This window comes from Crossiella sp. S99.2, assembly GCF_023094165.1.
In the GTDB taxonomy this organism is placed as follows: Bacteria; Actinomycetota; Actinomycetes; order Mycobacteriales; family Pseudonocardiaceae; genus Crossiella.
The window spans coordinates 54,830-167,170 of sequence record NZ_JALMDK010000010.1 but is presented as its reverse complement, the minus strand read 5'-3'; the positions used below and the strand labels follow the sequence as shown (position 1 = coordinate 167,170).

Here is a 112,341-nt window from a genome sequence, read left to right as displayed (position 1 = left end):
CAGGCCGATGAGCTGGTCCGCAGCCAGCAGGCGGTGCTGTTGTGCCCGCCGCTGTCGGATCCGCCCGGCGGCACGGTGAACCGGCCGTTGCGGGACACCCCGCTGCGCACCACCCGGCTGCTGGTGCACCACCGCGAGGGCGCGATCGCCCGCCAGTCCGACAAACTGCAGCGTTTCCTGGCCGAGGACTACGCCGAGCAGGTCGAGTACCACCCCGTCTACGCCTACTGGCTGGACCGGCACGGCTCGCTGTCCTGAAGGTTAAGGACAGGTGGCGGGGGGCATACGCGGAAGCTATGGCCTGCTGACATTACCCAACAGTTGTGATTTGGCGCACTGTACTGTTATGTCACCTCGCTACTGGGACCTCAAACGGCAGATCGAGGACTACCGGCACGTGGCCAGGCAGCTCCCCCTGTATCAGCCGGACAATGACACTGACCTGCACTACTTCCGCCAGTTCGGCGGCCCCCTGGCCGCCCCTAGCCCGTTCGACTCGCTGTTCCTGAACCGGACCGCGCAGGCGCTGGCGCGCCCGCTGGCGTTGCGGGATCTGACGCACGGCGCCCCTGGTTGACCTTGGCTGGCGACCGCCCTCGCCACCTGACAGGGTGAGTGGACGATGCCGACCCTGCTGATCGTCCACCACACCCCCTCCCCGGCCACCCAGGCAATGCTGGAGGCGGTGGTCTCCGGCGCGTCCACCGAGGACCTGGACGGCATCGACGTGCAGGTCCGCCCGGCTTTGACCGCCTCGCCGGTGGACCTGCTGACCGCGGACGGCTGCCTGCTGGGCACGCCGGCGAACATCGGTTACATGAGCGGCGCGCTCAAGCATTTCTTCGACACCGTCTACTACCCCTGCCTCTCGGCGACCATCGGCCGGCCTTATGGCCTCTATGTGCATGGCAATGAAGGCGTGGAGGGCGCGGTGCGCGCGGTGGAGTCCATCGCGACCGGCCTGAAGTGGCGCAAGGCGTTCCCACCGGTGACCGTGCTGGGTCAGCCGGGCAAGGACGACCTGGCCGCCTGCTGGGAGCTGGGCGCGACGGTGGCCGCCAGCCTGCTCGACTAGTCCCGGCGGAATCTCGCCCGGTAGCTGCCCGGGGTCACGCCGGTCTCCCGGTGGAAGGCCCGCCGCAACGTCTCCGCCGAACCGAACCCGGCCCGCCGCGCGACCACATCCAGGTGGTCGGCGGTGTTTTCCAGGTGGTGCCGGGCCGCTTCGACCCGGACCCGCTCGACGTAGTGCGCCGGGGTGGTGTCCAGTTCCTCGCGGAAGAGCCGGGTGAGGTGCCGTCCGCTCATCCCGGCCCTGGCGGCCAGCTCCGCGAGGGAATGCTCGCCGGCCGGGTCGGCGACCACGGTGTCCAGCAGCCGCCGCAGTCCCTCGGTGCGTGGACGGCCCGCTCGTTCGCGCGCGCTGAACTGGGATTGCCCGCCCGGGCGTTGCAGGAAGACCACCAGGTACTTGGCCACCAGGCGCGCGATCTCCACGCCGAGGTCCTCCTCGACCAGGGACAGCGCCAGGTCGATGCCGGAGGTGACCCCGGCGGAGGTGTACACCGGCCCGTCCCGGACGAAGATGGCGTCCGCGTCGACCTGCACGGCCGGGAAGCGCCGGGCCAGCGCGTCGGCGAGGTCCCAGTGCGTGGTGGCCCGCCTGCCGTCCAGGAGTCCGGCCGCGGCCAGCACGAACGCGCCGCCGCAGACCGAGGCGGTGCGCCGGGCCTGGGCGGACAGGCGCCGGATGTGCCCGAGGAAGTCCGCGTCGCTGATGGTGCGCGCCCAGTCCGGGCCGCCGGGCACCAGCAGGGTCGCGCCGTGCGCGTCGGCGGCGGCCAGGTCCAGGTCGGCGCCGAGCCGGGAGGCGGTGTTGGCCCGGATGTCCGCGCCGCCGGGCGAGGCCAGCAGCAGCCGGTAGTCCGCGCCGTGTTCGTTGGCCACCGCGAACACTTCCAGGGGGCCGGTGACATCGAGCAGGCGGACGCCGTCGTAGAGCACGACGAGCACGGTGCGGGGCGGGGCTGGCACGTCCACAGTATGTCCGGATCCGAGGGGTTCGCGTCCAGATCGCGCACCCCGCCGCACCCGTCCGAATGACAGCCTGAAGCGGTCGGATTCCTTCCAGCACAACGGAGAACACCGTGCCCGCCACCCTGCACGAGATCGTCGTCCCGGACAGCGCGCTGGCCAGGGAGGCCACCGAACTCGTCCGCGACCTCACCGACGACTTGCTCTACCACCACTCCCGCCGGGTCTACTACTTCGGCGCGTTGCGCGGGCGGCACCGCGGCCTGACCGTGGATCCGGAACTGCTCTACGTGGGCGCGATGTTCCACGATCTCGGCCTCACCCCGCGGCACGCCGGGTCGACGCAGCGGTTCGAGATCGACGGCGCGGACGACGCGGCCGAGTTCCTGCGCCGCCACGGCCTGCCCGAGCAGGCGGTGACCACGGTGTGGACCGCGATCGCGCTGCACACCACGCCGGAGATCCCGCACCACCTGGCGCCGGAGATCGCGTTGGTGCTCGCGGGGGTGGAGGTCGACGTGATGGGGCTGGCCTTCGACGAGATGACCAATGCCGATCGGGAAGCGGTGGTGGCCGAGCATCCGCGACCGGACTTCAAACGCCGTATTCTGGAAGCGTTCCACCGTGGACTGGCGCACCGGCAGGCCACCACCTTCGGCACTATCAAGGCAGACGTGGAGGCCCGCTTCGATCCCGGCTTCGTCCGGATCGACTTCACCGAGGGCGTGCTCGCCTCGCCGTGGCCGGAATGAACCGGGCATGAGCCTTGCCCGAGTGGACAACCGACGACCGGACGGGCCAGCGGACTACTCATCAAACGGGTAACATCCTCGCGTTGTTGCCCGGTTTGTCCCCGATGCCAGCCGGGAACGTGATGAGCTGGCCGGTATGGACATCGTGACCCGTGGCCGGCTCAACCGGGCGACGCTCGCGCGTCAGCACCTCCTGAGCAGGGACCAGGTCTCCGCGGTCGATCTCGTCGAGCGGCTGTGCGGGATCCAGGCTCAGGAGGCCAGACCGCCGTTCGTGGCGTTGTGGACGCGCATCGCCGATTTCAGCAAGCCGGACCTGCACACCGCCTTGCACGAGCGCACGATCGTCCGGGCCACCCTGCTGCGCGGCACCCTGCACCTGATGAGCGCGGCCGACTTCCTCCGGTTCCGGCACACCCTGCAGCCGATGCTGACCGCCTCGCTGCGAGTGCTGGGTTCCCGGGCCAACGGCCTGGACCTGGACCGGTTGCTGCCCACCGCGCGGGCGATCCTGGCCACCGCGCCGCGCACCTTCACCGAGCTGCGCCCGCTGCTGCAGGAGGCGTTCCCCGCGGTGAACGACCGGGCGCTGGGCTACGCGGTGCGCACCCAGCTGCCGCTGGTGATGCGGCCGACCCAGGACCGCTGGTCCTTCCCGACCGTGGCCGCCTTCACCCTGGCCGACGAATGGCTGCCCGAACCACTGTCCACTGTGGACGCCACCGATCAGCTCGCGCTGCGTTACCTCGGCGCGTTCGGTCCGGCTTCCGCGCAGGACTTCCAGACCTGGTCCGGGCTGGGCGAGGGCAAGCAGATCATGGAGCGACTACGGCACAAGCTGGAGGTCTTCCAGGACGAGTCCGGGCGGGAGCTGTTCGACCTGCCCGAGGCCCCTCGCCCGGAGGAGGACGTGCCCGCGCCAGTGCGCTACCTGCCGGAGTTCGACAACCTGGTGCTGGCGCACAGCGACCGCACCCGGGTGCTCGCCGACAACCACCGGGGCGAGGTGGTGACGAAGAACCTCCGGGTGCGGGCCACCTTCCTGGTGGACGGCTATGTGCGCGGGGTGTGGGAGACCACCCGCAAGAAGGACAAGGCGATCCTGACCCTGCGGCCGTTCCTGCCGCTGTCCCGCCCGGTCCTGGACGACCTGGTCGAGGAGGGTGAGGCGTTGCTGCGCTTCCAGGAGCCGGACGCGGGCACGGTCGAGGTGACCGTCGCGCCCTAAGGGCTCTTGATCCAGGTGGTCTCGGTGGTGAACTCGGCCAGCGCGTCGGGCAGCGGGGTGACGCCGATGCCCGGTTCGGTCGGCACCGCCAGGTGGCCGCCGACCAGGTCGAACGGCTCGGTGAGGTCGGTGCGGTAGTAGCGGTGCGAGGCCGAGGTGTCCCCGGGCAGGGTGCAGCCGGGCAGCGCGGCGAAGGCGACGTTGGCGGCACGGCCGATACCGGTCTCCAGCATGCCGCCGCACCAGGCCGCCACCCCGTGCGCCTGGCACAGGTCGTGGATGCGCCGGGATTCCAGGTAGCCGCCGACCCGCCCGGGTTTGATGTTGATCACCGAGCAGGCGCCGAGGGTGATGGCGTCCGCGGCGGCCTGGGCGGAGGTGATGGACTCGTCCAGGCAGATCGGGGTGCGCAGCCGGGTGGCGAGTTGTGCGTGCTGGCGCAGATCCTCCTCGCCGAGGGGCTGTTCGATCAGCAGCAGCCCGAAGTTGTCCAATGTGGACAGATGGCGGGCGTCGGCGAGGGTGTAGGCGGTGTTGGCGTCCACCTGGAGCAGCAGCTCGTCGCCGAAGCGTTCGCGCACCGCGGCCACCGGGGCGACGTCCCAGCCGGGCTCGATCTTGAGCTTGATCCGCAGGTAGCCCTCGGCCAGGTAACCGTCCACCGCGTCCAGGAGTTCCGGGATGGAGTCCATGATGCCGACCGAGACCCCGGAGGGGACGCGGGTTTTGGTGGCGCCGAGGTGGCGGGCGAGGGAGACGCCGCGGGCGCGCAGTTCGGCGTCCAGCACGGCGGTTTCCAGGGCTGCCTTGGCCATCCGGTGGCCCTTGAACCGGTGCAGGGCGGGGGCGACCTGGTTCGCCTCGACCTCGGCCAGGCCCAGGATCGCGGGCAGGAACCAGGTTGTCAGCACCTGCTCGGCCCCGGCCAGGTATTCCGGCGAGTAGACGGGTTCGGCCAGTGCCACGCATTCGGCCCAGCCCTCGGATTCCGGGGTGACCACCCGGAGCAGCAGCAGCTCGCGATGGGTCTCGGTGCCGAAGGAGGTGCGGAACGGGCTCACCAGCGGCAGCCGCAGCCTGCGCAGCTCGACTCCGGTGATCTTCATGCGAGGTCCTTCCTGGACACGACGTAGGAACCGCTGCGGAGGAAGCCGGTCACGGCGGCGCCGCGCTCCAGCAGGTCGCCGAGACTGTCGCGGACGGCGAAGCGCCATTCGGCGGCGAGCACGGAGTCCTTGCCGCGCAAGGACTCCACATCGGCGGGCACCGCGACGAGCACGGTCTCCGCGTCCGTCTCCCGCCGCATCGGGCGACCGTCCACATCGGATAGCAGCGGCTGCGCGGCGGCGAGGTCGGGGGTGAGGCCGTGCCCGGCGCAGGCGGCGGCGACGGCGGGATCGGCCAGCCGCCAGGCGACCATGATCCGGTCGCTGGGCCCGGAATCGTTGATGGCATCGGCCATCGGGCCGTAGAAGTCGGGCAGGTACTCCGCGGGCAGCGCGGCCAGTTTGGCCAGGTTGAAGAAGGCGTTGCGGCGGACCAGGGGATCGAAGGTCCAGGTGATCGTGTCCAGGCCGCGGACCAGGGCCCAGGCCCGCTGGTGCAGTTTGAGGGCGTAGCCGACCGAGCGGCCCTGGGCCTGGCCGGACACCCCGGCGATGTGCGAGTGCAGGGTGCGCCCGATCGGCGCGGAGAGGAAACCGGCGCTGGCCCCGACGAGCTGGTCCGCGCTGAACGCGCCGGCGACGTAGCCACCGGCGTGTTCGAGCACCCGCATCAGCTCGACGGTCATCGGCTCGCCGCCGGGTTTGGCCCGCCAGATGTCCTGGAAGAGCTGGAAGGTGCGTTGCAGGTCGGCGAGTTCGGCCAGTTCGGCGATCTCGATGCCCGCGGCGTGCGCGGCGGCCATGGCGTCCCGCTGCGCGGTCTCCAGCACGGCGTCGTCGGTGATCATCGTACCGTCCGCACATCCTGGACCAGGGCGGCGAGCAGCGCGGTGCGCTGCGGGATGTGCGCGGTGAGCACGTGTTCGTGTTCGGCGTGCGCGCCGTTGCCGACCGCGCCGAGCCCGTCCAGGGTGGGCACGCCGATGCCCGCGGTGAAGTTGCCGTCCGAGGCCCCGCCGACCGCGGCCGAGGTCAGCGGCGGCAATCCGAGTTCGGCGCCGAGCCGGACGGCGCGGGCGTAGAGGTCGGCGGAGAGGCGGGCTTCCATCGGCGGCCGGTTCGGGGTGCCGTCCGGTTCGAGCTTGATCCCGGGCAGCACCGGGGTGAGCGCGCGGATGGCGGCGTCGACGCGCTGCTGTTCGGCGATGGTGCGGGCGCGCACGTCGACGTGCACGATCGCCTCGGCCGGCACGGTGTTGGTGGTGGTGCCGGCCGACATCACGGTGGGCACCACGGTGGTGCCCAGTTCCGGGTCGCCGAGCGCGGCGATGGCGAGCACCTGGTGGGCCAGTTCGACACCCGCGTTGATCCCGAGTTCGGGCTCCAGTCCGGCGTGCGCGGCCCGCCCGGTGATGGCCACCTCGTACTTGCCCGCGCCCTTGCGTTCGGTCTTGATCGCGCCGTCGTTGGCGCTGGCCTCCAGCACGAACACCGCGGCGCAGTCCCGCGCGGTCTCCTCGATCAGCCCGCGGGAGCTGAACGAGCCCAGCTCCTCATCCCCGGTGACCAGCATGGCCACCCCGTCCAGGGACGGCAGCCAGGACAGCGCGTGGAAGGCCTGAACGAGGCCCGTCTTCATGTCGAAGCAGCCGGGCCCGCGCAGCACGCCGTCGGTGACCGAGAACGGGATGCGCGCCAGGGTGCCGATCGGCCACACCGTGTCGTGGTGGGCCAGCACCAGCACCTCCGGCCGCTCGCCGAAGACCCAGCGCAGGTGGGTGACCCCGTCCCGCACCAGCCGTTCCGGCACCGCCCCCAGCAGACGCCTGCCCAGCTCGCCCACCACATCCGCGGACCTGGCCACCGCGGCCAGGTCCGCCGAGGGCGACTCACAGCTCACCACCTCGCCGATGTCCTCAAGCAGGGCGGGCAGGGCCGAGTTCGCGCGCTGGAGCAGTTCGGAGGTCACCCGGACAGTCTGCGAGATGACGGCCCGGGATTCCTCATCCGCCCCGACGAGTTGCGGCCGGTTTTTCGTCCGACCGGACAAACCGGCTCAGACCGGCACCTCGATCCGGGTGGCGGCCCGGCTGTTGTGCAGGAACCGAGCGGGCCGCCCCGGCTCGCCAAGGGGCACCAGCACCATGTGCACCGCGCCCCGCTGCGGTTCCTTGGTGATCAGCGAGCCCGCGGTGTGCCCGACCAGCTCCACCGCCGCCGGTTCCGGCAGCAGCATCCTGGCCTCCTCGGTGAGCGGCACCATGGTCAGCCAGCACCGCCCGTCCGCGTCCACGGCGACCTCGTACCGGACCATGACCGCGTCGTAGTGCCCCACCACCCGGTCCGCCTCGATCGCGACCGGCTGCACCGGCGGCACCGGCGGCGCGGGCAGTGCGGCCTCACCCAGCTCGGCGATCAACGGCACCACCAGATCCTGGTACAGCGACAGCGGATCCCCGCCGTTGGTGAGCAACGCGACCGCCACCCCCGCCACTGGCACCACCCGCAGGAACGCACTCTGGCCAATGGTCCCGCCATCGTGCCCGGCGACCAGGTTGCCCGCGCCCTGCCAGAGCCCCCAGCCCAGCCCGTAGTGGCTGGGCATCAGCCCCACATCGGGCACCGGGACCTCCGGCGACAGCATCGCCGAAACACTGTCCGCGCCCAGCACTCCTTCCCGCCCACCCTCGACGTACACCCGGGCGAACTCCACCAGATCCGCCGCCCGCATGCTCAGCAACGAACCCGCGGGCGCCGAGGAGGCCGCCAGCGCCCAGACCGGCGCCGGCACCGGCGGTTCACCAGGCAGATGCCCCAGGGCGGCCCGGTACCGGATGGCTTCCCCCGCGTCGGTGGCCGTGTGGGTGAGCCCCAGCGGGACGATCAGATGCTCCCGCAGCGCCTGGTTGAACGACTTCCCCCGCAACACCTCGACCAGCCGGCCGAGCACCACGTACCCGGCGTTGTTGTAGGAGAACTGCTCCCCCGCCGGGAAGAGCTGCCCCGCATCGCCCAGCGTCGCCACGAACTTCTCGATCGCGTCGGCCCCGCTCCCGGTGTCCCGGAACAGATCCCCGGCGAACCCGGCGGTGTGGTCGAGCAACTGCCGCGTGGTGACCGCGGCCGCCACCGCCTCCTCCGCCAGCACCAGCTCTGGGAGGTACTCCCGCACCGGCCGATCCAGCTCCAGCAACCCCTCATCCACCAGCTGCATCACCAGCGTCGCGGTCCACAACTTGGTGATCGACCCAATCTGGAACACCGCATCAGTCGTAGCCACCACCCCCGTCCCCAGGTTGACCACCCCCGCGGCGGCCGAGGCAACCTCCCCGTCCACCAGCACCGCGACCTGCGCCCCCGGCACCCCATGCTTCCCAACCAGCTCGGGCAACAGCTCCTGAAGCCGGCCCCGCACCTCGTCAATACGGCTCATACCCCCACCTTACCGTACTTAGTACGCCAAGGTGAGGGCGAGTGTTGGCCGTTGTCGTACGCCGAGTTGGCCCAACTGGTACGCCAGTTTGGGCAAACCGGGCGTACGACTTGGGCCAACTCGTGCCACAACGGCCAACGTGCCGTACAACAATGGCCAACACTCGGGTCGAATGGGAATTACAGCTCGCGCAGTTGAAGCTGAAGATGCGCGCCAAGCCGAGCCCGCGAATCCCCAAAATCCAACCCACTGATCTCAGCCAACCGCCGAATCCGATACCGGAAAGTATTCGGATGCACGTGAATCCGCCGCGCCGCCGCCGACACATCCCCAAACGAATCCAGATAGGCGCCCAGCGTCAGCACGAACTCAGTCCCGTGTTCAGCATCGTGCGCGAGCAACACCGCCACCGGCCCCAGCACCGGATAGCGATCCACGGCAAGCTGATCAGCCAGCCGGGTCAGCATCAGCTCGACATGCACATCCGCCAGCCGCGCCACCGGCCCAGCCCGCCGGGTATGGGCGAGTGCCCGCAGCACCGCATCGGCGTCCCGGCGAGACCGGGGCACCTCCGGCCACCCCGCCACCACCCGCCCTATACCAATGCGCACCGCGTCTTTGGTGCCGGTTCTGGCCAGGAAGTCCTCGGCTATCCGGGCGGCCGCGCCATCCGCCGGCACGGGTAGCAGGCCATAGACCACTCCGCCCTGCGGCGCCGCCGCCGTCGGCCGGGCGACCGTGGTCCGCAGGTGCAGCGACAACGCATCGCACAACCGCTGCGTCGCGGCCTCCTGCTCGGCCTGGCCGCCTTCCGCGCGCGCCCGCGCCGCGAGCACGCACAACGACTCCCCCGCCACCCCCAGCCGATTGGCCGCCTCAGCCGCGTCCGGACCACCCTCCAGCACGGTGGCCAGCAGATCCGCCCGCAACCGCCGCTGCACATCAGCACCAGCTCGCTGGCGCATCAGATGCAGGGCAACGATCTTCGCGGCGTCAGCGAGGGCGGTAGCGCGAGCCGGACTGAGCGGACTCCGGATGGCAGCCCAGATCGACCCCAGGATCTCCTCCCCCGCCCGAACCGCGATCGCCGCCCGCGGAATGGTGTCCCCACCCAGGTCAACGTGCACCGGCCCGGCACTGCGGTACACCTCGCGGAACACCCCCTGCGCCCGCAGCTCCCGTTGCAGCTCCTCGGGCACCTGACGCCCCAGCACGGTCGCCACCCGCCCGGGATCGGTGGTGTCCTGCCCCTCGGAGTACGCCAGCACCCGGGACGACCGATCCTCGATCACCACCGGCGCGTCCAGCAACGCGGCGATCGCGTTGGCCAGCGCGAACAGGTCATTGCCCAGCGGCAGCGCCCCGTCGGGCAACGCGGTCTCGTCCGCGGCCAGCCGGGACTGGAGCAGGGCGAGCACATGCGACCAGGACGCGGCCGCGCTGACCTCCAGCACCGCCACGCCCGCGGCCTCCGCGGCTACCCGCACCGCCTCGCTGACCGGCGCCGGAGCCTTGACCAGCAACGCCGCTGCCCCCAGCCCGCCAAGCTCGGTCAGCAACCCGGCCACCCGCTCCGGCTCACGCAGCCCAACGCCGAGCAGCAGCGCGCCAGGCGCCAGGTCGAGCGGCTCGGCGGGGTCGTGGATGACGGGGGCGCCCGCCACCGCCTCCGGCCTGCCGGGCAGGACCGGGGTGAGCACGGTGCTGCCCAGGTCGGCCAGCACGTGGTCGAGGCGGTTGCGGACTTCCCGGTCGGCCATGACGGCCGATCATGTCACGCGGCGGCCTTGCGGTAGGCCAGGCGCAGGTTCTGCGGACCCTTGCTGGCGTTCTCCCTGGTCAGCAGCGTGTCGATGAGGGTCTGCACCGGCTTGCGCCGCTTGTGCAGGATCACCGGCCGCCAGACGAAGGCGACGAACTGGCCGCCGGGCCGCAGCACCCGGACCGCCTCACGCACCGCTGCCAGGGGGTCGGGCACCTCTTCCAGGCTGTAGGTGAAGAAGATGGTGTCCACGCTGTCATCGGCGAAGGGCAGCTTGCACCCGTCCCCGGCCACCAGCACCAGTTCCGCGCCAGGCTGACCGGCGTGCTTGTCGGCCAGCTTCTTCTGCGCGCCCGCGGCCGGGTCCAGCCCGATCAGCCGGTTGTCCGCGCCCAGGTGGTTGCGCAGCGCGGTGGTGAAGAAACCGCCGCCGCTGCCGATCTCCACGGTGGTGCCGCCTGGCTTGCGCTGCACCCATTTTCCGACATCCCGGCTGGGCAGGTCCCAGCCCAGCACGAACCGCAGCACGGGGTGGCTGATCAGCCGGTACAGCACGGCGGGGGTGCGCCAGCCCTTGCGGACCTGGACGTCGGATTCGGTGGCAGTGGGGGTCACAGCTTCTCTCTCAGTCGTGTCCGACGGACTTGATGACCTGCCGGGGCAGCAGGCGGGAGGCGACGATGGCGGCCAGGGTCAGCACCACGGCGGCGATCACCAGGGTCACCGTGAGCCCGTCCACGAAAGCCTGCCGGGCGGCGGCCAGCAGCGCCTCACCGGCCGGTCCGCCGAGTTCGCGACCGGCCCGGTCGGCCTCGGACATGGACTGTCTGGCCACGTCCAGCACCCCGCCGGGCACGCCGGGCACGGCGCCCAGGTGCGCGGTGTAGACGGCGGTCATCACGCTGCCGACGATGGCGGTGCCCAGTCCGGTGCCCAGTTCGTACCCGGTCTCCTCCACCGCGGCGGCCGCGCCGGCCTGGGCAGGCGGCGCGGAGGCCAGCAGCGCGTCGGAGGAGGCGGTGAACGCGGCCGAGACGCCCAGGCCGACGCCGAGCAGGCAGGGCACCAGCAGCAACGGGTGATCCGCGGTGTCCAGCCAGAACCCGGCCGGGACCAGCGCGATCGCGGTGATGGTGAAGCCGCCCGCGGTGACCACGCTGGTGGAGAAGCGTTGCAGCAGCGGCGCGGCGAGCAGGCCACCGGCGATGGCCGCGAGCATGGCGGGCATCAGCCGCACCCCGGCTTCCAGGGGCCCGAGTTGCAGCACGTATTGCAGGTACTGGGAGAAGGTCAGGCCGAGTCCGGCCAGCGAACTCATCACCAGGACCACGCAGGCGACCGCGGTGCTGAAGGTGGCGTTGCGGAACATCCGCATGTCCAGCAACGGCTTGGTCATGGAGAGCTGCCTGCGGACGAACCAGACCAGCATGAGCACGCCGCCGATGCCGGTGGCCAGCGCGATCGGGTCGAGCACGCCGTGGTGCCCGGCCTGCTTGATGCCGTAGGCGATGCCGAGCACGCCGAGCGCGGAGAGCACCGCGGAGAGGATGTCCCAGCGGCCCTTGTCCGGGTCGGCCGACTCGGGCACCAGCCACAGCGCCAGCGGGATGGTGATCAGCATGACCGGCACGTTGATCAGGAAGGCCGCGTGCCAGCTGAAGAACTCCACCAGCACCCCGCCCAGCAGCGGGCCGAGCGCCGCGCCGGAGGCGGCGACCGCGCTCCACACGCCGATGGCGAACTGGCGTTCCTTGCGGTCGGGGAAGATGTGCCGCAGCACGGACAGGGTGGCGGGCATGATCATCGCGCCGCCGATGCCGAGCCCGGCGCGGGCGGCGATCAGCATGCCGGTGGTGGTGGCCAGCGCGGCCGCGATCGAGGCGGCGCCGAAGACCAGGTAGCCGAACATCAGGATGCGGCGGCGCCCGTACCGGTCGCCCAGGGTGCCGAAGGCGATCAGCAGCGGCGCGGCCAGCAGCGAGTAGATGTCGATGATCCAGAGCAGCCCGACCGGGCCGGGTTTGAGATCGGCCGCGAGCGAGGGGACCGCGGTGTGCAGCACGGTGGCGTCCACCGCGACCAGCAGCAGGCTCACCGACAACACGGTGAGCACGGCCCAGCGCCGACGCGAGACGACCGCCGAGGGTGCGGTGTCCATCGGGTCTTCCTCCCCTGCTCGCCACCGGGGACACTCCCCCGGCGCGGCACCGACCCTAACCGAGCTTCAGCCAGGCTTCAGGTCTGCCCCGTACTTGGAAAACTTACGTTGAACCAACGCGTGACGCGGCACGGTAGTTCCAGAAGAGACAGTAAGGTGTCATTCGACGGCTCAGCAGCGAGCTTTCGTCGAGCGCACGGCTGACGAAGGTCGGGTCAACCCCATCGTTTGCCCGGACACAGCCGTGGTCATCCAGTTCAGACGCGCGACCCCTGCCCCGGGTTGGCCGAACTGAAAGTGACCTGGATCACCGGCCGTTTGGCCCACGTCGATCGTAGCCCCAGCTCCGGCCGATCGTCTGATGTGGCCCGATCAGCGCTGCGCATAGCGTCGCGGGCACCCCGTAGCCGATCTTCGGGTGGCGGGGGTCTGCACACCTTCCTGCCAGCACAGAGACAAAAGGGGCACTCATGCTTGGTAGACGTCTCCTCATGGCCGTGTTGGCCGCGACACTCGGCGTGGTGGCCACCGCCGGCGTGTCCGCGGCGGCGCCGCCGAAGAACCCCGGCGACCCGGGCGCGCTGGTCGTCGGCGGCACCCCGGTGCCGGATGGCAAGTACCCGTTCATGGCCACCCTGCAGGACGCCCGGTTCGGGCCGACCGCCTATGACCGGCACAACTGCGGGGGCACCCTGGTCGGGCCGCGGGTCGTGCTGACCGCGGCGCACTGCGTGGCCTTCTACACCCCGGAGACCATCGCGAACCTGTCGGTGATCGTCGGGCGCACGCAGCTGTCGATGAGCCAGGGTGAGGAGCGCAAGGTGCGCTTCGCCCAGGTGCACCCCAAGTACAAGGCCGACGGCAGCTTCGACATCGCGCTGCTCTCCCTCGACCAGCCGGTCACCACGATCAAGCCGGTCCAGCTGGTCACCCCCGGCACCGACGCGCTGGAGCGTCCCGGCCGCATCGTCACCGGCATCGGCTGGGGCAACACCGAGGCGCAGACCGGTTTCCCCGGCGGCGGCGTGGTCAACTACCCGGACCGCCTGCAGGAGGTCGACGTCCCGCTGATCTCCAACGACGAGTGCGCGGTCTCCTACCCGGACACCTCCGACCGCGACCTGTGCGCCGGCAAGTCCGGCAAGGACACCTGCCAGGGCGACTCGGGCGGCCCGCTGTTCGTCTCCCTGCCCAGCCGCAACACCTTCATCCAGATCGGCGTGGTCAGCCGCGGTCGTGGCTGCGCGGCGCTGGGCTTCCCCGGCGTGTACGCCAAGCTGTCGCACCCGGAAATCGGCGGCTGGATCCAGAACCCGACCACCCTCGCGTCGTTGGAGGCAGCCCAGTGAACCGTGGCAAGCGACTGCTGTTCGCGGCGATGACCGCCGCACTGGGCCTCGGCCTGCTGACGGGGACCTCCGCCGCGTCCCCGTCCGGCCCGCCGCCCGGTGACCCTGGCGCGCTCGTCGTCGGTGGCACCCCGGTGCCGGACGGCAAGTACCCGTTCATGGCCACCATGCAGGACGCCCGGCGCGGCCCGACCGCGTACAACCGGCACCGCTGCGGCGGTTCGCTGGTGGGCCCTCGGGTGGTGCTGACCGCCGCGCACTGCGTGGAGGGCTACACCGCCGAGACCATCAAGAACGTCTCGGTGATCGTGGGCCGCACCCAGCTCTCGGCCACCCAGGGTGAGGAGCGCGCGGTCGCGGGCTTCGAGATCCACGACAAGTACGCCGCCGACGGCAGCTACGACGTGGCGCTGCTGTTCCTGGCCACCCCGATCACCACCATCAAGCCGATCCAGCTGGTCACCCCCGGCACCGACGCGCTGGAGCGTCCCGGCCGCCTGGTCACCGGCATCGGCTGGGGCAACATGGAGGCCCAGCCGGGCTTCCCCGGCGGTGGCGTGGTGAACCGGCCGGACCGCCTCCAGGAGGTGGACGTGCCGATCGTGTCCAACGACGAGTGCGCGGTGTCCTACCCGGACACCTCCGACCGCGACCTGTGCGCGGGCCGGACCGGCAAGGACACCTGCCAGGGCGACTCGGGCGGCCCGCTGTTCGTCTCCCTGCCCAGCCGCAACACCTTCATCCAGGTCGGCGTGGTCAGCCGGGGCCAGGGCTGCGCGGCCATCGGCTACCCGGGCGTGTACGCCAAGCTGTCCAACGTGGAGATCGGCGAGTACATCTCGCCCCGAGCACGTTCCTGATTCAACTAACGGCAATTGACGCTCCGCCAGTGCAATTCACTGGCGGAGCGTTACTTTCTCCTGAGTAGTACTACTCCTTTTGAGGGATCCTGCCTTTGAGTGGATCCGTTTCCTTTCCCGATCCGTCCATGGTTACGATGCCTGGGGGATGGAAAAAGCCAGCTGCGGCCGACAATCGCCGCGCTGACAGGGGAGGACAGCGACATGGCGGATCCGGACGAGCACCTGCTCACGCCCAGCCAACGCAAGCTGCTTGACCAGCAGAAACGAGAGAACCCGAACCCGGTGCCGGTTGACGTGCAGGGCTCACTGAGCCAGGCCGGCCGCTACCGCATCGACCCAGCGCACGCAGGCAAGGCCCTGGCCAAGCTGGAAGAGGCCCTGGCCGAGGTCCGGGCCATCGGCCGAGACTCGCTGCGGCTTCAGCAACTCGACCCGCCGTACAACGACCCGTACAGCAAGGCGGCGGTGAAGGCGATCACCCAGCGGGCCAGCGACGAGCAAGGCTGCCATGGCAAGGCCAACCGCGACCTGGCACAGACGCTCGAAAATATGATCAACAACATCAAGGCTATGGTGCGCGAGCACGAGAACACCGAGGGCAAGAACAAGGGCATCGGAGGACACCGCTCGTGACCCGCACAGTCCAGCTCGCCGCCATCATCTCACTGAGCACGCTGGCGCTGGCCGGCTGCGGCGGCGGTGCCCCCGACCCCACTCAGACGACCAGTGCTCCGACCAGCACCAGCAAGCAGAGCCTCGCACCACCGATCAACAGCCCGCTCTCGGCCGAGGCATACAAGGATCGGCCGTGTGACCTGCTCACCCCTGCGCAGCGTGCGGTTGTGGGTGCGACCAAGTCACCGAAGACCGAGGACACCGTGCTCGGCCCCGGCTGCGTCTGGTACCCCAAGGACGTCAGCGAGGATGTCGAGGTCGCGGCAACCTTGTACACCAAGCCTGACGCCGTGAAGTGGGAGCGGTTCTTCGAATTGAAGGACCGCAACCCGTTCTTCGAGCCCGCCGGTGAGCTGGCTGGTACTCCGGCCGCGCACACCAACAACGAGAAGACCGCCGAGCGTGGCGGTTGCACCACCAACCTGGGCCTGAGCAAGGACCTCATGATGGACGTGTCCGTGAACCTGCCGTTGAAGTCCCCGGACTACAAGACGCCGTGCAAGGTCTCTGACCGGATGGCGACCTTCGTGATCCAGAACCTACGGGCGGGGGGCTGAGATGGGCCAGGAGATCAGGTACGCCGCGATCAGCCGGGACGGCAGCCTGCCACGCTCCCAGGCATTCGACGGGCGCACCATCTACGACTACTTCAACCAAGGCGTCAAAGGCACCGGCCCCACCACCGAGGCCAACAAGGACAAGTGGAACAAGCTCGGTCAGCGTTACGACGCCGTCGCCCAGCTGATCACCGACGCCATGTCGGTAGGCCGGATCGCCTTCGAGGGCAAAGCCGCCGACGCCATGCAGAACAAGATCGCCCCCGTAGTCGCCATCGCCACCCAGGCCAAAGGCGTCTGCGACAGCGTCGCCCTCCAGGTGGCGGCGCAGGGAGATCACGCCCGGCGGGCGCAGCAGGCCATGGAACAGGTGCCGGATGTGCCCGACAAGCCGTGGCTCAACGATTTCAACCCGATGGACACCGACTTCGACAAAGCGAAGCGGGCCGAGGGTGAGGCGTTCAAACGTAACCAGGAACGCTTCGAGTCCTACCGCGGCAACACCCAGGGCACCGTGGACGCCCTGCCCCAATACCAGTTCCAGCCACAACCCGAACTGACCCTGGACACCGGCAACGGCAACCCCGGCGAAGTCGACCCCGGCCGCCGCGACCCAGGCCGAGTCGACCCACCACGCGGACTCCCAGGACAACCAGGCCGACAGGATCCGCCGGGTGGCATCAGTGGCGGGACCGGAGGCGGCGGCACCGGCAACGACCAGGTACGCAACGACTGGAACATCCCAGCACCACCCCCAGTCGGCGGACCCCCACTGCCACAACCCATTCCCGCACCCGGACCAGTCCCCGGACCGAGCCCGCTGCCGATGCCAGTGCCACCGCCCGGTTTCCCGCCCGGCGGCGGGCAGCCGCCCGGGGCCGGCGGTGGCCGTGGTGGCCAGGGCGGTGGGTTCGGGCCGCGGGGCAGCGCTGGGGCGTTCGGCCCCGGCGGTGCGGGTGGTTCCGGTGCTGGCAAAGGTTTCGGGCCCGGTGGGTCCGCGGGCATCGGCGCTGACCCGCACGCGGCCGGCGGTCGTGGTGGACCCGGTGGGGCGGGCGCGCGGGGCGCGGCCGGGACGCCGGGCGGCCCGATGGGCGGGGGCGCGGGCGGTCGCGGCGAGGAGGACAAGGAACGGCGCAGGCCGGAGTACCTGATCGAGACCGAGGACATCTTCGGTGACGTCCGGACGGTCGCGCCGCCGGTGATCGGCGAGACCGGCGGGCCCTACGGGAACTGAGTCACCACGCGTGCCGGTCCGTTCCGGCGGACCGGCACGCGGGTGCGTTCAGCGGTAGCTCTTGCGCACCAGGTACGGCGGAATGCTGTTGCCGCGCAAGGACTCCGCGTCGATGGAGGCGGGCGCGTAGCTGCTCGTGCCGAGCCGCTCGACCATTTTCTCCACCGGCTCAGCCACCTCGTCGGCGCGGCCGAACAGGTAGGCCCACTCGTGCTCGTCGGAGCCGTAGTAGACCACGGTGCCGAAGGTGTCGTTGAAGCGCTGCCAGGAGCGGACCAGGGTGGTGTTGCGCCACATGGTCTGGCAGCCGGCCTGGGTGATCACCACGCCGCCGGGGGCCAGCACCGCCTTGCACATGCCGAGGAACTCCTCGCCGTACAACCGGTTGTGCTGGGCCTCCTCCTCGCGCTCGTCCGGCAGGTCCACCAGCACGATGTCGTAGCGCAGGCTCTCGTCCGCGGCGGCGTCGATCAGGTACTGCCAGCCGTCGGTGTAGTGCACCCGCACCGGACCCTGGTGCGCCTCGGCGGCGGCCAGTTCGGCCGGGGTGTAGCCATAGGGCAGGTTCTCCGCGCACACCTTGACGCACTCGGAGTCGATGTCCACGTGGTCCACGATCTCGGCGCCGAAGGCCACCGACAGCTGACAGACCACGCCCTCGCTGGAGCCGACCACCAGTACCCGCTTGACCTTCTCCGCCAGCAGCAGACCGGGCACCAGCAGCGCCTCGTGGTAGGTCAGCTGGCTGTACTCGGTGCTCTGCCGGTCGTTGTCGCAGAACAGGGACACGCCCTGCTCGGTCCGGCCGATCACCACATGCTGGAAGGCGGTGTCGCCCTCCCACAGCACGTCCTGCACGTCCCAGATCCGGGTCAGGCCCGGTCCCACGGGTTCGCGGATGACCCGCGTGGCCTCGACGACACTGGTCATGGGGTCACCTTCATCTCGTTCTGGTTTTCCAGGCCACGCCTGATGGTCCGGCTCTGCACCGTGCTGGCGCCCATCGCCTCGGCCAGCAGGCCGACCGCGACCTCGGGCTGGGCCTTGGTGCCACAGGTGAACACGTCGACGAACACCGACCCGATCTCCGGATAGGTGTGCAGGGAGGCGTGGGACTCCGACAGCAGGGCGAGCACGGTCACCCCCTGCGGATCGAACTGCTTGGAGATGACTTGCAGCACGGTCGCACCGGCCCGCTTCAGCGCGTCATCCAGGATCTGGCAGAGGAACACCTCGTCATCCAGCAACGCGGCGTCGATCCCGTCGATCTCCGCGAGGACGTGCTGTCCGCTGAACAAGCCGACGGTCTGCACCGCTTCAGGAGCAATGGACATCTATCAACCTCCCTACTGTCGAAGTAGCGCGCGGGGTTCGCGCGCAGGGAAGGCCCATCCCGCACGGGGATGGGGAGTTGGGGTGGGTGTGCTGGTGTCGGGTCAGAGGCAGTGCGTGGGCAGCGGCGCGAAGCCGTTGAACTCCACTGAGGCGTAGCTGGCGGTGTAGGCCCCCGCGCTGAGGATGTCCACGTGGTCTCCGGCGCGTAGCGCCAACGGCAACTCGTACACCGTGCGCTGGTAGAGGACGTCGTCGCCGTCGCAGGTCGGCCCGGCGAGCACCACCGGTCCGCGCGCGCCCTCCGGCGGGCCCGCGGCCAGCCGGTAGGTGATCATCTCGCCCTCGGTCTCGGCCAATCCGTTGTAGCGGCCGATGTCCAGGTACACCCAGCGCCGTTCGTCCACATAGGACTTCCGGGCGACCAGCACGACCTCGGTGCGGATGATCCCGGCGTCCGCGGCGATCGCGCGGCCGGGTTCGATCAGCACCCGCGGCCGGTGCGCGCCGAAGTGCTCGGTGAGCGCGCCCTCGATGGCCTCGGCGTACTCGGCCAGCGGCGGCGTGCTCTCGGTGTAGCGCGCGGGAAAACCGCCGCCGAGGTTGACCAGCGTGGGCTCGATGCCGCGCTCGCGCAGGGTCCGGGTGATCCGGCCCGCCTGAGCGATGCCCTCGTGCCAGGCGTGCGGGTCGACCTGCTGGGAGCCCACGTGGAAGGAGACCCCGGCCGGCCGCAGGCCCAGCCGGCCCGCCTCGGCGAGCAGGTCCAGGGCCATGTCCTCGGCGCAGCCGAACTTCTTGCCAAACGGCGTGCCCGCGCTCTCGTTGACCACCAGCACCCGGCAGAAGACCGCGGACCCCGGCGCGTGCTCGGCGAGCTTGGCCAGGTCCTCGGCGCTGTCGGTGACGTAGAGCCGGACCCCGGCCGCGTAGGCGCGGGCGATGTCGGCGGCCTTCTTGATGGTGTTGCCGTAGGAGATGGTCTCCGGGCGGGCGCCCTGGGCCAGGCACAGTTCGATCTCGGCCGGGCTGGCCACGTCGAAGCGGGAACCCAGCTCCACCAGCAGCGCCACCACCTCGGGCGCCGGGCAGGCCTTCACCGCGTAGAAGATCTCCGCGTCCGGCATCGCCGCGCGCAGGTCGAGGAAGCGCTGCCGGACGATGTCCAGGTCGAGCACCAGGCAGGGGGTGGCCGGCCGTTGGGTGTCCAGAAAACGCTGGACTCGGCCGGTATCGGCGGCTGTCGGCGGAAAAGTCGATGCGACCGTGGGGCGGGTGCGTGAATCCGTGTGCACTCCGGCAACGGCGAGGCGCTCGACCATTCCGCTAAATACCTCCGTCCCGCTACGCACGACACGCAGCGCAGCCTGCAACTCTAGGCCACCGCGACGGGTGATCCATACTCCGATCCGGTCAGACCCCGGGTCTGTCCACTGCGGACGGGTATCAACGCAGGTCACCGGGTGTACCCCGGCGAGCAGGCCAACGAAACGAGACGGATGTCACTGGCCGCGGCCGGTCGGCGGCGGCAGCCGGGCAGCGGATCAGGGAGCGCTGCTGTCCCAACCAGACTTCACGTGCGCCAGGGTGCAGGGCGGGGACCCGGTGAGCTAGCGGTTTCACTTCTCGCTGAAACCTAGGACGTTCAAAGTTTAACGGCACACCTAACTGTTTCAGCTTGTAACATATCGCCACCGCGGTCCCGCCAGCCGCGCCCCGTCCGCCCACTCGCCGCTGGAAGTCCCCGTGCTTCGCATCCACTTCACACCGGCCGACCTGGCCAGAGTCAGGCTCAACGACGGCGCCGACCCGCTGTGGGAGATCCTGCTCAGCCTGCACCTGGTGCAGTCCACCATCGGTTCCCAGACCTTCGGGCACTGGCGCAGACTGGCCCGCGCCGAGCTGACCTCCGCCACCGGCCTGCTCACCGTGCTCGCCCCGCCCACCGGCTATTCGGCCGACTTCCTCACCCCGCCCGTCGCCGGACAGACCCTCCTGGACGGCATCGAAGCGCTCTGCGGCACGGCCAAGCCGGTGCTGCACCGCGATCTGACCAGGCTGGCCGCCGAACGCAGGCTGCCGGGCTGGGCCGGTGAGCTGGCCAGGGGCGAGGCGCCGATGCTGCGCAGGCTGGGCACCGCGCTGCACCAGTACCACCGGGTGGCGCTGGCCCCCTACTGGCCCGCGGTCACCGCCGCGGTCCAGACCGACCGCCAGGCCAGGAGCCAGGCCCTGCTCTCCGGCGGCCTGGACCGGCTGTTCAGCACACTGCACCCGGCGATCCGCTGGCAGGCGCCGGTGCTGGAGGTCGACTACCCGGTCGAGCAGGACCTGCACCTGGACGGCCGCGGCCTGCTGCTAATCCCGTCCTTCTTCTGCTGGGGCCGCCCGATCACCCTGGAGGACCCGGACCAGCCGCCGGTGCTGGTCTACCCGGTGGCCCGGACCAGCGACTGGTCCTGGTCACTGGGCGAGCGGCCCACCGGCAGCGCCGCGCTGGGCACCCTGCTGGGCCGGACCCGCGCCCAGCTGCTGGACACCATCGCCAGCACACCGAGCCTGACCACCACCGAACTGGCCAAGCTGATGCACATCTCCCTCGCTGGGGCGAGTCAGCACGCCAGCGTGCTGCGCAACGCGGGCCTGATCACCACCGAACGCCGGGCCGGCGCCGCCTACCACCGCCTCAGCGCGGGCGGCTCGGCCCTCCTGGATTCCTCCCGCACCCAGCTCCGCCAGGCCCGCTGACCCCCACCCGCCCACTTGGCCACACTCGTACGCCCAGTTGGCCCAACCGGGCGTACGACTTGGGCCAACTCGGCGGGTCAGCGGTGGGCGCGGAGGTGGTCGATGGCGAGGCGGGCGGTGGTGCCGATGACCGCGTCGGCGGCGGGCAGGGCGAAGGCGGTGCTCGCGCTGCGGGTGAAGACCGCGACGGCGTAGCGGCCGCCGTCGGGGTACTCGACCACGCCGATCTCGTTGCGCACCGTGGGCAGCGTCCCGGTCTTGCCCGCGACCCGCACATCGTCGAAGGGGAAGCCCGAGGACAGCCGGTGCGGCCACACCTGCAGGCCCATCGCCCGTCGCAGCAGCGCCGCGCCCGGGGTCTCGTCCCGCCAGATCAGTGCGAGCAGCCGGGTCATCTCCCTGGCGGTGGAGGAATTCGTGCGGGCCGGATCAAGCACTCGCAACCGGGCGAGCACCGCCGGATCGGCCAGCAGCGCCGGATCGGGGCCGCCGGCGTCCTCCGCCATGGTGGCCTGTAGGTCGCGGCCGTAGTGCCGGATGGTGGTGGCGGTCAGGCCCAGTCCGGCGAGGGTGTCGTTGAGTGCGGGCAGGCCGATCCGGTCGAGCAGGGCGTCCGCGGCGGCGTTGTCGCTGACCGCGATGGCCAGGTAGGCCAGATCGCGCAGGGACAGCGTGATCGGATCCTGCATGGCGCCGATCCCGGTGGGTCCGCCGGTCCGCTCGCCGGGGCGCAGGGTGATCTGCTCGGCCGGATCCAGGGCCGACCGGTGCCAGGCCACCAGCAGCGGCACCTTGAACACGCTGGCCAGGCAGACCGGGGCGTCGGCGCGCACGGCGAGCTGGCCGGGGCCGTCGAGGTCGGTGGCGTGCAGGCAGCCGGTGACCCCGGCTTCGGTGAAGGCGGCCTCGATCCGGCCGCGAATGCCGCTCATACCCAGAACTCCGAGACCGGTCGTGGATGCAGGGCGCTGCCCGCGGGCAGGGTGGTCTGGCGCATGCCTGCCGCGCCGAGGACCTCGGCGACCGCGGCGGCGAAGGCGTCGGTGGCCGCGGTGCGCCGGTCGGCCGGCCAGACCGGGGAGGTGCGCTGGATCAGGGGTCCGCCGCGTAACGGCCGGGAGCGGAGTCCGGGGTGCCGGGCGGCGAGGGCGCCGTCGTCCAGGGCGACCGCGGTCCCGGCCAGGACCAGGCCGGCGGCGAAGTCCGGGTTGCCTGCCGGGTGCACCTCGCCGGGGGTGAAGCCGTGCCGGGCGCAGCCGGTGAGCAGTTCGTCGTACCAGGCGGGCGCGGCGGCCCGCGGGAACAACACCAGTCCGCCGCCCAGTTCGGCCAGTCCGATCTCCTCCCGTTCCGCCAGCCGATGCCCCACCGGCACCACCACTTCCAGTTCCCGCACCAGCACCGCGCCCATCGACAGTCCACTGTGGACGTCGAAGGGATGGCGCAGGATGCCCACGTCGAGGCGTCGCTCGGCCAGTCCGCGCTGTTGTTCCGCGGTGGTGATCTCGTGCAGTTCCAGTTCCACCCCGGCGCACCGCTGCCGGAACGCGCTGACCAGGGCGCCGATCGCGCCGCCGCCGAGGTCCGGCAGGATCCCGGCCCGCAACCTGCCGACCTCGCCGCGCGCGACCTGACCCGCCAGCGCGCGCAGCCGCTCGGCCCGCTCGACCAGGTCCCTGGCCTCGGTGAGCAGCAACCGGCCGCCGTCGGTGAGCGTGACGGTGCGCGCGGACCGGTCGAACAGCCGCACGCCCAGCTCGCGTTCCAGGCGCTGGATGCGCTGGGACAGCGGCGGCTGGGCCATGCCCAGGCGGTGCGCGGCCCGGCCGAAATGCAGTTCCTCGGCGACCGCGAGGAAGTAGCGGAGATGCCGGACCAGGTCCACGAGCAGCGATGATATCGGATCGGGTATGGCTGCGGTTGCGATATCGATGTTGGACACGTGGAACCGGGCTCTGATCAACTCGCGCCGTTCGAGTCGATGAGGAGAGGGGATCTTCGATGTGCGACGAGTGCGCCGGAGCGGCGAACCCTGGCCGGCGGAACCTGTTGCGCGGCCTGCTCGCGGGCACCGCGGGAGCGACGCTGGCCGCCACCGGTCTGGGCGCGGCGGTGGCCCAGGCGGCCCCGGGTTCGGCCGGGCAGGCGGGCCGGGTCAGTGCCGGGGTGCGGTTCCGGTGGCTGGGGGTGGCGGGGTGGGAGCTGAGCTTCGACGGACGGCGGGTGCTGATCGACCCGTACCTCAGCCGGTTCCGGTACACCACCGCCGCGGGCGCGGTTGACCCGTCGGCCCCGCTGACCACCAACCTGCAGCACCTCGCCCCGGTCCTCGACGATCCGGCGCCGGTGGAACTGATCCTGCTCACGCACGGGCACTGGGACCATGCCGCCGATGTGCCGCACCTGATGAAAGCCTTGCACCGCAAGGACAAGAACACGCCCCGGGTCACCGGCACCGAGACACACCGCTGCCTGCTCACCGCACTGGGCGTCGATCCAGGGCGGATGATCGACGTCCGGGGTGGGGAGTACCTGGACTTCCAGGGTTTCACCGTGCGCGGGTTCCGGAGTCTGCACGGGACCGGCGCGAACTACCAGTACTTCGCGCCCGGCACCCACCGCACTCCCCCACCCCGGCCGACCACCATCGGCGAACTCGTCGAGGGCGGCACCCTGGCCTACCGGGTGGATGTCGGGGACCGGTTGTCGGCGGTGTTCATCGGCACCGCGGCGTTCATCGAGAACGAACTGGCGGGGCAGCGGCCGGATGTCGCCGTGCTGAGCCTGACCGGGGGCACCACCTATCAGTTCGTGGAGCGGGCCCTGGTCACCCTCGGACGGCCCCGGTTCGTGGTGCCCAGTCACCACGACCGGATGGACACCCCGCTCGGCACGCCGGGGGTCGATCCCCAGTTGCTGCGGGATTTCCGGGCGGTGGTGGCCCGGATCAGCCCGCGCAGCACGGTGATCGAGCCGGACGGGCACCTGGGCACGTTCACGCTGTAGCGGCTTTGAGTTCCCGGTAGTGGCGGCGGCGATCCTCGGGCAGGCGTTCGATGGCGTAGCGCAGGGTGACCCTGGGCATGGTCGGCGCGTGCGCGTCCAGGAACTCGCGGTGGCGGTCGGGGGCCCGGTTGCCGACCTCGCGCAGCCAGCCGCCGACCGCCTTGTGGATGAGATCCTCCTTGTCCCCCAACAGGATTTCCGCGATGGCCAGGGTGTCCTCGACCTCGCCCTTGCGCAGGAAGAAGGCGGTGGCGTAGATCGCGGTGCGCCGGGCCCACAGGTTGGCGGAGCGGGCCAGCCGGTAGAGCGGGGCGCGGTCCCGGGGGTAGAGGTAGCCGCCGACCACGTGCGGGGCGGCCAGGTCGACCAGGTCCCAGTTGTTGATGCGGTCCAGGCGGCGCAGGTACAGCTCGTAGAGTTCTTTCCGGCGGTCCTCGGGGGTGCGTTTGCGGCGGGCGTGTTTGTCCATGATGGACAGTGCACCGGCCCGGATCTCGTGCAGTGGACTGTCCAGCAGCCGGTCCAGTTCGGCGATGGGCATGTCGAGAAAATCCTTGGCCACCTCGAACAGCGCACCCATCCGCACGCCCAGGAACACATCACCCTCGCCGTACTCGCCGGGCCCGGTCTTGAAGTAGCGCTGTAGCTTCTCCTGCTCCACCGGGTCGGCCAGCGCGGTGAGCCGGGCGGTGAACGCCGCGGCGGTCAGCGTGCTCATCAGTCCACGCCCCGGCTGGTGATCTGCTGCACCGCCCAGCTGTTGCCGTCCGGATCGTCGAAGAAGACGAAGCCCTGGTTGTTGAGATCGTCCTCGGCGGTGGCCGGCCGGAAGCCCCCGGCGCCCGCCACCTGGACCTCGGAGACCGGCACCCCGCGCTCGGCCAGCTGGGCGTGCGCGGCCCGCACATCGCCGACCACAAGCTGCACGCCCTTGAGCGAGCCGGGCGCCATCTGCGACATGCCCTTGCTGATCACGATCGAACAGCCCGAGCCGGGCGGGGTGAGCTGGACGAGGTGCACCTCCTCGCTGATCTTGGTGTCGTGGTCGACGGCGAAACCCAGCTTGTCCGCGTAGAACTCGCGGGCGCGGGCCAGGTCGGCGACCGGGACGATGACGACTTCCAGGGTCCACTTCACGGTGATCCTCCTTGGCTGACACGGGAGTACAGCACGGCACCCCGACAGCGGAGGCCGAGGAACACCGCGATGGTGGCAGCCAGGAAGACGATCTGCAGCGCGGTGCGCGACCACAGCTGGTCGAACACGCTCAGGGACAGGCCGTTGAGGGCGGCGTAGACGTTGGCCGGGAACATCACCAGCAGCAACACGGTGAGCGCGCCCGCGGCCCAGCGCGCCGTCGGCGTCCACAGCAAGCCCACGACCCCGGCCAGTTCCAGCACGCCGGTGACCGTGACCAGGAATTCCGGCGCGGGCAGCCAGGGCGGGACCATCGCGATCAGCTCGGCCCGCAGGCCGATGAAGTGCGCCAGGCCGGTCGCGGTGAACATCGCCGCCAGCCCACCGCGCAGCGGCGCCGTCCACGGCCGCAGCCAGCGCACGCCCAGGCGTCCGGCCAGCCACAGCACCAGGGTGACCACGATCAGGATGACGAACGGAGCCATCGCCCCACCTTCCCCAGAAGCTCAAACTTGTCGGTGACAAGATGCGCCGCGAACAGGCATCTTGTCAACGTCTAGATTCGGGTTAGGGTGGTCACATGGCGACCAGGGACTCCTACCACCACGGCGATCTGCGGCGCGCGCTGCTGGCCGCGGCCGTCACCGCGATCACCGAGCAGGGTCCGGCCGGGTTCAGCCTGCGCGAGCTGGCGCGGCGCGCCGGGGTCTCGCACGCCGCGCCGGTGCACCACTTCGGCGACAAGGCGGGCGTGTGCACCGCGCTGGCCGCCGAGGGGTTCGAGCTGCTCGCGGACGCGCTGACCGAGGTGGCGGAGCGGACCGGCAGCTTCAGCGAGGTGGGCGTGGCCTATGTGCGGTTCGCGGTCGGGCACCGGGCGCACTTCGAGGTGATGTTCCGCCCCGAGCTGTACCGCGCCGACGATCCCGCGGTGCTGGCCGCCCGCGAGCGGGCGAACGCGCCACTGGTCAGCGGGGTGCGGTCGGTGCGCCGGGCCGGGCCGGAACTGGGTGAGATCGCGGCCTGGTCCCTGGTGCACGGGTTCGCCACGCTGTGGCTCACCGGCGCGCTGCCCCCGGCGGTCGGCACCGATCCGGAGGCAGCGGCGCGGGTGATCACCGCGATACTGGTCAGCGGGCTCTAGATGTTGGTGCTGTTGGGAATCAGCGAGGGCTGCAGGTACTCGTACGGCACCGCGCGCCGCTGGTTGCGGGCGGCGATCGCGTCCTCCACTCCGCCGAGCTGGGCCTGGAACCGCCGGTGCGCGGCCGCGGCCGGGCCGGTGGCGAAGTCGCGGCCGTAGTCGCCGAGCGTGGTGTGGTGGACCGAGCCGAGGAAGGTCATCACGCAGAACTGTTGCACCGCCACGTCCAGCGGGGGCAGGTTGGCCAGCCAGTCCGCCTCGCTGTGCCCCTTGCCCCTGGGCTCCGGCGTGTACCCGGCCAGAGGGTTGGCGGGCAGGAAGGCCAGGTGGTCCTTTTGCGCGAAGTTCACCGCCGCGTGCTGCGGACCCGCAGTCCAGATGACCATGGTCAGGATCTCGGCGAGATCGGCCTGGTCGGCGATTTTCCCTGGCGTGGCGCCAAAATCGCGGACCTGGCCGTCGGTGGCGACCTCGGCCGCCCAGGACTGGAGTTCGTGGTCGGCGCGCACGTCGGCGTCATCGCGGTAGTACAGCGCGACGAACTCCTGCACCCAGTCCTGGATGGCCTGCCAGACCAGCAGACCGTCGTCGCGGTACGGGTAGTGCGGCAGCGACCGGCTGCCGGTGCCGTGCCCAGCGAGCCTGCTCGGCAGGTAGTTGTCCCGGAAGGAGTGGTTGGCGCGGTGCTTGGCCAGCCACGGGTAAGTGCTCTTCAGGTCCGAGCCGATCAGGTACTCCACCGCCTTGCCCGGCTGGATCAGCAGTTCCACCGCGAGCTTGTTGATCGAGAAGGTGCCCTCGAAGTGCCTGCGCAGCAGTACCCACACCGGGTGATTCGCGGCGAAGTTGCGCACTCCGGCCAGCAGCACCGGTTCGCTCATCAAGTGGGTGAAACCGAGGTGGGTCAACACCTCGTGGTAGGTGTTGTGCGCGGCCAGCACGCAGTTCTTGGCCAGGCTCCAGGAATGCCCGTCGGCCGGGGTGTAGACCTCCCGCCCGGCCGGGTCCTGGCCGCACTGGATCGCGAACGGCCGCAGCTGATCACCGTTTCTGGGCACGCAGAAGGCCACCATCGGCGCGTACATGTACTTGGGCGCCTGCGGGTGGGTGCCGTTGTCCAGTTCGGCCATGGACTCGTAGTCCACCCAGTACACCCGGCCGGCGGCGATCGCGGTGGCCAGGTCGTCGGCGCCGAGCTGGGGCACCTGGTCGAGGTGTTCGGTGGTGATCGGGAACTTCTCCGGGATGTGTGTCATCCGGGTGAGCCGGGTCGGGTCCGGTCCGGCCACGAAGCACTCGGCGAAGTAGTCGTCACTCCGGAAGCGCTCCATCACCGAGGGTGGTTGGGACAGCGCGAAAACGTCGCGGAAATCCTGCAGGCTCTTCTCCCGGACATCGCCGGTGACGCCGCCGGGCAGCGGCATGAAGTAGTCCACGATCCCGGCCATGTCGTCTTGCCGGACCATCGCGGCCAGCTTCAGCGGCGCGAGCGGCTGCAGGTCGTTGACGAAGTTCCACTTGCCCTGCCGACGCAGCATCCGCAGGTTCAGCCGCAGGCGTTCCTGCTGTTCCAGGGCCCGTAACCGCCACCGGGAGGACGGCGCGTCCTCCTCACCGCCGCCCGCGGCCACCGGGAAACCGAGTTCCAGGTTGTACCGGTAGGCGGCGCGGACGGCGGCCACCTGGTCGGCCCGGTCCGCGCGCTGGTCGCGGTGCGAGATCAGATAGTCGGCCACAGGCGCGAGGCTGCCACGGGCCCGCGAGCCTTCGGCGGTGATCCGCGGGCCCGTGGCAAATAGTGCGGGAAATAGGGTCCGGTCAGGAGTTGCAGGCCCCCAGGTCCTGCCAGTACCAGGGTCCGGCGCCCGGTTCCTGGGCCCGGTTCCACCAGATCGAGCGCCAGCGGCGTCCGTTGTGCGCGACCTCGGTCTCCGGCGGGTACAGCTGCTCCGTGCTCCAGGCCGCGGTGCTGCCGCAGCCGGTGCCGGGATCGCCGCCGGTGACCTGGTCGATCCACTGCTTGTGCGCCGGCACGTTCATGTAGATCGCCGGGGCCTGCCCGCAGGTCGGCTGACCGCGGCCGGCCCGGCTGGTCGCGCCGGTCAGCTCCCAGCGCCCGTTGCCCTGGCGGACCGCGGGACCACCGGAGTCGCCGTAGCAGGCGCCCGCGCTGGGCAGGCCGCCCAGACACAGTTCGGTCTGCGGGTTGAAGTTGTCGGTGCAGCCACTGGCCTGCACCTGCACATCGATCTCCTGGAGCTGGGTCGGCGCACCGCCGCAACCGCGGGTCGGGCAGGTCTGGCCCCAGCCGATCAGCCGGGAGTCCGTGCCCGCCGCGCCACCGTCGGCGGCGAGCGCGATCGGCGCCTGCGGCACCGCGGCGCTGAGCCGGACCAGCGCGATGTCACCCTGGCCCTGCACGATCTGCGCGGTCTGCGCCAGGGTGCCGCCCGCGTTCCAGGTGGTGCTGCCGACCCGGATCCGGAACCCGCCGGGGCTCTGGCCCTGGACACAGTGTTTCGCGGTCACCACCCAGGTCGGGGTGATCAGCGAACCACCGCAGAAATGTCCCTGACCGCCTTGCAGCGAGGCCATGAACGAATACACCTCGCTGGCCGGGCGGCCACCGACGATCAACGGTTGAACATCGTCATTGTTGGTTGTCGCAGCATTTACCGAGGAGGCGAACCCGGTCGTCAGGGCCAGGGCGGCGACCAGCGCCGCACCCCATCCCCGCCAGCTTGACCACATGTCTTGTCCTTTCCGCAGGGCCGCCGGAAAAGCAGGGCAGGGACTCCGGCGGATGCACTGAAATATCGTCCGAACGTCGGGTGTCCGGTCATCGGAATTGGCGATAACTTCGGTTTATGGCTGACCTGGAGCTACGGCATCTCCGTGCGGTCTGCGCCATCGTCGAGACCGGCAGCATGAGCAAGGCGGCCGTCCGGCTCGGCCTCACCCAGCCAGCGCTCACCGCGCAGCTGCAGCGGGTGGAACGCCTGGTGGGCGGGCGGTTGTTCGACCGCAGCCCCACCGGCAGCACCCCCACCGAACTGGGCCGATACGTGGTCAACACCGCGCGCCTGGTGCTGGACGACTTAGATCATCTGCTGGCTTCCGCGCAGGACCGGGCGCGCACCTTCACCCCGCAGCCGCTGCTGGCCGGCTGCATGCCGATGCTGTTCCTGGCCCGCCTGGTCGCCGAATTGAGCAACCGGTTGCCCTGCTCGGAGGTGCGTACCGAAATCGAACCGGTCGGGCACACCCTGGTCGAGATGCTCAACTCCGCGCGGCTGCACCTGGCCGTGTTCGAGCGCTTCGACGGCCTGGAACGCCGCAAACTCAGCGGCGTGGAAATCCGCACCCTGGTGCTGGAGCCCCAGTTCGTCGCCGTCGCCGAGGACCATCCCCTGGCCGTCCGCGAGGTGATCTCCTTGGCGGAGCTGGCCGACTGCGACTGGGTGGTGCCGCCGCCGGAGGCCAACAGCCTGCGCATGCAGCTGCACACCGCCTGCGCCAGCGTCGGTTTCACCCCGCGAATCCGGCACCACACCTGGGAAGCGGGCATGGCGCGGGTGCTGGTGGAGAACGGCGCGGTGTCGCTGGCCGCCCCGGCTTCGCGCAGTGGCAACGGAATAGCGGTCCGGCCACTGCTCGGCGACCCGCTACAGGTGCCGATCATGGTGGGGGTGCGCACCGACGGCGCCCTGGCCGGGCGGGCGCACGAGGTCTTCGCCAGCGCCGCCTACGCCTATCGGTCCATTGTGGACAGAAACCCGACCTTCGCCCAGTGGTGGGCCGACCACCCCGAGGCACACGCCGAACTCGACGCCGCCATGCTGGTCTGCCCACCCCTGGCGGTCTAGAGGTCACGTCCGTGATTCGCCGGCGTGTTGGCCGTTGTCGTACCCAGTCTTGGCCGAACTGGTACCACTTGGGCCAACTGGTACGCCCACTTCAGCCAACTCGGCGTACCAGTTGGGCCAACTCGCCGTCCAGAACGGCCAACACGATGGCGGTTAGGTCTGGGACACCAGTGCGGGTTCGGTGGCTGGGGTCAGGCGGGCGGCGAGTTCCGCGGCCAGGTCGGCCATCCGGCCCTCCTCGGTGCCCGCCATGAAGCGGACGGTGTGCGGATCACGGCGCGGGTCTGGCCGCAGTTCCGCGCCCGGCAGCAGGAATCGGACCAGTCCGGAGCGGTGCGGCTTGGCCGGGATGAACTCCACGCCCTGCAGCTCGGCGATGGCGAGTTCGTGCCGCCGCGGCTTGCGCATGCCGGAGTTGAACTCGATCAGCAGGCGCTGCTCGTCCAGGGTGACCACACCGTCCAGGGTGGACACCCGCAGCCGTACCGGGTCGGTGACCGGGGCCAGGCCGGGCGCGTGCGCGTCCGGGGCGAGCAACCGCGGGTCCGGCACCGGGTCAGCGGAGAGCCGCGAACGTAACTCGGCCACGAACGCGCCGTTGTCCGCCCGCCGATTCGAGTGCAGCACCAGCGCGTCCACGTCCAGCTCGGGCCGTCGCGGCTCGTGCCCCGGCAGTTCCCCGGCCAGCCGCAACCGCAGGTACGGCCGACGGCCACCGGCCTCGTACTCGACGTCGATGATCGCGGACAACGGCACCCGCCGCGGACTGCGCGCGCTCTTGACCGCACGCGTGCTCAGGCGCGACGGGAACCGCAACTCGACGGCGTCCTGGTGCAGGACGGCGTCACCGTCGTGGCCCTGGAGGGTGCTGACTGGCCCGGAAATCACCGGGCAATGGTAGTCAGGGTCGCGTGTGGACGGTGTGTATGCGACCGATCTCTCAGGTGGAGCCGAAAAAGGCGTTGGCTGGCAGGTCGAGGTCGGCGGTGGCCTCGGTGTAGTGGGTCTTGAACGCGGTGAGCCACTCGTCCACGCTGACCTTGCCGTCGCCGTTGGCGTCCAGCAGCGCGAACAACCGCGGCGCCTTGGCCAGGGAGAATCCGGCCAGGTACATGAAGGCGACGAACTCCTCCACCCCGATGTGCCCGTCGTCATTGGTGTCGGCCAGCGCGAACCCGGCGGCCAGGGCCGGGCGGAACACCCGGTCGAAGCCGGCGTCGGACTCGGCCAGCGCGGCGCCCACCGCGGCGACGAACTCGGCCTTGCTGATCTGGCCGTCGTTGTCGGTGTCGGTCAGCTCGACCAGCGCCCGCCAGTGCTCCCGCATGCCTTCCAGGGCGGCGATGCCCTTGAGCGAGTCGGTCTCGTTGAACCGCACGCAGAAACGCTTGCTGCGCTCCTCCAGGTCGGTGAGCTGGATATAGCCGTCGTTGTCCTCGTCGAAGGCGGCGAAGGAGTGTTCGAGCTTCCGCACCAGTTCCGGCATCACGCGCACATGGTAGGGGGTGACCGGTCGCCGGGGGCGCATTTGCGTCGGCGGAGAATGTCCGCATGACCGTCATCGACAAGATCGCCCTGATCGACCTGGCCGACGGCCGCATCCTGAGCACCCGCTCGCACGGCAAGGACGCCTACTACCTGCCCGGCGGCAAGCGCGAACCCGGCGAGACCGACGTGCAGACCCTGGTCCGGGAGATCGCCGAGGAACTGGGCGTGGCGGTCGCGGCGGACACCGCGGTGCACGTGGGCACGTTCGAGGCCCAGGCACACGGGCAGGCCGAGGGCGTGCTGGTGCGGATGACCTGTTACTCGGCGGAGTACGCGGGCACTCCGGTGGCCAGCAACGAGATCGCCGAGGTGGTGTGGCTGGGTTACGCCGACCGGGAGCGGGTGGCACCGGTCGACAAGATCATCTTCGACGAGCTGCACCAGGCCGGTTCGCTGCGCTGACCGGCGCTACCGCTGGGCCGTGGCCGAGATGAGGGTGGAGGAGATGTAGGCCTGCTCGGGACTGGCCGGGATGAAGAACGTCTCGATGCCGCTCAGCTGCCGGTTCATCCGTGCCATCGGCAACTCGTGCGCCAGGTCGTCCTGGGTGCGCAGGCCGCGCACGATCACGCCGATCCCCGCGCCGCGGCAGTAGTCGACCAGCAACTGGCCGGCACTGGAGTCCACCGTGACATTGGCCAGGTCGCTGGTCAGCTCGGCCAGCAGGGCCAGCCGTCCGGCGAGGGGGAGCCTGCCGGTCTTCTTCGGGTTGGTCAGGACGCACATGACGACCTCGTCGAACATGGCCGCGGCCCGGCGCGCCACGTCGAGATGTCCCCGCGTGGCCGGGTCGAAGGAGCCGGGGAATACGGCGCGCATGGCTTGCGATGGTAATGATCGGCGGTGGCCGCGTGGGCGGCCGGGGGTCAGAGCAACGCGCGTTCGTGCGCCTTGGTGACCGCCTCGGTGCGGCTGGCGGCGCCGAGTTTGGCCATCACCCGGCTCAGGTGCACGCTGACCGTCTTCTCGCTGATGTACAGCTCCGCGCCGACCTGCCGGTTGGTGTGCCCCCTGGCGACCAGGGACAGCACCGCGCGTTCGCGTGGGGTGAACGGGTCGATGGTGTCCCGGGCGGTGGCCGGGGTGGCCAGGTTGAGGCGGGCGCGGCGGGCCAGCGCGGCCAGGGCGTCCTGGAGTGGGGTGGCGCCCATGGCCGTGGCGGCCGTGCCGGCCTGGGACAGGGTGGCCTCGGCGGCGGGTTTGTCGCCCGCGGTGAGCTGGGTGGCGGCCAGGCGGAGGCGGGCCAGGGTCTGTTCGTAGGTGTGGCCGTAACCGAATGCCTCGACCACCCGGTGCCAGTGCTCCGGGGTGTCCTCGGCACGCACGCGGGCCGCCTCGGCCTCGGCGCGGGCCAGCCAGGCCAGGCCCTCGGGGCCGAGTTCGCCGCTGCGCGGGCGGGTGCTGGTGGCGGCCCGGCGGATCTTGGCGAGCAGCCGCTCCCCCGCGTCCAAGTGGCGGGTCTCGGTGGCGGCGTCCTTCTTGTGCCGGGCCTTGGCGGCCAGTTCGGCGTGCGTGGCCAGGCCGAGCGCGCCGATCCGGATCACCGCCAGCTCGCGGTGCCGTTCGGCCACCGACAGCGCCTCGTCGATCCATTCCAGGGCCTTGTCCGGGCGGCCCTGCCAGAGCTGGGCGTCGGCGGCGCAGGCCGCGGCCATCACCGCGATGTCCCAGTCCTTGTGCCATTCCGGGCGCAGCCGGGCGACCAGTTCGGCGACCGTGTCGTACTCGCCGCGGCCGACCAGGGTGAACAGCGAGATCGCGGTGAGCCGGGCGCTGGCGATATCGGGCACCGAGCAGACGCCCTGGTCGGCGGCCTCGGTCGCGGCCTCCCAGTCACCGGCGACGTAGTGCAGCAGGATGTTGAGCACCCGCAGTTCGGTGCCGTACGGGCTCCACTCCAGTCCGGTGGCCCCGGCCCGGCGGCGGCCGCTGGCCGCGGCGTCCAGGGCCTGGTCGAGCAGGCCGCGTTCGTAGTGCGTGATGGCCAGGTTGAACCAGGCCCGCAGCTCCACGCTGTGCGCGTTGGCGGCCGCGGCCCGGTCCACCGCCTCGCGCAGCCGGCGCACCGCCTCCTCGGGGTGGCCGCCGCGTTCCAGGATCACCGACAGCGAGGTCAGCGCGTCCATCTCGGCCCCGGTCGAGCCGCTGGCCTTGGCATCGGCCAGCGCGCCCTCGGCGTACTCGCGGGCCAGCCCGTAGCTCTGTTCGTCCGCGCTCATCGCCACCCTGGCCCGCATGGCCTGCACCCAGGCGCGGGTGGGGCTGGCCGGCTGGTCGGCGACCAGCTGCCAGGCGCGTTCGATCACCTGCAACGCCTTGTCCCGCTTGCCTTCCAGCGCCAGCAGGGTCTGCACGTACTTGCGCTGCACCTCGGCCGAGCGCACCGGGTCGCCGATCTGTTCGGCCATCTGCACCGCGGTGCGCCCGTAGGCCAGCGCCCGGTCGTCCTCACCGGCCAGGCTGGCGGTGTACATGGCCTTGTGCACCAGCCGCAGCTCGTCGCCGCCGCTGACCTGCTCCGGATCGGGCACCGCGCCCCACAGCTTCATGGCCTGTTCCAGGTGCCGCAACGCCTTGGCCGGCGCGCGGGCCTCCATGGCCTCGCGGGCGGCGGCGACCGAGGCGGCCAGCGCCTGCGGCAGCGCGTGGCTCTCCAGGCTGTGGTGGGCCAGTTCGGCGGCCACCCCGCGCTTGCCGTCCTTGGCCGCCAGGAACCGGGCGTACCCGGCGTGCAGCCGGACCCGTTCGCCGGGCAGCAGGTCGGCGTAGACGGCCTCGCGCAGCAGGGCGTGCCGGAAGACGTAGGCGTGGTTGTCGTCCTTGTACAGCAGCACGTGGTGGGTGACCGCCTCGCGCAGCGCGGCCTCGATCTCGGCGTCGGGCAGGCCGCTGACGGTGCGCAGCCGGGCGTCGGTGACCCGGCGGCCGGAGACCGAGGCGACCCGGATGATCTGCTGGGTGGCCTGGGCGAGTCGTTCGATCCGGGCCAGCAGCACGTCGGCCAGGCCGATCGGCATCCGGTCGTCCCGGTCGGCGCAGGCGGCGATCAGTTCCTCGGCGAAGAAGGCGTTGCCCTCGGAACGCTCGGCGATCTCGGCGATCTTGTCCTCGGCCAGGGCGCCGTCGGAGAGGCGGCGGACGAAGGTGCGGGCGTCGGTGCTGGTGAACGGGCTCAGTTCGAGGCGTTCCACCGCGGGCAGCCGGACCAGTTCGGCCAGCAGCGGGCGCAGCGGGTGGCGGCGGTGCAGGTCGTCGCTGCGGTAGGTGGCCACCACCAGCAGCCGGCCGGCGCGCAGCCGGGAGAGCAGGAAGGAGAGCAGGTGCCGGGTGGAGCCGTCGGCCCAGTGCAGGTCCTCCATGGCCAGCACCACGGTGCGCTCGGCGGCGAGTTCGGCCAGCAGCGCGTGCACCGCGTCGAACATCTGCAGCTGGCTCATGTCCAGCTCGGTGCGCCGGGGGTCGAACGGCACCACGTGCTCTGGCAGCACCTCGGGCAGCAGTTTGGCCAGCGCGGGGTGCGCGCGCAGCGCGTCCAGGTGGCCCTCCCGGAGCAGGCCGAGGGCCTCCACGAACGGTAGGTAGGGCAGACCGCCCTCCCCGACGTCCAGGCAGCGGCCGGTGAGCACCAGCGTGCCCTCGGCCGTGGCCAGCTCGCTCAGCTCGGCCAGCAGCCGGGACTTGCCGACCCCGGCGTCCCCGGCCACCAGCACCGCACTCGACGCGCCCTTGGACGCCTGCCGCAACGCCGCGCGGAGCTGGCGCAACTGCGCGCCCCGCGCGACGAGCGGAATTCCTGAACCCAACCGTGCCACGTCCTGCATCGTGGCATACCCGTCCGACATTCTCGGCTCGAATTCCCTGTTCAGGCGGCGGTCCGATACTCCTCTGAGGGCTCTTCGGGGTCCTTCTCCGGCTGAGTGTCCGCGTCCTTGCGGACCAGGCCGAGCCAGCGGCGGGCGATCCGCTCCTTGCGGTCGCCGTGGCCCATGGCGGCCTGGGCGCGGTCGGCCCGGTAGTCGACCTCTGCCCGCAGTGCCTGGTCAGTCCAGGTGATCATCGTCTTCTCCTCGGTTCGACTTCTGTCGTTGTGAGGTGAAGAGTGCTGCTGAGGGTCGGCCCGCCGCGTCGGAAGATCACCCCGGTTGTGGGCCCGAGATGCCTTACCCGGGACCCCTCAGGCCCCCTTACCCGCCCGGTTTCGGGGGTAAGGGGGCCTGAGGGGCCGCCGATACGCTCAGAACATGCCGTTGGGGTTCGCTGAGGTGGCCGGGACGTCCTGGATGACGTCCCAGTGCTCGACGACCTTGCCCTCGGCCAGCCGGAAGTAGTCGGCCAGCGCCTGGCCGGGGGTGCCCGGTTCCAGGACCAGGTGGGAGTGGGTGACCACCAGGTCGCCCTCGGCGATCACCCGCTTGATGTCCAGGCTCAGCTCGGGGTGCTGGGCGCGCAGGTGCCGGACGAAGCCGATGAACGCCGCCGGGCCGTCCTGGGCCTGGGGGTTGTGCTGGATGTAGTGCGGGCCGAAATGGTCCGCGACCGCCCGCTCCGGATCGCCGCCGAACGCGGTCCGGTAGTAGTCCAGGACGATCTTCTTGTTGCTCTCCTGAATGGACACTCTTCGTTCCCGTCGGTACGCGGCGCCACGGATCGCGGCCGGAGGAGACCTAACCTAGGCAGGGCCTTTCCCGGGCAGAAGTACGCACTTCAAGGTCAGTAAGGGGCGCAACGGTGACCGTGCCGACGGGGTTCGACGCCTACGATCCGGCCTGCCCGGCCCGCCTGGTCCTGGAACACCTCACCAGTCGCTGGGGCGTGCTCGCGCTGGCCGCGTTGCGCGAGCGGACCTACCGCTTCAGCGAGCTGCGGCGGCGGGTGAACGGGGTCAGCGAGAAGGTGCTCGCCCAGACGCTGCAGGCGCTGGAGCGCGACGGGTTGGTGCTGCGCACGGCCTACCCGGAGGTCCCGCCGCGGGTGGAGTACCGCCTCACCACGCCGGGCAGGGAGGCGGCGGAGCTGCTCAGTGGCCTCGTCGACTGGGTGGAACAGCGCATGCCGCGGATCATGGAAGACCACCGGCGCTACGACGCCCGGATCGCCGCTGGCAACGGTCCGGCCCCCGCCGCGGGCGAAGCGAGCTTCGGTGCGGCGGAGGCCGGGCGAGGCGAGGCGGGCACACCGCCGCGCTGAGGACGGCGGTTCAGTCGGCCGCCGGGGCCAGTTCGGGTGCGGGCTCGAACTCCTTGATCGCGTCCAGGGAGGCGCCCATGGCCGCGTTGGCCTCGCGTTCGACCATGACCTCCACCAGCACCGGCTTGCGCGCCCGCTCGGCCTCCTCGGTGGCCCAGGCCAGCGCCTCGCGGATCTTGCCGGGTTCCTCGACCCGGACCGCGGGGCAGCCGAAGGCGTCCATCACCTTGACGTGGTCGATGCCGCTGCTGCCGTAGTGCAGGTCGACGGCGAAGTTCATGTCGTAGGGGATCTCGGCCTGGCGGATCAGGCCCAGATACTCGTTGTTGATCATGACGATGACGAACGGGATCTCGTACTGGGCGGCGACCGCGACCTCCTCCATCAGGAACTGGAAGGAGTAGTCGCCGCAGACCGCGACCACGGTGCGCTCCGGGTAGGCGCATTTGACGCCGATCGCGGCCGGGATCTCCCAGCCCAGCGGCCCGGCCTGGCCGCAGACCAGGTAGCGGCGCGGCAGGTAGGTGCGCTGGAACTGGCCGGACCAGATCTGGTAGAGCCCGATCGCGGTGACGAAGGTGGTGTCCGGCGGGTAGAACTCGTTGAGTTCCCGGTACACCCTCGGTGGTTTGATCGGCACGTCGTCGAAGTCGTCCCGCCGGGGCAGGGTTTCCCGCAGTTCGCCGATCCGCTTGGGCCAGTCCCCCGGTGTGCGCGGGCGGGTGAGTTCCTTGGCCTGGTAGGCCAGCGCGGCCAGGGTGGGGCGGGCGTGGCCGACGATGCCGAGATCGGGCTCGAAGACCTTGCCGAGCTGGGTGGGCTCGATGTCGACGTGGATGAACTTGCGGCCGCGCCGATAGGTCTCCAGGTCGCCGGTGTGCCGGTCGCCGAAGCGGGCGCCGACCGCCAGGACGCAGTCGCTTTCCAGGAAGGCCGCGTTGCCCCACCGGGTCTGGGTCTGCAACCCGGCCATGCCGGCGAACAGGTCATGGTCCTCGGGGAAGGCGCCCTTGCCCATCAGGGTGACCTGCACCGGGATGCCCAGGTGCTCGGCCAGCCCGCGCAACTCGTCGGTGGCGTCGCCCACGATCACCCCGCCACCGGCCAGGATCAGCGGGCGCTCGGCGGCCAGGAGCATCTCGATGGCGGCGCGCACCGGTTCGGCCCTGGGCTGCGGCACCTCCACCGGCAGTGGCGCGTCCAGGGCCGGGTCGTAGTTGCACAGTCCTCTTTGGACATCGATGGGCAGGTCGATCAACACCGGGCCGGGCCGCCCGGAGCGGGCGATCCGGAAGGCTTCCCGGAACACCCAGGCCGCCTGGGCCGGTTCCTTGAGCTGCACGGCCCATTTGGTGACCGGTTTGGCGATCTCCACGATGTCCACGGCCTGGAAGGACTCCTGGTGCAGCTTGGATTTCGCCGCCTGGCCGGTGATGCAGATGATCGGGATCGAGTCGGCCAGCGCGGTGTACAACCCGGTGATCATGTTGGTGCCCGCCGGGCCGGAGGTGCCGATGCACACCCCGACGTTGCCGGTGACCCTGGCCCAGCCGTCCGCGGAGTGCGTGCCGCCTTCCTCGTGCCGCACGGTGATGTGCCGGATCGTGCTGTGCTGCAACGCGGCGTAGAGGGGCAGGATCGCGGCGCCGGGGATGCCGAAGACGGTGTCCACGCCTTCGGATTCCAGGACCCGGACCACGGCCTCCATGCAGGGAATGCTCTTCATGATGTCGTGCTCCCTCGTCCGGAGAGGTTCTCGATCACCTTCAACAGAGCCGAGTGGTCCAGGGCGCCGTGGCCCTGGGCCCGGGCCGCCGCGATCAGCGCCGCGGTGACCCCGGTGACCGGCAGGGCCACCTCGGCGGCGCGCGCTTCGGCGAGCACGATGCCCATGTCCTTGTGGTGCAGGTCGATCCGGAAGCCGGGGGTGAACTCGCGGGCCACCATGGACTTGCGTTTAATCTCCAGGATCCGGCTGCCCGCGAGTCCGCCTGCCAGCACGTCCAGGCCGAGGTTCGCGTCCACCCCTGCCGCTTCCAGTAGCACGATGGCTTCGGCGAGCAGGGCGTAGGTGCCGCCGACCACCAGCTGGTTGGCCGCCTTCACCGTCTGCCCGGCGCCGGACTGTCCTACGTGGACGATGGTGCCGCCGAGGACCTCGAACAGCGGCCGGGCCGCGGCGAAGTCCTCGGCCGCGCCGCCGGCCATGATGGACAGCGTGCCGTCCAGTGCGCCCTTCTCGCCGCCGCTGACCGGGGCGTCGAGCACCCGGATCCCGGCGGCGGCGCCGAGTTCGCCGATCCGGCGGGAGGTCTCGGGGCGGATGGAACTCATATCCGCGTAGAGCAGTCCGGGCTTGGCGTGCTCGAACACCCCGTCCGCGCCGAGGACCACCTGCTCCACCTGTGGGGAGTCCGGCAGCATGGTGATCAGCACCTCGGCGGTGGCCAGCACCTCGGCGATGCTGTCCGCGGTCTGCCCACCCGCCTCGGCCAGCCGGGCGGGGCCGGCGCCGAACACGTCGTGGCCGATCACCTGGTGGCCCGCGCGCACCAGGTTGACGGCCATCGGGGCGCCCATGATGCCCAGGCCGATGAATCCGACAGCGGTCATGCCGATCCCTCCACAGTGGACTCCACCGCGGCCTTCAGCTTGGTCAGCCAGCCAAAGCTGTCCGCGCTGGGGCCGACGGGGCGGTACTCCAGGCCGATGTGGCCGTCATAACCCGCGAGCAGCAGGCGGGCGAGCACCTTCTCGTAGTCGATGCCGCCGGTGCCCGGCTGGCCGCGGCCAGGGGCGTCGGCGATCTGCACATGGCCGAATTCCGCGCCCCGCCGGTCGATCTGGGTGTCGAGGTCCTCACCCATCCGGCTCAGGTGGTAGAGGTCGGCCAGGAAGGCCACGTTGGGTGACCCGTTCGCGCGCACCAGGTCCAGCACGTGGTAGGCGGAGGCGAGCGAGATGATGGGGTAGACCGGGTTCTCGTGCGAGTTCAGCGCCTCGACCACCACGGTCGCGCCGATCCGGTCGGCGGCCTGGGCGGCGTAGGTCAGGTTGGCCACGGCCAACTCGTCCTGCTCCTGTGGCCACAGCCCGGGTTCCCGGTTGCCGTAGAGGGCGTTGAGGGTCTTGCAGCCCAGCTGGCCGGCGAACTCGACGGCCACGTGCACGTTCTCCCGGAACAGGTGCACGTCGGTGGGGCGGGAGAGCAGTCCGCGCTCTCCCGCCGCCATGTCCCCGGCGGCGAAGTTGAGTCCGAGCAGGCGCACGCCCGCGTCCTCGATCGCATGCCGCACCGCGTCCAGTTCCCGTTGCAGTGGCACGGCTTCGGGCAACGGCCACCACAGCTCCACCGCGTCGAACCCGGCGGATCTGGCCGCGGCGAAGCGTTCGAGCAGCGGCAGCTCGGTGAACAGGATGGAGAGGTTGACGTCGAAACGCAGGGTCGGGCTGGTCAAGACGGCTCCATTCAGACTTCTCGTCACACGGTGATCGGGTTGAGGCACTCCCGCATCAGACGGGCCGCCTCGCTCGGGGTCTTGCCGACCTTGACTCCGGCCGCTTCCAGGGCTTCCTGCTTCGCCGCGGCGGTGCCCGAGGAACCGGAGACGATGGCGCCCGCGTGGCCCATGGTCTTGCCTTCGGGGGCGGTGAAGCCCGCGACGTAGCCCACAACCGGCTTGGTGATGTGCTCGGCGATGTAGGCCGCCGCGCGCTCCTCGGCGTCGCCGCCGATCTCACCGATCATCACGATCGCCGCGGTCTCCGGGTCGTCCTGGAAAGCCTGGAGGGCGTCGATGTGGGTGGTGCCGATGATCGGGTCGCCACCGATGCCGACCGCGGTGGAGAAACCGAAGTCCCGCAGCTCGTACATCATCTGGTAGGTCAGGGTGCCCGACTTGGAGACGAGCCCGATCTTGCCGGGGCCGGAGATGTCGGCCGGGATGATGCCCGCGTTCGCCTTGCCCGGCGAGATGATCCCCGGACAGTTCGGGCCGATGATCCGGGTCTTGTTGCCGGTGGCGCAGGCATGGGCCCAGAAGTAGGCCGTGTCGTGCACGGGCACGCCCTCGGTGATCACCACCGCCAGGCCGATGCCGGCGTCGACGGCCTCGATCACCGCGGCCTTGGCGAAGCGCGGCGGCACGAAGACCACCGTGACGTCCGCGCCGGTCGCGGTCATCGCCTCGGCCACCGAGCCGAACACCGGCACGGCCACGCCGTCGAAGTCCACGGACTGGCCGCCCTTGCCCGGGGTGACGCCGCCGACCACGGTGGTGCCCGCAGCCAGCATCCGCCTGGTGTGCTTGACACCTTCGGCGCCGGTCATGCCCTGCACGATGACCCGGCTGTGCTCGGTCAGGAAGATCGCCATCGACTCATACCCCCGCGGCTGCCAGTTCGGCGGCCTTGTCGGCCGCGTTGTCCATCGTGTCCACCACGGTCACCAGCGGGTGGTCCGCCTCGGCCAGGATCCGGCGGCCTTCCTCGACGTTGTTGCCGTCCAGGCGCACCACCAACGGTTTCGCCGCGTCCGCGCCCAGGATCTCCAGCGCCGCGACGATGCCGTTGGCCACCGCGTCGCAGGCGGTGATGCCACCGAAGACGTTGACGAAGACCGAGCGCACGTCCGGATCACCCAGGATGATCTCCAGGCCGTCGGCCATCACCTGGGCGGAGGCGCCGCCGCCGATGTCGAGGAAGTTGGCCGGTTTCACGCCCTTGTGGCGCTCGCCCGCATAGGCCACCACGTCCAATGTGGACATCACCAGGCCCGCGCCGTTGCCGATCACGCCGACCTGCCCGTCCAGCTTGACGTAGTTGAGGCCCTTGGCCTTCGCCCTGGCCTCCAACTCGTTCTCCGCGGCCGCGTCGACCAGCTCGCCGTGCCCGGGATGCCGGAAATCGGCGTTCTCGTCCAGGGTCACCTTGCCGTCCAGGGCGAGAATGTTGCCCTGGGGGTCACGGACCAGTGGATTGACCTCCACCAGGGTGGCGTCCTCGGCTACAAAGGTGTTCCACAGCTTCACCAGCACCGCGGCTACCTCCTCGGCCACCTCGGCCGGGAACGCGGCGGCAGCGACGATTTCCCTGGCCTTGGCCAGGTCGACGCCACGCAGGGCGTCAACGGGCACCTTGGCGAGGGCCGCCGGAGTGGTGGCAGCGACCTCCTCGATGTCCATCCCGCCCTCGACCGAGGCCATCGCCAGGAACGTGCGCTGGGTCCGGTCGAGCAAGAAGGAGACGTAGTACTCCTCGGCGATCTCCGAAGCGGGGGTCACCAGCACCCGGCGCACCACGTGCCCCTTGATGTCCAGCCCCAGAATGGCTCCGGCCTTGCGTTCCGCGTCCTCCGGGTCGACGGCGAGCTTGACTCCGCCCGCCTTGCCACGGCCGCCGGTTTTCACCTGCGCCTTGACCACCACCCGGCTGCCCCACTCGGCCGCCGCCGCGCGGGCGTCGGCCGGATCCTCGACGACCCGCTGCGGCGGACCCACCGGGACCCCGTGCTGTGCGAAGAGATCCTTCGCCTGGTACTCGTACAGATCCACGCCGCCTACTGTATACAGTATGTGAGACTGAGCACCAGAGCCAAGCCGCATGATTTCAGCAGGTCCCCAGCATTGCTTCCCGATGTATACTGCATACAGTATCTAGTAGAGGGAGGACCGATGACCACTCCCCCACCCGCCGAGCTGCGAGACTGCTTCGGCCGCGACTACCGGGTCGGCCCCAGCGCGGAGCTGCTGACCGGCCGTTCCCGCTCCTGGCAACTGGTGCCGCCACTGGCCGCGATGGCCGCCGCGGGTGTCCTCCAGTACTCCTTCGGCGCGCTGGCGCCCGCGGTGGCCGCACTGCACGGCTGGTCGGTCACCCAGACCTTCTGGTTGCTGGCGCTGTGGATCGTGGCCCAGGCCGGGGTGGGTTTACCTGTTGCTTACCTGCGCGAGCGGGGTGTCCTCGGTCCCCGGGCGTTACTGTGGCTGGGCGCGGCGATGTGTCTGCTGGGTCCAGTGGCCCTCGGTCGCGCACCCGGCTTTTCCGGCGCCCTGCTGGGCTTCTCGCTACTCGGCGGCGCGGGGGCCGGGCTGGTCTACGCGGTGAGCGCGTCCACGGTGGCCAAGTGGTTCCCGGACCGCTCGGCCGTGCGGGTCAGCCTGGTCACCGGCGCGTTCGCCTGCGGCGCCATCCCGTTCCTGCTCTTCGTCTTCCCCGCGGTCTCCGCGGCGAACCTGGTGCCCGCCCTGGACCGCACCGGCCTGGTGCTGGGCCTGGTGATCGCCGTGGCTGGGGTGCTCTTCCGGGACCCGCCGCCGAACTGGTGGCCGCCGCAGGTGGATCCGCGGGTGTGGGCGCTGTCCCGCCGCCGCGGCCCCGGCTCGGCCAACCTCCCGGCGGTCCGCGACTACTCGCCGGCAGAGGCGGTGCGCATCGGCGCGTTGCCCGCGCTCGCGGTGATCCTGTTCTGCGCCAGCGCGGTCACCCTGTTCACCGTGGCCGCCTTCGCCGGCTTCGCCGCCCGGCTGGAGCTGAGCCCGCCGGTGATCGGCGCGGCCACCGCCCTGCTGGTGGCCAGCAACGGGGTGGCGCGGGCGGTGGTGCTGCGGGTCTCCGACCGGATCGGCCGGGCCCGCACCCTGGCCGCCACCCTCACCGTGCTGGCCTTGTCCCAGGCCGCGCTGGCAGCCAGCGCCGCCGATCGATCCCTGCCATTACTCCTGGCCGCGGCGGTACTCGCGGGCGCGGGCGGGGCGTGTTATCCGATGGTGGCCAGCCTGGTCCGGGAGTACTTCGGGGACCGGCGGCACGGCGAGATACATGCAGTGGTCTACAGCGCCAAGGCATTTGGCGGCATCGCCGGGGTCGGACTCACCGCCGCCGCCGTCCCCACCATGGGGTACCCGGCACTGTTCTTGCTGGCAGGAGCCCTGGCATTGAGTTCGGCGCTGCTGTGCAGGTCGCTGCGGCAGCCCGGCCGAATCCCCTTGCTCTGGACAACCCAGCGTGTCCGCTGAGATCGAGCGTCCATTTGGGGCATCATGAGATACGGATTGGTGGCGGAAGGTGATGCACTGCTCGCAATCGGTGTGTTTCTTTCCGAATCGAGTACGCGGTATGGGTGGTCTGCCGCTTGTGGCCGTGCTCACGCAATTCAGGCATTTGGAACACTGTATGCTGTAGGCAGTCGACCAGGCACAATAGAGTCACGATCGGCACACCGGGCGAAAGCGCCCACCTCACCTCATGGAGCACACGATGTCGGAGTTGGCGCAGGGCACGGCCGCACGCCGGATCGATCGGCCGGTCCCCTTGCGGGAGCGGGTCTTCGAGGCCCTGCTCGACCTCATCATCACCGGCAGCCTCGCCCCGGGTCAGCACCTGGTCGAGGGCGAACTGGCGGAGATGCTGGGGGTCTCCCGGCAGCCGGTGCGCGAGGCGCTCCAGTGGCTCAACAACGAGGGCTGGGTCGATCTGGTACCCGGATACGGCGCGTTCGTGCACGTGCCGACCGAGCAGGAGGCGGACCAGCTCCTGGCCGTGCGCACCCTGCTGGAGACCGAGTCGGCGCGGCTGGCCGCGCTGAACGCGGACAAGGACGGAGTGGCCCGGCTGCGCGAGATCTGCCAGCAGGGCGAGGCCGCGGTCATGGCCGACGACGTGGACGGGGCGGTGGCCGCCAACGCGGCCCTGCACCGCTACGTCACCGAACTCTCCGGCAACAAGGTGCTGCTCGAACTGGCCGCCCAGGTAGACCGCCGGGTGCGCTGGTTCTACACCCCGGTCGCCCGCCAGCGCGGCAAGCAGTCCTGGCGCGAGCACCGCAAGCTGATCAGCGCGATCTCCACCGGCGACGCCGAGCGGGCCGCGGAGATCATGCGTGAGCACACCGACCGCACCCGGCAGTCCTACCTGGAGGCCCGGCAGAGCGCGCCGGCCGAGACGCCCGCGCCGGAGGTGCCGTTGCGGCGCCGCCGGCGCACGGTGGCCCGCACCGCGCCCGTCAAGCCCTAAGGACCGCCAAGCTCTGGGATTTCCCGGAGTTCGCTGCGACACACTCCCGAATGGCGCCGTTGCCGCTCGGGTATATCCCTGATGTGAGGAGGTGTATTGATGATGCGCAAGTTCAAGCAGCTACTGCGTTCGCTGACCCAGCAGCCCCTGGGTTACCGCGGTGACCGGCCGCAGGGCCTGGGTCTGGCTCTGGCCATGGCCGAGGCGAAGAAGAACCCCACCGCTGGGGTGGAGAACTACCTGCGGGGCCAGGCCGGCACGCGGCATGGCCAGGGCCAGGAGGTTGCCTCCTCCTGACCCCGGCCACCTCTTGGTTTGCCGAGTACCGCACAACCGGTCACTGGATCCAGGGATAGCTCCAGTGCGCCGGGCTCATCCGGTCCCGGTCTCGTCCAGCGCCGCTGAGCTGGACGAGGCCTGAGCGGTCCGCACGGGTTCCGGTGCCGCAGCGGCGGCAGCGGCTCGTTCGGTCCGCCTGGATTTGATCACACTAGCAATGATGGTCACCGCCAGCGTCCCCACAATGAACGACAGGGACAGCTGGATGGAGATGGTCGGCGCCCACGGGACACCGGAGCCGTGCATGGCCTCCAGCACCAGTTTCACCCCGATGAACGCCAGGATCACGGCCAGGCCGACCGAAAGGTAGACCAGCCGGTCGAGCAGGCCGCCGATCAGGAAGAACAACTGGCGCAACCCCATCAGCGCGAACGCGTTGGCGGTGAAGACCAGGTACGGCTCCTTGGTCAGCCCGAAGATCGCCGGGATCGAGTCCAGCGCGAACAACAGGTCGGTGGTGCCGATCGCGACCATCACGATGAGCATCGGCGTCACCATCCGCCGCCCATTGATCCGGGTCACCATCCTCGCGCCCACGTAGTCGTCGGTGGTGGGCGCGAACTTCTTCACCGTGCGCAGGACGACGTTCTCGGCGAACTCCTCCTCCGCGTTCGGGTCCTGCCGGAGCAGCTTCCACGCCGTGAAGATCAGGAAAGCGCCGAAGACGTAGAACAGCCAGTTGAACCGGGACACCGCTTCCGCGCCCACCGCGATGAACACCGCGCGCATCAGCAACGCGATCACGATGCCCACCAGCAACACCTTCTGCCGGTACAGCCTGGGCACCGCGAACCTGCTCATGATCAACATGAACACGAACAGGTTGTCCACCGACAGCGAGTACTCGGTGATCCAGCCGGCGAAGAACTCCCCGCCGTAGCGCGGACCGGCCAGCCACAGCACCCCGAGTCCAAAAAGGACGGCCAGGGTGACGTAGGCGACGGTCCAGCCCACACATTCTGTGAACGAGGGATCCCTCGGGTTGCGGGCCGCCAGGTAGAAGTCGAACGCGACGATCGCGCCCAGACCACCCACCGTGGCGATCCAGACCCACATGGAGAAGGTCATCAGGCTCCTCGGGCAGCGGCACGGGCCGCGCGGGCACGGGTCTTGGCCGCCCACACCGTTTCCGCGTGGGAGGCGTAACGGGCGAAAGCCGCAGCGGCCAACGGGTTGCGCGGAGCGAACCGCCGGAACAGCTGTGGGGCAAGGCGTTCGTGCAGCCAGATGAAGCCGATCGCGAATCCGGCGCTCACGATTCCCTGGTAGGCCAGGAATCCGAGCAGATCCTCGGGCACTCGCAGGTTGCCCGCGATCACCAGGTGGACCACGATCTCCTGGATCAGCCTGCTCAGCGGGAAGCCGATGAGCCAGAACACCGCGGCCGGCGCGAACACGCCGAGCCGGATGTGGCCGGTGGCCGCGCCGATCCCGTACAGCCCGCCCAGCAGGGCCAGTGGCACCCCGAGTCCGAGCGCGGTGGTCAGCGCCCAGCCCGGCGGCTGACCGACCAGCAAGGCCAGCAGACCGGCGACCGAGCCGGCCAGCACACCCACCAGCGCGCCGGGGGCGGCCAGTTGAGCGAAGGCGCTGATTCGTGGCGGTTGCAGCGGTTCACTCATGATGATCAGTCCAATACCACGCCGTAGGCGATCAGGGAGTAGAACAGCATGCCCAGGTAGAACACCGCGCCGAAGCCGATGATGGCGTTGGTCCACCACTTCGGCCGGATCGGTTTGGGCAGCATCTTGTTGTTCACCAGCAACAGCACCACGCAGTAGGCGCCCATGGCGAAGGCGGACAGGAACGCCAGCACGTCCAGGATCGCCGCCGGGCCCTTGGCCGGGCCCCACAGCAGGATCACGATGCCGAACAGGATCAGGCCCCACAGGAAGCCCGCGTAGAGCCGGGACATGCCGATCTTCTTCGCGCCGGGCACGAAGAAGTAGGTCATGTCGGCCTGACCGCGGGAGAAGGAGTCGAACAGCCCCAGGGTGGCGTTCAACCCGATCAGCGCGATGAACCCGAAGAACACCGTGCCCAGCGCGGGTCCGCCGAGTGAGGAGAAGGCGTCGGCCATCGCGTCCAGCGCCGCGGTGCGGTCACCGCCGGCGATGAGGTCCTTCACGTTGGGGTTCTGTCTGGCCGCGGTCTGGGCCAGCACCGTGAAGGAGACGGTGACCAGCATGGTCACGCCCCAGAACAGCAGCAGCGCGTCGAAGGTGACCCAGCGCCGCCAGCCCTTCCACTTGGCCATCTCGTCCGGGTCGGCGGTGTCGAACATGAACCCGCGGGCGGGCATCTGTTCGGCCGCACCGGATTCAGAGGCCCGCAAGCCCTTGATCTGCGGGATGTGCGCGCCCATGCCGGCGCCGGAGTCCCGCAGGTGCAGCGTGTACCACATCTGTTGCATGCCAGAGGGTCCGGCGAAGGCGATCGAGCCCACGACGATCGGGAACCACGTCTGGGAGAACATCTCGGTCGGTAGATAGCCGAACTGGAACATGCCGCTGATCGTGCTGGACAGATCCGCCCACGTGCCGACCAGTGCCGCCACCACCGCGGTACTGACCACCAGCAGTCCAATGAGGATCGCCAGGACGTTCTCCAGCAGGTTGTAGATCACCTTGGCCAGACTGAACAACACGCCCACCAGCACCAGGCCGACGATCGCGCTTACCTGCCAAGGTATTCCGCTGATCTTCTCCAGCGCCGACATGCCGGCCGAGAGGTGGCCGGGCCAGATGTAGACGGCTATCGCGACGAAGAAGAAGAACCACATGATGGGTTTGAAGACCCGGGCCGCGCCGGCGAAGATGCTCTCGCCGGTGGCCATGGCATAACGGGCCATTTCCAGCATCACCACGGCTTGCAGGGTGACGCCGATGAGGAACAACCACCGGATCTCCGGTCCGAAGACCAGGACCAGGCGGGGCCACATGTACGACTCGCCCATGCCGACCCCGAGTGCCACCAGGAACACCGTGGGGCCGATCAGGTGCACCGACGGTGGCGCGTCGGGCAACTTCCGGATGGGCATCGGATCGAGCCGACCGGCCCGCCACACGCGTTCCGAGCCGCCGCCTGCGAGGTCACTGCCCCCGCTGGTGGTCGGCCCCGCGCTCGGGGTGTTCGAAGGATCCATGATGAGAAACCTCTTTCACGAGAACTCTCGGACTCCGCCCGTTGACCTCCCTGGCCTGGCGTTGTGGGGGTCCCGGCTGGCCGACGGGACCCCCACAACGCTGGTCGGCCGTCGCCTTACTGTTCGATCAGTCCCGCCGCACGTGCCCAGCGGTACTTGGCTCCCAGCACCGCGACCGGCAGCTCCGTGGTGTAGGGATAGGCGACAATACGATGGTCGAACAGGTATTCACTAGCCCGCTCGACCTCGGTGTCACCCGCGAGTGAGGCAACCACCGGCTTGTCGATGCCCTTCGCGCGCGCCTCGTTGACCACTCGCGCGGTCACCTCGGCGAAGACCATCGGCGGGGTGACGATGGTGTGCCAGTAACCGAGGATGAGCGCGTGGATCCGCGGGTCCTCCAGCCCGAGCCGGATGGTGGCCTCGTAGGTGGAGGGCGGTTCACCGCCGGTGATGTCGATCGGGTTGCCCGCCGCGCCGAAGGGCGGGATGAACTTGCGGAACGCCTCGTCCAGGTCCGGCGGAATCTCCATCATGGACAGTCCATTGTCGACACAGGCGTCCGACAACAGCACGCCGGAGCCACCGGCGCCGGTGATGATCACGACGTTCTCGCCCTTGGGGGTGGGCAGCAACGGCAGCCCGCGGGCATATTCCAGCATCTCGTTCAGCCCGGGGGCGCGCACAACCCCGGCCTGGCGCAGGATGTCGTCGTAGACCTTGTCGTCACCGGCCAGCGCGCCGGTGTGCGAGCTGGCCGCCTTGGCCCCGGCCGAGGTGCGTCCGGCCTTGAGCACCACCACCGGCTTCTTCTTGGTGATCCGCTTGGCCGCGTGCACGAAGGCCCTGCCGTTCTTCAGGTCTTCCAGGTGCATGGCCACGCACTGGGTGTTCTCGTCCTGCTCGAAGAAGGTGAGCAGGTCGTCTTCGTCCACATCGGACTTGTTGCCGAGGCCGACGATGGCCGAGACACCCATCTTGGTGGTGCGGGAGAAACCGAGGATGGCCATCCCGATGCCGCCGGACTGGGAGGTCAGCGCCACCCCGCCCTTGACGTCATAGGGCGTGCAGAAGGTCGCGCAGAGGTTCTCCGGCGTGTAGTAGTAGCCGTAGATGTTGGGGCCCAGCAACCGGATCTTGTACTGGTGCGCGATCGCCACGACCTCGTCCTGCAACTCCTGGTTGCCGGTCTCGGCGAACCCGGAGGGGATGAGCACCGCGGCCGGAATGCCCTTCTTGCCGCATTCCTCCAGCGCCCCGGCGACGAACTTGGCCGGGATGGCGAAGACCGCGACGTCGACGTCGGCGGGGACATCGCCGACCGCCTTGAACGCCTTGCGCCCCAGGATCTCGTCGGCCTTGGGGTTGATCGGGTAAATCCCGCCCTGGTAGCCGCCGTTGACCAGGTTCTTCATCACCGAGTTGCCGATCTTGCCGTCCTCGGCGGAGGCGCCGATCACCGCGATGTTCCTCGGCTTCATCAGCCGGTTCATCGCGATGATGATGTCCTCGTCGGAGTAGACGTGCTTCTCGGTGATCTCGCCGGTCTCCACCAGCACCCGGACGTCCGCGGCGATCGCGGAGTCCTTGGCCGCGAAGACCGGGTTGAGGTCGAGTTCGCGGATCTCCGGGAAGTCGGTGACCAGGTCGGAGAGCCGTTTGACCACCTCGGCCAGCGCGTCGAGGTCCACCGGGTCGGCCCCGCGCACCCCGCGCAGGATCTCCACCGCCTTGATGTCCTCCACCATGGCGCGGGCCTCGCCCTGCTCCAGCGGGGCCAGCCGGAAGGTGACGTCCTTGAGGACCTCCACCAGCACGCCGCCGAGGCCGAAGACCACGATCTTGCCGAAGGTGTCGTCGGTGGTCGCGCCGATGATCACCTCCTGCCCTTCGGACAGCAGCTTCTGCACCTGGACACCGGTGATGTCCGCGTCGGCCTTGTATGCCTTGGCATTGGCGATGATCTTCTCGTAGGAGGCGCGGGCGCCTGCTTCGTCGGTGACGCCGACGATGACGCCGCCCGCCTCGGTCTTGTGCAGGATGTCCGGTGAGACGATCTTCATCACCACCGGGAAGCCGATCTCACCGGCCAGGGCCACCGCTTCGTCGGCGGTGGCCGCCAGTCCCTCGCCAGGCGTCGGGATGCCGTAGGCGTCGCAGAGCCGCTTGCCCTCGGGGGCGCTGAGCGACTCGCGGCCCTCGGCGCGCGCTTTGTCCAGGACTTCGCGCACCGCGGCCTTGTCGTAAGCCACCATGGCTCAGATCACTCCGTTCGCCTTGAGCTGGGCCAGTTCCGGGACGGAGACGCCCAGCTCCTTCACGTACACGTCCTCGTTGTGCTCGCCGAGCAGTGGGGAGCGCTCGACCTTGGCCGGGGAGTCCGACAGCTTGAGCGGCATGCCCACGGTCTTGAACGCGCCGCGTTCGGGATGGTCCACCGTGACCACCATCTCGTTGGCCACCAGCGATTCGTCCTCGATCAGTTCCTTTGTGGACAGAATCGGTCCACAAGGGACGTTCTTGGCATTGAGCATCGCCAGGACTTCGCGCTTGGTGTGGTGGACCGTCCACTCCTCGATGAGCTGGAACATCTTGTCCAGCTTGGGCAGCCGGGCCTCCGGGGTGGCCCATTCGGGGTCCTCGACCAGTTCCGGCCGTCCGATCAGCTCGGCGATGGGCTGCCAGCCGACGGGCTGCACGATCACGTAGACGTAGTCGTTGGGCCCGCCGGGACTGCATTTGACCGCCCAGCCGGGCTGTCCGCCGCCGGAGGCGTTGCCCGACCGCGGCACCTCGTCGGTGAACTCCTCGTTGGGATACTCGGCGAGCGGTCCGTGAGCGAGGCGTTGCTGGTCGCGCAGCTTGACCCGGCACAGGTTGAGCACCGCGTGCTGCATGGCCACGGTGACCCGCTGGCCGCGGCCGGTGGCCTCCCGCTGGTACAGCGCGGCCAGGATGCCCGCCACGGTGTGGATGCCGGTGCCGGAGTCGCCGATCTGCGCTCCGGTGGCCAGCGGCGGGCCGTCCTCGAAGCCGGTGCTGGTCATCGAGCCGCCCATGGCCTGGGCCACGACCTCATACGCCTTGTAGTGCGTGTAGGGGCCGTCGCCGAAACCCTTGATGGAGGCGTAGATCAGCCTCGGGTTGATCTCCTGGAGTTTCTCCCAGGTGAAGCCCATTCGGTCCACCGCGCCTGGACCGAAGTTCTCCACCAGGATGTCCACATCGGACACGAGCTTGGTGAACAGCTCTTTGCCCTTGTCGCTCTTCATGTTCAGCGTGATGCTGCGCTTGTTGCAGTTGAGCATGGTGAAGTAGAGGCTGTCGACATCGGGGATGTCGCGCAGCTGCTTGCGGGTGATGTCCCCGCTGGGCGCCTCCAGTTTGACCACGTCCGCGCCCAGCCAGGCCAGGATCTGGGTGGCCGAGGGCCCGGACTGGACGTGCGTCATGTCGAGGACGCGAACACCTTCGAGTGCTTGTCCCATAACGGCTTTCCCCCTCCGGACCTACTTGTACATGGTCTGGTTCATGGTGCCCGGCGCGTACACGTCGGGGTCGACCCACACGTTGATCAGCGAGGGCAGCCCGGACTCGCGGGCGCGCTGCAGGGCGGGTGCGATGTCGGCGGGGTCGCGGACTTCCTCGCCGTAGCCGCCGAGGATCTTGGCGAACTGGTCGTAGGGCACATCGCCGAGGGTGTTGCCGACCCGGCCGCGGTCCTCGCCGTACTTGACGGCCTGGCCGTAGCGGATCTGGTTCATCGAGGAGTTGTTGCCCACGATGCCCACGAACGGCAGGTTGTACCGGACCAGCGTCTCGAAGTCCCACCCGGTCAGGGAGAACGCGCCGTCGCCGAAGAGCGCGACGACCTCCTTGTCCGGGCGGGCGTACTTGGCGGCGAGCACGAACGGGATGCCGACGCCGAGGGTGCCCAGGGGGCCGGGGTCCATCCAGTGGCCCGGCGATTTGGGCTGGACCACCTGGCCGGAGAAGGTGACGATGTCGCCGCCGTCGCCGATGTAGATGGAGTCCTCGGTGAGGAACTCGTTGATCTCGTGCACGAGCCGGTACGGGTCGATCGGGTTGGCGTTGGACAGTTGCCGCGCCATCCGCTTGCCCAGCGACTGCTCCTCCACCGCCCGCAGCTCCTCCAGCCAGGCCTTGCGGCCGGTGGCGCCGTTGCTGATCCGGCCGGTGGTGGCGGCCAGGACCTGGGAGAGCACCAGGCCGGCGTCGCCGACGATGCCCAGGTCGATGTCCCGGTTCTTGCCGACGGTGCGGTAGTCCAGGTCGATCTGGACCACGGTGGCGTCGGCGGAAAGCCTTTTGCCGTAACCCATCCGGAAGTCGAACGGGGTGCCGACGATGATGATCAGGTCGGCGTTGGTGAAGGCGTAGCGGCGGGAGAGCTGGTAGTGGTGCGGGTCGCCGGGCGGCAGGGTGCCGCGGGCGGCGCCGTTCATGTAGGCGGGGATGTTGAGGCCGCGGACCAGGTCGATCGCCGCGTCGGTGCCCCGGGTGGTCCAGACCTGGCTGCCGAGCAGGATGCACGGCTTCTCGGCCTGGGTCAGCAGGTCGGCCAGCTTCTCGATGGCCTCGGGGTCACCGGCGGAGCGGGTGGAGGCCCGGTAGGCGCCCGCCTTGGGGATCCTGGCCTTCGCGATCGGCACCGAGGCGTCCAGCACGTCCCTGGGGATTTCCAGGAAGGACGGGCCGGGCGCGCCGTGGTAGCACTCGCGGAAGGCCATCGAGACCATGTCGGCCGCCCGCGCGGTGTCCGGCACGGTGGCGGAGAACTTGGTGATCGGGGCCATCATGTCCACGTGCGGCAGGTCCTGCAGTGAGCCCATCTTGTGCTGGCTCAGCGCGCCCTGGCCGCCGATGAGCAGCATCGGGCTCTCCGCGCGCAGCGCGTTGGCCACGCCGGTGACCGCGTCGGTGGTGCCGGGTCCCGCGGTGACTACCGCGCAACCCGGTTTGCCGGTGATCCGGGCGTAGCCGTCGGCCGCGTGCGCGGCGACCTGCTCGTGCCGGACGTCGATGACCTCGATGCCTTCGTCAACACAGCCGTCGTAGATGTCGATGATGTGGCCGCCACACAGAGTGAACACCACGTCGACGCCTTCGGCCTTGAGTGCCTTCGCCACCAGGTGGCCGCCCGAGATGAGACCTTCTCCGGTCTCCTTCACCTCGACCTGACTGGCGCTGGGGGGTGCCTCGGCAGTCTGCGCCATAGGTGCGTCATCTCCTCACGTCGCTGCCCGCTCGCCTGCTCTGGACGAGGCGGGCTGGTTTGGTGGTGACTGGTGAAGGCCGACGTTGCGCGGACCGCACACCACTCGATCCCCATACTGCATACCGTATGGTGGTTTAGTGATACTCCGTCGAGCAAACGTTGTCCAGGGTCCACAGGTCAGCCGCTCGACGGAATTCCACCCATCGAGGGCCCTTCATCAGTCGTGTTCCGGGCGAATCCGACGCCGGCTGTCGGGCAGCCGGAGGGTGATCCGCTTGGTGTCGAGCAGTTCCAGCAGGGGCACCGCGACCCGGCGGGAGGTGCCGAGCGCGGTTCGGGCCGCGGCCACGGTGAACGGTTGTGGGAGCGCGCACAGCACCGCCACCGCCTGTTCCACCGCGTCCGGTCCCAGGTAGACGCCGTCAGCCAGGCGCAGCAGCAACCCGGTGCGCACGGCCGCCGCGAGTGACTTGGGGGTCAGTCGCAGCGCGGTCAGCCGATCGGCCTCCGGTGCGAGAAAAGGATTGCGCGCCAGCTCGGCCCGCACCGCCTCGATCGCCTGCCGCACCGGCAACGGGAGTTCGCTGCCACTTTCGGCCAGCACCAGCCGGCCCTGGTTGATCCGCACACCGAGGTCACGAGCCGCTCTGGCCACCGGTTCGAGCAGCCTTCGGTGTGGCAAAGCCAGCAGTGCCACCGCTTCCGCCTTGGGCACGCCGGGGTCATAGGGTTGTTCGCGCGCGCGGGCGCGCACGAGATCGGCCAGCTGCCCGCACAGTTCGTCCAGCCGGGCCGGGTCGATCAGCCAGTCCCCCGCCCTGGGCGCCGGCGGCAGGCCCGCGCCCATGGCGAGCAGGTCGCCTGCCCGGACCAGACCACGCCTGCGCAATTCGTCCTGTCCGTTGGGAATCCCTGACCGACTCATCAGTTCGTTTCCGCGCGCGATCAGCTCCGCCTCGCTGCCCAGTTCGGGCGGCAGGATGTCCAGCACGGTGAACCCGGCCAAGATCTCCGCACTGCCGCGCAGCAGGCCGCGGTCGCCGATGCGCAGCGGCAGCGGCTCACTCAGCCGCAGTCGCGCGATATCGCCGTCCAGGACCCGGGTGAACACCGGCTGCCTGGCCGAACCGCAGCCCAGCTCCAGATCGCCCGCCACCCCGTCCAGTTTGCGGCCGGGCAGCGGGCGCAGCCGCACGTCGAGCACACTGACGTGCCGCCACCGGCCCGGGGTCACCAGCGCGGCGCCCACGGGTAGTTCGTCCGGTTGTGCCTCGGGCAGGTGAATCGAGATCCGGGCCGGACCGGACAAGCAGGACACCTGACGCCGCAACGACTCCAGCCCGCCGACCCGCACCCGCCGGTCCTCGGGCCCGAGGGCGAGTTCGGCGCCGGTCTCGATCGATCCGGCGGTCAGCGTGCCGGTGACCAACACCCCCTTCTCCTCCGCCGCCGCTTCGGCGACGCCGTCCAGCCAGAGCCGCACCGGGACCTCCGGCGGCGGGGGCAGCGCGGCGGCCAGCCGGTCCAGCAGCAACCGCAACCGGTCGATGCCCGCGCCGGTGCGCGCGCTCACCACCGCGCACTCGATCCGGGCGAGCGCGCCGGTGGCCAGCGCGCGCCGGGTCCGCCGCAGCACCGGGCCCGGATCGGCCAGGTCGGACCGGGTCACCACCAGCAACCCGTGCCGGATGTCCAAGGCGTGCAACACATCCAGTTGCCTCGCCAACTCGGCGGAGAACTCCTGGTCGGCCGCGACCACGACCACCACCGCCTCGGCGGTGGCCACGCTCGCCTGGACCGCGCCGGGTGCGCGATCGACCAATGCCAGCACCCGCCCCGAGGGCAGACGCGCCCACGGATCCCGTCCGGTGAGCGCTCGCACCAGGGTGGATGTGCCGGCTCCGGCGCTTCCAGCAGTGGCGACCACGCGCATCGGCGGGAGCGACTGGAACCCGAACCCTTCAGGCACCGCAACGCCTCCTCACCCACGCGGTCGCTGCCGCGTGCGGCCCGTTGACCGGGCTACTCCATACTGTATGCTGAATGAGTTGTCGACACAAGAACAGGAGAGTGATGTGCGAATCGCTGTTCTTGGTGCCGGCGCCATCGGCGCGTACGTGGGTGCAGCCCTACACCGTGCCGGAGCGCAGGTTCATCTCATCGCCCGCGGTGCGCATCTCTCGGCCATCCGCGAAGCCGGGGTTCGGGTGCTCTCCGACCGCGGCGACTTCCATGCCCGCCCACACGCAACCGATGACCCGGCCGAGGTCGGCCCGGTGGACCACATCTTCCTTGGCCTCAAGGCGAACTCGTACGCCGCCGCGGGCCGGATGATCGAGCCGCTGTTACACGAGCGCACCACCATCATCGCTGCGCAGAACGGGATTCCGTGGTGGTACTTCCACGGTCTGCCCGGCCCTTTCCGCAACCACCGGATCAACAGCGTGGACCCCGACGGCGCGGTCAGCGCCGCACTCCCGGTCCAGCGGGCCATCGGCTGCGTGGTCTACGCGGCCACCGAGATCGAGGCTCCCGGCGTCATCCGCCATCTGGAGGGCACCCGCTTCTCCATCGGCGAGCCGGACCAGTCGATCTCCGCCCGCTGCCTGGACTTCTCCACGGCCATGATCGAAGGTGGGCTCAAGTGCCCGGTGGAGGCCGATCTCCGCAAGGACATCTGGCTCAAGCTGATGGGCAACATCGCGTTCAACCCGATCTCCGCGCTGACCCGTTCCACCATGGCCGCCATCTGCAAGCACCGCAGTACCAGGGAACTGGTGGTGTCGATGATGCGGGAGACCCTGGAGGTCGCGCGACGGCTGGGGTCCCACCCCGAGATCTCCATCGAACGACGGCTGGCCGGGGCCGAACGTGCCGGTGAGCACAAGACGTCCACGCTCCAGGACCTGGAGAAGGGCAAACCCCTGGAACTGGACGTGATCCTGGCGGCGGTGGTCGAACTGGCCGCGTTGACCGGCGCCGAGGTGCCCACGCTCAAGGCGATCCACGCGGTGGCCGATCTGCTCAACGATTCGGTCACCAGGCTGCCCACCGCGGTCGCTTCTTAACGCCTGCTCCGCCAGGCCCTCTCCCTCCCTCCTGCCTGACCTCCCGGGGGCAGCTCATGGATTCCCGTTCTCGTGACACCGCACCGTCCACAGAGGAACGTGCGGCGATCGATGTCGTGCTGGCCCCGTCGTCCTCCGGTCGGAGTGACGGCGGGCTCCCCGCCAATCCGCACGACCTGCTGTTACCGGCCCTGCACGCGCTCAACGACCGGGTGGGCTGGATCAGCGAGGCGGCCCTGGACTATCTGTCCCGCCGGCTGACCCTCTCGGCCGCCGAGGTCTTCGGCGTCGCTTCCTCGTGCGCCCTGTTCTCGCTGCGGCCCCGGCCGCGCCGGGTGCTGCACGTGTGCGCCGGACCCGCTTGCCGCGCAACGGGATCCACTGCCCTGTGCCGGACCCTGGAACGTCGCCTGGGTCCGGCCGACCGGCCAGCCGGCGGGGTGATCTGGCAACTGTCGCCCTGCCTCGGCCTGTGCGAGCGCGCCCCGGCCGCGCTGATCCTGGAGGCGGGCGAGCCAGCGCGTACCGCCGTCTCCGCACCGTCCACTGTGGACGCCACGATTTCCGCCGCGCTGGACCTGCGCCGCGCCCGGCCGGAACCCCCGGCCGCGGCCGCCGCGCCCCAGTCCGGTAACGAGAACCTGGTGCTGTTGCGCCGGATCGGCCAGGTCGACCCGGCCAGCCTGTCCGACTACCTCAACACCGGCGGCTACACCGCCCTGCATCACGCTGTGCGGATGGGTCCGGCGGAGATCTTGCGCCTGGTAAGGGAATCCGGCCTGCCCAGCCGGGACGGCGCGGGCGTGCCGGTCGCGCGAAGCTGGGAAGTCCTTGCCGGACAACAGGAAAGCCCGCATTACCTGGTGTGCGACGCCGACGAGAGCCATCCGGCCGCTTTCGCCGACCGGGTGCTGCTGGAGGGTGATCCGTTCGCGGTGGTGGAGGCGATGACCATCGCCGCCATCGCCACCGGCAGCCGCCACGGCTACCTGCACCTGCGCGGGGAGTACCCGCGCGCCCGCCAGGCGATCACCGAGGCCGTCGCCCAGACTCGGGAGAAAGGGTTGCTGGGCCGCAACATCCTCGGCTCCGGCCACAGTTTCGACCTGGAGATCCGCCGGGGCGGCGGCGCCTATCCCGGTCGCCGCGGCGAGTCCCGGGGCATGCCGCCGTTCCCGGCCGAGCCGGTGCTGGTGGGCAAACCGGCGATCGTGCACTCGGTGGAAACCCTGATCGCCGTACCGCCGGTGCTCACCGGCCTGCCCACGGGTTCCCGCCTGTACAGCGCCTCCGGCATCTTCCGCCGCCCCGGCGTGTACGAGTTGCCGCGCGGCGCCACACTGAGCCGGCTACTGGCCGCGGCGGGCGGCGCGTTGACCGGCCGCACACCCCGCGCCGCGCTGATCAACGGCACCCTCACCCGTCCACTGCACCTGGATCGCCCGCTGCCGGGCGCCGGTCCGGGTTCGGTGGTGCTCCTCGATGAGGAACGGGATCGCTGATCCGGCGGGTCAGCCGCCGATGGCGCTCATCGGCCGGTCCGGCTGGGCGAACCCGGGCCGGTCGATCCCGTGTCCGGCGGGCTTGACCCACATGGCTGCCCGCCACAGTCCGGCCAGTTCGGCGTCACTCGCGCCGCCGCGCAGAGCGGCCCGCAGGTCGGTCTCGGTGTGCGCGAACAAACAGGACCGCACCTGCCCGTCCGCGGTGAGCCGGGTCCGCGCGCAGTCCGCGCAGAACGGCCGCGTGACCGAGCCGATCACGCCCACGGTCGCCGGTCCCCCGTCGACCAGCCACCGCTCGGCGGGCGCCGACCCGCGCTCCCCCGGCTCCGGCGTCAACTCGAACTCCCGCCGCAACATCGCCAGGATCTCCGCCGCGGACACCATCGCGTCCCGATCCCAGCCGTGCTGCGGGTCCAGGGGCATCTGCTCGATGAACCGCAACTGGTACCCGGCCGCCAGGCAGAACCGCAGCAACGGCACCGCCTCATCCTCGTTGACCCCGCGCAACAACACCGCGTTCACCTTGACCGGCCCCAGCCCCGCCCGCCGCGCCGCCCGCAACCCGGCGAGTACCTGATCAAGCCGATCCCGCCGGGTGATCCGCAGAAACCGCGGCGCCCGCAACGTGTCCAAGGAGACGTTCACCCGATCCAAGCCCGCCGCAGCCAGTGCGTCGGCAGCGCGTACCAGTCCAATCCCATTGGTGGTCAACGCGATCCGCGGCCGGGGCTCCAGTGCGGCCACCCCACGCACGATGTCGGCCAGATCCCGCCGCAACAACGGTTCGCCACCGGTGAACCGCACATCCCGGACCCCCAGGTCACGCACCGCGATGCCGATCAACCGGACGAACTCCGCGCCAGTCAACAAATCCGGCTTCGCCAGCCAGTCCAGTCCCTGTTCGGGCATGCAGTAGGTGCAGCGCAGATTGCACCGGTCGAGCAGCGAGACCCGCAGGTCCGTCGCCACCCGGCCGAACGAGTCCAGCAGCCCAAGACCGGTCATCTGCATATTGTATGCCAAAAAGCGGGAACCTAGTCGTCGGTACTACGCCGATCCCGCTTCAACGCGCCCCGCTGCTGCTTGGCCGTCAGCCGCCGCTCCCGCGCGCCCCGGCTCGGCTTGGTCGCCCGCCGCGGCGGCGCAGGCGGCAACACCGCGTCCCGCAACAAGCTCGCCAGGCGTTCCCGCGCGGCCTTGCGATTGGCCAGCTGCGTCCGGTACTCCGAAGCCGCGATCGTCACCACGCCGTCGATCAGCCGAGGCGCCAGCCGCGCCAGCGCCCGCCGCCGCACATGCTCCGCCAGCACCCGGGATCCGACGACGTCAAAGGACAACTCCACCCGGCTGTCCGCCGTGTTGACCCCCTGTCCGCCAGGCCCGGAGGACCTGGAGAACCGTTCACTCAGCTCCGCGCCGGGGATCACCAACGCGGCGTTAACCCGCAGGTCCTCGGCCATACCCCAAGAATGCCCCACCACCCCCACCCACACCAACCACATTCCCCCCACCCCGAGTGTTGGCCGATCTCGTACGCCGCGTTGGCCGTTGCGGACCGTGTGTTGGCCGAAGTCGGACGCCCTGTTGGCGACTTCGCCCCGCCGTGCCGATCTTCCGCCGAGTTGGGCCAACTGGTACGCCGGTTTTGCCCAAGCGGGCGTACCAGTTGGCCCAAGTGGTACGGGCGTGTGGATCATGCCGCCGATTCGCCAACAGAGTCGCCGTACGCCGAGTTGGCCGTTGCGGACCGATCCCCGCCGACTTGGCCCAACTCGGCGTCCCACTTGGGCCAACCCGGCGTACCACTTGGGCCAACCCGGCGTACCACTTGGGCCAACCCGGCGTACCACTTGGGCCAACGACCTGTACCACTTCGGCCAACGACCTGTACCACTTCGGCCAACTCGGCGTCCAGATCGGCCAACACTCGGTGTGGGGTGGGGTAGACCTCGGCTGTCCGGGTGGGGCCGAGTGGACTGGATCGATCCAAATCGGGGCCGGTCGTCGCCAGACCTCCGATGACCTCTTGCCGCTGCCTACCCCCGGCGGTAGATCCTGGGGCGCACCCGCCGCGTCGAGGAGGCACTCTGATGTCCGCACCCGGTCGGCGACGTTCCGCCATCGTCGTCCTGATTTCCGTTCTCGCTCTGCTCGGCCTGGGCGTGACCCCGGCCACCGCGGAGGTACAGCATCCCCGCCAGGACTGGTTGCGGGCCTCCACCGCGGGGCTGTTCCTGCACTGGGGCATGCGCACCTCGCCCGGCTACACCAGCTGCTCCGCCTGGGAGAACGCGATCACCTCCGGCGGTTGGAGCCCGGACTACTGGATCACCGAGGCGCAGAAGCTGCACTCGCAGTACCTGGTGCTGGCCTCCTTCCACAGCAGGCTGGGCTACAGCAAGGCCTGGCCGTCCAAGGTGCCCGGCAGCTGCTCCACCAAGCGGGACTTCGTCCGGGAGCTCCTGGACGCGGCGAACAAGCGGGACATGAAGGTCATCATGTACATGACCGACGACCCGCAGTGGCACCAGGAGGGCAGGCCCAGCGGCAGTTGGCTGGACTCGGCGGCGTACTCCAAGTACAAGGGCCGGAATGTCGACATCACCACCCGGGACGGGTTCGGCGAGTTCAGCTCGGACAGCATTGTCGAAGTGGCGCAACGGTATCCGGATCTGTCCGGGTTCTGGATCGACAACGACAACGCCTACTGGGAGCGCACCGGCCTCTACGAGCGCATCCGCAAGGAGCGGCCGCATTTCCTGCTGAGCAACAACAACGAAGACACGCCGATCATGGACACCATCAGCAACGAGCAGAAGACCGGCATGTCACCGAACTACGACTACCCGCAGGCCGTCTACACCGCCGCGCCACGCCTGATCGAAGCCTGCTTCAAGCTGCCCTCCGCGGGCGCCTGGTGGTACTCCGGCTCTGACTCGACGGTGGACTACAAGCTCACCCTCGGCCGCTATCTGACCAACCTGGGCTCCGACGTCAAGGCGCTGATGGCCGAGACCGCCATGGTGAACGGGAAGTTCCCGTCGAAACAGGTGGCGTTCAACAACTTCGCCGCCGGCTTCTTCGGCGAGATCCGGGAGTCGATCTACGGCGTGCACGGCGGCGGGTACGGGCACGGCGGACTCAAGCCGGGCTTCTGGAACGACGGCGCGCACGGGGTCACCACGGTGGCCAAGGCCGATCCGAACCGGCACTACATCCACGTGCTCAACCGCCCCTCCGGCAGCACACTTCGCCTGCGGGACAACGGGTACAAGGTGGCCAAGGTGACCAACCTGCGCACTGGCAACCCGGTGACCTTCAGCCAGGCCAACGGTTCGCTGACGCTGACCGGGGTGACCAACTGGAACGAGTACGACACCGTGTTCCGGGTGGACACCGACGGCCGGGCCGGGGTCTACCCGTCCTCGGCCTTCACCGTGACCGCCTCCGCCTCGGCCTCCGGGCACGCCCCCGCCGCGGTCAACGACGGGAACCACGCGACCTACTGGGACAGCAACAAGTCCACCCCGGTCTCGTTGCGCTTCGACCTCGGCTCGGCGAAGCCGGTGCGCTATCTGGCGGTGAACCAGCGGGAGGACTCGGTGAGCTACGCCCGCTCCGGCACCGAGCAGTCCGCGCGGATCAAGGACTACCGGGTCTATGTGAGCAACGACGGCAGCAACTGGGGTTCGCCGGTGGCCTCCGGTCAGCTGGCCAGCCATCGCGGCGTGTCCTTTGTGGACATCCCGCAGGCCACCGCCCGGCATGTCCGCCTGGAGGTGGTCAACACCTGGGCCGCCTCCAGTGACGGCACCCGGCACAAGCGGCTGCGGGTGGACGAGGCCTGGCTGGGTTCGGCGTTCGTGTCCTGACCCTGCGCGATCATCCGGGCACCGGCGGTGCGCGTGGTGTGGCCACTCGGCTGAGTTCTCCTGGCCGAAAGTCCGAGCCATCCGCGCCGCCGGTGCCGCATGGTGGAGGACGTGGGGAAACGAACTCGGGACATCCTGCTGCTGACCTGCTGTGTTGCCGCCATCGGCGCGGCGGGCCTGTACATCCACGGCATCATGACCGGGCTGAGCGGCGCGCCGATCCGCCAGGGCGAGGCCAGCGCGGAGCGCACCGGTCAGACCACCGAGGGCAAGGTGGAGATCCGGCTGACCGAAACACTGCGGGTCGGCGAGGCCCAGCACGCCCAGGTGGTGCCCAGCGGCACCGTGCTGCAGGTCGACGCCAAGCTGTTGCCGACCGGTGACGGCGCGTTGCGCTGCAAACTCGGTGTGCAGGCCGGGGCCAAGGACACGCCGCGGGTGTCGGTGAACAGTTGCGCGGCGAACGCGGTCAGCCAGCGGGTCGACTAGACCAGCGGATCGGCAGCCGCTTCACCCCGTTCTGGAAGTTGGACCGCAACCGGGTCACCGGACCGTTCGGTTCGACCTCGCCGAGCTGGTCGAACACCGCGGTGAACATGGCCCGCAACTGCACCCGGGCCAGGTGCGCGCCCAGGCAGAAGTGCGGGCCGTGGCCGAAGCCGAGGTGGTCGTTGGGGGTGCGGGCCGGGTCGAAGCGGTCCGGGTCGGCGAAGGCGCGTTCGTCCCGGTTGGCCGAGCTGAACCACACCACCACCTTGTCCCCGGCCGCGATGTCGACGCCGCCGAGCCGGGTGTCCACTGTGGCCGTTCGCCGGAAGTGCATCACCGGTGTCCACCAGCGCAGCATCTCCTCCACCATGCCCGGCACCAGCGACCGATCGGCCAGCACCCGGCGGTATTCGTCCACAGTGGACATCAGCGAGATGAGTCCACCGGGGATGCCGTTGCGCAGGGTTTCGTTGCCCGCCACCGAGAACAGCCAGAACAGGTTCTCGAACTCCTCGATGCTCACGGACTCCCCGTGCCGCATCAGGTTGCTCATCACGTCCTCGCCGGGATGGGCCCGCTTGTGCTCGCCGAGGGCCCGCGCGTAGGCGTAGAGGTCCGGCATTCCGGCCCTGGTCCGCGGATCCGGCACCCGGCCGTGTGCGTCCGGCGCCGGTCGTAAGGCCAGCGCGGCGCGGGCCATCGGGCTGGAGCCGCTGTCGTCGACCTGGCTGCTCACCGCGTATTCGGGGTCCTGGTAGCCGATGGCCCGGTTGCTCCAGTCGAACATCAGCCAGCGGTCCTCCCGCGGCACCCCGAACACCTCGGCCAGGGTGAGCAGTGGCAGGTCGGCGGCGACCTCCTTGGCGAAATCGCATTCGCCGCGCCCGGCCACGGCGGCGACCAGGTCGTGCGCCCACTGCTGGATGCGGTCTTCCAGGCGGGCGAGGGTGCGCGGGGTGAACGCCTTGGCCAGGAGGGTGCGCAGCCGGGCGTGTTCGGGTGGGTCCAGGTTGAGCATCATCCGCCGCACGTAGGCCAGGTCGGCGGGGGTGGCGGGGTCGCGGATCTGGGTGGCGCCGAGTTGCGAGGAGTAGACCTTCGGGGTGCGCAGCACCTCTTTGACCTCGGCGTGCCGGAGCACCGCCCAGAACCCGGGGCCCGCGTTCCAGGTGTCCACAGCGGGTTCGGGCACCCACACCACGGCCGCCCGGTCCCGCAGCTCGGCCAGTTCGGCGTGCGGTACCCCGGTCAGGTAGGTGTCCGGGTTGAAGATCACCTCGGTCGCATCTGCCACGGATGGATTCTTACCCCGTCCCGGCCCGCTGCGGCAGGATCATCGTCATGGGAGACATTTCGGCGCCGGGTTTCCGGCGGGGCGGTCCCGAGGACGGCCCGCTGCTGGTCCTGCTGCACGGCCTGGGCGCGACCGGCGCGGTCTGGGACGGCCTGATCGACCTGCTGCCCGCGCACTGGCCGGGCGGCTGGCTGGCCCCTGACCTGCGCGGACACGGGGCAGCGCCCCCGCTGTCGCGGTACTCCTTCGGCGGCCTGGCCGCCAGGGTCGCCGCCCACCTGCCCACCGACCGCCCGATCGCCGTGCTGGGCCACTCCCTGGGTGGGGTGCTGGCGCTGACCCTGGCCTCCGGCTGGTTCGGCGTCCGGGTGACCGCCGCGGCCGGGCTGGGCGTCAAGGTGCGCTGGAGCGAGGAGGAGCTGGCCAAGGCCGCCGCACTGGCCGGCAAGCCCGCCCGCGAGTTCGCCACCCGCGCCGAGGCCGCCGACCGGCACCTCAAGGTCTCCGGGCTGCTCGGACTGGTCGCCGAGGACTCCCCCGCGGTCAGCACCGGCCTGGTCTCCTCCGACGGTTCCTGGCGGCTGGCCCTGGACCAGCGGGCCTTCGGCGTCGGCGCGCCCGACCTGCCCAGCCTGCTCGCCGCGGCCAAGTGCCCGACCGTGCTCGCCGCGGGCGAACACGACCCGATGAGCCCGGCCGAGCACCTGCGAGCCCTGGTGATCGAGCCGCTGATCCTGCCCGGCCGAGGCCACAACGCGCACGTGGAAGCCCCGGAATCACTGCTGCCCCTGCTGGAACGACTCCGGCTCTGACCCGTCACCCACCCCACGTCGAGTTGGCCCAAGCCGTACGTCCAGTTGGCCCAACCGGGCGTACCACTTGGGCCAACTCGACGATGGGCGCGGGCTGGAACGGGTCACCGGCAGCGCTGCCGGTGGCCTGCCTAGACGTGCATGCGGAAGTCGTAGTGCGCGGGCAGTGGGGTGTCCGGGCAGGCTTGGGCCCACAGGTGGTCCAGGCTGATCTCGCCCTCGCGCAGGTCCGGCACCTCGATCCCGGCGCGCAGCAGGTCGGCCGCCCGCTCCGGCTGGCCGGCCGCCAGGTGTGCCTGCACCCGCAGCAACTGCACCCGGCCGTGCCCGGCCACTGACGGCGGCAACCCGGCCAGCACCTCCAGGGCCAGGCCGGGATCACCGGCTTGGAGCAGGGTGGCCACGGTCTCCACCGCGAGCTGCCACACCTCCGGCGCGGCCGCCAGGGCCTGCCGGAACAGGGGGCAGGCAGTGGCCAGGTCCTGTTGTTCCGCGGCCACCAAAGCCAAGGCGCGCAAGGCCCAGGGCGAGGAGTTCAGCGCGAGGGAGCGGCGGTAGTGGTCGGCGGCCTCATCCAGGGCGCCGGCGCCGTGGGCCAGCACGCCGCGGTGGTAGGCGGTGGCCCAGTGTTCCGGTGCGGCGGCCAGGCGCGCCGACCAGTCCGCACCGTCCACATAGGACGATGGCGGGTCCGCGGGATCGGGTTCAGGTAGTTCGCCGGTGCGCAGCAGGTGCAGCCAGGGGACCTGGTCGGGGCCGAGGGTGTCCTCGGCGAACGGGGTCGACTCCGGTGGCAGCGGGTTTTCCTTGGCCAGCGCCCGGCGGTGGCGTTCCACCGCGCCCCAGCCACCGCCGGCGGACAGCGGCGCGACCGGGGGCAGTTTGGCGGTCACCTCGCTGTACTCGTGCAGGGCCGCGTGCAGGCAGGCGGTCGGGCTGGTCTGGTCCAGGGCGCGGGTCACCTCGGCCACCGCGGCCGGCCAGTCCCCGTGCACCAGCGCCGGATCAGTCCGGAGTGGACCGTAGGTCTCCACCCAGGTCCAGTCCGCGCCCGCGGGCATCGGCAGGTGCTCGTACTGGGTGCGGGCCAGTCCGGCCTGGATCTCGCAGTACGGCCCGGTGTCCGGACCGCCCAGCCACTCCTGCCAGTGCCGCCCGCCGACGGATTCACCCCAGCAGAACAGTTTCCGGCCACGCAACCGCCCAGTGGACGCCTGGGCCAGGCCGTAGCCGGTCTCGTCCAGGGCGGCGATCCACGGGCGGCCGTCCAGGTCCTCGGGCAGGTCGTGGAAGAAGTCGGCCGCGTCCGGGATTCCGGCCGGATAGGTGGTTTCCAGTTCGCGGTGCACCGGAACGTCCACTCTGGACAGTTTGCCGCTGTAGTGCGTGCGGAAGGCACTGGTGGACGGGGCCAGTACCCGGGTGCGCGAGGTTTCGGCGACCGCGGTGTTGGACCACCAGTACAGCGGCACTTCATGCGGCTGCGGGTTGTGCACCCGCACCCCCACGTGCAGCACCGGCGAGTCCTCGGCCAGCCAGGCGTCCACCTGGAATACCAGGCCGCGCAACCGTTCCCACTCCCACAGTCGCAACGCAGGCACCCCGCCGGGGCCGCGCACCTGGGCGGCGTGCAGTGGCGCGCAGGTGAACGGGCTGTGCCCGCGGGTGCCGATGTTCCACTCCACACCGCCGGCGAACCAGGCGTTGCGCAGGGCCAGGTTGGCCGGTTGCAGCAGGGTCGGCACGTGCAGCAGTTCCCGGCCGGCGACCAGGTCGGTCAGCGACCACAACCGGCCGCCCAGCGCGGGCACGAACACCGCCCGCAGCAGGCCGTTGTCCAGCACCACCGTGTCCACAGTGGACTCCTCCGGCGCGCGCCGGTAGTCGTCCTGGGTCAGGTAGGGCAGCATGCTGCGGACGTGGCCGTACCGGGCCCCGGCGGCCAGGTCCTCGGGCACCTCGGACAGGTCCACCGCACCGGCGCCGTCGGGCAGTCCGGCCAGTGGCGGCAACGGGTTCTCCGCGCCGACCGCCGACATCGGCAGCCTCAGGCTGCCCCTCTGGATGGATGTCATTTGACCGCCCCCACGGTGAGGCCCTCGATGATCCGCCTGCCCAGCCACACGTACACCGCCACCATCGGCAGCACCAGGATGCTCACCCCGGCGAACAGCGTGCCGTAGTCCAGGCCCGCGTACTGCTGGGTCTGCAGGAAACCCAGCAGCGACAACGACAACGTGTTCTTGCTGGTGTTCTGGATGAACACCAGCGCGATGAAGGTCTCGTTCCACAGCCCGATCACGTTGAGCATCAACGCGGTCAGCAGCCCGTTGCGCGCCAGCGGCAACACGATCTGCACGAACGTGCGCACCGAGCCCGCGCCGTCGATGGCCGCGGCCTCCTCGATCTCATCGGGCAGCGAGGCGAAGAACCCGGTCAGCAGGAACACGGTGAACGGCACCGACAGCGCCACGTAGAGCACGAACAGGCCGAACAGGCTGTTGATCAGCCCCAGCTCCTGCATGAGCACGTACAGCGGGATCACGATGACCTGCACCGGAATCCCGATGCCGATCGCGAAGAACACCGCGGTCGTGCTGGAGATCCGGCTGCGGGTCTTGGCCAGCACGTAGGAGGCTGGCGCGCACACCGCGACCACCACCACCGAGGCCGTGGCCACCACGATGATCGTGTTGAGCGCGGCCTGGCCGAAGTTGCTGTCCACCCAGGCGCGGACGAAGTTGCCGAACTCGCCGAAGGTGTCCAGGCCCCAGGGCTGCCGGAAGATCGAGGTGTGCTCGCGCAGCGCGGCCAGCAGCATCCACAGCAGCACGCCGATGTTGAAGGCCACCAGCAGCCACGCCAGGGCGAGACCGACGGCGCGCGCCGGCTGCCGTTCCCGGCGGAGTTTCGGCACGGCCTCCTCGGCCGGAGTCATGGTCGATGTCATGGCGGACCCTTCCCGCTCAGAACTGGACGGCCTCGCGCCGCATCAACCGGCGCAGCAACACCACGAGCACGATGACCACGGCCAGGGTGGCCACCGCGGCGGCCGAGGCGTAGCCGAACTGGTACGCGGGCACCCGGCCACCGAAGGTCTGGCCGTAGACGAACAACGCGCTGTTCCAGATGCCGGGTGTCGGCATGTCGTTGCTGGTGCCGCCGAAGGCGTAGATGAACTCGAAGATCTTCAACGAGGAGATCGTCCAGATCACCGCCGCGGTGGCCACCACATCCCAGGACAGCGGCAGCGTGACGAACCGGAACCGCTGCCAGGCATTGGCCCCGGCCAGCGAGCAGTCCTCGTACAACTCGGTCGGGATCTGGTCCACCCCGGCCATGATCACCGTGGTGTAGAAGCCGGTGTTGATCCACACCAGCCCGATCGCCACGATCAGGAACAGGTGATCGGCGATCCAGTTCGGTCCGGTGCCGCCCAGAACCGCCTGCCACGCCTTGTTCACCAGGCCGTCGCTGGAGAACAGGAAGCCCCACAGGATGGAGAGCACCAGCGGCGCGACGATGTAGGGGAAGAACAGCACCGAGCGCACGAACTTCCGGCCGCGCATCTCCCGCAGCACCATGGTGAAGGCGAAGCTGACCGCGAAGGTGGTGACCCCGACCCCCACCAGGATCAGCATGGTGTTGGTGAAGGAGGTCAGGAAGATGGCGTCGTCCAGCAGCACCAGGTAGTTGTCGAAGCCGCGTGGCTTCATCTCGCTGACGCCGTCCCAGCGGTGGAAGGAGATCCACACCGAGGCGAGCGTCGGGCCGATGAAGAAGACCAGGTACAGCAGCAGCGCGGGCAGCAGGAACGGCCAGAAGATCTGACGGCGGCGGCGGGCCAGCGGTCCGGACGCGGCCGCGCCGGCGCCGGCCCGCCGTGCCGGCGCGGCTACGGCCACCGGCACGGCGGGGGCGGCCATCAGCCGTTCTTCTTCCAGTAGTTGACCTGCGCGGTGGCCAGCTGGGTCAGGAACTGGTCAACGTCGATCTTGCCCTTGATGAGCTGGTCGTTGGCCGGGTTGAACACCTCGACGTTGTAGTTGACGAAGTCCGCGTCCACCCCGTCGAGCGGGCGGGCCAGGTCGTTCTCGGCGAGGGCCTTGCCGACCTCGGCCAGCTCCGGCGGTGCGGGCAGCTTCGCGTTCGGCGTGAGGTTCTTGGCGACGCTGGAGATCTTGCCCAGGTGCTCGTCACCGAGGAAGAACGCGATGAACTTCTCCGCGTTCTCCGGGTTCTTGGCCCGCTGCGGGATGGCGAAGCCGATGGTGGAGGCGGGCACGTTCACCTTGCCGCTCAACGAGGGCATCGGCATGAACTTGAACTGGAAGCCCGGCTTGGCCTTCTTGCCGACCTCACTGGGGATCCAGCTGCCGCAGTTGACGAAGTCCGCCTCGCCCTGAGCCCACTTCTCCTGCACGGCCGGGAACTTGCTGCCGTCGTAGCCCGGGATGAAGTACCCGGCCTGTGCCAGCTTGCGGATCTCGCCGACCGCGTTCTTCACCGCGGGGGTGTTCCACCCGGTGCCCGCCCGGTCCTTGGCCAGCTCGTTGACCTTCCCGGGGCCGAGCAGGCCCTGGAGCAGCGCGATGGTCCAGTAGGCGTTGTAGTCGCCGATGTCGCCGTCGAGCGCGAGCGGGCTCGCGCCCTCGCCCTTGCGCTTGGCCAGCAACTGGGTGAAGTCGTTCCACTGTGTCGGCGGCTTGCCCGCGACCTCGGGCAACGTGGCCCCGTTGTAGAACAGACCGAAGCCGAGCAGGGTGTACGGCAGCATGAACAGCTTGCCGTCCTTCTTGGCGTTGGTCAGGTAGCGGTCCGGCACGACCTCGGAGACCTTGGCGCCCGCCGGCGTGGCCGAGCCGTAGAGGCCGGTGAGGTCACGCTGGGCGTTGTTGGTCACCAGGTTGGCCCGGACGGTGTTCTCGTCCTGGTCCACCAGATCCGGCAGCTCACCGCTGCGCAGCGCGGGAACCACCTTCTTGAGCACGTCGCGGCCCTGCCACTCGATCTTGACCTCGATGCCGCTGCTCGCCTTGAACGCCGCCGCGGCCTCCTTGAGGACCTGGGCCTGCGGCTCGTTTTCCTTCCACATCGACCAGTAGGTCAGCGCTTTGCCGTCGCCGCCCGCTCCCCCCGAACCGCACGCCGCCACCGTCAGGCCGAGGCCCGCGGCCAGCAGCACGGACAGCCCGCGCCTGGCCTTCTTGGACAGGATCATGACTTCTCCCCTGATTCTCGCCAGTGAGCGAAGGATGGTCACGACTTGCGTGATTTCGCTCATGCTCGCGGTGAAATGCGCAGTAGTCAACACTACGGCGCGAACCGTAACCGCATCCCTGCTGTGCGTGACATCCGGTCCACATCCGCTCTACACCCGAACGACGTCCACCCCGCGTTCGGTGAAGCGGCGAACGTCCTCCTCGCTCGCGTCGACGTCAGTGACCAACACGTCCACGTCCTCGATACCGCAGATGCGGGCGAAGGCACTACCGCCGATCTTCGAGGAGTCCGCGACCACGACGACTTTCCGGGCGCGGGCGGCGAGCAGCCGGTTGATGCTGGCCTCGCCCTCGTGGTGGGCGGCGGCGCCGCTGACCGGGTCGATGGCGTCCACGCCGAGGAAGGTGATGTCCAGGGTCAGCTCGTCCAGGATCTTGGTTCCCAGGGGGCCGATCAGCTCGTAGGACTGCGGCCGGGCCACCCCGCCGGTGAGCACCAGTTTCACCTGCGGGCGGACCGCGAGTTCGTTGCCGATGTTGAGCGCGTTGGTGACCACGGTGATCGCGGTCTCGCCCTCCACGTGCGGCAGGTCGCCGCGGGTGGCCAGCGCGCGGGCCACCTCGGTGGTGGTGGTGCCGCCGTTGAGGCCCACCACCGAGCCGCGCGCGACCAGCGCGGCGGCCTCCTTGCCGATGCGTTGTTTCTCATCGGCGTGCCGCACGGACTTGTAGCGCAACGGCAGGTCGTAGGAGACCGCGTGCGCGACCGCGCCGCCCCTGGTCCTGGTCAGCAGCTGCTGACCGGCCAGGTGGTCAAGGTCCCTTCGGATGGTCGCGGCCGAGGCGTCCAGCTCGGCGGCGATCTCGTCGACCTCCACCCGTCCGCGCTCGGCCAGGATCTCCAACAGGGTGTTCAGTCGCTCGTACCGGTTCACCACGCACCTCCGCGACCATGATCGCTCATGCCACCCTCGACTGTGAATGGTCGATCATGCACTATTGTTGCGTATTGTGCGCACTTACACGCAGCAACGCGCACAGTTGGCGCAATCTGGGGACCACAGGGGACACAAGGAGGCGCGCCATGACGGAACAGCCGTTCGTGGTGACCGAACTGGGCAGCCAGCCCGCATGCTGGCGCAGGGCCGCGGCGCTGGCCGGACACTATGCCGAGGTATTGCCTAGAGACGGTGAACGGGTCGCGGTGGTGGGCTGCGGCACATCCTGGTTCATCGCACAGGCATACGCGGCGTTGCGCGAGTCGGCGGGGCGCGGGCACACCGACGCCTTCGCCGCCTCGGAGTACCCGGCAGGCCGCCGCTATGACCGGATCGTGCTGATCACCCGCTCCGGCACCACCACCGAGGTGCTCGACCTGGCGAGCCGGGTGAGCGATCCGACGGTGGCGATCACCGGGGACGCGGACACGCCGATCCGCACCGCGGCGGACGCGCTGGTGCTGCTGGACTTCGCCGACGAGCGTTCGGTGGTGCAGACCCGCTTCGCCACCTCCGCGCTGGCCCTGCTGCGGGCCAGCCTGGGCGAGTCCCTGGACGCCGCGATCGCCGACGCCGAGGCCGCGCTGGCCGAACCGCTGCCGCCGGAACTGGTGCACGCCGAGCAGTTCACCTTCCTGGGCCGGGGCTGGACCTGCGGCATCGCCCAGGAGGCCGGGCTGAAGATGCGCGAGGCCGCCTGCGCCTGGACCGAGTCCTACCCGGCGATGGAGTACCGGCACGGCCCGATCAGCATCACCGGCCCGAACCGGGTGGCCTGGATGTTCGGCCCCGCGCCGGAGGGCCTGGCCGAGGACGTGGCCGCCACCGGCGGCACGTTCCGGCAGCACCCCAGGGACGCGATGGCCGACCTGATCGTGGTGCAGCGCCTCGCGGTGGCGATCGCCGCCGCCAAGGGCCTGGACCCGGACCAGCCCAGGCACCTGACCCGCTCCGTCATCCTCGACCACTCCTGACGAAAGGCCCCGCGCCGTGCCGTTGCGTCCCACCGGAGAGATCGTCGCCGCGGCCGTCGCGGCCGGCCGCGGCGTGGCCGCCTTCAACGTCATCCAGCTCGAACACGCCGAAGCCCTGGTCACCGGGGCCGAACGAGCGGGCGCGCCCGTGGTGCTGCAGATCAGCCAGAACTGCGTGAAGTACCACGGCGCGCTGGCCCCCATCGGCCTGGCCACCCTGGCGGTGGCCCGCGCCGCCACGGTCCCGGTGGCGGTGCACCTGGACCACGCCGAGGACCCGGACCTGGTGCGCGAGGCGGTGACACTGGGCTTCACCAGCGTCATGTTCGACGCGTCCACATTGGACTACGCGGACAATGTCGCCGCCACCAAGGAGATCACCGACCACTGCCACGCGCACGGGGTGTACGTGGAGGCCGAACTGGGCGAGGTCGGCGGCAAGGACGGCGTGCACGCGCCCGGCGTGCGCACCGACCCGGCGGAGGCCGCGGCCTTCGTCGCCGCCACCGGCGTGGACGCGCTGGCCGTCGCGGTGGGCAGCTCGCACGCGATGCTCACCAGGGACGCCAGCCTGGACTTCGAGCTGATCACCCGGCTACGCGCGCGGGTCCCGGTTCCGTTGGTGCTGCACGGATCCTCCGGCGTGCCCGACGCCGACCTCACCACCGCGGTCGAGTCCGGCATGACCAAAATCAACATCGCCACCCACCTGAACAAGACCTTCACCGGGGCGGTGCGCGACTTCCTGGCCGCCAATCCGTCCACAGTGGACACTCGCAAGTACTTCGCCGCCGGCCGGGAAGCCGTGGCCGTGGAAGCCGAACGCCTGCTCGGCGTGCTGCGGGCCGCCCCGTGATCCTGACCGTCACGCTGAACGCGGCCCTGGACGTCACCTACGGCGTGGACAACCTGCAACCGCACACCACCCACCGCGTGCGCACCGTGCAGACCAGGGCGGGTGGCAAGGGCGTGAACGTGTCCCGGGTGCTCAACGCGCTGGGGCACAACACGGTCGTGACGGGCTTCGTCGGCGGTGCCACCGGGCAGGCCATCCGCGCCGAACTGGAGTCGGCGGGCCTGGCCGCGGAACTCACCGAGATCAAGGCCGAGTCCCGCCGCACCGTCGCGGTGGTCAGCGACGGCGACGCGACCCTGTTCAGCGAGCCCGGCCCGGCCGTCACCGAGGCCGAGTGGGCGGTCTTCCTGGACCGCTTCACCACCCTGGCCGGCCAGGCCGACCTGGTAGTGCTCTCCGGCAGCCTGCCACCCGGCTTACCGGCGGGGGTGTACCGGGAACTGCTGGACATCGTGGCCGGGCGGGTGCCCACGGTGCTGGACGCCGACGGGGAGGCGTTGCGGCAGGGCGTGGCGGGCAACCCGACGGCGGTCAAACCCAACGCGGCGGAGTTGCGCGCGGTGACCGGGGTGGCCGATCCCGCGGCGGCGGCCCGGAAACTGGTGCACGGCGGCGCGTCGGCGGTACTGGCTTCTGGGGGACCGGCGGGGTTGCTGGCGATCACCGCGGCGGGATCCTGGCGGGCCCGGCCGCCCCGGCGACTGGCCGGGAACCCGACCGGGGCCGGGGACGCCTGTGTGGCGGCCCTGGCCGCCGGCCTGGCCCAGGCGCATTCCTGGCCGCAGATCCTGCGCGAGGCGGTGGCGCTGTCCGCCGCCGCGGTGCTGCATCCCCTGGCGGGCAGCTTCGATCTGGCCGCCTACCAGGGCTTCCTGCCGACGATCATGGTGGAGATCGGGTAGCCGCGCCGGGCTGCGGTCAGTACCCGCTCGTGTCCCCGGTATAGCCGCCGCCACCGCCACTGTCCCAGCCACTGCTGCCACCGCTGCTGCTGTGGCTGCTGTGGCTGCTGTGCGACGAGGACGAGCTGGACGAGCTGTGCTGCTGGTGATAAGCAGCCGAGGCCGCAGCGGCGGAGTCGGGTGTGGTGTCGCTGCTCGCGGCCAGACGCGGGCTCTCCTCGCCCTGCTCCCGGACGGACCGGCAGTGCCGGCATGAGGCGTCGAAATGCGAGTGCCTGTTGCAGTGAGCCATCACTTCCCCCTCCACAGTGGGCCTGTCGACGTGACCGTATTGCCCGATCCCGCGCACCAACCACCTGGTTCGAGGGTCAGTCCCGGAGCGGTGTTGTCCCCTCCCTGTTGACCGTTGTCGATCCTTGTTGACTTGCCCGCGCAACCGATCACGACACCCTCCGATCGTCGGGTCCCGCTGATCGTCGAGCTGTGTAAACCTGCCTTTACTGCGTACTACTGCTTGGAACGACGAGGTTTCAGTCAGGTTCGATCAGGAGGCGTCATGACGGAGCAGGACCGGCCCACGTCGTCGATCTCCCGGCGCTCGCTACTGGGCACCAGTGCCGCGGTGGCCGGGCTCGGGCTCACCGGGCTGGGCGCGGGGGCTGCCGGGGCGGCGGCCGCGGCGGCCGCGGCGGGCGAGGCGGACACCGGGCGGGCGCCCGCCGCGCGCGGGAAGACGATGATCGGGGTGCCGTTCGCCCGGCACGAGACGGTGCGGGTGGGCATCATCGGCCTGGGCAACCGCGGCGGGTCGATGATCGCGATGTTCCTGGCCACGCCAGGGGTGCGGGTGACCGCGTTGTGCGACACCAACCCGGCGGCGTTGCAGAAGGCGGCCAAGGCGGTGCGGGACGCGGGGCAGCCCGAGCCCGCGGTCTACGGCAAGGGCGAGCGGGCCTACGAGCAGCTGTGCGGGCGGGATGACGTGGACTTCGTCTACATCGCCACGCCCTGGGAATGGCACGTGCCGATGTCCCTGGCCGCGCTCTATGGCGGCAAGCACGTCGGGGTGGAGTGCCCGATGGCGCTGACCCTGGACGAACTCTGGCAGCTGGTGGACGCCTCCGAGCGCACCCGGCGGCACTGCATCCAGCTGGAGAACTGCTGTTACGGCCGCAACGAGCTGCGGCTGCTGCGGATGGTGCGGGCCGGGGTGTTCGGCGAGGTGCTGCACGGCGCCGGGGCCTACATCCACGACCTGCGCGAACTGCTGCTCTCCGACACCTACTACGCGGCCGAGTGGCGGCGGGGCTGGCACACCAAACTCAACGCCGACCACTACCCCACCCACGGCCTCGGGCCGGTGGCCGGGTACTTCGGCATCCACCGCGGCGACCGGCTGACCCGGATCACCTCGATGGCCACCCCTGCGGTCGGCATGGCCGAGTACCGGCAGGCGCACGAGGAGCCGGGCGACTCCTCGTGGAAGGAGCACTACGTCAAGGGCGACACCACGATGAGCCTGCTGCAGACCGCCAACGGCAAGGTGATCCGGTTGCAGCACAACGTGTCCAACCCCTACCCGTACAGCAGGCTCAACCAGGTCGCCGGCACCAAGGGCGTGTTCGAGGACTACCCGCCGCGGATCTACGTCGAGCCCAAGCACTCCGGGCACAAGTGGGGGTCCTTCGACGACTTCAAGTCCTTCGACCACTGGCTGTGGACCGACATCGGCCCCGGCCCCGGCGGACACGGCGGCATGGACTACCTGATGATCTACCGGACCATGCAGACCATGCGGCTGGGCCTGCCGCCGGAGGTCGACGTCTACGACTCGGCGGCGTGGAGCGCGCCGGTGCCGTTGAGCGCGGAGTCCATCCGGCGCAAGGGCGCGTCGGTGGCCATCCCGGACTTCACCAGGGGCAAGTGGCGGGACAAGTCACGGCCCACGCTGGATTCGGCCAAACCGGCATAAAGCGGGCGACGGCGGTGCGGCCGATGTAAACGGTCGCATCGCTGTTACCTGCGCGTCCCCGATCCGTGTGGTGACGCTGGGTAGGATGATCGAGTGCGACAACGGGGTAGTACGGGAGCGCCGGCGACCATCCGCGATGTCGCGCGCCAGGCGCAGGTGTCGGTGGCCACTGTCTCGCGGGCGCTCAGCTCGCCGAACCTGGTGCGGGAGGAGACCAGGGAGCGGGTGCTCAGCGCCGCGGCCGAGCTGGGCTACCAGCCCAACCGGGCCGCCCGCGGGCTGATCACCGGGCGCACCGGGAACCTGGGCATCGTGGTGCCCGACCTGGACAACCCGTTCTTCACCGGGGTGCTCAAGGCGGTGCAGGCCGCGGCGGTGCAGGCCGACTACTCGGTGTTCGTCGCCGACAGCGACGAGGACCCCCTGGTCGAGGAGAAGCTGGTGCGCACCATGGCCCAGCAGGTGGACGGGCTGATCGTGTGCTCCCCCGGCCTGTCCGACGCCCCGCTGCTGGCGGTGGCGGCCAAGTCCAGCCTGGTGCTGCTCAACCGGGTGCTGCCGGAGGTCCCGGCGGCCCTGATGAACGCCGCCAACGGGATCGCCCAGCTGGTCGCGCACCTGGCCGAACTCGGGCACCAGCGGGTCGCCTTCCTCAGCGGCCCGGACACCTCCTGGTCCAACACCCAGCGCCGCAACGGCCTGCGCGCCGCCGCGCCCAAGCACGGCCTGACCGTCACCGAACTCGGCCCGTACCCGCCCCGCTACGAGGGCGGCGTGGCCGCGGCCGAGGACGTGCTCGGCACCGAGGTCACCGCGATCATCGCCTACAACGACGTGATGGCCCTGGGTGTGCTGGCCCGGCTGCGTGAGCAGGGCGTGCGGGTGCCCGAGGACATGAGCCTGACCGGCTTCGACGACCTGGTCTTCGCCGGGCTGTGCGATCCGGCGATGACCACGGTGGCGATGCCGGTGCGCGAGGCCGGGCGGCTCGCGGTGGAGCTGTTGCTGGCCGGTCCGGGCGAGGACGGCGCGCCGGTGCGCCAGGAGTGGCTGGACACCAAGCTGGTCGTGCGCGCCACCACCGCCCCACCCCGCTGACCCGACACGGCGGCCGCACGGGTTTCCGTGCGACCGCCGCCTGATCATCGGGTTACTTCGGCGCCACCATGCTGCTCGCGGTGGTCAGGTGGGCGGGATTGGCCAACCACTGCGGTCCCCACGCCACCTCCAGCCTGCCGTCGGCCGCGGTCAGGCTCGGCGCGGTACCGCTCTGCGAGCCCCGCGCCACGTAGTGCTGCGGCGCCCAGGCCGCCCCGTCGGAGCTGTAGGAGCCGTACAGGTTCCCGTCGGGGCTGATACCCCGCCACGCCGCGTACAGCTTGCCGCCAGTGGCCGCCAGCGCCGGGCTGCCGCCAGTTCCCCCGTCCGGGGCCATCCGGCTGACCAGGGTCCAGGTCACCCCGTCCGGCGAGCTGGCCAGGAACATCCAGCTGCTGTTGAACGCCTTCCAGGCCGCGTGCAGCTTGCCGTTGAACACCGTCAGCGCGGGCCGGACGTTGGTCATGTGCCCAGCCAGGGTCACCGTGGCCGGAGTCCAGCTCAGCCCGTCGGCGCTGGTGGTCAGGTACTGCTTCTGGTCCTTGCCCAGGTACAGGCCGTACAGCTTGCCGTTGAACACCGTCAGCGCCGGAGAGTCGGTGTGCCGCACCGGATCCGGCAGCTCGCTGGTGCTGGTGATGGCCCAGTCCTTGCCGTCCGCGCTCATCGCCCGGTGCTCGGTGAACACCTGTCCCCTGGTGAAGCCACGCCACACCACGACCAGTTTCCCGTTGAACTCCACCGCGCTGGGCGCCGCGTTGAACTGGGGGCTCCCCTCGGCGATCTTCACCTTCGGCGACCAGCCCCTGCTGTCGCTGACCGAGGAGTAGATGTGCCCGTCCGCACCGGCCCAGGTGGCGAACCGGCCACCGCGGAAGGTGGTGATCGACGGGGTGGCCAGCTGAGACACACCGGCGTCCACCGACACCGGCGTGCTCCAGATCGCCGAGGCGGGGGCCTGGGCCTCCGGACCGGTGATCGGCGGGCCGAAGTCCTTGTCCGGGTGCAGTTCCTTCATCGCCAGCCACAGCGAGCGCAACTGGCCCTGGATGCCGGGCAGGGTCTGGTCAACCCCCTCCCAGCGCTGTTTGAACTGCTCGGCGAACCGCGCGGCGAGCCGGTCCTTGCGCTGCTTGAACTGCTCGATCAGGCAGGACACCACCGGGTCGGAGCTGGCCATCGAGGCGGTCTGCGAGCACAGGCTGGGCGCGTCGGAGCGGGCCGGGTCCCAGGCGGGTTTGCCCTCGTGGTTGTTGTTCGCGGCGAGCTGGAACTCACGGGCCAGGTAGGCGCTGTTCTCCTCGTTGACGCCATAGAGCTGCTTGCCGCCGCGCAGCAGACCGCGCAGATACTCGTCGGTGTTGAGCGCCTGCGGGAAGCCCAGTTCGGTGTAGCGGCGGATCAGCTGGGCGGCCAGGTTGGTCTCGAAGGCGCGGTTGCCGTTGTTGAGGTGCTGGGCGACCTTGCCGTAGTACTCGGTCCGCTTGTTCTTCAGGAAGTCGTTGCCCCGGTTGGTGAAGAAGGTGATGGCGTGGGAGGTGTCCGTGTGGGGCCGGGCGGTGCGGTCGAAGTTGGCCTTCAGGCCCCGGTCCCAGTTGTCCCGGACGAAGTTCCGCATCGGCTCGAAGCCGGGCCAGCCGTCCGGGTACCGGTGCACGTGCCCAATGGTCTGCCGCGCGGTGTAGGGGCCGTGGCCGGGCACGTCGATGATGTCCTGGACGATGACAAACACGTCGTACTGCCGCGGGTTGCCCGCCACCGGACCGCTCTGCGTGCTCCAGCACTGCCGGTAGGGCAGGTCCTGGACGTAGCGGAGGAACTGGATCGGCGGGTCCAGGTGCGGACCGGCGGTGCTGCCCGCCTTGGACAGCGAGAAGGTGTTCGCCTGCGGGGTGCATTCGGTGCTCGTGGCCGGGGCGTTCGCGGGCTCGACCGAGCCCTGGTCCGGCGCGCGCCACAGGCTGTAGTTCTTGCCGCCCTTGACATCGCCCTCCCGACCGGGCGCCTCGCCCAGCAGTGACTCGTACTTGCCCCGGTAGTTCTCCAGCAATCCGCTGAACAGCTTGTTCGTGGCCCCGTTCACCCCGGGGCGGCTGAACGCCAGCGCCTGGTCCCGGATGTTCTTGCCCTTGTCCAGCAACACCTTGCCGCGATCCTCCTCGATGCGGTAGGCCGGGTTCTGCGCGCGCAGCACCGTGTAGGCGGTCGCGCCGATGCCCCACACCGCGGCGTTGCCGCCCTCCGGGGCGCTGAACCCGGGGTCGAGTCCGGCGTTGGCCGCGTACCAGGCCAGGTAGCTGGTGATGCCGCCCTCGCCGTGCAGGTTGAGGTTCTCCGCGACCTTGGCAGGCACGGTGGAGTAGTTGGCCTGCGGCACCACGAAGAGGTTGTTCGTCGGCGCCTGCACGCCCATCGTGTAGAAGGCGCTCTCCGCGTCGGTGAACTTGGCATGGGGCAGCTCCGCGCCACCGCGCTTGCGCTTGTAGTCGATGGTGGCGTCGACCATCTCCCACTTGTTCAGCTCGTAGAGCCCGGCCACCGCCTTGAGCAGGGTGGAGCCGATGATCTGGTTCTGCGCGCTGAGCGAGGTCAGCACGGCCAGGATCGACTCGGTGTTCGCCCGGACGTAGGCCACGCCCGATTCCAGCCGCCGGAACTCGCCGAGCATCCGGTCGTAGATCACGTTCAGCTTGGCGTCGACCTTGTCGAAGCGCTCGTTCATGTTCTGCTGGATCGCCGCCAGCTGCTCCCGCATGGCCCTGATCTCGTCCAGGATCTGCTGGTTCACATCCGGCCCCGCACCGCCGAAGACCGAGACCAGGCTGCTGATCGCGCCGATGACGTTGCCGGTGAAGGCGACCGTGGCCAGCGAGAACACCGAGTTGATCACGCGGAAGGCGGTGATCGCCTTGTTCACCGCGGCGGCCACCTGCACGGCCCCTGCGGTGAACTTGCTGATCTGCCTGCTCAGGTCGGGGTTGACCCGGCCGACCAGCCAGGCCATCGCGTTCAGTCCTGCTTCGGCGCCGTCGATGAAGTCCTGGCGCTTGGCCTCCTCGGCGCGCGCGGTCTCCTTCTGCGCCTCGGTGGGCTCGCGCGGGGTGACATCCGGCGGGTTCTCCTTGGCCGCGCGGCCCAGTTCCTGGGTCCAGTTCTTGCGGTGCTCGTACAGCTTGGTGGTCAGCGCGCGGAACTGGTCGGTGGCCTCGTTCTGGAACTCGACCGGGCCGAGCCTCCCGGCGGCCAGGATCTTGTCCACGTCCAGGACGGTGCGCAGCTTCTCGCTCTGCCCCAGCTGGGTGGCGTCCGCGCCGGCGTCGACCTTGAGCGTGTTGCCCAGTCCGGCGTTCCAGGCGGTGCGGAAGGCGTTGTCGGCGCGCGCCGCGGCCGCGACCCCGCCCCACACCTGGGCCTGCGCCACCGCGTAGTCCTGCCGCCAGGCGAACTGCGGCTGCGCGCCGCTGACCCGGTCCTCCGGCTTGCCGGAGACGGGCACCACGTTGAGGCCGAGCATGGCGGTGTTCAGCGTGGTGAGCTGGGTGCCGCCGGTGGCCGCGCCGGGTGCGCCGCGGGCCGCGTTGAGCGCCGCGCCCACCGCCTCATGGGAGTCCCTGGCCCAGGTGCGGTCCGGCACGGCGGCGTCCAGGTGCGCGCGGACGGCGGTGAAGTGCGCGCTGACCGCGGTGCCGTCGGCCTGGGGGTTGCGCGCCCGCCAGTCGGCGAGTTCGGCGCTGGCCACCAGGTGCCGGGCGAGGCCGTCGTCCCGGTCGGCGATGCGCATGTGGCTGCCGAAGAGCGTGTTGGCCAGGCCGGCCGGATCGGTGGGCACCTCGGCGTGCGCGGCGGGCGCCACACCGGCCGTGCCCGCCAGCAGCGCGGCGCCGAGCAGGATGGCGGTGATTCTTCGTCGTTGCGGTGGTCTCATGATCCCCTCCGTGGGTCTGCGGGCGCCGCGAGTGTTGATCGCGAACACCCCGGACCGGCAGGGGTGGGCCGTATCCAGCGCTGAGTGAATACGGCTGACCTGGGGAAACCACCTCAGCTGCGGCGGCGGGCCGCCGATCCGGCCGGCGTGCGGGCCGGTGCGGGCGGGCGCGGCCCGGCCGGTGCACGCGGCGGCGGCTGCTCGATCCGCTGGCCGACCCGGGCACACACCGAGTCGCGGTGACTGATCCGAACGCCCATCACGGTTCCCAACGCCGAGACGCGGGCTCCTGGACACCCCCAGGTGCTCCAGGAACCCGCGTCGAAAGGGGGCCCTTCCGTCATCCTCTTGCCTGTCGAAGTCTGCCGGGGCGCGCGGCCGCGGGTAACCAGGCCCGCCTTGATTCGCTATGGAGGTTTTCCGCCATAGCCATGTAGTGCGACCTTCCTGTACGCGCGGGGGCGGCAGCCCGCAGAATGAGCGGGTGACGGGGAAGGACTGGCCCATTCGGCTGCTGGCTACCGCCGCCGGGCTGAGTCTGCTGATCACGATCCCGGTGACGCTGTTCGTGCTGCCCGCGCGGCTGACCCTGTCCTGGGCGCTGACCGCGGTACTGCCCTGTTACGCGGCCGGGCTGCTGGTCTGGCGGGCCGCCCCCAGTCACCCGGTCGGGCGACGACTGATGGTCTTCGGCTCGCTGCTGGCGATCGGGCTGGTCACCAACTACCCACTGCACTTCCTCACCACGCCCGAGGACTGGATGCCCGCCGGCTTCTGGGTGTGGTTCGGCTCCACCGGCAACGAGATCCTCGAGTTCGTCTTCAACATCCTGATCATCTACCTGGTCGCACTGCTGCCCGACGGCCGCTACCGGCACCGCTACGAGCGGATCCTGCTGCGCTCGCTGTGGTTCCTGCTGCCAGCCCCGCTGATCGCCGCGCTGGCCGGGCTGCCGATCGAGATGATGTACCTGTGGTCGCAGAAACCCTTCGCCTGGCTGCACGTGGGCGCCGGGATCATGCTGCTGATCCGCTGCCTGCTGGCCCGCCGGGATGGACGGCCGCAGCCCTGGGTGACCTCGCTGGCCATCCTCACCATCACGATCATGCTGGCCAGGGCGGTGCTGCTGCTCACCCGCAACTGGCGGGTCGACGTCGACGAGGGCTGGTACTACGTCATCGGCCGGTTGATCGGCACCCTGCCGTACTCCCTGGTACCGGTGATCGTGGTGGTCGCCGCGCTGCGCAGGCAACTGCTCGGCGTGGACATCGTGGTGCCGCGCTCGGTGGTCTACGGCCTGTTGTGGCTGGTCATCGGCGGCTGGTACCTGGGAACGGCGACCATGCTCGGCTGGACTGCGGGCCAGTACCTGCCGGTCGGACTGGTCGCGCTGGTCACCGCGGCCGCGATGCTGCTGTTCCAGCCGTTGCGCGCGCAGCTCAACCAGGCCGCCGCGCGCCGGGTGTACGGGCCGCGGCTGAGCGGGTTCGAGCTGCTGGTGCAGTTCGGCACCACCCTGGAACACGCCTACGACCTGCCCCGGCTGGCCCCGCACCTGGCCAGCAGCCTGCAGAGCGGGCTGAACCTCAAGTGGGCCAGGGTCGAACTCGGCGGCGCCGCGCACCCGTGCAGTCCGCCGGTGGTCAGCGTGGCGGGCACGGTCACCGACGAGCCGGCCACCCGGTTCCCGCTGCGGCACGCCGAGGAACGACTCGGGGTGATCGAGTACGGGCCCAAGGTCGACGGCCGGTTCACCCCGGAGGACCACGCCCTGGTGGAGAGCCTGGCCCGGCAGGCCGCGCTGGCCGTGCACAACGCCAACCTGGCCAAGGCCCTGGGCATCCAGGTCGAACAGGTGTCCCGGCAGGCCAGTGAGCTGGAGGCGTCCCGGACCCGGATCGTGCAGGCCCAGGACACCGAGCGGCGGCGGATCGAACGGCAGCTGCACGACGGCATCCAGCAGGAACTGGTCGCCCTGGTGGCCAAACTGCGACTGGCCCGCAACCAGTTCAACCGCGGTGGCGAGGCGGCCGGGAACACCCTCACCGAGGTGCAGGACGACGCCTACCGGGTCATCGACGAACTCCGCGAACTCGCCCACGGCATCCACCCGCCGGTGCTCACCGACCAGGGCCTGATCGCCGCGGTCACCTCGCGGGCCCGGCGGCTGCCGATCCCGGTCACCGTGGACTGCCCGCCCGAACTGCGTGCCGCCCGCTTCGGCGTGGACGTGGAGGAATCCGCGTTCTTCCTCATCTCCGAGGCGCTGACGAACGTGCTCAAACACGCCGGGGCCAGTGCCGTGACCGTCCACTTCGGACACCACGACGGCGACCTGACCGTGGCCGTGCGCGATGACGGCCGCGGCTTCCGGCACGGCGGCGGCGGACTCGGCCTGACCGGCATGCGCGACCGGGCCGAGGCGGTCGGCGGCGCGCTCACCATCGCCAGCACCCCCGGCGCGGGCACCACCATCACCGCCCGGCTACCCGCCGCGGCCCGCGAACCGTCCACTTCGGACTGTCCTATCGAGATCGTGGAGAACACCGCTGATGCCTGAGCCGCTGCGGATCGTCATCGCCGAAGACCACTACCTGGTGCGCGAGGGCACCCGGCGCCTGCTTGAGGACAGCGGCGAGGTGCAGGTGGTCGCGGCGGTGGGCACCGCGGAGGAACTCCTGGACGCGGTCCGCCGGTTCCGCCTGGACGCGGTGATCACCGACATCCGGATGCCGCCGGGCCACAACACCGAGGGCATCACCGCCGCGCACCACATCCGGGTGCACCACCAGGACATCGGCGTGGTGGTGCTGTCCCAGCACGCCAACGAGCAGTACGCCTTCGACCTGTTCCAGCACGGCACCGACGGCCTGGCCTACCTGCTCAAGGAACGCATCGGCGAGGTCGACGAACTGCTGCGGGCCCTGCACGAGGTCCGCGCCGGCCGTTCGGTGATCGACCCGCGGATCGTGGAGGTGCTGCTGGGCAGCCGGGCCAAGGCCGCCGACGCGCCACTGACCCGGTTGAGTCCGCGCGAGCTGGAAGTGTTGCGGCACATGGCCCAGGGCAAGACCAACCGGGCCATCGCGGAGTACCTGACGCTGTCCGAGTCGACCATCGAGAAACACGTCAACTCCACCTTCGCCAAACTCGGCCTGGCCGAGGAACCCCAGGTGCACCGGCGGGTCAGCGCGGTGCTGACCTACCTGCGGCACGCCTGAGTACGACCTTGGTCGTAGCCGGACCGCCCCGGCCGCCGACCTGTGGCAGACGACGGTGACCGGCCCGGATTCCTAACCTCAGGGCCATGATCCAGCTCGACCGACTGACCAAACGCTACGGCGGCGCCACCGTCGTGCAAGACCTGTCCGCCACCATCCGGCCCGGCCGGGTCACCGGTTTCCTCGGCCCCAACGGCGCCGGCAAGTCCACCACCCTGCGCATGCTGCTCGGCCTGACCCGGCCCACCAGTGGCCGCGCCACCGTCGGCGGCCGCCGCTACCCCGACCTGCCGGACCCGCTGCGCCGGGTCGGCGCACTGCTGGAAGCCACCCCGGTGCACCAGGAACGCACCGCCCGGCAACACCTGCGCGCCCTGGCGCACACCCACGGCCTGCCCGACTCCCGGGTCAGCCAGGTGCTCACACGCGCCGGGATCGACACCGCCGCCGACCGCCGGGCCGGCCGCTTCTCCCTCGGCATGCGGCAACGCCTGGGCATCGCGGGCGCGCTGCTCGGCGACCCCGCCGTGATCGTCCTGGACGAACCCACCAACGGCCTCGACCCGGACGGCGTGCACTGGCTCCGCCTGCTGCTGCACGAACTGGCCGCCCAAGGCCGCACCGTGCTCGTCTCCAGCCACCTGCTCAGCGAGATGGCGCTGACCGCGCACCACCTCCTCATCCTCGGCCGCGGCCGGCTGCTGGCCGACGCCCCACTCACCGACCTGCGCGCCGCCGACGGCTCACTGGAACCCGCCTACCTGGCCCTGACCAGGGACTCGGTCGAGTTCGGGGAGGTCCGGTGATCACCTTCCCCCGGGTGGTCCGCAGCGAGTGGACCAAACTCCTGTCCACCCGCTCCGCCTGGCTGGTGCTGCTCGGCCTGCCCCTCGCGCTGACCCTGCTGGCAGGCACGATCGGCTGGCAGCAGCGACACCGCCCGGCCACCCTGACCGAGGCGATCGGCGGCGGCTTCCTGTTGTACGCCTTGACCTTCGGCATCTTCGGCGTGCTCACCATGGCCGGCGAGCACAGCTCCGGACTGATCCGCACCACCCTGCTGGCCGTGCCGCGACGACTGCCGGTGCTGTGGGCCAAAGCAGTGGTCCTGGTCGCCGCGACCCTGCCGGCGCTGCTCGCCGGCTACCTCGGCGCTTTCCTGGCCCACCAGGCCTTCGCCACCAGGCCGCTCTCCCTCGGCGATCCTGGGGTGCTGCTCGCCATCCTCGGCGCGGCCGAGGCCACCGTGCTGTGCGCGGTGTTCGGCCTGGCCGTGGGCACCCTGATCCGCGGCCTGGCCGGGGCGATCGGCGTGTTTGTCCTCGGCCTGGTCGTGCTGCCACAGGCGCTGCTCGGCGCGCTGCCCGCCGACCTCCAGGACACTGTGCTGCCCTACCTGCCGACCTTCGCCTTGCAGGCCATGTTCGCCACCGGAACCGGGCCGCTGCTGTCCCCCGGCTGGGGCACCGCGGTCGGACTGGGCTGGGCCATACTCCTGCTCGGAGGCGCCGCCGCGATGCTGCGCCGCCGCGAACTGTGACCGGGGGGCACACCATGGATCGACCACGACGCACCGACGCCGGACTGGCCGCGCTCGCCGCCGCACTCGTGCTGCCGGTGACCCTCGGCGGCGACCAGGCGCCCGGCGTGCTGGAGCACAGCACCGGCGTCACCGACCTGGGCTGGCTGTTCTTCGCCGCCGTGCACCTCCCCCTGGTGTGGCGACGACGGGCGCCGCTGACCGTGTTCTGGGTGGTGGCCGCGATCGCGGTGCTCAGCATGCTGGCCGGGTTCACCGGGGTGTTCCTGGTGTCCGCGCCGCTGTTCGCGGTCTACGCGGTGGCCCGGCACCGGCCGACACCCCACCTGTGGGCCCCGGTCGCGGTGTTCGTGCTGGCGCTGGGCTGGGCCTGGGTGACCAGCCCGCCGCCGACACCGGTGCTGATCGGCATCCTCTCCGTGCTCACCGCCACCGCCCTGCTCGGCCTCAGCCAGCGCAGGCACCAGGACTACCGGCGGCAGCAACTCGAACACCAGGCCCGCACCGCGGCCACCGCCGAACGGACCCGGATCGCCAGGGAGGTGCACGACATCGTCGCGCACAACCTCGCGGTCATGGTCGCCCTCGCCGACGGCGCGGCCGCCGACCCGGCCAACGCCCCGGACCTCCTGGCCAAGACCTCGGCCACCGGCCGGGCCGCCCTGGCCGACATGCGCCGCCTGGTCGGCCTGCTCCGCGAAGGCGAGCAACCCCTTGCCCCACAACCGGGTCTGCCCGATCTGCCGGACCTCGTGGACCAGGTCCGGGCCGCCGGACTGCCGGTGGAACTGCACCAGGAAGGCTTGCCGGACAAGGACAATCCCGGCATCGGCCTGGTCGTCTACCGGATCACCCAGGAGGCCCTGACCAACACCCTGCACCACGCGGGCGCCGGCGTGCGCGCCCAGGTCCGGTTGCGCCACACCGACACCGAGGTCGAACTGGAGATCACCGACACCGGCGCCGGACAGCCCGGCGACGGCGGGCACGGCCTGGCCGGGATCGCCGAACGCGCCGCCGCCTATGGTGGCACCGTCAGCGCCGGACCCGCGGCCGACGGCGGCTGGCGGGTGCACGCGCGCCTGCCCTGGGAGGTCTGATGGTCGGCGTGCTGCTGGTGGACGACCAGCCGTTGCTACGCCTGGGATTCCGCTCCGTGCTCACCCCCGAACCCGACCTCGACGTGCTCGGCGAGGCCGGCAGCGGCGCGGAGGCGATCACCCTGACCAGGACACTGCGCCCGGACGTGGTGCTGATGGACGTGCGCATGCCCGGCATGGACGGCATCGAGGCCACCCGCCGCATCATCGCCGACGGCTCCCCCGCCAAGGTGCTCGTGCTGACCACCTTCGACCTGGACGACTACGTCTACGCCGCACTGCGCGCCGGGGCATCGCGCCAAAAAAACAACCCCAGCCTGCTCAAGGACGCCGCCCCCGCCGAACTGCTGCACGGCATCCGGGTGGTCGCCGCCGGGGAATCCGCACTGGCCCCGGCGGTCACCCGGCGGCTGATCGCCCGCTTCGCCGACCACCTACCCCTGCCCGAACGACCCGACCCCCTCGCTACGCTGCCCGACCCGCTCACCGGCCGCGAACACGAGGTGCTGCGCGCACTCGCCAGGGGACTGTCCAACCGGGAAATCGGCGCCCGGATGCACCTGTCCGAACTCACCGTCAAAGTGCACGTCGGTCGCATCCTGACCAAACTCGGCCTGCGCGACCGGGCCCAGGTGATCGTCTTCGCCTACGAGCACGGCATCGTCCGCCCCGGCCGCGAATAGACGTGCCCGCGCCGGATCGCCCGCCTACAGTCGCCACCGTGTCGAACCGCGAGCTGATCGTCCTGGGCACCGCCAGCCAGGTGCCCACCCGGGTGCGCAACCACAACGGCTACCTGCTGCGCTGGGACGACCAGGGCTTCCTGTTCGACCCCGGCGAGGGCACCCAGCGGCAGATGGTCCACAGTGGAGTCCCGGCCAGCGCGATCACCCGGCTCTGCCTGACCCACTTCCACGGCGACCACTGCCTCGGCGTGCCCGGCATCGTGCAACGGCTGTCCCTGGACAAGGTCCCGCATCCGGTGCACGCGCACTACCCGGCCTCCGGCGCCGCCTACTTCCACCGGCTGCGCTACGCCGCCGCCTTCCACGAGACCGCCGACCTGCGCGAGGAACCGATCACCGGCGACGGCGTGCTGGCCACCGGCGGCTTCGGCGCCCTGGAAGCCCGCCGCCTGGCCCACCCGGTCGAGGCCTACGGCTACCGCCTGGTCGAACCCGACGGGCTGCGCATGCTCCCGGACAAACTGGCCGCAGCCGGGATCAGCGGCCTCCAGGTCCGGAAACTCCGCCGGGAAGGCCACCTCGACCTCGACGGCCGCCGGGTCGACCTGGCCGAGGTCAGCGTGCCCAGACCCGGGCAGAAATTCGCCTTCGTGATGGACACCGGGCTGTGCGAGAACGTGTTCGCGCTGGCCAAGGACGTCGACCTGCTGGTCATCGAGTCCACCTTCCTGGACACCGAGGCCGAGCTGGCCGCCCAGGTCGGCCACCTCACCGCCGGTCAGGCCGGACGCGTCGCCACCGAATGCGGGGTCCGCAAGCTGGTCCTCACCCACTTCTCCCAGCGCTATCCCGATCTTGAGCTGTTCCGGGCCGAGGCGGCCAAGCACTTCGACGGCGAACTGGTGGTCGCCGCCGATCTCGACCGGATCGCGGTTCCCCCGCGGCGGTAGCGCATGATTCGCTGATGCACGTGCAGGACGTTGTGGTGGTCGGTGGCGGTCCGGCGGGATTCGCGCTGGCCGGAGCCTGTGCCCGGCTCGGCCTGAGCACCACGGTGCTCGACCCCGCGCCCGGACGGCCGTGGCGGCAGACCTACGCGGCCTGGACCGACGAACTGCCCATCGACCTGCCCGGCGCCGCCGTGCGCAACTGCCCCGCGCGCACCGTGGCCATCGCCGAGACCAGGCACGAACTCAGCCGCCGATACGCGCTGCTGGACAACACCGCGCTGCGCGACTACCTGCGCCACCCGGCGCTGACCGTGCGCCAGGGCTCGGCCATCACCGTCGCGCACACCCACGACGGCAGCCTGGTCCAGCTCACCGACGGCGGCGCACTCGCCGCCCGCCTGGTCGTGGACGCCACCGGCGACCGGCGCACCCTCTGCGGCGGACGGCCCCGGCGACCCGCCGCCGAACAGACCGCCTACGGCGTGCTGCTGCCCAGCGAGGCGGTCACCGCACTCGTGCCGGCCGGGGAAGCGGTGTTCATGGACTGGCGGCACGCCAGCAACGGACCCGCCGACTGGCCCACCTTCCTCTACGCCCAGCCCCTCGGCGACGGCCGCACCCTGATCGAGGAAACCTCCCTCGCCCGGCGGCCCGGACTCGGCTACCCCGAACTGCGCCGCAAACTCGCCGACCGGCTCGGCCAGTACGGGATCTCCTTGTCCGGCAACGAAACCCAGGAACGCGTCCGGTTCAGAGTGGACGATCCGCCGCCCAGCGTGCGCGGCCTGCTGCCCTTCGGCGCGGCCGCCGGACTGGTCCACCCGGCCACCGGATTCAGCGTGGCCACCGCCCTGGCCCTGGCGCCCAGGGTGGCCGAGGCGGTGCGCGCCGCGCTGCCCGCCGGACCGCACGCCGCGGCCGCCGCCGGCTGGCGGGTGCTCTGGTCCCCCGCGGCCAAAGCGGTGCACGCGTTGCGCCGCAGCGGCTTGCGCGTGCTGCTCGCGCTGCCCGCGGCCGATCTGCCCCGGTTCTTCGAGTTGTTCTTCGCCATGCCCGAATCCGACCAGGCGCACTACCTCTCCGGCCGGGAGGACGTGCGCGGCACCGCGGCGGCCATGGCCGGGCTGTTCAAGCACGCACCGTGGGGAACGCGCACGCGAATGGCGTTTCTTGGGCGGTTGTGAGCGGGTCTGCTCAGCCTATGAGACGAAGCGACACAGACTCTGTGAACTCCTGGTGAACGGGCTCCAAGTCTGGTGATTTTACCGGCACGATCGGCGACGTGCCCACGCTGCTGGACCAAGTGCATGTCGCCTTCCAGCCGCTGGTCAATACCAACACCGGCGGTGTGGTCGCGGTCGAGGCGCTAGCCCGGCCGCTACGGGGACACGTGCACGATCTGTTCCGCTCGGCGGCCGAAGCCGGCCGTCTCACCGAACTCGACATCGAACTGGCCGTGCTCGCCGTCCAGTTCGCCTCCGAGCACGAGACCCTGCTCCCGTTGCACCTCAACATCCTGGCCGACACCGTGGTCGAGGACCCGGCAGGCATGGAAGCGCTCTTCGGCGCGCTGCGCGCCACCGGCCGCCGCCCGCGCGAGGTCATCCTGGAGATCGGCGACCCGATCTCGCACCTGGACCAGGACCTCCTCCTGGAACGGCTGCGGCGACTGCGCACCATCGGCTTCCTGGTCGCCCTCGACGGCATCGGCGGCGGCGACATCCCGCTCACCTTCCTGCTCGACGTCCAGCCCAACCTGGTCAAACTCGACCGCGCGGTCCTGGCCGGCCTGCCAGAGGACAGCCGCAAACAAGCCCTCCTGGAAGGACTGGCGCACACCTGCAAACAGGCAGGCGCCACCGTGATCGCCCAGGGCGTGGAAACCCGCGAGCAGCTCCAGGCGGTGCGCGCGGCCGGGATCCACCTGGTCCAGGGCGACCTGATCGCCCCGCCCAGCCGCCGCCCCAACACCAGGGTCACCCTCTCCGCCGCGCTCAACGAACTCTCCGACGTCGGCGTGGTGCAACTCCCGGTCGCCACCGCGGGCCCGCGGATCACCGAATACCTGTGCCCCGCCACCATGCTCGCCGAGGACGCCACCGCGGACGCGGCCCGCAAGATCTTCGCCGATCGCCCGGACATCACCAGCATCGTCCTGGTCGACACCGAAGAACGTCCACTGTGGACAATCGACCGGAACCGGTTCCTGCTCGCCGTCACCGGCCCCTACGGCCACGCGCTGCACGCCAAGCGCCCGGCCTCCCGGCTGGCCGACGAACCGCGCGCGATGGGCACCAACGCCACCGCGATGGAAGCGCTGAACCTGATGTCCGGCGGCGCCTCCGACCGGATGTACGACGACCTGGTGGTCCTCGACGAGGCAGGCCGCTGTCTTGGTGTGGTCCGGCTCTCCGACCTGTTCCGCGGCATGGCCGAGATGAAGGTCGAACACGCCGCCGCGCTCAACCCGCTGACCCGGCTGCCCGGCAGCGACGCCATCGCCAGGGACCTGCGCCAGCGCATCACCACCGGCCAGATCTTCGCGGTCAGCTGGCTGGACGTGGACAACTTCAAGTGGGTCAACGACAACGCCGGCTTCGCCGCGGGCGACGACCTGATCCGCCACCTGGGCCGCGGCCTCACCGACGTGGCCGCCAGCCTGCGCCAGGCCTGCGTCGGCCATGTCGGCGGCGACGACTTCCTGGTCGTCTGCGAACTCGACGACCTGGTCCGCCTGGCCGGCGCGGTGCTGGACCCGGACCGGCGGGTCAACGGCCGCTCCATCACGGTCTCCATGGCCACCCTGGTGTGCGCGGCCGGCAGCGTGCTGGACCACCGGGAAACCTCCCGCCTGCTCGCCCCACTCAAACAACAGGCCAAGTCGTTGCGCGGATCCAGCTGGGTGCTCGGCCGCCCCGGCTCCACCCGCACCGACGTGCTGCGCGGCCAGCCCCCAGCCCCCGCCCCGACCATGCAACGCACCGGTTGACCCGATATTCACCCACCGCGACGCCGTGGTCGTGTACCGTGGCGGATGTCGGGAGTAGCAACTCCCCTTCTTCACGTCATCCGCGCCGAGCCAGCGTGAGCCCATTCAGGGGCCGTGGCCGAGGAGCGCGGGACAGATCGGAAACTCCATGTCAGTTCAGCACACCCTGTTCAGCCACCCGACCACAGACCAGCCGCACATCGCGGTGAACCTGGCCGAGTCCGGTCAGTGGGCGCACGACACCCTCTTCCACGAGCCGGTGATCCCCGCCCAGAACACTGAGCACAACTCCTGATCAACACCTACCTGACCAGCGCTGATACGAGCAGCGCCTCCGCGCCCAGCGGCAGGTAGCCCGCGGCCAGCACCGCACGCAGCGAGGCCGCGTTCCCCGGCGCCACCTGCGCCCACACCGGCTCACCCGCCGGGGTCAACGTCCGGGCCGCCGCGAACAGCGCCCGCCCCAGGCCTTTGCCCCGGAATCCCGGCTCCACCTCGGCCGCGACCTCCCAGCGTCCGCCGAGCCCGCGTCCCAGCAGCACCAGCCCGCCTGGGCAGGTCCACACCCGGACCTCGGCGCGGAACTCCTCGGCCAGCCGCACCCGCTCATGTGTGCGCGTATCGGCGGGCCGCAGTTCCAGTTCCGGCCTCCCGCGGACCGGTGGCGCGCACAGCACCGCGTCGATGTTGTTGACCTGCCTGCCGATCCGGCCGCACAACGCGGTCAGGAACGGCGGGTTCAACGGCGCGGACAGGTCATCCGCGGGCAGCTCGGCCCGCACCCAGTCCGGGTCCACATCGGCGAGGACCACGTGGTGGGCGGTGAAGGCCAGCACCGCGGGCACCCGTTCGGCGCCCTGCGGCAGCACCGTCACGCCACCGTCGGGCGGGGGCGGATCGCCGTGCGCGGCCCGCGTCAGCAGTTCGCTCAGCACGGTGCCTAGTGAACCGGATCGGGCAGTGGCACGGCCTGGCCGGTGACCCGGATCCGCGGATCGGCCGGATCGATCTCCACGATCAACAGGCTCGGCCGGCCCAGGTCCTCGCCCTGCCGGATGGTCAGCAGGGTCGGCCGGTCCAGGTTCGGCCGCAGGTAACCGCCCAGCGCCGCGGCCGCCGCGCCGGTGGCCGGGTCCTCCACCACACCGCCGACCGGGAACGGGTTGCGGGAGTGGATGGTGCCGTCCGGGGCGAAGTACACCAGCTGCAGCGTCACCCAGTTCTCCTGCCGCATCAGCGCGGCCAGCGGCTCGAACTCATACGACAGGCTGGCCAGGCGTTTGCGGGTGCGCGCGGCCAGCACCAGGTGGTGGCCGCCGCCGTAGGCGACCACCGGCGGGTGCGCCGGATCCAGGTCGCGGGGATGCCAGTTGAGGTAGGTCAGGGTCTCGGTGAGCAGCGCGGGCGCCACCGGCGTGAACCGGGTGGGCACGCTGGTCAGGGTGGCGCTGGCGACGCCGTCGGTGATCCGGGTGTGCACCGGCACCTCGCCCACCGGGGTGCCGAACGTGTAGTCGCCGGGGCCCTGGCGTTCGGTGAGCGCGACCGCGGTGGCCACGGTGGCGTGCCCGCAGAACGGCACCTCGGCCAGGGGGCTGAAGTAGCGGACCTCCGCCCGCCACGGGTCGATACCGGGCAGCACGAACGCGGTCTCGGAGTAGCCCAGCCGGGCGGCGGTGGCCTGCATCCGCGCGTCGGTCCAGCCCCTGGCGTCGAGGACGACCCCGGCCGGGTTGCCGCCGGCCGGGTCGGCGGTGAAGGCGGTGTAGCGCAACACTTCGTCGGTCATGGCGTTCAGCCTCGTCCCGGTTCGTCATGCTGTCCAACGATCGTTTCTCATTGTGCCGATCGAGTTTCGCGATAGGATTCCGGGGTGGACACCCGGCTGTTGAGCACCTTCCTCTCGTTGAGCCGCAATGGGAACTTCACCGCCACCGCCACCGAGCTGCATCTGGCCCAGTCCACGGTCACCGTGCAGATCCGCACCCTGGAGAAACAGCTCGGCACCCGCCTGTTCGACCGGCTGCCCGGCGGCGCCGAACTCACCGCCGCGGGCAGGCGACTGCTCCGCCCCGCCGAGGACCTGCTCACCGCCGAGGCCGCCCTGCACACCGCCGCCGGCGCGGACGGCCCGCCCAGCGGCGAGGTCACCCTGGCCGCCACCGAATCCCTGTGCGCCTACCGACTGCCGGAACTGATCACCGCCCTGCGCCGGGACCAACCGCGGATCGAGATCCATCTCCTGCCCGCGGGCACCGCGCTGGGCGCCCGGCTGCTGCACACCGGCCAGGCCCAGCTCGCCCTCACCTTGGACGCCACCCCCGCCCCCGAACTGACCACCGAACCCCTCGGCCAGGAACCGCTCACCCTGGTGTGCGCCCCGGAACACCGCCTCGCCGGCCGCACCCCCCGCTGGTCCCAACTGGCGCGCGAAAGCTTCTTCCTCCTGGAACAGGGCTGCTTCTACAGCGACCGCCTCGCCCACCGGCTCCTGTCCGTCCAGGACGCGGCCCCCCGGCTGACCCGCTTCGGCAGCATCGAGGCGGCCCGATCCTGCGTCGCGGGCGGCCTGGGCCTCGGCCTGTTCCCCACCATCGCCGTCCGCGACCTGCTCGCCACCGGCCGCCTGCTCGCCCTGCCGCTCCCGGCGCACGCCGAAGCCCCCGTGCTACTCACCCACGACCCCCGCCGCTCCCCCAGCCCGGCCACGCACGCCGTCGCGGCCGCCCTGCGCGCCCACTGGGCCGGCGGCAGGTCCACGCCCTAGCCTGAACCGATGGGCGACCTCCCGAAGTGGCTCACCGCCGTGCCCATCGCGCACCGCGGCCTCTACGACCTCGGCGCCGGCATCCCGGAAAACTCACTGCCCGCCTTCGAGGCCGCCATCCGCCAAGGTTTCCCCTGCGAACTCGACGTCCGGTTCAGCGCCGATGATCACCTGGTGGTCAGCCACGACGCCGACCTGCCCCGCCTCACCGGCGTCCCCGGCCCGGTCCGCGCGAAAACCGCGGTCGAACTCGGCGCGCTCCGGCTCAACGGCACCGACCACGGCATCCCCCGGCTCACCGAGGTCCTCGACCTGGTCGACGGCCGGGTCCCACTGCTCATCGAGACCAAACACGCGCACCCGCTCGACGGCCGCGGCATCGAGGCCGCGCTGCTGCGCCAGCTGCGTGGTTACCGCGGTGAGGTCGCGGTGCACTCCTTCGACCCGGTGGCCGTGTTCCGGTTACGCCGTCTGGGTGTCCGCGTTCCGCTCGGGCAGATCTCCGGACTGCTGCCCCGCGCCGATCCGGTCAGCCGGTTCCTTGGCCGCAGCCTCCTCGGCAACTTCGTGACCAGGCCGGACTTCCTCAGCCTCGAACTGGCCGCGCTGCCGTCCAGGGCCGCGACCTACTGGCGGGACCGCGGACGGCCACTGCTCGCCTGGCCGGTCGGTTCGGCCGCTCAGGCGAGAAGGGCTCAACAACTGGCCGACAACATCATATTCTCCGGGTTCGTCCCCTCCAGCGAGCATTGACACCAGGGCGGTACCGGTGGCCGGCAAAGACAAGTCCGCGACGAATCCCGACCACGGCGAGTACGGGCGGGTGGCCCGGCAGTATGTGATCGACCTGCGGGACCGCTACCGGTTCCGGTCCCGGTGGAACCGCCGGTTCTTCCGGTTCACCGGCATCCTGGTCACCGTGCTCAGCATCAGCCTGCCGCTGATCACGGTCATCTCCTTCCCGCAGAAGGACCTGACCATCGCGGTCATCGGCGTGGCCATCGCGCTGAGCACCGGCCTGCACTCCTTCTACCAGTGGGACAAGAACTGGGGCCTGCTGCGCCGCAGCGACTTCAAACTCACCGAGGCCTACTCGGCCTGGGAGCTGGAGATGCACCACGCACAGTCACTGGTGGACGGGCCGAACAAGGAGCAGCGCCGCTACGACGCGACGAAGGCCCTGCTCGACAAGGCCAGCGTGATCCGCGGCAAGGAATCGGAGAGTTACTTCGACGCCCTCCAGTTCCCCCAAAAGCCTGGCCCCACAGGGGAGAAAAAGCCGGACGGACAGTAACGCTGACCCTCGATCAGTCGATACTTTCTCCAACTTGACCCCCCGAAGGACTGAAAGGCTGCCCCCTTCGGTCTAGGCTGCGGGCCATGCATGAGGTTGCCGAGCTCGACTGTCACGAGCTGCTCCTCCGGCTGGCCGGCCGGCTCCCCGACGCCCAACTGTGGCGATTCCGGGACTGGCTCGCCAGCGGAGCGCAGGTGGTGCTGGCTAGGTCGCTGCCGGCCAGCCTGCTGCAACACCGGATCGCCCTGACCGAACGCGAACACCGGCTGCTGTCGGACTCGCTGACCCCCTACGGCGCGGACCGCGCGGCGCTGGCCGCGATCATGGTCGTGGACGAGGTGGGCCGCAGCGGGCACAAGTTCAGCCTGGACCACCCGGAGACGCCCAGCGGCAGCGACGCGGTGGCCGTGGTGCTGGCCGCCGCGCTGCGCAGCCGGGCCGGGGTGCGTGAGGTCCGCTGCACCTGGCGGCGCGGTCAGCGCCCCGGCGAGGTGGGCAAACGGGTTGTCCTGGTCACCGCGTCGGCCGAGCTGGCTGGTCTGACTGGTGAGGTGCAGCGGGTGCTGCGCGCACTCGGCGAGCACGAACCGTGCGTCGAGGTGCTGCCATCGGGGATGGAGCTTCCCGACTACCACCACGCGGCCTGGGAGGCCGCGGAGCTGGTGTGTGTCGGGGTCGAGGGAGGCGTGGCATGGACGGCATGACCCTGGCCGACCGGATTCACCAGCTGCTGCTGGAGCTGGCGGGCCGGATCGACGACGACGCGGTGCTGGCCGCCCGCGAGCACGCCGCGCTGCTGGAGTACGAGCGCGCCGCCGAGCTGATGCTGGGCGCGCTGCTGGCCGGGCGGATCTCGATCACCCCGGCCGAGCAGTACCGGCTGCGGCACGTGCTCGACGAGGTGCGCATCGACCCGGCGCTGGCCGACCAGGTGGTGGTCTCCGAGGTCCGCCTGGGCGACGGCCACCGGTTCAACAGCGGCAACGACCCCATCCCCGGCCTGGAGCGGGTGCTCTCCGGCGTGCTGCGCAGGCTGCCCGCGCTGCGCTCGGTGTGGGGCACCTGGCGGACCACCCCGGCCGGCGCGGCCGCGGGCGCGGTGCCGCACCAGGTGCTGCTGATGGAGATCGGTTCCGAGGGCTTCCCCTCGGCCGTGGTCTACCAGCTCAACCGGGCCATGCAGCAGGCAGGCGTGCGCTCCTCGATCGAGGTCTTCCGCACCGGCGAGGAACTGCCCGAGTACCACGAGAAGGCCCTGGCCACCGCCCGCCGGATCGACGTGCCCGGCTACGAGGCGGAGCCGATCCGGGAGCGACCGGTCGCCCGCCGCGCCCGCTCGGAACCTCCGCCGCCCCCGCCTGCCCCGTCCCCCGACGTCACCCAGATCGTGGTCACCCCCGATCCCCCGGCCATGGCCGACACCGAGCTGTCCCCGGTCCCGCCGCCGATGGTCCGCCCGGACGAGGACCCGGTGGCCACCACCACCATCCACGCGATGGACCCCATCCCGGCCGATGCGGACCTGGACGCCCCCCGGTCCACTCCCGCCATGGCCGAACTCCCGCCGCCGCCCGCGAGCGAACCGGCCACCAGCTCGGCCGAGGCCAAGCTGACCGACCGGGAACGCGGTCTGCTCCGCCAGCTGCACCAGGAACTGGCCGAACGCGAGCAGAAGCCCAAGGCCGCCAAACCGGGCCCGTGGCAGGTCGCCGGCCCCACCCCGATGGAGATCACCGGCCCCAACGGCTTCGGCCAGGCCAACGGCCACCCCAAGCTCGGCCACTGAACCACCCGCGACGGTGGGGCCTGCCGCGATATCCGCGACAGGCCCCAACGTTTGCCCTCAGCTGATCAACGCCACTCGAACACCCGCACATAGTCCACGCTCAACCGCTGCGGGAACACGGTGCTGCCGTCCGGGTTGCCCGGCCAGTTCCCGCCCACCGCGAGGTTGAGGATCATGAAGAACGGGTGGTCGAACACCCAGCGCCGCCCGCCCAGGTCGGCAGGGGTGCGCCGCTGGAACTGCTGGCCGTCGACGAACCACTTGATGTCGGTCGGCGACCACTCGATGGCGAAGGTGTGGAAGTTCTGCGAGTACGGCCGCCCGTCCGGCGAGGCCTTGGACGCCCCGATACCGCCGGAGCCGGAGTAGCCGGGTCCGTGCAGGGTGCCGTGCACGGTGGTGGGCTCCCTGCCGATGTTCTCCATGATGTCGATCTCGCCGCAGTCCGGCCAGCGCGTGCCCGGGAAGTTGTTGCCCAGCATCCAGAACGCGGGCCAGATGCCCTGGCCGTAGGGCAGTTTCATCCGCGCCTCGAACCGCCCGTAGGCCCGCTCGAACTTGCCCTTGGTGAGCAGCCGCGCCGAGGTGTAGTCGCAGGCCCGCCCGTTCCAGCACTGCCCGTGCGTCTCCCGCCGGGCGGTGATCACCAGGTTGCCCGCGCCGTCGGTGGCCGCGTTGGAGGTCCGGTCGGTGTAGTACTGCAGCTCGTTGTTGCCCCAGCCGTTGGCCTGGGCGTTGCCGATGTCGAAGTTCCACTTCCCGCGGTCCACCCCGGCCCCGTTGGGCCCGTTGAACTCGTCGTTCCACACCTGCACCCAGGCCGCGGGCGCGGCGCCGGCGGGTGCCACCGGAGCGGAGACGCCGACCGCGGCCAGGAGGGTGGCCAGCGCGACGGTGACACGCAGCCGTCGGCTCGTCCTCGTTGACATGCAGCCTCCAGTTGAGGTCAGGGCACTCCCCAGAAACGAGAGAGCGCTCTCAACATGGCGGCGGACACCCATGACAGCGGTTGGGGCATCCTGGTGTCAATCCCTCGGAGGTCTGTGGCTGCGTTGTCTGGCCGATGGCTGGACACAGGGTTGATACTGGGTGAATGCAACGTGGTCCTGACCTGCCGCCGCCGTCGGAACCCATCGACGTCGACGTCTACCAGCACCGGTGGCCGACCGGGGTGGAGAAGGCCGAGCTGTACGACGGGGTGCTGATCTTCCAGGGCCTGTTCGACGAGCGGGACGTGCAGATCGCGGCGCGGGCCTATCCGGGCCGCCGGGTGGTGCTGGGCAGCGACAACTGCCTTGAGGTGCACCCGGCCAACTGAGCCGGGCCGGTTCAGGCGGCCCCGGCGCGCAGTGTGTGCGAGGGCGGTCGCCCGTAGGTGCCGCGGTAGTACTCGGAGAACCGCCCCAGGTGCGCGAATCCCCACCGGGTGGCGATCTCGGTGATCGTCCCGGTGGCCCGTCCCGCGGCGATCTCCAGGAGTTCCTGGTGCACCTGGTCGAGGCGGACCCGGCGCAGGTGTTCCAGCGGGCTGATGCCGAGGTGTTCGCGGAAGCCGCGTTGCAGCTGGCGCACGCTGAGTCCGGCCGCGGCGGCCATGTGCGCCACCGAGATCGGTTCGTGCGCGTGTTCCTCGCAGTAGGTCATGGCCCGGCGCATCGAGCCGGGCGGGGCGGCCGCGGTGTGCCGGGTCAGCGTGCTGGTCAGCGCGTGCGGCTGGGCGTCCAGGAGGGCCTGGATGAGGAGTTGCTCGAAGTGGCGCAGGGCCAGGGGGGACTGGGCGAGCAGCTGGGCGTGCCGGGGGTCGGCCCAGCTGTTGACCAGGGCGAGCCAGGCCGCGGCGGCCGGCGCCTGGTGCCGGATCTCCGGGTCGAAGTGCAGCAGGCCGCGGGGTTCCTCGCCCAGGCGGACCCGCAGCGCGTCGGCGATCTTGGCGGGCGGGACGACCAGGTAGCGCAGCACGCTGCCGGGCGAGATCGCCTGGGTGAGGCGTTGTTCCGGGCCCTGGATGGTGTGGCCGGCGGCCAGGTCCTGGCCTTCCAGGTCGGTCCGGACGGTGCCCCGGACCTGCACCCGCACCACGTATCCGTCCGGCCTGCCCTGCCCGCCGAGTTCGTAGGCGGAGTCGCTGGCCACCTCGCTGAGCGCGGTGCCGATGCCGCCCAGGCGGTCCGGGTCGGGCAGGCCGGTGAGGTGGGTGGTCCAGAACCGGCCGGTGCGCCGGTCGGCCGAGCTGAGCCGGACCGGGTCGGGCGCGCAGTAGTCGACGTACATCGCGTACATGGCCTCGAAGTCGGCGCCGTCGAGGAACGCCTTGCGTCTGCTGGCAGAGAAGGGTTCGTCCGACAGGGTCACAGGCAGTCCTCCGTTCCACCGACTGGGTCAATTCCAGCAGACCCCGACCGACCCGCTGTCACACCCCGGCCACGGACGGATCACTTCACCCCTGGCTGAATCCGTGCGGCCCGGCGGGTTCCGCCCGGTAGTCGGCTACCGGGCGGGACCCGCGCGGAGCTACTCAGGTGGCCTTGGCCGCGGCGAAGAACCGGCGCAGTTCGGCGATGAGCGCTTCGGGCTGTTCCTCGGCCACGTAGTGCCCGCTGTCCGGGATCTCCACCAGCTCGTAGTCGTTGGCCTGCTGGGGCAGCGCGCGGGCGGTGGCGTAGTGGTAGCCCTGGTCGCCGCCGACGCCGAGCACCGGTGTGTCCAGCTTGGCGTAGCCGCGGTTGTCCTCGATGTCCTGCCGCCAGGTCTGGTACCAGCCGTTGCCCGCCCGGATGGCCTCCGGCTGGTCGTAGGCGCGGGCGTAGACGGTGCGGGCGTGTTCGTCGATCTTGCTCTGGTCCAGCAGCATCGCCCGGTAGAGCCAGTCGATGAGGTGCCGGGAGCGGCCGGCCACGAGCTGTTCGGGCAGGCCATGAAGGTGGTTGAAGGCAAACCACCAGGGGTGCACGCGGTCGGGGTGCGGCGGCAGCATGGGGATCTCGTTGAGGCTGTCGTCGGGGTGCGGGACGTCGATGAGCGCGATCCGGCGGGCGGTCCCGGGGTGGTTGGCGGCGAAGCTGTGCGCGACCATGGCGCCGATGTCGTGCCCGGCCACATCGGCCTGCTCGATGCCCAGGTGCCGGAGCAGTTCGTGGATGTCCTTGGCCATGGTCTTCTTGTCGTAGCCCGCCGCGGGCTTGGCCGAGCCGCCCATGCCGCGCAGGTCGACCGCGATGACCCGGTGGTGTTCGGCGAGCGTGGGCATGATCTTGCGGAACTGCCACCAGGTCTGCGGCCAGCCGGGCAGCAGCACCAGCGGGCTGCCGGTGCCGCCGATGACGTAGTGCAGGCGGGTGCCGTTGACCTCGGCGTGCTCGCTGCGGAAGTCCCCCGGCAGCGTGGCGGCGAGGGCGGCGTCGGTGTGCTGATCGGTCACAACAGTCTCCATTTTCCAGAACAAGCATTCCAATAAAAGGGCACAAAACAACCGCGCCACCCCCAGGGAGGGCGCGGTCGAGTCAGTCGAGCAGGGACAACGCCTGCCGCTCGGCATCCAGCAGCCGGCGCGGATCCGGCGTCTTGGCGATCACCCGGACACCCTGCAGGAAGGTCACCAGGAACCGGGCCAGCGCCCGCGGATCCCGGTCTTCGGGCAGTTCGCCCTGGGCCTGCGCGCGGGTCAGCGCGCTGGCGAGCACCGTTTCCAGCGCGTCGAGGCTGAGTTCGACGCGGCGCCCGGCCACCGCGTCGGCGGGGAGCAACTCCACCACCGTATTGGTGACCAGGCAGCCGCGTCTTTCCTCGTCCTGCAAGGATTCCCGCACGTAGCGGCGGACCAGCGCACGTACCTCGGGCAGTACCGGACCGGCCTTGGACAGTCCACTGAGGATCAGCACGTCGGTCAGTTCGGCGTAGTGGTCCAGCGCACGCAGGTACAGCTCGTGCTTGCCGCCGAAGGTGGCGTAGATGCTGGCCCGGTTGACGCCGAGGTGGTCGACGAGGTCCTGCATGGAGGTGGTCTCGTAGCCCTGCCGCCAGAACAGTTCCATCGCGGCCCGCAGCGCCACGTCCGGATCGAACTCCTTGGTCCTGCCCATGGACCAGACCCTAACAGATTCCAGAACGCTCGGTCCAGTTACCTACTCAGGAGCCCTGCACCGGCTCCAGCAGGAACACCGGGATCACCCGGTCGGTCTTCGTCTGGTACTCGGCGTAGTTCGGGAAGGCGGCGACCGCACGCTCCCACCACACCGCCTTCTCCTCGCCGGTGATCTCCCGCGCCAGGTAGTCCTTGCGCTCCGCGCCGTCCTGGAGTTCCACCAGCGGCGTGGACTTGAGGTTGAAGTACCAGACCGGATGCTTGGGCGCGCCGCCGAGCGAGGCGACCGCGGCGTAGACCCCGTCGTGCTCCACCCGCATCACCGGGGACTTGCGCAGCTTGCCGGATTTGCCGCCCTTGGTGGTCAGCACGACCACGGGCCGATCGTCCAGCACCGTATTGCCCCGCGCGCCATCCGAGCTTTCGAACAGCTCCACCTGGTTGCGCACCCATTCGGTCGGGCTGGGCTCGTACTCGCCGGTCAGTGGCATGCCACCGGTCCTCTCCATCCACCGCGCTCTGCCTGTCAAAGCACCTGACCACACAACCCCCCACCCAATCCCCAGTATTCCGATCATCCAGCGACCACCCCACAAACCCCACTTGCACTTAGTTCAACCCATCCACTACGGTCCCGCTTGAACAAAGTGCAAGTCCACCGAAGGAGCCCCCGTGTCCACGACCACCCAGATCACCATCGCGGCCGTGCAAGTCGTCCTGGCCGCGACGTTCGTGCTCATCCCCTATGTCGGCGCCCGCCACGGCGCCGCCGCCCAGCGAGCCGCCGAGAAAAACGTGACCCACCAAGGGTTTCCAGCCGGCTTACTCGCCCAGCACGGCATCAACTTCGGCGCGACCAGGACCAGCGTCGTCCTCGCCCTGACCATCGCCCTGTGCTTCGCGGCCCTGGGCGCCCTCACCCTGACCGCCCCCGACCTGGCCCGCCCGCTGACCTGGATCGCTCAGCCGATCATGCTGGTCCTGGGCCTGGTCATCATGCCCGGCGAGGTCTTCACCACTCGCTACGTCGAAGCGGCCTTCCGCAAGTCAGCCGACCCAGCCACCCACGACCTGAACGTGGCCGCTTTCGTAACAGCAGCAAGGAAAACCTACCCCACCTGGTTCCCCACTGTGGTTGTCACCCGCTTCGCGACAGCCACCGCAGGCTCAATCCTGGCCCTCGTCCTGCTGATGCTCTGACCGGGGCAGGGACCCGGCCAGCAGCGAAAATCAGTACTCCGCGGGCCCCGGAAGAACCGCCCCGACGGACAAGGTGTGCGCCTCCGAGAACGCGTCCACCGCCCCCTGGTCCCAGCGCAGTGTGCTCGCCCCGGAGCCATGCCCAGGCAGCCCAACGGTGACACTGCCCGGAGTCTGCTGCTGCTCCGGCGCCCCAATCCCGGTCCAGTGCAACACAATATGCGCCGACTTACCTCCCGCGAGATACACCGGCGGCGCCCCGGTGTTGTCCGCGACCACAGTCACCCCAGGAGCCCCCTGCAACGTCACCGGCAACGCACCGGCCAACTTGCAGGCAGTCCCCCGCTTCGCGGTGAACTGAACGGAGGCATACCGCTGCCCCGCCCCAGGCGACCCGGCGACCAAAGTCGCGTCGAGCTGCCCCGCCCGGCAAGGCTGATCAGTCGGATTGGCCACAGCGTACCCAGCCCACAACGCCCCGCCAGTGGCGGTGGCCGCGAGCACGGCAACGACGGCAAGACCCCGCCGAAGGTTCTGAATCATGGCGATCTCCCTTGGTAGAACGCGCTGTACACCAAGAAAGACGCCCCACCCCGATCAAGGTGCCCCCAGAGTGACCCGCGAGACACCCAACCCGGACACCCCGGGACTGATCCCCCCAAACCCGACTACCTTCCCGCCCATGCCCCACCCACCCGGGCTCTCCACACCCTCCACCCCAACCCCCGCTCCCGCTCCTGCCCCCGCTCCTGCCCCCGCTGCCGCTGCCGCTGCCGCTGCCGCTGCCGCCAGCCTGAAATCCACCACCACGCTGAAGGCCACCGCAGCCCTGCTCACCGTCCTGACCACCACCGCCTGCACCACCACCCCACCCGCCCCACCACCCCCGCCATCCCCACCCACAACGGCAACCGCAACCAAGCCCCCCACCGCCCCCAACCCCCAAGGCCGCCCAGACCTCTGCACCAACCTCGACGCCCTGACCGCCGTCGCAGGCCCAACCTTCACCCTCGCCACCGCCGCCCTACTCGACGGCGAAACCCCGCAGGAACGCACCCGGATTGCCCAGGCGGTCGACAACATCGCCCACTTCAGCATCGCCCTGCTGAACAAAACCTCCAAGGAGATCGACACCAACCTCCGCCAACTCGCCTACGCCGCCGGCGCCGCCAAAACCGCCCTGACCAACAACATCCCCGCCCGGCAAGCAATCTCTCCCCTGGAAACCCGAGAAATCACCACGGCCCGAAACACCATCACCACCTACCGCGGCCCCTGCTGACCAACACCCCGCCCCAGCCGCCCCAGCCCCGCGACGCCGTGACGCGCCCCTGCCTCCGCGCACCGCACCGCCGAGACCCGACTAGCCTCCCGCTGCGCCGAGCCAGCCCCGCCTCGCCGTCCCTCGCCGCCCCTCGCCTCGCCGCAGCCCGAGCCGCCCCTGCCTGCGTCCGCACACACGCCCCGCCTGCGTCGGGCGCACGCCCCGCCGGGGCCTCGCGCACAACCGGCCCCGCGCTCAACGCTTGCCGAACGCCTCAACGCACCAAGCGCTCCGCCCCCTGGCCGAGCCTGCCCAGCTCAGCCCACCCGGCCCAGCCCGGTCCACCCGCCCCAGCCCGGCCCACCCGGCCCCCACCGGCCCCGGCCCAGTTCAGCCCAAGGGGCCGGGCCAAGCGGCCGGGCCCCAACCCCAACGCCCGCCCGCAACCCGCCCTGACGGGATCCGCCGCCGCCACCGTCCCTCTGCGGAACGCAGAAACCCGCGTTTAGGTTGCCTCGCCGTCTGGATCATCTCCCCCAACCGGGTGATCCTCATCCAACGCCAACCACATCATCCCAGCTCACGGCGTCACAGCCAAAAACACAAACGCGCTGAACACCATCAAGTGCACCGCCCCCTGCAACACCGTCGCCCGCCCCGACACGATCGTCAGCGTCCCGACCACCCCGGTCAGCGCGAGCAACACCATCTCCTTCGCTCCCAGCCCCAGCACCAACGGCCCCGTCAGCCAGATCGAGGCCACCGCGATCGCCGGGATGGTCAGCCCGATGCTGGCCAGGGCCGAACCCAGTGCCAGGTTGAGGCTTGTCTGGAGGCGGTCGCGGAGGGCGGCCCGGACGGCGGCGACGGTTTCCGGGAGCAGGACCAGCAGTGCGATCAGCAGGCCCACCAGCGATCTTGGGGCGCCGGCGGCCTCCACCGCGGATTCCAGGGCTGGGGAGACTGTTTTGGCCAGGCCGACGACGCTGACCAGGCAGATCACCAGCAGGGCGAGGCTTAGCCAGGCGGTGCGGGCGGTGGGGGCGGGGGCGTGGTCGTCGGGGGTGCAGTCGCCCTTGGGCAGGAAGTAGTCGCGGTGGCGTTTGGTCTGGACGAAGACGAAGACCGCGTACATCACCAGCGAGGCGACGCCGGCGAAGGCCAGTTGCGGGCCGGTGAAGGTGGGGCCCGCGGAACTGATGGTGAAGGTGGGCAGGACCAGGCTCACCGTGACCAGGGCCAGGGTGACGGCCAGGGCGCCGCCGGAGGCGTGGGCGCGGAATTCCTGGACGCGGTGGCGCAGTGAACCGGCCAGCAGGGCGACGCCGACGATGCCGTTGCAGGTGATCATGATGGCGGCGAAGACGGTGTCGCGGGCCAGGGAGGCGCTGTCGGGGCCGCCGGAGGACATCAGGGTGACGATCAGGGCCACTTCGATCACGGTGACGGCGATGGCCAGGATCAGGGTGCCGAAGGGTTCGCCGACGCGGTGCGCGACCACCTCGGCGTGGTGCACCGCGGCGATCACGCCACCGGCCAGGCCGGCGCAGACGAGTATCAGCAGCACCGCGTTGAGGCCGCGGCCCCAGGAGGCGACCAGCAGCACCAGGGCCAGTGGCGGGACGAGCAGACTCCACCTGGGCAACGCGGCCGAGGTGTCCGGGGCGGTGTCGGTCGGCGGGTTCACACCTGCGACCCTAATGTCCGGATTCCGTTCGTGCGCGCGGACAGCGGCCCGATGATCAGTCCATTGTGGTGTCCTCGGGCACACCGCGGGCCAGCTCGGCCAGCACTCGCAACGCCGCGGCCAGGGTGCCCAGCGGTGGCGCGGACAGGGCGAGGCGGACGGCGTTCGGGGCGTGGCCGGGCACCACGGCGAACGCGGCGGCGGGGGTGACCGCGATGCCCCGGCGGGCCGCGGCGGCGACGAAGGTCTCCGCCCGCCACGGCGCGGGCAGTTCCCACCAGCAGTGGTACGCGGCGGGGTCGGCGCGCCGGGTGAACCCGGCGAGGTGTTGGGCGGCAAGGGTTTGCCGGGCGGTGGCGTCGGCGCGTTTGGCGGACTCGATCGCGCTGGCGGTGCCGTCGGTGAGCCAGTGCCGGGCCGCGGCCATGGCGAAGGCGGGCGCCGCCCACGCGCCCGAGCGCAGCGCGGCTGCCAACCGATCGGTAGATTCCGGTGCGGACACGACGAAACCCAGGGTCAGGCCGGGGGCCAGGCGTTTGGACAGGCTGTCCACCAGCACGGTGCGTTCCGGGGCGAGCGCGGCCAGCGGCGGCAGTTCCGGCCGCAGGAAACCGTAGACGCCGTCCTCGATGAGCGGGATGTCGTTGCGGCGCAAGGCTTCGGCCACCTCGACCCGGCGCTGTTCCGGCATGGTGACGCCGAGCGGGTTGTGCAGGGTGGGCTGGAGGTAGGCCGCGGGCACGGTGTCCAGTGCGGCGGGCAGCACGCCGTGCTCGTCCATCGGCAGCGGCACCAGGGTGACGCCGAGCCGGGCCGCGATGCCCTTGATCACCGGGTAGGTCAGCGCCTCCACGCCGAGCCGTCCGCCGGTGGGCACCAGGGCGGAGATCGCGGCGGCCAGGCCCTGTCTTCCGTTGCCGGAGAACAGGATCCGGCCGGGCTCGGGGGTCCAGTCGCCGCGCCGCAGGGCGATCGCGGCGGCGGCCCGCAAGTCCGGATCGCCGGTCACGCCGAGCGGGCGCAGGGCGGCGGCGAACACGTCGGGGCGGGTCAGGCCGGCCAGCGCGGCGGCGAGTTGCTCGGGCTGGCCGGGCAGGACCGGGAAGTTCAGCTCCAGGTCGACCGGTGCGGCGGCGGGTTCGGCCAGCGCGAGGGTCGGCGCGGGTTCGGCGGCCCGTACGAAGGTGCCGCGGCCGACCTCGCCGACGACCAGGCCGCGCCGCACCAGCTCGCTGTACACCCGGGCCGCGGTGGACCCGGCGATGCCGCGGCGGCGGGCGAACTGGCGTTGTGGTGGCAGCCGGTCCCCCGGCCGCAACCGCCCGGCGGCGATCTCGGCCGCGATCCGGTCCGCGATCACTCGGTAGTCGCGCATCATTGCTCCGAGCACATTGTTTTCATTGCACCGGGATAGTGCACCGCTTAGCGTCGAGTCGTCAACCGTGACCAGGGAGAACGACATGGAACTCAGTTTCGACGACCAGGGCGCCGGCGAGCCGGTAGTGCTCGTGCACGGCCACCCGTTCGACCGCTCGATGTGGCGCCCGCAAGTCGAGCACCTCACCGCGAGCGGCCTGCGGGTGATCACGCCGGACCTGCGTGGCTACGGCCGGAGCCCGGTCGTGCCCGGCGTGACCGGCCTGGACGTCTTCGCCGCCGACCTCGCCGAGCTGCTCGACCGGCTCGGCGTCGAGCGTTTCGTGCTCGGCGGCCTGTCCATGGGCGGCCAGATCGTGCTGGAGTGCTACCGCCAGTTCCCGCACCGGATCCGCGGGTTGCTGCTGGCCGACACCTTCGCCGAGGCCGAGACCGCGCAGGGCAAAGCCGACCGCAACGCCCAGGCCGACCGGCTGCTGCGCGAGGGCATGGCCGGCTACGCGACCGAGGTGCTGGCGAAAATGGTGGCGCCGCGGACGATCGAGGAACAGCCGGAGGTCGCCGCGCACGTGCTGCGGATGATGCAAGCCGCCCCACCGGAGGGCGCGGCCGCCGCGCTGCGCGGCCGGGCCGAGCGCCCGGACTACCTGCCGCTGCTGCCCACCATCACCGTGCCGACGCTGGTGGTGGTCGGCAGCGCGGACGAGTTCACCCCGGTCCGCGACGCCCGCACTATCCAGCAGGGCATCCTCGACGCGAGCCTGACGATCATCGACGGCGCCGGGCACCTGCCGAACCTGGAGCGCCCGGCCGAGTTCAACGCCGCCCTGGACCGGCTCCTGTCCGTGGCACTGGCCCGGCACCCGGGGTGACCCGGTCCGGTGGCGCGCTGACCTGGATGGCCGATAGGCCCACCCCCAGTCGCCGACCTACCGTGGTTGCCATGGCCACTGACCTGCAACGACGCAAAGTCAGCCGGGTGTTCGCGGCACTGGACGCCAACGGCGACGGGTTCCTGGAGGAAAGCGACTTCGCGGCGCTGGCCGCGCGCTGGATCCAGGTGCGTGGGCCGGGTGATCACCAGTTGCTGGAGCAGATCATGCTCGGCTGGTGGGCCACCCTGCTCGCCGCCTCCGACCTGGATCGTGACAACAAAGTCACCCTGGACGAGGTGCTGCTGGTGGTCGATGAGCTGCCCGGTATGCCGGAGGCGGTCACCGGCACCGCGGCGGCGATGTTCGAGGCCATTGACGCGAACCAGGACGGGCTGATCTCCGCCGCGGAGTACCGGCAGCTCATCGAGGTCTGGAACGGCCGCCCCACCGACACCGACGCGATCTTCCCCGCGCTGGACGCCGATGGCGACGGCCGCCTGTCCCACGAGGAGTTCAGCGACCTCTGGTACGAGTTCTGGGCCGGGGACGACGCCGACGCCCCCGGCACCCTGGTGTTCGGCCCGCTCTAGTAGTCGGCGGCCTGGCTCTGCACGACCCAGAGCGTGCCGCCGTACTTCGGATCGCTCGTCTTCGGTTTGGCGTTGTAGGCCAGGGTCAGGAAGGTCCCGGTGCCGATCTCCACGCTGGACGGGTTGGCCTGGTCCTGCGCGCCGGAGTCATAGATCGGCAGCACCTTGCCCTTGGTCCAGTCCGCGGTGGGGTTGCCGATCATCATGCCGACGGTGGGGCGCCCGGTGCGGGCCCGGTCGCCGTAGGTGAAGAGCAGCCTGCCACTGGCGGTCTTGAGCAGGTGGTGGGAGTTGGCGTGCACATCGCTGAAGCTCTGGTACTCGTAGGCCGGGGTGGCGGTGTACGGGTTCCAGCGCACCACGATCGCCGGTGACCCGCCGCCGTTCTGCTCGGACCGCACCACGGTGACCACCGTGTTGCCGTACTGCACGAAGCTCGGCTCAAAGTACTTCCGGCCGGGCGGGTTGGCGTTGCCGATGATCTGGTGCGCCGAACTCACCACCAGTCGGGGGTCGCCGGTGGGCCGGTAGGTGGCCCGGATGAAGTGCGCGCCGCCCTTGTACCCGGTCTGGTCGTTGTCGACGGTGTAGATCGGGATGAGCACCTGGTCGGTCTGGGAGCCGCTGTCGGCCAGCGCGAGCGGGCTGCCGTGGCTGTAGATCCCGACATCGATGCCGGGCGCGGTCAGCCGCACCGGGTCGGTGAACCGGGTCCAGCCGGGCTTCCACACCGAGTAGTAGACCTTGCCGCCCGGCACGAAGAAGGTCATCAGGACGCTGCCGTCCGGCATCATGCCCAGCTTGGGATCGCGGGTGTCGATCCCGGCCATGGTGCCCGGGTTGGCCAGCGCGGGGGTGGGATTCTCGCTCCACTTCCGGCCGTCGGCGCTACCGAAGGACAGCTGGATGGTGCCCACCGACCCAGCATGCGCGGTGGCCCGGTGCCACACCGCCATCAGCCTGCCGTCCCGCAGTTTCAGCACGTCCGGGAACCGCGCCTCGTACTCCCCCGGCTCCTGAATGATCTTGGCCACCGTGCTCACGTCCGCCGCCGCCGGCGGTGCGAGCAGCCCGGTCAGCACCAGTGGCGCCACTACGATCCCCAGCCAGCGCAGTCGCTGTGTCATCCCCACCCCGTTCATTCATCAGGCCGAACGGCCGGGCTCATCCTCCCAACACAAACCGCCCGGCACGGTGACCCCGTGCCGGGCGGTTGCGGAAAGCCTGTGTCAGACGGTGAAGCCGAGCGCGCGGAGCTGCTCGCGACCGTCGTCAGTGATCTTGTCCGGGCCCCACGGCGGCATCCAGACCCAGTTGATCCGGACCTCGTCGACCAGGCCGGGGCCGGTCAGCACGGCGCGGGTCTGGTCCTCGATAACGTCGGTCAGCGGGCAGGCCGCGGAGGTCAGCGTCATGTCCAGGATGCAGACGTTGTCCTCTTCGACGTGGATGCCGTACACCAGGCCCAAATCGACCACGTTGATGCCCAGTTCGGGGTCGACCACGTCACGCATGGCCTCCTCGACATCGGCGACCAGGGCCAGCTCGACCTTGGGTTCGGCGGGCAACTCCGGCATCCCGGCGACCCCGCGCTGCACTTCCTGCTGCTCTTCGGTGCTCATCGCGCACCGGCTCCTTCCCCGACGACCTGCGCCACCGCGTCCTTGAATGCCATCCAGCCCAGCAGCGCGCACTTGACGCGCGCCGGGTACTTGGCCACACCGGCGAAGGCGATGCCGTCTTCCAGCACGTCCTCGTCGGGTTCCACCTTGCCACGGCCCTGCATCAGCTCGCGGAACGCCTCGTGTGTGGTCAGCGCCTGCTCCACCGTGGTGCCCACGACCAGGTCGGTCAGCACCGAGGTGGCGGCCTGGCTGATCGAGCAGCCCTGGGCGTCGTAGGAGACGTCGACGATCTTGGCGTCCCGCCCGTCACCCTCCAGCTGCACGCGCAGCGTCACCTCGTCCCCGCAGGTCGGGTTGACGTGGTGCACCTCGGCCTGGAACGGATCCCGCAGGCCGCGCAGATGCGGGTTCTTGTAGTGGTCCAGGATGATCTCCTGGTACATCTGCTCCAGTTTCATCAGCTCACCCCGAAGAACCGCTGGGCCTCGCGCACCCCGTCCAGCAGGGCCTGGACCTCGGCGGGCTCGTTGTAGACGTAGAAACTGGCGCGCACCGTCGCGGCCACGCCCAGGGCGCGGTGCAGCGGCCACGCGCAGTGGTGCCCGACGCGGACCTCCACGCCCAGACTGTCCAGCACCTGCCCGGCGTCGTGCGCGTGCACGCCGTCGATGACGAAGGACACCGCGCCGCCGCGGTCCACCGGCACATCCGGGCCGATGATCCGCACGCCCGGGATCTCCTTGAGTCCGGCCAGGGCCAGCTCGGTGAGGTGGTGCTCGTGCGCGGCCACCCGGTCCATGCCCAGTTCGGTGAGGTAGTCCACCGCCGCGCCCAGCCCGATCACCTGCGAGGTCATCGGCACCCCGGCCTCGAACCGCTGCGGCGGCGGGGCGTAGGTGGAGCCCTCCATCTTGACCAGCTCGATCATCGAGCCGCCGGTGATGAAGGGGGGCATCGCGGAAAGAAGCTCGTGCCGTCCGTAGAGCACACCCACTCCGGACGGCCCGAGCATCTTGTGCCCGGAGAAGACCGCGAAATCCACTCCGAGCGCCTCGAAGTCAACCGGGGCGTGCGGCACCGACTGACAGGCGTCCAGCACGGTGAACGCGCCGACCGCCCGCGCCTTGTCCACGATGGACCGCACCGGGTTGACCGTGCCCAACACGTTGGACTGGTGCGCGAACGCCACCACCTTCGTGTTGTCGTTGATCAGTTCGTCCACGTTGGACAGATCGAGCCTGCCGTCCGGGGTGACCCCGAACCAGCGCAGGGTCGCGCCGGTGCGGCGGCAGAGTTCCTGCCACGGCACCAGGTTCGCGTGGTGTTCCATCTCGGTCACCAGGATCTCGTGACCGGGGCCCACCTGGAACCGGGAGGCCAGCTCGCCCGCGGTGGCCGCGTTGCTCATCGCGTAGGCCACCAGGTTGACGCCCTCGGTGGCGTTCTTGGTGAACACCACCTCGTCCGCGCCGACGCCGATGAACGCGGCGATCTTGGCCCGCGCTTCCTCATAGGCGTCGGTGGCCTCCTCGGCCAGCTGGTGCGCGCCGCGGTGCACGGCGGCGTTGCTGGTCTCCAGGAAATGCCGTTCCGCGTCCAGCACCTGGCGCGGACGTTGGGAGGTGGCTCCCGAGTCGAGATAGACCAGCCGTTTGCCGTCGCGCACGGTCCGGCCCAGGATGGGGAAGTCGGCCCGGATGGCGGCGACGTCCAAAGGTGCGGCAACAGTGGTCACAGGGAGCCGCCTCCTTTCGCTGTCCGCATGTGGTGGTGGGTGCTTCTCAGTACGGGAAACCGTTGCCGATCAAGGGAAATTCCCTCAGACGGCCGCGGCCTCCGGCTTGCCCGCGTAGCGGACGTAGCCCTCGTTCTCCAGGCGCTCGGCCAGCTCCGCGCCGCCGGACTCGACGATGCGGCCACCGGCGAAGACGTGCACGAAGTCGGGGCTGATGTGCTTGAGGATCCGGGTGTAGTGGGTGATCAGCAGCACGCCCACCTCGCCGTCGGCCTTGTAGCGGTTGACGCCCTCGGACACCACGCGCAGCGCGTCGACGTCCAGACCGGAGTCCGTCTCGTCCAGCACCGCGATCTTCGGCTTGAGCAGCGCCAGCTGCAGGATCTCGTGGCGCTTCTTCTCACCGCCGGAGAAGCCCTCGTTCACCGAGCGCTCGGCGAAGGTGGGGTCGATGTCCAGGTCGGTCATGGCCGCCTTGACCTCCTTGACCCAGTGGCGCACGGCCGGAGCCTCGCCACGGACCGCGGTGGCCGCGGTGCGGAGGAAGTTGGACATGGACACGCCCGGCACCTCCACCGGGTACTGCATGGCGAGGAACAGCCCGGCGCGGGCGCGCTCGTCCACGCTCAGCTCCAGCACGTCCTCACCGTCGAGCAGCACCGAGCCGCTGGTGATCGCGTACTTGGGGTGCCCGGCGATGGCGTAGGCCAGGGTGGACTTGCCGGA

The 112,341-nt window shown here is 70.4% G+C and carries 109 protein-coding genes and 1 pseudogene (2 of these 110 only partly in view); 49 read left to right on the top strand and 61 right to left on the bottom strand.

Features of this window, described 5'->3' with window-relative positions; all coding sequences use genetic code 11:
• The 3 genes from MZC64_RS33360 to MZC64_RS33350 all read left to right on the top strand — a co-directional run.
• On the top strand, window positions 1–258 hold the 3' end of the coding sequence (locus MZC64_RS33360; RefSeq protein WP_247763538.1) for a LysR family transcriptional regulator. The gene continues 690 nt to the left of window position 1, outside the view; only the last 258 of its 948 coding nucleotides appear in the window; the start codon falls outside the window, past its left edge; its stop codon occupies window positions 256–258.
• Between the two features lie 88 nt (window positions 259–346).
• Window positions 347–577: a hypothetical protein gene (locus MZC64_RS33355; protein ID WP_185003745.1), complete on the top strand. Its 231-nt coding sequence runs from the start codon at window positions 347–349 to the stop codon at window positions 575–577.
• Between the two features lie 45 nt (window positions 578–622).
• Window positions 623–1,075: a flavodoxin family protein gene (locus MZC64_RS33350; protein ID WP_247763537.1), complete on the top strand. Its 453-nt coding sequence runs from the start codon at window positions 623–625 to the stop codon at window positions 1,073–1,075.
• Here MZC64_RS33350 and MZC64_RS33345 read toward each other — a convergent pair.
• Window positions 1,072–2,034 carry a GlxA family transcriptional regulator gene (locus tag MZC64_RS33345; RefSeq protein ID WP_247763536.1) on the bottom strand — a complete coding sequence of 321 codons (963 nt, stop codon included), beginning with the start codon at window positions 2,032–2,034 and terminating at the stop codon, window positions 1,072–1,074. The two genes, MZC64_RS33350 and MZC64_RS33345, sit on opposite strands and share 4 nt — an antisense overlap.
• A 113-nt stretch (window positions 2,035–2,147) precedes the next feature.
• Here MZC64_RS33345 and MZC64_RS33340 point away from each other — a divergent pair, with 113 nt between their 5' ends.
• Entirely contained in the window at window positions 2,148–2,786 is a 639-nt protein-coding gene (locus tag MZC64_RS33340) for an HD domain-containing protein (RefSeq protein ID WP_247763535.1), read from the top strand.
• 136 nt (window positions 2,787–2,922) lie between these two features.
• Window positions 2,923–4,014, top strand: coding sequence for a winged helix DNA-binding domain-containing protein (locus tag MZC64_RS33335; protein WP_247763534.1), 1,092 nt, complete (start codon window positions 2,923–2,925; stop codon window positions 4,012–4,014).
• Here the strand turns inward: MZC64_RS33335 and menC are convergent.
• From menC to MZC64_RS33300, 7 genes are all read right to left on the bottom strand, one after another.
• A complete protein-coding gene (gene menC, locus MZC64_RS33330) occupies window positions 4,011–5,120 on the bottom strand; it encodes an o-succinylbenzoate synthase (RefSeq protein ID WP_247763533.1) in 1,110 nt (369 codons plus the stop codon). The two genes, MZC64_RS33335 and menC, sit on opposite strands and share 4 nt — an antisense overlap.
• Window positions 5,117–5,968 carry a GNAT family N-acetyltransferase gene (locus MZC64_RS33325; RefSeq protein WP_247763532.1) on the bottom strand — a complete coding sequence of 284 codons (852 nt, stop codon included), beginning with the start codon at window positions 5,966–5,968 and terminating at the stop codon, window positions 5,117–5,119. Before MZC64_RS33325 ends, menC begins: the two co-directional genes overlap by 4 nt.
• Complete coding sequence (locus tag MZC64_RS33320; RefSeq protein WP_247763676.1) at window positions 5,965–7,053, bottom strand: M20 family metallopeptidase; 1,089 nt, start codon at window positions 7,051–7,053, stop codon at window positions 5,965–5,967. Before MZC64_RS33320 ends, MZC64_RS33325 begins: the two co-directional genes overlap by 4 nt.
• 123 nt (window positions 7,054–7,176) lie before the next feature.
• Window positions 7,177–8,553 (bottom strand): serine hydrolase, encoded by a 1,377-nt coding sequence (locus tag MZC64_RS33315; RefSeq protein ID WP_247763531.1) that lies wholly within the window; start codon window positions 8,551–8,553, stop codon window positions 7,177–7,179.
• A 179-nt stretch (window positions 8,554–8,732) separates the two neighbouring features.
• Window positions 8,733–10,313, bottom strand: a complete 1,581-nt coding sequence (locus MZC64_RS33310) for a CdaR family transcriptional regulator (protein WP_247763530.1) — start codon at window positions 10,311–10,313, stop codon at window positions 8,733–8,735.
• A gap of 14 nt (window positions 10,314–10,327) precedes the next feature.
• Window positions 10,328–10,930, bottom strand: a complete 603-nt coding sequence (locus MZC64_RS33305) for a methyltransferase domain-containing protein (protein ID WP_247763529.1) — start codon at window positions 10,928–10,930, stop codon at window positions 10,328–10,330.
• Window positions 10,931–10,940: 10 nt separating this feature from the next.
• Window positions 10,941–12,473, bottom strand: coding sequence for an MFS transporter (locus MZC64_RS33300; protein ID WP_247763528.1), 1,533 nt, complete (start codon window positions 12,471–12,473; stop codon window positions 10,941–10,943).
• A gap of 491 nt (window positions 12,474–12,964) precedes the next feature.
• On the opposite strand from MZC64_RS33300, the gene MZC64_RS33295 reads away from it, so the two are divergent.
• The 5 genes from MZC64_RS33295 to MZC64_RS48225 all read left to right on the top strand — a co-directional run bounded on the left by MZC64_RS33295 (window position 12,965) and on the right by MZC64_RS48225 (window position 17,154).
• Window positions 12,965–13,822 carry a trypsin-like serine protease gene (locus MZC64_RS33295; RefSeq protein WP_247763527.1) on the top strand — a complete coding sequence of 286 codons (858 nt, stop codon included), beginning with the start codon at window positions 12,965–12,967 and terminating at the stop codon, window positions 13,820–13,822.
• Window positions 13,819–14,682: a serine protease gene (locus tag MZC64_RS33290; protein WP_185003734.1), complete on the top strand. Its 864-nt coding sequence runs from the start codon at window positions 13,819–13,821 to the stop codon at window positions 14,680–14,682. Before MZC64_RS33295 ends, MZC64_RS33290 begins: the two co-directional genes overlap by 4 nt.
• Before the next feature lie 204 nt (window positions 14,683–14,886).
• A complete protein-coding gene (locus MZC64_RS33285) occupies window positions 14,887–15,318 on the top strand; it encodes a hypothetical protein (protein ID WP_247763526.1) in 432 nt (143 codons plus the stop codon).
• Window positions 15,315–15,917, top strand: coding sequence for a DUF3558 domain-containing protein (locus MZC64_RS33280; protein WP_247763525.1), 603 nt, complete (start codon window positions 15,315–15,317; stop codon window positions 15,915–15,917). Before MZC64_RS33285 ends, MZC64_RS33280 begins: the two co-directional genes overlap by 4 nt.
• A 1-nt stretch (window position 15,918) precedes the next feature.
• Window positions 15,919–17,154: a hypothetical protein gene (locus MZC64_RS48225; RefSeq protein WP_282106276.1), complete on the top strand. Its 1,236-nt coding sequence runs from the start codon at window positions 15,919–15,921 to the stop codon at window positions 17,152–17,154.
• 48 nt (window positions 17,155–17,202) lie between these two features.
• On the opposite strand, the gene MZC64_RS33270 is transcribed toward MZC64_RS48225, so the two are convergent.
• The 3 genes from MZC64_RS33270 to MZC64_RS33260 all read right to left on the bottom strand — a co-directional run bounded on the left by MZC64_RS33270 (window position 17,203) and on the right by MZC64_RS33260 (window position 19,664).
• Window positions 17,203–18,084: a spermidine synthase gene (locus tag MZC64_RS33270; protein WP_247763524.1), complete on the bottom strand. Its 882-nt coding sequence runs from the start codon at window positions 18,082–18,084 to the stop codon at window positions 17,203–17,205.
• Complete coding sequence (gene speD / locus MZC64_RS33265) at window positions 18,081–18,488, bottom strand: adenosylmethionine decarboxylase (protein ID WP_247763523.1); 408 nt, start codon at window positions 18,486–18,488, stop codon at window positions 18,081–18,083. Before speD ends, MZC64_RS33270 begins: the two co-directional genes overlap by 4 nt.
• Window positions 18,489–18,590: 102 nt before the next feature.
• Window positions 18,591–19,664: a type III PLP-dependent enzyme gene (locus MZC64_RS33260; RefSeq protein ID WP_308301098.1), complete on the bottom strand. Its 1,074-nt coding sequence runs from the start codon at window positions 19,662–19,664 to the stop codon at window positions 18,591–18,593.
• 568 nt (window positions 19,665–20,232) lie between these two features.
• Here MZC64_RS33260 and MZC64_RS33255 point away from each other — a divergent pair.
• On the top strand, window positions 20,233–21,234 hold the full coding sequence (locus MZC64_RS33255; protein ID WP_247763522.1) for a helix-turn-helix transcriptional regulator: 1,002 nt from the start codon (window positions 20,233–20,235) through the stop codon (window positions 21,232–21,234).
• Between the two features lie 77 nt (window positions 21,235–21,311).
• On the opposite strand, the gene MZC64_RS33250 is transcribed toward MZC64_RS33255, so the two are convergent.
• Together MZC64_RS33250 and MZC64_RS33245 are read right to left on the bottom strand one after the other, a co-directional pair.
• Entirely contained in the window at window positions 21,312–22,166 is an 855-nt protein-coding gene (locus MZC64_RS33250) for a serine hydrolase (protein ID WP_247763521.1), read from the bottom strand.
• Window positions 22,163–23,119, bottom strand: a complete 957-nt coding sequence (locus tag MZC64_RS33245; protein ID WP_308301097.1) for a LysR substrate-binding domain-containing protein — start codon at window positions 23,117–23,119, stop codon at window positions 22,163–22,165. The genes MZC64_RS33250 and MZC64_RS33245 overlap by 4 nt, the downstream gene beginning before the upstream one ends.
• A gap of 116 nt (window positions 23,120–23,235) precedes the next feature.
• Here MZC64_RS33245 and MZC64_RS33235 point away from each other — a divergent pair, with 116 nt between their 5' ends.
• Entirely contained in the window at window positions 23,236–24,240 is a 1,005-nt protein-coding gene (locus MZC64_RS33235) for an MBL fold metallo-hydrolase (RefSeq protein ID WP_247763520.1), read from the top strand.
• On the opposite strand, the gene MZC64_RS33230 is transcribed toward MZC64_RS33235, so the two are convergent.
• From MZC64_RS33230 to MZC64_RS33220, 3 genes are read right to left on the bottom strand one after another with little or no spacing between them, the layout of a single operon-like run.
• Complete coding sequence (locus MZC64_RS33230) at window positions 24,230–24,958, bottom strand: DNA alkylation repair protein (protein WP_247763519.1); 729 nt, start codon at window positions 24,956–24,958, stop codon at window positions 24,230–24,232. The genes MZC64_RS33235 and MZC64_RS33230 overlap by 11 nt on opposite strands.
• The gene (locus MZC64_RS33225) at window positions 24,958–25,377 is read right to left on the bottom strand and encodes a glyoxalase superfamily protein (RefSeq protein WP_247763518.1); all 420 of its coding nucleotides are present in this window, start codon (window positions 25,375–25,377) and stop codon (window positions 24,958–24,960) included. Before MZC64_RS33225 ends, MZC64_RS33230 begins: the two co-directional genes overlap by 1 nt.
• Entirely contained in the window at window positions 25,374–25,862 is a 489-nt protein-coding gene (locus MZC64_RS33220; protein ID WP_247763517.1) for a hypothetical protein, read from the bottom strand. The genes MZC64_RS33225 and MZC64_RS33220 overlap by 4 nt, the downstream gene beginning before the upstream one ends.
• Window positions 25,863–25,957: 95 nt before the next feature.
• On the opposite strand from MZC64_RS33220, the gene MZC64_RS33215 reads away from it, so the two are divergent.
• The gene (locus MZC64_RS33215) at window positions 25,958–26,521 is read left to right on the top strand and encodes a TetR/AcrR family transcriptional regulator (RefSeq protein WP_247763516.1); all 564 of its coding nucleotides are present in this window, start codon (window positions 25,958–25,960) and stop codon (window positions 26,519–26,521) included.
• Here MZC64_RS33215 and MZC64_RS33210 read toward each other — a convergent pair.
• Window positions 26,518–28,257, bottom strand: a complete 1,740-nt coding sequence (locus tag MZC64_RS33210; RefSeq protein ID WP_247763515.1) for a lipoxygenase family protein — start codon at window positions 28,255–28,257, stop codon at window positions 26,518–26,520. The genes MZC64_RS33215 and MZC64_RS33210 overlap by 4 nt on opposite strands.
• Before the next feature lie 82 nt (window positions 28,258–28,339).
• Window positions 28,340–29,272: a trypsin-like serine protease gene (locus MZC64_RS33205; protein ID WP_282106274.1), complete on the bottom strand. Its 933-nt coding sequence runs from the start codon at window positions 29,270–29,272 to the stop codon at window positions 28,340–28,342.
• Window positions 29,273–29,388: 116 nt separating this feature from the next.
• Here MZC64_RS33205 and MZC64_RS33200 point away from each other — a divergent pair, with 116 nt between their 5' ends.
• Window positions 29,389–30,387: a LysR family transcriptional regulator gene (locus MZC64_RS33200; protein WP_247763513.1), complete on the top strand. Its 999-nt coding sequence runs from the start codon at window positions 29,389–29,391 to the stop codon at window positions 30,385–30,387.
• Between the two features lie 153 nt (window positions 30,388–30,540).
• Here the strand turns inward: MZC64_RS33200 and MZC64_RS33195 are convergent, their stop codons facing one another.
• A complete protein-coding gene (locus MZC64_RS33195) occupies window positions 30,541–31,275 on the bottom strand; it encodes a DUF4429 domain-containing protein (protein WP_247763512.1) in 735 nt (244 codons plus the stop codon).
• Between the two features lie 52 nt (window positions 31,276–31,327).
• Window positions 31,328–31,873, bottom strand: a complete 546-nt coding sequence (locus tag MZC64_RS33190) for an EF-hand domain-containing protein (RefSeq protein WP_247763673.1) — start codon at window positions 31,871–31,873, stop codon at window positions 31,328–31,330.
• 65 nt (window positions 31,874–31,938) lie between these two features.
• On the opposite strand from MZC64_RS33190, the gene MZC64_RS33185 reads away from it, so the two are divergent.
• Complete coding sequence (locus MZC64_RS33185) at window positions 31,939–32,337, top strand: NUDIX domain-containing protein (protein ID WP_247763511.1); 399 nt, start codon at window positions 31,939–31,941, stop codon at window positions 32,335–32,337.
• 6 nt (window positions 32,338–32,343) lie between these two features.
• On the opposite strand, the gene coaD is transcribed toward MZC64_RS33185, so the two are convergent.
• The 4 genes from coaD to MZC64_RS33165 all read right to left on the bottom strand — a co-directional run bounded on the left by coaD (window position 32,344) and on the right by MZC64_RS33165 (window position 36,550).
• The gene (gene coaD / locus MZC64_RS33180) at window positions 32,344–32,754 is read right to left on the bottom strand and encodes a pantetheine-phosphate adenylyltransferase (RefSeq protein WP_247763510.1); all 411 of its coding nucleotides are present in this window, start codon (window positions 32,752–32,754) and stop codon (window positions 32,344–32,346) included.
• Between the two features lie 47 nt (window positions 32,755–32,801).
• A complete protein-coding gene (locus MZC64_RS33175; protein WP_247763509.1) occupies window positions 32,802–35,756 on the bottom strand; it encodes a LuxR family transcriptional regulator in 2,955 nt (984 codons plus the stop codon).
• Between the two features lie 41 nt (window positions 35,757–35,797).
• Window positions 35,798–35,992 (bottom strand): hypothetical protein, encoded by a 195-nt coding sequence (locus tag MZC64_RS33170; protein ID WP_247763508.1) that lies wholly within the window; start codon window positions 35,990–35,992, stop codon window positions 35,798–35,800.
• 177 nt (window positions 35,993–36,169) lie between these two features.
• On the bottom strand, window positions 36,170–36,550 hold the full coding sequence (locus tag MZC64_RS33165) for a nuclear transport factor 2 family protein (protein ID WP_247763507.1): 381 nt from the start codon (window positions 36,548–36,550) through the stop codon (window positions 36,170–36,172).
• 113 nt (window positions 36,551–36,663) lie between these two features.
• Here MZC64_RS33165 and MZC64_RS48920 point away from each other — a divergent pair, with 113 nt between their 5' ends.
• Window positions 36,664–37,122, top strand: a complete 459-nt coding sequence (locus tag MZC64_RS48920) for a helix-turn-helix domain-containing protein (RefSeq protein ID WP_308301096.1) — start codon at window positions 36,664–36,666, stop codon at window positions 37,120–37,122.
• A 10-nt stretch (window positions 37,123–37,132) separates the two neighbouring features.
• Here MZC64_RS48920 and gcl read toward each other — a convergent pair whose 3' ends face one another.
• Genes gcl through sucC form a run of 5 tightly spaced genes read right to left on the bottom strand, consistent with a single transcriptional unit; the run spans window position 37,133 to window position 42,674 of the window.
• Window positions 37,133–38,848, bottom strand: coding sequence for a glyoxylate carboligase (gcl, locus tag MZC64_RS33155; protein WP_247763506.1), 1,716 nt, complete (start codon window positions 38,846–38,848; stop codon window positions 37,133–37,135).
• Window positions 38,845–39,735 carry a 2-hydroxy-3-oxopropionate reductase gene (locus tag MZC64_RS33150; protein ID WP_247763505.1) on the bottom strand — a complete coding sequence of 297 codons (891 nt, stop codon included), beginning with the start codon at window positions 39,733–39,735 and terminating at the stop codon, window positions 38,845–38,847. Before MZC64_RS33150 ends, gcl begins: the two co-directional genes overlap by 4 nt.
• A complete protein-coding gene (locus tag MZC64_RS33145) occupies window positions 39,732–40,580 on the bottom strand; it encodes a hydroxypyruvate isomerase family protein (RefSeq protein ID WP_247763504.1) in 849 nt (282 codons plus the stop codon). Before MZC64_RS33145 ends, MZC64_RS33150 begins: the two co-directional genes overlap by 4 nt.
• A 23-nt stretch (window positions 40,581–40,603) precedes the next feature.
• A complete protein-coding gene (gene sucD / locus MZC64_RS33140) occupies window positions 40,604–41,497 on the bottom strand; it encodes a succinate--CoA ligase subunit alpha (protein ID WP_247763503.1) in 894 nt (297 codons plus the stop codon).
• A 4-nt stretch (window positions 41,498–41,501) separates the two neighbouring features.
• Window positions 41,502–42,674 carry an ADP-forming succinate--CoA ligase subunit beta gene (sucC, locus tag MZC64_RS33135; protein WP_247763502.1) on the bottom strand — a complete coding sequence of 391 codons (1,173 nt, stop codon included), beginning with the start codon at window positions 42,672–42,674 and terminating at the stop codon, window positions 41,502–41,504.
• A 120-nt stretch (window positions 42,675–42,794) separates the two neighbouring features.
• Here sucC and MZC64_RS33130 point away from each other — a divergent pair, with 120 nt between their 5' ends.
• The 3 genes from MZC64_RS33130 to MZC64_RS33120 all read left to right on the top strand — a co-directional run bounded on the left by MZC64_RS33130 (window position 42,795) and on the right by MZC64_RS33120 (window position 45,432).
• On the top strand, window positions 42,795–44,138 hold the full coding sequence (locus tag MZC64_RS33130) for an MFS transporter (protein WP_247763501.1): 1,344 nt from the start codon (window positions 42,795–42,797) through the stop codon (window positions 44,136–44,138).
• A gap of 241 nt (window positions 44,139–44,379) precedes the next feature.
• Complete coding sequence (locus tag MZC64_RS33125; protein WP_247763500.1) at window positions 44,380–45,135, top strand: GntR family transcriptional regulator; 756 nt, start codon at window positions 44,380–44,382, stop codon at window positions 45,133–45,135.
• 99 nt (window positions 45,136–45,234) lie between these two features.
• Complete coding sequence (locus tag MZC64_RS33120; protein WP_247763499.1) at window positions 45,235–45,432, top strand: hypothetical protein; 198 nt, start codon at window positions 45,235–45,237, stop codon at window positions 45,430–45,432.
• A gap of 75 nt (window positions 45,433–45,507) precedes the next feature.
• Here the strand turns inward: MZC64_RS33120 and MZC64_RS33115 are convergent, their stop codons facing one another.
• The 7 genes from MZC64_RS33115 to MZC64_RS48915 form a co-directional block, all read right to left on the bottom strand.
• A complete protein-coding gene (locus tag MZC64_RS33115) occupies window positions 45,508–46,542 on the bottom strand; it encodes a TerC family protein (RefSeq protein WP_247763498.1) in 1,035 nt (344 codons plus the stop codon).
• Complete coding sequence (locus MZC64_RS33110; protein ID WP_247763497.1) at window positions 46,542–47,096, bottom strand: hypothetical protein; 555 nt, start codon at window positions 47,094–47,096, stop codon at window positions 46,542–46,544. Before MZC64_RS33110 ends, MZC64_RS33115 begins: the two co-directional genes overlap by 1 nt.
• Window positions 47,097–47,101: 5 nt before the next feature.
• Window positions 47,102–48,514 carry an Nramp family divalent metal transporter gene (locus tag MZC64_RS33105; protein ID WP_247763496.1) on the bottom strand — a complete coding sequence of 471 codons (1,413 nt, stop codon included), beginning with the start codon at window positions 48,512–48,514 and terminating at the stop codon, window positions 47,102–47,104.
• A 221-nt stretch (window positions 48,515–48,735) separates the two neighbouring features.
• Window positions 48,736–50,874, bottom strand: coding sequence for an acetate--CoA ligase family protein (locus tag MZC64_RS33100; RefSeq protein ID WP_247763495.1), 2,139 nt, complete (start codon window positions 50,872–50,874; stop codon window positions 48,736–48,738).
• A 3-nt stretch (window positions 50,875–50,877) separates the two neighbouring features.
• Window positions 50,878–52,107 carry a formyl-CoA transferase gene (gene frc / locus MZC64_RS33095; protein ID WP_282106272.1) on the bottom strand — a complete coding sequence of 410 codons (1,230 nt, stop codon included), beginning with the start codon at window positions 52,105–52,107 and terminating at the stop codon, window positions 50,878–50,880.
• A 21-nt stretch (window positions 52,108–52,128) separates the two neighbouring features.
• Window positions 52,129–53,856 (bottom strand): thiamine pyrophosphate-binding protein, encoded by a 1,728-nt coding sequence (locus tag MZC64_RS33090; RefSeq protein ID WP_247763493.1) that lies wholly within the window; start codon window positions 53,854–53,856, stop codon window positions 52,129–52,131.
• A gap of 219 nt (window positions 53,857–54,075) precedes the next feature.
• Complete coding sequence (locus tag MZC64_RS48915; RefSeq protein WP_247763492.1) at window positions 54,076–55,740, bottom strand: selenocysteine-specific translation elongation factor; 1,665 nt, start codon at window positions 55,738–55,740, stop codon at window positions 54,076–54,078.
• Between the two features lie 154 nt (window positions 55,741–55,894).
• Between MZC64_RS48915 and MZC64_RS33080 the strand changes: the two genes are divergently transcribed.
• On the top strand, window positions 55,895–56,926 hold the full coding sequence (locus tag MZC64_RS33080) for a 2-dehydropantoate 2-reductase (RefSeq protein ID WP_247763491.1): 1,032 nt from the start codon (window positions 55,895–55,897) through the stop codon (window positions 56,924–56,926).
• A 56-nt stretch (window positions 56,927–56,982) separates the two neighbouring features.
• Window positions 56,983–58,428 (top strand): NAD(P)H-dependent oxidoreductase subunit E, encoded by a 1,446-nt coding sequence (locus MZC64_RS33075; RefSeq protein ID WP_247763490.1) that lies wholly within the window; start codon window positions 56,983–56,985, stop codon window positions 58,426–58,428.
• A 9-nt stretch (window positions 58,429–58,437) separates the two neighbouring features.
• Here MZC64_RS33075 and moaA read toward each other — a convergent pair whose 3' ends face one another.
• Both moaA and arfB read right to left on the bottom strand, forming a co-directional pair.
• Window positions 58,438–59,436, bottom strand: coding sequence for a GTP 3',8-cyclase MoaA (moaA, locus tag MZC64_RS33070; RefSeq protein ID WP_247763489.1), 999 nt, complete (start codon window positions 59,434–59,436; stop codon window positions 58,438–58,440).
• 29 nt (window positions 59,437–59,465) lie between these two features.
• Window positions 59,466–59,891, bottom strand: a complete 426-nt coding sequence (gene arfB / locus MZC64_RS33065; protein ID WP_247763488.1) for an alternative ribosome rescue aminoacyl-tRNA hydrolase ArfB — start codon at window positions 59,889–59,891, stop codon at window positions 59,466–59,468.
• Between the two features lie 630 nt (window positions 59,892–60,521).
• On the opposite strand from arfB, the gene MZC64_RS33060 reads away from it, so the two are divergent.
• Entirely contained in the window at window positions 60,522–62,303 is a 1,782-nt protein-coding gene (locus MZC64_RS33060) for a discoidin domain-containing protein (RefSeq protein WP_247763487.1), read from the top strand.
• A gap of 111 nt (window positions 62,304–62,414) precedes the next feature.
• Window positions 62,415–62,792, top strand: a complete 378-nt coding sequence (locus tag MZC64_RS33055; protein ID WP_247763486.1) for a hypothetical protein — start codon at window positions 62,415–62,417, stop codon at window positions 62,790–62,792.
• Here MZC64_RS33055 and MZC64_RS33050 read toward each other — a convergent pair.
• Window positions 62,773–64,086, bottom strand: coding sequence for a cytochrome P450 (locus MZC64_RS33050; RefSeq protein WP_247763485.1), 1,314 nt, complete (start codon window positions 64,084–64,086; stop codon window positions 62,773–62,775). The genes MZC64_RS33055 and MZC64_RS33050 overlap by 20 nt on opposite strands.
• Before the next feature lie 47 nt (window positions 64,087–64,133).
• Here MZC64_RS33050 and MZC64_RS33045 point away from each other — a divergent pair, with 47 nt between their 5' ends.
• Entirely contained in the window at window positions 64,134–64,898 is a 765-nt protein-coding gene (locus MZC64_RS33045; RefSeq protein WP_247763484.1) for an alpha/beta fold hydrolase, read from the top strand.
• Between the two features lie 131 nt (window positions 64,899–65,029).
• On the opposite strand, the gene MZC64_RS33040 is transcribed toward MZC64_RS33045, so the two are convergent.
• The 5 genes from MZC64_RS33040 to MZC64_RS33020 all read right to left on the bottom strand — a co-directional run bounded on the left by MZC64_RS33040 (window position 65,030) and on the right by MZC64_RS33020 (window position 71,055).
• On the bottom strand, window positions 65,030–66,973 hold the full coding sequence (locus MZC64_RS33040) for a DUF5107 domain-containing protein (RefSeq protein WP_247763483.1): 1,944 nt from the start codon (window positions 66,971–66,973) through the stop codon (window positions 65,030–65,032).
• Entirely contained in the window at window positions 66,970–67,848 is an 879-nt protein-coding gene (locus tag MZC64_RS33035; RefSeq protein ID WP_247763482.1) for a carbohydrate ABC transporter permease, read from the bottom strand. Before MZC64_RS33035 ends, MZC64_RS33040 begins: the two co-directional genes overlap by 4 nt.
• Window positions 67,849–67,864: 16 nt before the next feature.
• Window positions 67,865–68,824: a carbohydrate ABC transporter permease gene (locus MZC64_RS33030; RefSeq protein WP_247763481.1), complete on the bottom strand. Its 960-nt coding sequence runs from the start codon at window positions 68,822–68,824 to the stop codon at window positions 67,865–67,867.
• Window positions 68,824–70,119 (bottom strand): ABC transporter substrate-binding protein, encoded by a 1,296-nt coding sequence (locus MZC64_RS33025; protein ID WP_247763480.1) that lies wholly within the window; start codon window positions 70,117–70,119, stop codon window positions 68,824–68,826. Before MZC64_RS33025 ends, MZC64_RS33030 begins: the two co-directional genes overlap by 1 nt.
• 150 nt (window positions 70,120–70,269) lie before the next feature.
• The gene (locus tag MZC64_RS33020; protein WP_185003687.1) at window positions 70,270–71,055 is read right to left on the bottom strand and encodes a DeoR/GlpR family DNA-binding transcription regulator; all 786 of its coding nucleotides are present in this window, start codon (window positions 71,053–71,055) and stop codon (window positions 70,270–70,272) included.
• A 149-nt stretch (window positions 71,056–71,204) separates the two neighbouring features.
• Here MZC64_RS33020 and MZC64_RS33015 point away from each other — a divergent pair, with 149 nt between their 5' ends.
• From MZC64_RS33015 to MZC64_RS32995, 5 genes are all read left to right on the top strand, one after another.
• Complete coding sequence (locus MZC64_RS33015) at window positions 71,205–72,092, top strand: SIS domain-containing protein (RefSeq protein ID WP_247763479.1); 888 nt, start codon at window positions 71,205–71,207, stop codon at window positions 72,090–72,092.
• Between the two features lie 16 nt (window positions 72,093–72,108).
• Entirely contained in the window at window positions 72,109–72,948 is an 840-nt protein-coding gene (locus MZC64_RS33010) for a class II fructose-bisphosphate aldolase (protein WP_247763478.1), read from the top strand.
• Window positions 72,945–73,850, top strand: a complete 906-nt coding sequence (locus MZC64_RS33005) for a 1-phosphofructokinase family hexose kinase (RefSeq protein WP_247763477.1) — start codon at window positions 72,945–72,947, stop codon at window positions 73,848–73,850. Before MZC64_RS33010 ends, MZC64_RS33005 begins: the two co-directional genes overlap by 4 nt.
• Window positions 73,851–74,406: 556 nt before the next feature.
• Window positions 74,407–75,822 (top strand): Gfo/Idh/MocA family protein, encoded by a 1,416-nt coding sequence (locus tag MZC64_RS33000; protein ID WP_247763476.1) that lies wholly within the window; start codon window positions 74,407–74,409, stop codon window positions 75,820–75,822.
• Between the two features lie 93 nt (window positions 75,823–75,915).
• Window positions 75,916–76,920, top strand: coding sequence for a LacI family DNA-binding transcriptional regulator (locus MZC64_RS32995; RefSeq protein ID WP_247763475.1), 1,005 nt, complete (start codon window positions 75,916–75,918; stop codon window positions 76,918–76,920).
• Between the two features lie 52 nt (window positions 76,921–76,972).
• On the opposite strand, the gene MZC64_RS32990 is transcribed toward MZC64_RS32995, so the two are convergent.
• Together MZC64_RS32990 and MZC64_RS32985 are read right to left on the bottom strand one after the other, a co-directional pair.
• Complete coding sequence (locus tag MZC64_RS32990; protein ID WP_247763474.1) at window positions 76,973–80,845, bottom strand: glycoside hydrolase; 3,873 nt, start codon at window positions 80,843–80,845, stop codon at window positions 76,973–76,975.
• A 113-nt stretch (window positions 80,846–80,958) separates the two neighbouring features.
• On the bottom strand, window positions 80,959–81,105 hold the full coding sequence (locus MZC64_RS32985; RefSeq protein WP_247763473.1) for a hypothetical protein: 147 nt from the start codon (window positions 81,103–81,105) through the stop codon (window positions 80,959–80,961).
• A gap of 224 nt (window positions 81,106–81,329) precedes the next feature.
• Between MZC64_RS32985 and MZC64_RS48910 the strand changes: the two genes are divergently transcribed.
• The 10 genes and pseudogenes from MZC64_RS48910 (at window position 81,330) to MZC64_RS32935 (ending at window position 91,626) form a co-directional block, all read left to right on the top strand.
• On the top strand, window positions 81,330–83,405 hold the full coding sequence (locus MZC64_RS48910) for a histidine kinase (protein WP_247763472.1): 2,076 nt from the start codon (window positions 81,330–81,332) through the stop codon (window positions 83,403–83,405).
• Window positions 83,398–84,066: a response regulator transcription factor gene (locus MZC64_RS32975; RefSeq protein ID WP_247763471.1), complete on the top strand. Its 669-nt coding sequence runs from the start codon at window positions 83,398–83,400 to the stop codon at window positions 84,064–84,066. The genes MZC64_RS48910 and MZC64_RS32975 overlap by 8 nt, the downstream gene beginning before the upstream one ends.
• Before the next feature lie 86 nt (window positions 84,067–84,152).
• Window positions 84,153–84,806: pseudogene (locus tag MZC64_RS32970) on the top strand (ATP-binding cassette domain-containing protein); the annotation flags it as partial.
• Between the two features lie 62 nt (window positions 84,807–84,868).
• A complete protein-coding gene (locus MZC64_RS32965) occupies window positions 84,869–85,606 on the top strand; it encodes an ABC transporter permease (protein ID WP_247763470.1) in 738 nt (245 codons plus the stop codon).
• 14 nt (window positions 85,607–85,620) lie between these two features.
• A complete protein-coding gene (locus MZC64_RS32960; RefSeq protein WP_247763469.1) occupies window positions 85,621–86,706 on the top strand; it encodes a sensor histidine kinase in 1,086 nt (361 codons plus the stop codon).
• Complete coding sequence (locus tag MZC64_RS32955) at window positions 86,706–87,389, top strand: response regulator transcription factor (protein WP_247763468.1); 684 nt, start codon at window positions 86,706–86,708, stop codon at window positions 87,387–87,389. Before MZC64_RS32960 ends, MZC64_RS32955 begins: the two co-directional genes overlap by 1 nt.
• A gap of 38 nt (window positions 87,390–87,427) precedes the next feature.
• Window positions 87,428–88,342, top strand: coding sequence for a ribonuclease Z (locus tag MZC64_RS32950; RefSeq protein ID WP_247763467.1), 915 nt, complete (start codon window positions 87,428–87,430; stop codon window positions 88,340–88,342).
• A 14-nt stretch (window positions 88,343–88,356) separates the two neighbouring features.
• Entirely contained in the window at window positions 88,357–89,526 is a 1,170-nt protein-coding gene (locus tag MZC64_RS32945; RefSeq protein ID WP_282106271.1) for a lycopene cyclase family protein, read from the top strand.
• A 98-nt stretch (window positions 89,527–89,624) separates the two neighbouring features.
• Window positions 89,625–91,331 carry a GGDEF domain-containing protein gene (locus MZC64_RS32940; RefSeq protein ID WP_247763466.1) on the top strand — a complete coding sequence of 569 codons (1,707 nt, stop codon included), beginning with the start codon at window positions 89,625–89,627 and terminating at the stop codon, window positions 91,329–91,331.
• 148 nt (window positions 91,332–91,479) lie between these two features.
• Entirely contained in the window at window positions 91,480–91,626 is a 147-nt protein-coding gene (locus MZC64_RS32935) for a hypothetical protein (RefSeq protein WP_185003671.1), read from the top strand.
• A 7-nt stretch (window positions 91,627–91,633) separates the two neighbouring features.
• On the opposite strand, the gene MZC64_RS32930 is transcribed toward MZC64_RS32935, so the two are convergent.
• Window positions 91,634–92,266 (bottom strand): N-acetyltransferase, encoded by a 633-nt coding sequence (locus MZC64_RS32930; protein WP_247763465.1) that lies wholly within the window; start codon window positions 92,264–92,266, stop codon window positions 91,634–91,636.
• 5 nt (window positions 92,267–92,271) lie between these two features.
• A complete protein-coding gene (locus MZC64_RS32925; protein WP_247763464.1) occupies window positions 92,272–93,120 on the bottom strand; it encodes a PhzF family phenazine biosynthesis protein in 849 nt (282 codons plus the stop codon).
• Between the two features lie 84 nt (window positions 93,121–93,204).
• On the opposite strand from MZC64_RS32925, the gene MZC64_RS32920 reads away from it, so the two are divergent.
• The 5 genes from MZC64_RS32920 to MZC64_RS32900 all read left to right on the top strand — a co-directional run bounded on the left by MZC64_RS32920 (window position 93,205) and on the right by MZC64_RS32900 (window position 97,181).
• Window positions 93,205–94,098, top strand: coding sequence for a LysR family transcriptional regulator (locus tag MZC64_RS32920; protein WP_247763463.1), 894 nt, complete (start codon window positions 93,205–93,207; stop codon window positions 94,096–94,098).
• Between the two features lie 9 nt (window positions 94,099–94,107).
• Window positions 94,108–94,851 (top strand): glycerophosphodiester phosphodiesterase family protein, encoded by a 744-nt coding sequence (locus tag MZC64_RS32915; RefSeq protein WP_247763462.1) that lies wholly within the window; start codon window positions 94,108–94,110, stop codon window positions 94,849–94,851.
• A 16-nt stretch (window positions 94,852–94,867) separates the two neighbouring features.
• Window positions 94,868–95,392, top strand: a complete 525-nt coding sequence (locus MZC64_RS32910; RefSeq protein WP_247763461.1) for a DUF4231 domain-containing protein — start codon at window positions 94,868–94,870, stop codon at window positions 95,390–95,392.
• Window positions 95,393–95,478: 86 nt separating this feature from the next.
• Window positions 95,479–96,099 (top strand): hypothetical protein, encoded by a 621-nt coding sequence (locus MZC64_RS32905; RefSeq protein WP_247763460.1) that lies wholly within the window; start codon window positions 95,479–95,481, stop codon window positions 96,097–96,099.
• The gene (locus MZC64_RS32900; RefSeq protein WP_247763459.1) at window positions 96,087–97,181 is read left to right on the top strand and encodes a hypothetical protein; all 1,095 of its coding nucleotides are present in this window, start codon (window positions 96,087–96,089) and stop codon (window positions 97,179–97,181) included. The genes MZC64_RS32905 and MZC64_RS32900 overlap by 13 nt, the downstream gene beginning before the upstream one ends.
• 65 nt (window positions 97,182–97,246) lie before the next feature.
• Here MZC64_RS32900 and MZC64_RS32895 read toward each other — a convergent pair whose 3' ends face one another.
• Window positions 97,247–98,110, bottom strand: a complete 864-nt coding sequence (locus tag MZC64_RS32895) for a family 16 glycosylhydrolase (protein WP_247763458.1) — start codon at window positions 98,108–98,110, stop codon at window positions 97,247–97,249.
• A gap of 164 nt (window positions 98,111–98,274) precedes the next feature.
• Here MZC64_RS32895 and MZC64_RS32890 point away from each other — a divergent pair, with 164 nt between their 5' ends.
• Window positions 98,275–98,499 (top strand): hypothetical protein, encoded by a 225-nt coding sequence (locus tag MZC64_RS32890; protein ID WP_247763457.1) that lies wholly within the window; start codon window positions 98,275–98,277, stop codon window positions 98,497–98,499.
• An 11-nt stretch (window positions 98,500–98,510) separates the two neighbouring features.
• On the opposite strand, the gene MZC64_RS32885 is transcribed toward MZC64_RS32890, so the two are convergent.
• The 4 genes from MZC64_RS32885 to MZC64_RS32870 form a co-directional block, all read right to left on the bottom strand.
• Window positions 98,511–99,533, bottom strand: a complete 1,023-nt coding sequence (locus MZC64_RS32885) for a helix-turn-helix domain-containing protein (protein ID WP_247763456.1) — start codon at window positions 99,531–99,533, stop codon at window positions 98,511–98,513.
• Between the two features lie 163 nt (window positions 99,534–99,696).
• A complete protein-coding gene (locus MZC64_RS32880) occupies window positions 99,697–100,599 on the bottom strand; it encodes an alpha/beta fold hydrolase (RefSeq protein ID WP_247763455.1) in 903 nt (300 codons plus the stop codon).
• 82 nt (window positions 100,600–100,681) lie between these two features.
• On the bottom strand, window positions 100,682–101,260 hold the full coding sequence (locus tag MZC64_RS32875; RefSeq protein WP_247763454.1) for a TetR/AcrR family transcriptional regulator: 579 nt from the start codon (window positions 101,258–101,260) through the stop codon (window positions 100,682–100,684).
• Between the two features lie 46 nt (window positions 101,261–101,306).
• Window positions 101,307–101,753 carry a nitroreductase family deazaflavin-dependent oxidoreductase gene (locus MZC64_RS32870; protein WP_247763453.1) on the bottom strand — a complete coding sequence of 149 codons (447 nt, stop codon included), beginning with the start codon at window positions 101,751–101,753 and terminating at the stop codon, window positions 101,307–101,309.
• Between the two features lie 181 nt (window positions 101,754–101,934).
• Here MZC64_RS32870 and MZC64_RS32865 point away from each other — a divergent pair, with 181 nt between their 5' ends.
• On the top strand, window positions 101,935–102,462 hold the full coding sequence (locus MZC64_RS32865) for a hypothetical protein (protein WP_247763452.1): 528 nt from the start codon (window positions 101,935–101,937) through the stop codon (window positions 102,460–102,462).
• A 30-nt stretch (window positions 102,463–102,492) separates the two neighbouring features.
• On the opposite strand, the gene MZC64_RS49190 is transcribed toward MZC64_RS32865, so the two are convergent.
• Window positions 102,493–103,005, bottom strand: a complete 513-nt coding sequence (locus MZC64_RS49190; protein ID WP_374205814.1) for a DUF4232 domain-containing protein — start codon at window positions 103,003–103,005, stop codon at window positions 102,493–102,495.
• A 139-nt stretch (window positions 103,006–103,144) separates the two neighbouring features.
• On the opposite strand from MZC64_RS49190, the gene MZC64_RS32860 reads away from it, so the two are divergent.
• On the top strand, window positions 103,145–103,744 hold the full coding sequence (locus MZC64_RS32860) for a hypothetical protein (protein ID WP_247763451.1): 600 nt from the start codon (window positions 103,145–103,147) through the stop codon (window positions 103,742–103,744).
• A 562-nt stretch (window positions 103,745–104,306) separates the two neighbouring features.
• On the opposite strand, the gene MZC64_RS32855 is transcribed toward MZC64_RS32860, so the two are convergent.
• Both MZC64_RS32855 and MZC64_RS32850 read right to left on the bottom strand, forming a co-directional pair.
• Window positions 104,307–105,413 carry an ionic transporter y4hA gene (locus MZC64_RS32855; RefSeq protein WP_247763450.1) on the bottom strand — a complete coding sequence of 369 codons (1,107 nt, stop codon included), beginning with the start codon at window positions 105,411–105,413 and terminating at the stop codon, window positions 104,307–104,309.
• Window positions 105,414–105,468: 55 nt separating this feature from the next.
• A complete protein-coding gene (locus MZC64_RS32850; protein WP_247763449.1) occupies window positions 105,469–106,788 on the bottom strand; it encodes a PLP-dependent aminotransferase family protein in 1,320 nt (439 codons plus the stop codon).
• Between the two features lie 85 nt (window positions 106,789–106,873).
• Here MZC64_RS32850 and MZC64_RS32845 point away from each other — a divergent pair, with 85 nt between their 5' ends.
• Together MZC64_RS32845 and MZC64_RS32840 are read left to right on the top strand one after the other, a co-directional pair.
• Window positions 106,874–107,662, top strand: a complete 789-nt coding sequence (locus MZC64_RS32845; protein ID WP_247763448.1) for an alpha/beta fold hydrolase — start codon at window positions 106,874–106,876, stop codon at window positions 107,660–107,662.
• Between the two features lie 71 nt (window positions 107,663–107,733).
• The gene (locus tag MZC64_RS32840) at window positions 107,734–108,255 is read left to right on the top strand and encodes an EF-hand domain-containing protein (protein WP_247763447.1); all 522 of its coding nucleotides are present in this window, start codon (window positions 107,734–107,736) and stop codon (window positions 108,253–108,255) included.
• On the opposite strand, the gene MZC64_RS32835 is transcribed toward MZC64_RS32840, so the two are convergent.
• The 5 genes from MZC64_RS32835 to sufC form a co-directional block, all read right to left on the bottom strand.
• Window positions 108,252–109,382 (bottom strand): hypothetical protein, encoded by a 1,131-nt coding sequence (locus tag MZC64_RS32835; RefSeq protein WP_247763446.1) that lies wholly within the window; start codon window positions 109,380–109,382, stop codon window positions 108,252–108,254. The two genes, MZC64_RS32840 and MZC64_RS32835, sit on opposite strands and share 4 nt — an antisense overlap.
• A gap of 102 nt (window positions 109,383–109,484) precedes the next feature.
• A complete protein-coding gene (locus MZC64_RS32830; protein ID WP_185003651.1) occupies window positions 109,485–109,877 on the bottom strand; it encodes a metal-sulfur cluster assembly factor in 393 nt (130 codons plus the stop codon).
• Window positions 109,874–110,338: a Fe-S cluster assembly sulfur transfer protein SufU gene (sufU, locus tag MZC64_RS32825; RefSeq protein WP_247763445.1), complete on the bottom strand. Its 465-nt coding sequence runs from the start codon at window positions 110,336–110,338 to the stop codon at window positions 109,874–109,876. The genes MZC64_RS32830 and sufU overlap by 4 nt, the downstream gene beginning before the upstream one ends.
• Entirely contained in the window at window positions 110,338–111,615 is a 1,278-nt protein-coding gene (locus MZC64_RS32820; RefSeq protein WP_247763444.1) for a cysteine desulfurase, read from the bottom strand. Before MZC64_RS32820 ends, sufU begins: the two co-directional genes overlap by 1 nt.
• Window positions 111,616–111,699: 84 nt before the next feature.
• Window positions 111,700–112,341, bottom strand: partial view of a Fe-S cluster assembly ATPase SufC gene (gene sufC, locus MZC64_RS32815; RefSeq protein WP_247763443.1) — the 3' portion only. Its footprint extends 129 nt past the window's final position; only the last 642 of its 771 coding nucleotides appear in the window; its start codon lies off the right edge, out of view; the stop codon is at window positions 111,700–111,702.

Excerpts from the sequence above, each read along its gene's own strand:
- MZC64_RS33185 (WP_247763511.1), top strand. The coding sequence starts at position 31,939 with ATGACCGTCATCGACAAGATCGCCCTGATCGACCTGGCCGACGGCCGC.
- MZC64_RS33295 (WP_247763527.1), top strand. The coding sequence starts at position 12,965 with ATGGCCGTGTTGGCCGCGACACTCGGCGTGGTGGCCACCGCCGGCGTG.
- MZC64_RS33355 (WP_185003745.1), top strand. The coding sequence starts at position 347 with ATGTCACCTCGCTACTGGGACCTCAAACGGCAGATCGAGGACTACCGG.
- MZC64_RS33175 (WP_247763509.1), bottom strand. The coding sequence starts at position 35,756 with ATGCAGGACGTGGCACGGTTGGGTTCAGGAATTCCGCTCGTCGCGCGG.
- MZC64_RS33035 (WP_247763482.1), bottom strand. The coding sequence starts at position 67,848 with ATGACATCGACCATGACTCCGGCCGAGGAGGCCGTGCCGAAACTCCGC.
- MZC64_RS32870 (WP_247763453.1), bottom strand. The coding sequence starts at position 101,753 with ATGCCACTGACCGGCGAGTACGAGCCCAGCCCGACCGAATGGGTGCGC.
- MZC64_RS32835 (WP_247763446.1), bottom strand. The coding sequence starts at position 109,382 with ATGACACAGCGACTGCGCTGGCTGGGGATCGTAGTGGCGCCACTGGTG.
- MZC64_RS33335 (WP_247763534.1), top strand. The coding sequence starts at position 2,923 with ATGGACATCGTGACCCGTGGCCGGCTCAACCGGGCGACGCTCGCGCGT.
- MZC64_RS33080 (WP_247763491.1), top strand. The coding sequence starts at position 55,895 with ATGCTGAATGAGTTGTCGACACAAGAACAGGAGAGTGATGTGCGAATC.
- MZC64_RS33285 (WP_247763526.1), top strand. The coding sequence starts at position 14,887 with ATGGCGGATCCGGACGAGCACCTGCTCACGCCCAGCCAACGCAAGCTG.
- MZC64_RS32900 (WP_247763459.1), top strand. The coding sequence starts at position 96,087 with ATGGACGGCATGACCCTGGCCGACCGGATTCACCAGCTGCTGCTGGAG.
- MZC64_RS33250 (WP_247763521.1), bottom strand. The coding sequence starts at position 22,166 with ATGAGCGGCATTCGCGGCCGGATCGAGGCCGCCTTCACCGAAGCCGGG.
- MZC64_RS33115 (WP_247763498.1), bottom strand. The coding sequence starts at position 46,542 with ATGACCTTCTCCATGTGGGTCTGGATCGCCACGGTGGGTGGTCTGGGC.
- moaA (WP_247763489.1), bottom strand. The coding sequence starts at position 59,436 with ATGACCGGTCTTGGGCTGCTGGACTCGTTCGGCCGGGTGGCGACGGAC.
- MZC64_RS33060 (WP_247763487.1), top strand. The coding sequence starts at position 60,522 with ATGTCCGCACCCGGTCGGCGACGTTCCGCCATCGTCGTCCTGATTTCC.
- gcl (WP_247763506.1), bottom strand. The coding sequence starts at position 38,848 with ATGAAGAGCATTCCCTGCATGGAGGCCGTGGTCCGGGTCCTGGAATCC.
- MZC64_RS33300 (WP_247763528.1), bottom strand. The coding sequence starts at position 12,473 with ATGGACACCGCACCCTCGGCGGTCGTCTCGCGTCGGCGCTGGGCCGTG.
- MZC64_RS33270 (WP_247763524.1), bottom strand. The coding sequence starts at position 18,084 with ATGACCAGTGTCGTCGAGGCCACGCGGGTCATCCGCGAACCCGTGGGA.
- MZC64_RS32975 (WP_247763471.1), top strand. The coding sequence starts at position 83,398 with ATGCCTGAGCCGCTGCGGATCGTCATCGCCGAAGACCACTACCTGGTG.
- MZC64_RS33110 (WP_247763497.1), bottom strand. The coding sequence starts at position 47,096 with ATGAGTGAACCGCTGCAACCGCCACGAATCAGCGCCTTCGCTCAACTG.
- MZC64_RS33200 (WP_247763513.1), top strand. The coding sequence starts at position 29,389 with ATGGCTGACCTGGAGCTACGGCATCTCCGTGCGGTCTGCGCCATCGTC.
- MZC64_RS33130 (WP_247763501.1), top strand. The coding sequence starts at position 42,795 with ATGACCACTCCCCCACCCGCCGAGCTGCGAGACTGCTTCGGCCGCGAC.
- MZC64_RS33125 (WP_247763500.1), top strand. The coding sequence starts at position 44,380 with ATGTCGGAGTTGGCGCAGGGCACGGCCGCACGCCGGATCGATCGGCCG.
- MZC64_RS48225 (WP_282106276.1), top strand. The coding sequence starts at position 15,919 with ATGGGCCAGGAGATCAGGTACGCCGCGATCAGCCGGGACGGCAGCCTG.
- MZC64_RS32935 (WP_185003671.1), top strand. The coding sequence starts at position 91,480 with ATGTCAGTTCAGCACACCCTGTTCAGCCACCCGACCACAGACCAGCCG.
- MZC64_RS32860 (WP_247763451.1), top strand. The coding sequence starts at position 103,145 with ATGCCCCACCCACCCGGGCTCTCCACACCCTCCACCCCAACCCCCGCT.
- MZC64_RS32990 (WP_247763474.1), bottom strand. The coding sequence starts at position 80,845 with ATGAGACCACCGCAACGACGAAGAATCACCGCCATCCTGCTCGGCGCC.
- MZC64_RS33120 (WP_247763499.1), top strand. The coding sequence starts at position 45,235 with ATGATGCGCAAGTTCAAGCAGCTACTGCGTTCGCTGACCCAGCAGCCC.
- MZC64_RS32945 (WP_282106271.1), top strand. The coding sequence starts at position 88,357 with ATGCACGTGCAGGACGTTGTGGTGGTCGGTGGCGGTCCGGCGGGATTC.
- MZC64_RS33100 (WP_247763495.1), bottom strand. The coding sequence starts at position 50,874 with ATGGTGGCTTACGACAAGGCCGCGGTGCGCGAAGTCCTGGACAAAGCG.
- MZC64_RS32985 (WP_247763473.1), bottom strand. The coding sequence starts at position 81,105 with ATGGGCGTTCGGATCAGTCACCGCGACTCGGTGTGTGCCCGGGTCGGC.
- menC (WP_247763533.1), bottom strand. The coding sequence starts at position 5,120 with ATGAAGATCACCGGAGTCGAGCTGCGCAGGCTGCGGCTGCCGCTGGTG.
- MZC64_RS33040 (WP_247763483.1), bottom strand. The coding sequence starts at position 66,973 with ATGACATCCATCCAGAGGGGCAGCCTGAGGCTGCCGATGTCGGCGGTC.
- MZC64_RS32895 (WP_247763458.1), bottom strand. The coding sequence starts at position 98,110 with ATGTCAACGAGGACGAGCCGACGGCTGCGTGTCACCGTCGCGCTGGCC.
- MZC64_RS33315 (WP_247763531.1), bottom strand. The coding sequence starts at position 8,553 with ATGAGCCGTATTGACGAGGTGCGGGGCCGGCTTCAGGAGCTGTTGCCC.
- speD (WP_247763523.1), bottom strand. The coding sequence starts at position 18,488 with ATGTCCATTGCTCCTGAAGCGGTGCAGACCGTCGGCTTGTTCAGCGGA.
- MZC64_RS33075 (WP_247763490.1), top strand. The coding sequence starts at position 56,983 with ATGGATTCCCGTTCTCGTGACACCGCACCGTCCACAGAGGAACGTGCG.
- MZC64_RS32915 (WP_247763462.1), top strand. The coding sequence starts at position 94,108 with ATGGGCGACCTCCCGAAGTGGCTCACCGCCGTGCCCATCGCGCACCGC.
- MZC64_RS33045 (WP_247763484.1), top strand. The coding sequence starts at position 64,134 with ATGGGAGACATTTCGGCGCCGGGTTTCCGGCGGGGCGGTCCCGAGGAC.
- MZC64_RS33170 (WP_247763508.1), bottom strand. The coding sequence starts at position 35,992 with ATGATCACCTGGACTGACCAGGCACTGCGGGCAGAGGTCGACTACCGG.
- MZC64_RS32840 (WP_247763447.1), top strand. The coding sequence starts at position 107,734 with ATGGCCACTGACCTGCAACGACGCAAAGTCAGCCGGGTGTTCGCGGCA.
- MZC64_RS33220 (WP_247763517.1), bottom strand. The coding sequence starts at position 25,862 with ATGGCTCCGTTCGTCATCCTGATCGTGGTCACCCTGGTGCTGTGGCTG.
- MZC64_RS33190 (WP_247763673.1), bottom strand. The coding sequence starts at position 31,873 with ATGCCGGAACTGGTGCGGAAGCTCGAACACTCCTTCGCCGCCTTCGAC.
- MZC64_RS32850 (WP_247763449.1), bottom strand. The coding sequence starts at position 106,788 with ATGCGCGACTACCGAGTGATCGCGGACCGGATCGCGGCCGAGATCGCC.
- MZC64_RS32925 (WP_247763464.1), bottom strand. The coding sequence starts at position 93,120 with ATGACCGACGAAGTGTTGCGCTACACCGCCTTCACCGCCGACCCGGCC.
- MZC64_RS33090 (WP_247763493.1), bottom strand. The coding sequence starts at position 53,856 with ATGGCGCAGACTGCCGAGGCACCCCCCAGCGCCAGTCAGGTCGAGGTG.
- MZC64_RS33235 (WP_247763520.1), top strand. The coding sequence starts at position 23,236 with ATGTGCGACGAGTGCGCCGGAGCGGCGAACCCTGGCCGGCGGAACCTG.
- MZC64_RS32960 (WP_247763469.1), top strand. The coding sequence starts at position 85,621 with ATGGATCGACCACGACGCACCGACGCCGGACTGGCCGCGCTCGCCGCC.
- MZC64_RS33205 (WP_282106274.1), bottom strand. The coding sequence starts at position 29,272 with ATGTGGTCAAGCTGGCGGGGATGGGGTGCGGCGCTGGTCGCCGCCCTG.
- MZC64_RS33310 (WP_247763530.1), bottom strand. The coding sequence starts at position 10,313 with ATGGCCGACCGGGAAGTCCGCAACCGCCTCGACCACGTGCTGGCCGAC.
- MZC64_RS32955 (WP_247763468.1), top strand. The coding sequence starts at position 86,706 with ATGGTCGGCGTGCTGCTGGTGGACGACCAGCCGTTGCTACGCCTGGGA.
- sucD (WP_247763503.1), bottom strand. The coding sequence starts at position 41,497 with ATGGCGATCTTCCTGACCGAGCACAGCCGGGTCATCGTGCAGGGCATG.
- arfB (WP_247763488.1), bottom strand. The coding sequence starts at position 59,891 with ATGGCCGAGGACCTGCGGGTTAACGCCGCGTTGGTGATCCCCGGCGCG.
- MZC64_RS33350 (WP_247763537.1), top strand. The coding sequence starts at position 623 with ATGCCGACCCTGCTGATCGTCCACCACACCCCCTCCCCGGCCACCCAG.
- coaD (WP_247763510.1), bottom strand. The coding sequence starts at position 32,754 with ATGCGCGCCGTATTCCCCGGCTCCTTCGACCCGGCCACGCGGGGACAT.
- sufU (WP_247763445.1), bottom strand. The coding sequence starts at position 110,338 with ATGAAACTGGAGCAGATGTACCAGGAGATCATCCTGGACCACTACAAG.
- MZC64_RS33105 (WP_247763496.1), bottom strand. The coding sequence starts at position 48,514 with ATGCCCATCCGGAAGTTGCCCGACGCGCCACCGTCGGTGCACCTGATC.
- MZC64_RS33030 (WP_247763481.1), bottom strand. The coding sequence starts at position 68,824 with ATGGCCGCCCCCGCCGTGCCGGTGGCCGTAGCCGCGCCGGCACGGCGG.
- MZC64_RS33015 (WP_247763479.1), top strand. The coding sequence starts at position 71,205 with ATGACGGAACAGCCGTTCGTGGTGACCGAACTGGGCAGCCAGCCCGCA.
- MZC64_RS32845 (WP_247763448.1), top strand. The coding sequence starts at position 106,874 with ATGGAACTCAGTTTCGACGACCAGGGCGCCGGCGAGCCGGTAGTGCTC.
- MZC64_RS33325 (WP_247763532.1), bottom strand. The coding sequence starts at position 5,968 with ATGATCACCGACGACGCCGTGCTGGAGACCGCGCAGCGGGACGCCATG.
- MZC64_RS33025 (WP_247763480.1), bottom strand. The coding sequence starts at position 70,119 with ATGATCCTGTCCAAGAAGGCCAGGCGCGGGCTGTCCGTGCTGCTGGCC.
- MZC64_RS33215 (WP_247763516.1), top strand. The coding sequence starts at position 25,958 with ATGGCGACCAGGGACTCCTACCACCACGGCGATCTGCGGCGCGCGCTG.
- MZC64_RS33150 (WP_247763505.1), bottom strand. The coding sequence starts at position 39,735 with ATGACCGCTGTCGGATTCATCGGCCTGGGCATCATGGGCGCCCCGATG.
- frc (WP_282106272.1), bottom strand. The coding sequence starts at position 52,107 with ATGGGACAAGCACTCGAAGGTGTTCGCGTCCTCGACATGACGCACGTC.
- MZC64_RS49190 (WP_374205814.1), bottom strand. The coding sequence starts at position 103,005 with ATGATTCAGAACCTTCGGCGGGGTCTTGCCGTCGTTGCCGTGCTCGCG.
- MZC64_RS32875 (WP_247763454.1), bottom strand. The coding sequence starts at position 101,260 with ATGGGCAGGACCAAGGAGTTCGATCCGGACGTGGCGCTGCGGGCCGCG.
- MZC64_RS32830 (WP_185003651.1), bottom strand. The coding sequence starts at position 109,877 with ATGAGCACCGAAGAGCAGCAGGAAGTGCAGCGCGGGGTCGCCGGGATG.
- MZC64_RS32905 (WP_247763460.1), top strand. The coding sequence starts at position 95,479 with ATGCATGAGGTTGCCGAGCTCGACTGTCACGAGCTGCTCCTCCGGCTG.
- MZC64_RS33230 (WP_247763519.1), bottom strand. The coding sequence starts at position 24,958 with ATGAGCACGCTGACCGCCGCGGCGTTCACCGCCCGGCTCACCGCGCTG.
- MZC64_RS32890 (WP_247763457.1), top strand. The coding sequence starts at position 98,275 with ATGCAACGTGGTCCTGACCTGCCGCCGCCGTCGGAACCCATCGACGTC.
- MZC64_RS33000 (WP_247763476.1), top strand. The coding sequence starts at position 74,407 with ATGACGGAGCAGGACCGGCCCACGTCGTCGATCTCCCGGCGCTCGCTA.